This window comes from Pseudarthrobacter sp. GQ63 (assembly GCF_059758765.1).
On sequence record NZ_JCAXEF010000002.1, the window covers coordinates 512,112 to 594,257 of the forward strand.

At 66.2% G+C, this 82,146-nt stretch carries 74 protein-coding genes, 7 tRNA genes, 1 other RNA gene and 1 riboswitch (1 of these 83 cut by a window edge); of the genes, 25 read left to right on the forward strand and 57 right to left on the reverse strand.

The window, feature by feature from the left end:
* The 5 genes from AC6CHP_RS06845 to AC6CHP_RS06865 all read right to left on the reverse strand — a co-directional run.
* Window positions 1-58, reverse strand: the beginning of a protein-coding gene (locus AC6CHP_RS06845; protein WP_377194489.1) for a carbohydrate ABC transporter permease. Its footprint begins 824 nt before the window's first position; 58 of the gene's 882 nt are visible here — the first part of the coding sequence; it begins with the start codon at window positions 56-58; its stop codon lies off the left edge, out of view.
* A 3-nt stretch (window positions 59-61) separates the two neighbouring features.
* Complete coding sequence (locus tag AC6CHP_RS06850; protein ID WP_498228744.1) at window positions 62-1,414, reverse strand: extracellular solute-binding protein; 1,353 nt, start codon at window positions 1,412-1,414, stop codon at window positions 62-64.
* Window positions 1,415-1,529: 115 nt separating this feature from the next.
* Entirely contained in the window at window positions 1,530-2,732 is a 1,203-nt protein-coding gene (locus tag AC6CHP_RS06855; RefSeq protein WP_498228850.1) for an ROK family transcriptional regulator, read from the reverse strand.
* 210 nt (window positions 2,733-2,942) lie between these two features.
* Complete coding sequence (locus tag AC6CHP_RS06860) at window positions 2,943-4,148, reverse strand: class I SAM-dependent methyltransferase (RefSeq protein ID WP_498228746.1); 1,206 nt, start codon at window positions 4,146-4,148, stop codon at window positions 2,943-2,945.
* A gap of 69 nt (window positions 4,149-4,217) precedes the next feature.
* Window positions 4,218-5,300 (reverse strand): FAD-dependent oxidoreductase, encoded by a 1,083-nt coding sequence (locus AC6CHP_RS06865; RefSeq protein ID WP_377194483.1) that lies wholly within the window; start codon window positions 5,298-5,300, stop codon window positions 4,218-4,220.
* A gap of 66 nt (window positions 5,301-5,366) precedes the next feature.
* Between AC6CHP_RS06865 and AC6CHP_RS06870 the strand changes: the two genes are divergently transcribed.
* The gene (locus AC6CHP_RS06870) at window positions 5,367-6,689 is read left to right on the forward strand and encodes a class I SAM-dependent methyltransferase (RefSeq protein ID WP_498228748.1); all 1,323 of its coding nucleotides are present in this window, start codon (window positions 5,367-5,369) and stop codon (window positions 6,687-6,689) included.
* Window positions 6,690-6,785: 96 nt separating this feature from the next.
* On the opposite strand, the gene AC6CHP_RS06875 is transcribed toward AC6CHP_RS06870, so the two are convergent.
* From AC6CHP_RS06875 to AC6CHP_RS06935, 13 genes are all read right to left on the reverse strand, one after another.
* Window positions 6,786-6,858, reverse strand: a tRNA-Ala gene (locus tag AC6CHP_RS06875).
* Between the two features lie 179 nt (window positions 6,859-7,037).
* Window positions 7,038-7,113, reverse strand: a tRNA-Ala gene (locus tag AC6CHP_RS06880).
* 113 nt (window positions 7,114-7,226) lie between these two features.
* Window positions 7,227-7,628: a ribosome silencing factor gene (gene rsfS, locus AC6CHP_RS06885; protein WP_066276611.1), complete on the reverse strand. Its 402-nt coding sequence runs from the start codon at window positions 7,626-7,628 to the stop codon at window positions 7,227-7,229.
* Between the two features lie 59 nt (window positions 7,629-7,687).
* The gene (locus tag AC6CHP_RS06890; protein ID WP_498228750.1) at window positions 7,688-9,085 is read right to left on the reverse strand and encodes a hypothetical protein; all 1,398 of its coding nucleotides are present in this window, start codon (window positions 9,083-9,085) and stop codon (window positions 7,688-7,690) included.
* A 7-nt stretch (window positions 9,086-9,092) separates the two neighbouring features.
* Window positions 9,093-9,746 (reverse strand): nicotinate-nucleotide adenylyltransferase, encoded by a 654-nt coding sequence (gene nadD, locus AC6CHP_RS06895; RefSeq protein ID WP_268238412.1) that lies wholly within the window; start codon window positions 9,744-9,746, stop codon window positions 9,093-9,095.
* 13 nt (window positions 9,747-9,759) lie between these two features.
* On the reverse strand, window positions 9,760-9,990 hold the full coding sequence (locus tag AC6CHP_RS06900) for a hypothetical protein (protein WP_104186060.1): 231 nt from the start codon (window positions 9,988-9,990) through the stop codon (window positions 9,760-9,762).
* A gap of 77 nt (window positions 9,991-10,067) precedes the next feature.
* The gene (locus tag AC6CHP_RS06905) at window positions 10,068-11,441 is read right to left on the reverse strand and encodes a glutamate-5-semialdehyde dehydrogenase (protein ID WP_498228753.1); all 1,374 of its coding nucleotides are present in this window, start codon (window positions 11,439-11,441) and stop codon (window positions 10,068-10,070) included.
* 26 nt (window positions 11,442-11,467) lie between these two features.
* The gene (gene proB, locus AC6CHP_RS06910; RefSeq protein WP_188729337.1) at window positions 11,468-12,619 is read right to left on the reverse strand and encodes a glutamate 5-kinase; all 1,152 of its coding nucleotides are present in this window, start codon (window positions 12,617-12,619) and stop codon (window positions 11,468-11,470) included.
* Entirely contained in the window at window positions 12,609-14,198 is a 1,590-nt protein-coding gene (obgE, locus tag AC6CHP_RS06915) for a GTPase ObgE (RefSeq protein WP_498228755.1), read from the reverse strand. Before obgE ends, proB begins: the two co-directional genes overlap by 11 nt.
* Window positions 14,199-14,313: 115 nt before the next feature.
* The gene (rpmA, locus tag AC6CHP_RS06920; RefSeq protein ID WP_009372867.1) at window positions 14,314-14,577 is read right to left on the reverse strand and encodes a 50S ribosomal protein L27; all 264 of its coding nucleotides are present in this window, start codon (window positions 14,575-14,577) and stop codon (window positions 14,314-14,316) included.
* Between the two features lie 61 nt (window positions 14,578-14,638).
* Window positions 14,639-14,947: a 50S ribosomal protein L21 gene (gene rplU / locus AC6CHP_RS06925; protein ID WP_066276623.1), complete on the reverse strand. Its 309-nt coding sequence runs from the start codon at window positions 14,945-14,947 to the stop codon at window positions 14,639-14,641.
* A gap of 264 nt (window positions 14,948-15,211) precedes the next feature.
* Window positions 15,212-16,669: a bifunctional hydroxymethylpyrimidine kinase/phosphomethylpyrimidine kinase gene (thiD, locus tag AC6CHP_RS06930; RefSeq protein ID WP_498228852.1), complete on the reverse strand. Its 1,458-nt coding sequence runs from the start codon at window positions 16,667-16,669 to the stop codon at window positions 15,212-15,214.
* A gap of 109 nt (window positions 16,670-16,778) precedes the next feature.
* Window positions 16,779-16,876: riboswitch (TPP riboswitch) on the reverse strand.
* Between the two features lie 219 nt (window positions 16,877-17,095).
* The gene (locus AC6CHP_RS06935) at window positions 17,096-20,617 is read right to left on the reverse strand and encodes an Rne/Rng family ribonuclease (protein WP_498228758.1); all 3,522 of its coding nucleotides are present in this window, start codon (window positions 20,615-20,617) and stop codon (window positions 17,096-17,098) included.
* 439 nt (window positions 20,618-21,056) lie between these two features.
* On the opposite strand from AC6CHP_RS06935, the gene AC6CHP_RS06940 reads away from it, so the two are divergent.
* The gene (locus tag AC6CHP_RS06940) at window positions 21,057-21,728 is read left to right on the forward strand and encodes a vitamin K epoxide reductase family protein (protein ID WP_104186066.1); all 672 of its coding nucleotides are present in this window, start codon (window positions 21,057-21,059) and stop codon (window positions 21,726-21,728) included.
* Window positions 21,729-21,791: 63 nt separating this feature from the next.
* On the opposite strand, the gene ndk is transcribed toward AC6CHP_RS06940, so the two are convergent.
* Genes ndk through ileS form a run of 4 tightly spaced genes read right to left on the reverse strand, consistent with a single transcriptional unit; the run spans window position 21,792 to window position 27,414 of the window.
* Entirely contained in the window at window positions 21,792-22,211 is a 420-nt protein-coding gene (ndk, locus tag AC6CHP_RS06945) for a nucleoside-diphosphate kinase (RefSeq protein ID WP_188729332.1), read from the reverse strand.
* A 39-nt stretch (window positions 22,212-22,250) separates the two neighbouring features.
* Window positions 22,251-22,715 (reverse strand): DUF4233 domain-containing protein, encoded by a 465-nt coding sequence (locus tag AC6CHP_RS06950; RefSeq protein WP_104186068.1) that lies wholly within the window; start codon window positions 22,713-22,715, stop codon window positions 22,251-22,253.
* 4 nt (window positions 22,716-22,719) lie between these two features.
* Complete coding sequence (locus tag AC6CHP_RS06955; protein ID WP_498228761.1) at window positions 22,720-24,078, reverse strand: bifunctional folylpolyglutamate synthase/dihydrofolate synthase; 1,359 nt, start codon at window positions 24,076-24,078, stop codon at window positions 22,720-22,722.
* A gap of 3 nt (window positions 24,079-24,081) precedes the next feature.
* On the reverse strand, window positions 24,082-27,414 hold the full coding sequence (gene ileS, locus AC6CHP_RS06960; RefSeq protein ID WP_498228763.1) for an isoleucine--tRNA ligase: 3,333 nt from the start codon (window positions 27,412-27,414) through the stop codon (window positions 24,082-24,084).
* A gap of 332 nt (window positions 27,415-27,746) precedes the next feature.
* On the opposite strand from ileS, the gene AC6CHP_RS06965 reads away from it, so the two are divergent.
* The gene (locus tag AC6CHP_RS06965; protein WP_498228765.1) at window positions 27,747-28,826 is read left to right on the forward strand and encodes an endonuclease/exonuclease/phosphatase family protein; all 1,080 of its coding nucleotides are present in this window, start codon (window positions 27,747-27,749) and stop codon (window positions 28,824-28,826) included.
* A gap of 3 nt (window positions 28,827-28,829) precedes the next feature.
* Here the strand turns inward: AC6CHP_RS06965 and AC6CHP_RS06970 are convergent, their stop codons facing one another.
* On the reverse strand, window positions 28,830-29,588 hold the full coding sequence (locus AC6CHP_RS06970) for an SDR family oxidoreductase (protein WP_498228767.1): 759 nt from the start codon (window positions 29,586-29,588) through the stop codon (window positions 28,830-28,832).
* Between the two features lie 115 nt (window positions 29,589-29,703).
* Between AC6CHP_RS06970 and valS the strand changes: the two genes are divergently transcribed.
* Window positions 29,704-32,325 (forward strand): valine--tRNA ligase, encoded by a 2,622-nt coding sequence (gene valS / locus AC6CHP_RS06975; protein ID WP_498228769.1) that lies wholly within the window; start codon window positions 29,704-29,706, stop codon window positions 32,323-32,325.
* Between the two features lie 347 nt (window positions 32,326-32,672).
* Here the strand turns inward: valS and AC6CHP_RS06980 are convergent, their stop codons facing one another.
* The 6 genes from AC6CHP_RS06980 to AC6CHP_RS07005 form a co-directional block, all read right to left on the reverse strand.
* Window positions 32,673-33,287: a mycothiol-dependent nitroreductase Rv2466c family protein gene (locus AC6CHP_RS06980; protein WP_498228771.1), complete on the reverse strand. Its 615-nt coding sequence runs from the start codon at window positions 33,285-33,287 to the stop codon at window positions 32,673-32,675.
* A gap of 146 nt (window positions 33,288-33,433) precedes the next feature.
* Complete coding sequence (gene clpX / locus AC6CHP_RS06985) at window positions 33,434-34,714, reverse strand: ATP-dependent Clp protease ATP-binding subunit ClpX (RefSeq protein ID WP_188729320.1); 1,281 nt, start codon at window positions 34,712-34,714, stop codon at window positions 33,434-33,436.
* A gap of 175 nt (window positions 34,715-34,889) precedes the next feature.
* Window positions 34,890-35,549, reverse strand: coding sequence for an ATP-dependent Clp protease proteolytic subunit (locus tag AC6CHP_RS06990; RefSeq protein ID WP_188729318.1), 660 nt, complete (start codon window positions 35,547-35,549; stop codon window positions 34,890-34,892).
* 38 nt (window positions 35,550-35,587) lie between these two features.
* A complete protein-coding gene (locus tag AC6CHP_RS06995) occupies window positions 35,588-36,211 on the reverse strand; it encodes an ATP-dependent Clp protease proteolytic subunit (protein ID WP_498228854.1) in 624 nt (207 codons plus the stop codon).
* Between the two features lie 234 nt (window positions 36,212-36,445).
* Window positions 36,446-37,825 carry a trigger factor gene (gene tig / locus AC6CHP_RS07000; RefSeq protein ID WP_188729316.1) on the reverse strand — a complete coding sequence of 460 codons (1,380 nt, stop codon included), beginning with the start codon at window positions 37,823-37,825 and terminating at the stop codon, window positions 36,446-36,448.
* Between the two features lie 81 nt (window positions 37,826-37,906).
* Window positions 37,907-37,981: transfer RNA gene (locus AC6CHP_RS07005), tRNA-Pro, on the reverse strand.
* A gap of 142 nt (window positions 37,982-38,123) precedes the next feature.
* On the opposite strand from AC6CHP_RS07005, the gene AC6CHP_RS07010 reads away from it, so the two are divergent.
* Window positions 38,124-38,197, forward strand: a tRNA-Gly gene (locus tag AC6CHP_RS07010).
* Between the two features lie 171 nt (window positions 38,198-38,368).
* Here AC6CHP_RS07010 and AC6CHP_RS07015 read toward each other — a convergent pair.
* The 3 genes from AC6CHP_RS07015 to AC6CHP_RS07025 form a co-directional block, all read right to left on the reverse strand.
* Window positions 38,369-39,304, reverse strand: a complete 936-nt coding sequence (locus tag AC6CHP_RS07015) for an Fpg/Nei family DNA glycosylase (protein ID WP_498228774.1) — start codon at window positions 39,302-39,304, stop codon at window positions 38,369-38,371.
* On the reverse strand, window positions 39,304-39,798 hold the full coding sequence (locus tag AC6CHP_RS07020; RefSeq protein WP_104186080.1) for a ribose-5-phosphate isomerase: 495 nt from the start codon (window positions 39,796-39,798) through the stop codon (window positions 39,304-39,306). Before AC6CHP_RS07020 ends, AC6CHP_RS07015 begins: the two co-directional genes overlap by 1 nt.
* 80 nt (window positions 39,799-39,878) lie before the next feature.
* Window positions 39,879-40,898, reverse strand: coding sequence for a hypothetical protein (locus tag AC6CHP_RS07025; RefSeq protein ID WP_498228776.1), 1,020 nt, complete (start codon window positions 40,896-40,898; stop codon window positions 39,879-39,881).
* Window positions 40,899-41,064: 166 nt separating this feature from the next.
* Here AC6CHP_RS07025 and pepN point away from each other — a divergent pair, with 166 nt between their 5' ends.
* Both pepN and AC6CHP_RS07035 read left to right on the forward strand, forming a co-directional pair.
* Window positions 41,065-43,632 carry an aminopeptidase N gene (pepN, locus tag AC6CHP_RS07030; protein WP_498228778.1) on the forward strand — a complete coding sequence of 856 codons (2,568 nt, stop codon included), beginning with the start codon at window positions 41,065-41,067 and terminating at the stop codon, window positions 43,630-43,632.
* A gap of 9 nt (window positions 43,633-43,641) precedes the next feature.
* Window positions 43,642-44,115: an OsmC family protein gene (locus tag AC6CHP_RS07035; RefSeq protein WP_427116839.1), complete on the forward strand. Its 474-nt coding sequence runs from the start codon at window positions 43,642-43,644 to the stop codon at window positions 44,113-44,115.
* Between the two features lie 8 nt (window positions 44,116-44,123).
* Here AC6CHP_RS07035 and AC6CHP_RS07040 read toward each other — a convergent pair whose 3' ends face one another.
* The gene (locus AC6CHP_RS07040; protein ID WP_498228780.1) at window positions 44,124-45,116 is read right to left on the reverse strand and encodes a Rossmann-fold NAD(P)-binding domain-containing protein; all 993 of its coding nucleotides are present in this window, start codon (window positions 45,114-45,116) and stop codon (window positions 44,124-44,126) included.
* A gap of 118 nt (window positions 45,117-45,234) precedes the next feature.
* Between AC6CHP_RS07040 and AC6CHP_RS07045 the strand changes: the two genes are divergently transcribed.
* Entirely contained in the window at window positions 45,235-45,921 is a 687-nt protein-coding gene (locus AC6CHP_RS07045; protein WP_066276677.1) for a mechanosensitive ion channel family protein, read from the forward strand.
* Between the two features lie 2 nt (window positions 45,922-45,923).
* A complete protein-coding gene (locus AC6CHP_RS07050; protein WP_308421969.1) occupies window positions 45,924-46,373 on the forward strand; it encodes a globin in 450 nt (149 codons plus the stop codon).
* A 22-nt stretch (window positions 46,374-46,395) separates the two neighbouring features.
* Here AC6CHP_RS07050 and AC6CHP_RS07055 read toward each other — a convergent pair whose 3' ends face one another.
* A complete protein-coding gene (locus AC6CHP_RS07055; RefSeq protein ID WP_498228782.1) occupies window positions 46,396-47,055 on the reverse strand; it encodes a DUF8185 domain-containing protein in 660 nt (219 codons plus the stop codon).
* A 63-nt stretch (window positions 47,056-47,118) separates the two neighbouring features.
* Between AC6CHP_RS07055 and AC6CHP_RS07060 the strand changes: the two genes are divergently transcribed.
* Window positions 47,119-48,099 carry an acyl-CoA thioesterase gene (locus tag AC6CHP_RS07060; RefSeq protein ID WP_174179897.1) on the forward strand — a complete coding sequence of 327 codons (981 nt, stop codon included), beginning with the start codon at window positions 47,119-47,121 and terminating at the stop codon, window positions 48,097-48,099.
* Between the two features lie 108 nt (window positions 48,100-48,207).
* Here AC6CHP_RS07060 and ettA read toward each other — a convergent pair whose 3' ends face one another.
* From ettA to AC6CHP_RS07075, 3 genes are all read right to left on the reverse strand, one after another.
* Window positions 48,208-49,890, reverse strand: coding sequence for an energy-dependent translational throttle protein EttA (gene ettA / locus AC6CHP_RS07065; RefSeq protein WP_104186088.1), 1,683 nt, complete (start codon window positions 49,888-49,890; stop codon window positions 48,208-48,210).
* A 52-nt stretch (window positions 49,891-49,942) separates the two neighbouring features.
* Entirely contained in the window at window positions 49,943-50,599 is a 657-nt protein-coding gene (locus tag AC6CHP_RS07070) for a DUF6993 domain-containing protein (RefSeq protein WP_498228785.1), read from the reverse strand.
* A 134-nt stretch (window positions 50,600-50,733) separates the two neighbouring features.
* Complete coding sequence (locus AC6CHP_RS07075) at window positions 50,734-51,297, reverse strand: single-stranded DNA-binding protein (RefSeq protein WP_498228787.1); 564 nt, start codon at window positions 51,295-51,297, stop codon at window positions 50,734-50,736.
* A gap of 216 nt (window positions 51,298-51,513) precedes the next feature.
* Between AC6CHP_RS07075 and AC6CHP_RS07080 the strand changes: the two genes are divergently transcribed.
* Window positions 51,514-51,589, forward strand: a tRNA-Arg gene (locus AC6CHP_RS07080).
* Window positions 51,590-51,709: 120 nt separating this feature from the next.
* On the opposite strand, the gene AC6CHP_RS07085 is transcribed toward AC6CHP_RS07080, so the two are convergent.
* Entirely contained in the window at window positions 51,710-52,936 is a 1,227-nt protein-coding gene (locus AC6CHP_RS07085; protein ID WP_498228789.1) for an ROK family protein, read from the reverse strand.
* Between the two features lie 131 nt (window positions 52,937-53,067).
* Between AC6CHP_RS07085 and xylA the strand changes: the two genes are divergently transcribed.
* Window positions 53,068-54,255 carry a xylose isomerase gene (xylA, locus tag AC6CHP_RS07090; RefSeq protein ID WP_377194445.1) on the forward strand — a complete coding sequence of 396 codons (1,188 nt, stop codon included), beginning with the start codon at window positions 53,068-53,070 and terminating at the stop codon, window positions 54,253-54,255.
* A gap of 4 nt (window positions 54,256-54,259) precedes the next feature.
* On the forward strand, window positions 54,260-55,678 hold the full coding sequence (gene xylB / locus AC6CHP_RS07095) for a xylulokinase (RefSeq protein WP_188729296.1): 1,419 nt from the start codon (window positions 54,260-54,262) through the stop codon (window positions 55,676-55,678).
* 105 nt (window positions 55,679-55,783) lie between these two features.
* On the opposite strand, the gene AC6CHP_RS07100 is transcribed toward xylB, so the two are convergent.
* From AC6CHP_RS07100 to AC6CHP_RS07110, 3 genes are read right to left on the reverse strand one after another with little or no spacing between them, the layout of a single operon-like run.
* Window positions 55,784-56,623, reverse strand: coding sequence for a sugar phosphate isomerase/epimerase family protein (locus AC6CHP_RS07100; protein WP_498228856.1), 840 nt, complete (start codon window positions 56,621-56,623; stop codon window positions 55,784-55,786).
* A 14-nt stretch (window positions 56,624-56,637) separates the two neighbouring features.
* Window positions 56,638-57,852, reverse strand: coding sequence for a dihydrodipicolinate synthase family protein (locus tag AC6CHP_RS07105; RefSeq protein ID WP_498228792.1), 1,215 nt, complete (start codon window positions 57,850-57,852; stop codon window positions 56,638-56,640).
* Complete coding sequence (locus AC6CHP_RS07110) at window positions 57,852-59,021, reverse strand: Gfo/Idh/MocA family protein (RefSeq protein WP_498228794.1); 1,170 nt, start codon at window positions 59,019-59,021, stop codon at window positions 57,852-57,854. The genes AC6CHP_RS07105 and AC6CHP_RS07110 overlap by 1 nt, the downstream gene beginning before the upstream one ends.
* A 170-nt stretch (window positions 59,022-59,191) precedes the next feature.
* Between AC6CHP_RS07110 and AC6CHP_RS07115 the strand changes: the two genes are divergently transcribed.
* Window positions 59,192-60,280: a LacI family DNA-binding transcriptional regulator gene (locus AC6CHP_RS07115; protein ID WP_188729290.1), complete on the forward strand. Its 1,089-nt coding sequence runs from the start codon at window positions 59,192-59,194 to the stop codon at window positions 60,278-60,280.
* 2 nt (window positions 60,281-60,282) lie between these two features.
* Window positions 60,283-61,056, forward strand: coding sequence for an alpha/beta hydrolase (locus AC6CHP_RS07120; RefSeq protein WP_377194435.1), 774 nt, complete (start codon window positions 60,283-60,285; stop codon window positions 61,054-61,056).
* Here the strand turns inward: AC6CHP_RS07120 and AC6CHP_RS07125 are convergent.
* Entirely contained in the window at window positions 61,053-61,955 is a 903-nt protein-coding gene (locus AC6CHP_RS07125) for an aldose 1-epimerase family protein (RefSeq protein WP_498228797.1), read from the reverse strand. The two genes, AC6CHP_RS07120 and AC6CHP_RS07125, sit on opposite strands and share 4 nt — an antisense overlap.
* A 122-nt stretch (window positions 61,956-62,077) precedes the next feature.
* Between AC6CHP_RS07125 and AC6CHP_RS07130 the strand changes: the two genes are divergently transcribed.
* A complete protein-coding gene (locus AC6CHP_RS07130) occupies window positions 62,078-62,782 on the forward strand; it encodes a DNA alkylation repair protein (RefSeq protein WP_498228799.1) in 705 nt (234 codons plus the stop codon).
* On the opposite strand, the gene mptB is transcribed toward AC6CHP_RS07130, so the two are convergent.
* Window positions 62,775-64,331 (reverse strand): polyprenol phosphomannose-dependent alpha 1,6 mannosyltransferase MptB, encoded by a 1,557-nt coding sequence (gene mptB / locus AC6CHP_RS07135; protein WP_498228801.1) that lies wholly within the window; start codon window positions 64,329-64,331, stop codon window positions 62,775-62,777. The two genes, AC6CHP_RS07130 and mptB, sit on opposite strands and share 8 nt — an antisense overlap.
* Window positions 64,332-64,481: 150 nt before the next feature.
* On the opposite strand from mptB, the gene orn reads away from it, so the two are divergent.
* The 3 genes from orn to def all read left to right on the forward strand — a co-directional run bounded on the left by orn (window position 64,482) and on the right by def (window position 66,010).
* The gene (orn, locus tag AC6CHP_RS07140) at window positions 64,482-65,108 is read left to right on the forward strand and encodes an oligoribonuclease (protein WP_188729280.1); all 627 of its coding nucleotides are present in this window, start codon (window positions 64,482-64,484) and stop codon (window positions 65,106-65,108) included.
* 128 nt (window positions 65,109-65,236) lie between these two features.
* Window positions 65,237-65,309: transfer RNA gene (locus tag AC6CHP_RS07145), tRNA-His, on the forward strand.
* Between the two features lie 128 nt (window positions 65,310-65,437).
* The gene (def, locus tag AC6CHP_RS07150; RefSeq protein ID WP_188729278.1) at window positions 65,438-66,010 is read left to right on the forward strand and encodes a peptide deformylase; all 573 of its coding nucleotides are present in this window, start codon (window positions 65,438-65,440) and stop codon (window positions 66,008-66,010) included.
* 138 nt (window positions 66,011-66,148) lie between these two features.
* On the opposite strand, the gene AC6CHP_RS07155 is transcribed toward def, so the two are convergent.
* Window positions 66,149-66,889: an alpha/beta fold hydrolase gene (locus AC6CHP_RS07155; protein WP_498228804.1), complete on the reverse strand. Its 741-nt coding sequence runs from the start codon at window positions 66,887-66,889 to the stop codon at window positions 66,149-66,151.
* A 73-nt stretch (window positions 66,890-66,962) separates the two neighbouring features.
* Here AC6CHP_RS07155 and AC6CHP_RS07160 point away from each other — a divergent pair, with 73 nt between their 5' ends.
* A complete protein-coding gene (locus AC6CHP_RS07160; RefSeq protein ID WP_498228806.1) occupies window positions 66,963-67,661 on the forward strand; it encodes a helix-turn-helix transcriptional regulator in 699 nt (232 codons plus the stop codon).
* Between the two features lie 112 nt (window positions 67,662-67,773).
* Here the strand turns inward: AC6CHP_RS07160 and AC6CHP_RS07165 are convergent, their stop codons facing one another.
* The 5 genes from AC6CHP_RS07165 to rnpB form a co-directional block, all read right to left on the reverse strand.
* Window positions 67,774-68,571: an HNH endonuclease family protein gene (locus AC6CHP_RS07165; protein ID WP_498228808.1), complete on the reverse strand. Its 798-nt coding sequence runs from the start codon at window positions 68,569-68,571 to the stop codon at window positions 67,774-67,776.
* Window positions 68,572-68,684: 113 nt separating this feature from the next.
* On the reverse strand, window positions 68,685-68,894 hold the full coding sequence (locus AC6CHP_RS07170; RefSeq protein WP_104186106.1) for a hypothetical protein: 210 nt from the start codon (window positions 68,892-68,894) through the stop codon (window positions 68,685-68,687).
* Between the two features lie 75 nt (window positions 68,895-68,969).
* Complete coding sequence (locus AC6CHP_RS07175; RefSeq protein ID WP_188729271.1) at window positions 68,970-70,448, reverse strand: glyceraldehyde-3-phosphate dehydrogenase; 1,479 nt, start codon at window positions 70,446-70,448, stop codon at window positions 68,970-68,972.
* Window positions 70,449-70,707: 259 nt separating this feature from the next.
* On the reverse strand, window positions 70,708-71,253 hold the full coding sequence (locus AC6CHP_RS07180) for a TspO/MBR family protein (RefSeq protein WP_188729269.1): 546 nt from the start codon (window positions 71,251-71,253) through the stop codon (window positions 70,708-70,710).
* 45 nt (window positions 71,254-71,298) lie between these two features.
* Window positions 71,299-71,690, reverse strand: an RNA gene (gene rnpB / locus AC6CHP_RS07185) — RNase P RNA component class A.
* Between the two features lie 57 nt (window positions 71,691-71,747).
* On the opposite strand from rnpB, the gene AC6CHP_RS07190 reads away from it, so the two are divergent.
* The gene (locus tag AC6CHP_RS07190; RefSeq protein ID WP_498228810.1) at window positions 71,748-72,512 is read left to right on the forward strand and encodes a YaaA family protein; all 765 of its coding nucleotides are present in this window, start codon (window positions 71,748-71,750) and stop codon (window positions 72,510-72,512) included.
* 3 nt (window positions 72,513-72,515) lie between these two features.
* Here AC6CHP_RS07190 and AC6CHP_RS07195 read toward each other — a convergent pair whose 3' ends face one another.
* Window positions 72,516-73,253, reverse strand: a complete 738-nt coding sequence (locus AC6CHP_RS07195) for a zinc ribbon domain-containing protein (protein WP_498228812.1) — start codon at window positions 73,251-73,253, stop codon at window positions 72,516-72,518.
* A 120-nt stretch (window positions 73,254-73,373) separates the two neighbouring features.
* Window positions 73,374-74,327, reverse strand: a complete 954-nt coding sequence (locus AC6CHP_RS07200) for a Nif3-like dinuclear metal center hexameric protein (protein ID WP_377089944.1) — start codon at window positions 74,325-74,327, stop codon at window positions 73,374-73,376.
* 101 nt (window positions 74,328-74,428) lie between these two features.
* Between AC6CHP_RS07200 and msrA the strand changes: the two genes are divergently transcribed.
* From msrA to epsC, 3 genes are all read left to right on the forward strand, one after another.
* Window positions 74,429-74,953, forward strand: coding sequence for a peptide-methionine (S)-S-oxide reductase MsrA (gene msrA, locus AC6CHP_RS07205; protein ID WP_104186111.1), 525 nt, complete (start codon window positions 74,429-74,431; stop codon window positions 74,951-74,953).
* A 64-nt stretch (window positions 74,954-75,017) separates the two neighbouring features.
* Window positions 75,018-75,953: a cysteine synthase A gene (cysK, locus tag AC6CHP_RS07210; protein ID WP_104186137.1), complete on the forward strand. Its 936-nt coding sequence runs from the start codon at window positions 75,018-75,020 to the stop codon at window positions 75,951-75,953.
* A 39-nt stretch (window positions 75,954-75,992) separates the two neighbouring features.
* Window positions 75,993-76,577, forward strand: coding sequence for a serine O-acetyltransferase EpsC (gene epsC, locus AC6CHP_RS07215; protein ID WP_188729263.1), 585 nt, complete (start codon window positions 75,993-75,995; stop codon window positions 76,575-76,577).
* Between the two features lie 104 nt (window positions 76,578-76,681).
* Here epsC and gnd read toward each other — a convergent pair whose 3' ends face one another.
* Window positions 76,682-78,118 carry an NADP-dependent phosphogluconate dehydrogenase gene (gene gnd / locus AC6CHP_RS07220; RefSeq protein WP_188808609.1) on the reverse strand — a complete coding sequence of 479 codons (1,437 nt, stop codon included), beginning with the start codon at window positions 78,116-78,118 and terminating at the stop codon, window positions 76,682-76,684.
* 200 nt (window positions 78,119-78,318) lie between these two features.
* Between gnd and AC6CHP_RS07225 the strand changes: the two genes are divergently transcribed.
* Entirely contained in the window at window positions 78,319-79,044 is a 726-nt protein-coding gene (locus AC6CHP_RS07225) for a FadR/GntR family transcriptional regulator (protein WP_104186114.1), read from the forward strand.
* A gap of 216 nt (window positions 79,045-79,260) precedes the next feature.
* On the opposite strand, the gene AC6CHP_RS07230 is transcribed toward AC6CHP_RS07225, so the two are convergent.
* The 5 genes from AC6CHP_RS07230 to AC6CHP_RS07250 all read right to left on the reverse strand — a co-directional run bounded on the left by AC6CHP_RS07230 (window position 79,261) and on the right by AC6CHP_RS07250 (window position 81,721).
* Entirely contained in the window at window positions 79,261-79,551 is a 291-nt protein-coding gene (locus tag AC6CHP_RS07230; RefSeq protein WP_377194421.1) for a hypothetical protein, read from the reverse strand.
* Between the two features lie 148 nt (window positions 79,552-79,699).
* Window positions 79,700-79,772, reverse strand: a tRNA-Val gene (locus tag AC6CHP_RS07235).
* Window positions 79,773-79,883: 111 nt separating this feature from the next.
* Window positions 79,884-80,804, reverse strand: coding sequence for an NAD-dependent protein deacetylase (locus AC6CHP_RS07240; RefSeq protein WP_188729258.1), 921 nt, complete (start codon window positions 80,802-80,804; stop codon window positions 79,884-79,886).
* 6 nt (window positions 80,805-80,810) lie between these two features.
* The gene (locus AC6CHP_RS07245; protein WP_498228817.1) at window positions 80,811-81,305 is read right to left on the reverse strand and encodes a peroxiredoxin; all 495 of its coding nucleotides are present in this window, start codon (window positions 81,303-81,305) and stop codon (window positions 80,811-80,813) included.
* Window positions 81,302-81,721: a DUF3052 domain-containing protein gene (locus tag AC6CHP_RS07250; protein WP_066276773.1), complete on the reverse strand. Its 420-nt coding sequence runs from the start codon at window positions 81,719-81,721 to the stop codon at window positions 81,302-81,304. Before AC6CHP_RS07250 ends, AC6CHP_RS07245 begins: the two co-directional genes overlap by 4 nt.
* Window positions 81,722-82,146 lie beyond the last annotated feature (425 nt).

Sequence of the window (82,146 nt, forward strand, 5' to 3'; positions counted from 1 at the left end):
CAGCAGGAAGGACCGGAAGGTAACGGAGCAGTTGCCGTGCCGTGGCTGGAGACCGCACCCGCTACTTCCGGACGGTCTTGGCGGCACCCACGATGTCCGCCACGGCGGCGTCATAGTCCGCAGCCGCTTCCTGGGGCGACCTGGTGCCGGTGATGACCGCCTCGGTGGCTTCCTGGACAGCCGCGGAAATACGGGGGTAGTCGGCAGTTGCAGGGCGGTACTTCGTCACCGAAACGAGGGCGGAGACATCCAAGACGAACGGGTTGGCGTCAAGGTACCCGGGGTCGGCGGCCACGTCTTTCCGGACGGCGATCTGCGAGCTTTCCACGGTGAAGCTGAGGGAGTTCTGTTCGTTGAGCGCAGTTGTCAGGAAGCTGAACGCCAGCTCAGGCTCCTTGGTCTCCGCCCCGAGCGCCAGCGTCCAGCCGCCGGACATGCTCACAGCCCCCGGCGCCTGGCCGTCCTGGGTGGGGAAGGGGGCAACGCCCATCTCCTGTTCGTAGCCCGGCCACTCATAGCTTCCGCCATCCTGCCAGAACGACGGCGCGTAGGACCCTTCAACCGTGGCGCCCATCTTTGCGTTGGGGAGCCATTCCCCGAACACTTTCTTCCACACGTTGGCATCGAGGGCCTCGGCTGGAGAAACGGCCAGCTGTTCGTCATAAAGGGTCTTGAGGAAGGCCAGCGAGTCCTGGAAGCCGGCCGAGCCCACCACCCATTTCCCGGTCTCTTCGTCATAGAGCGAGGATCCCGTGCCGTACAGCAGCTCATAGAAGCTCTGCATGACGGTTCCCTCGCCTGTTCCCTTGCCCGCGTACATGTTGAACGGGACAACGGTGGGGTCGTTGGCCTTGATCTTCCTCGCCGTGTCCAGGATGTCCTGCCAGCTGCGCGGCTCCCAGGGAAGGGTGACCCCGGCAGCTTCCAGGACTTTCCGGTTGTACCAGATGGCGCGGGTGTCGGTGCCCAGGGGCACTGCGTACGTCCCGCCGTCGTCCGCACGCCCTGCCGCCTTGGCGCCGTCGTCGAACGTGTCCCATTCCTCCCAGCCCTCCAGGTAGCTGTCCAGCTTCAGCAGGTAGCCGGCGTCCACGTCGGAGCGGACTTTGAACGTGTCCTCGTAAAAAACGTCGGGCGCCGTGGATGGCGAGCGCAGGGCAAGGGCCAGTTTTGTCCCGTAGTCGTCGTCGTTGGCCTGGATGGGCTGCAGTTCAACGGTGACTCCCTGGTTCGCCGCCTCAAACTCCTGCTTGGCGGCCTGGAGCATGGTGTCCAGGGCGGTGAAGGAGTCCGTTTTCTGGTAGGCCACTTTCAGGGTTTTGGACGAAGCGCCGGGATCGCCCGGGCTGCAGGCGGCCAGGGCTACCGTTGCCGCGGCAATCAGGGACATGGTCTTCAGGGCCCGGCAACGCATGGCGCTCCATTCGGTCGATGGCGGCGGCCCTGTTTGGCGGGCCCCAATCCGCACAGTAAGCACATGCTAGATGGACGTCCTGCGGCAGGCAAGGCGCTGCGCACAGCCCGCCGGGTCAGCTCTCGAGGAGGAGCCGCTGCGCCCGCGGGGCCAGCGTATGTTCCAGGACGAGGGAAGCCGCCCCGATGGCGCCGACGTCGTCCCCCACCCCGGTGCCCACAACCTCGATGGGATGGATGAGCCGGGTGTCGCTGTGGGCGTCCAGCAGCGCCGGGATCTTCTCGAGGTAGCGGTCCGCCAGGCGGCTCCAGAACGGCCCGCCGAACACCACCCGTTCAACGTCCAGCGTGTTGGTCACCACGGCCACCGCCCGGGCAACGCGTACCGCGGACCGGTCGATGATGGCAAGGGCTTGTTCGTTACCCTGGTCCGCGAGGTCGCACAACCGGGAAAAGCTCTGCTGGATGTCCGCTCCGCTGTTGCCTGAACGGGAGCCGTCCAGGATGCCGGCGTCTTCCGCTTCGGATACCAGCACCTGCGGGATGCAGGTGGATTTTACGCAGCCGCGCAGGCCGCAATCACAGGGGGCGCCGTCAGGATCCACAATGATGTGGCCGATCTCGCCGGCATTTCCGGAGGTTCCCCGGATCACCTCGTCATTGAGGACAATGCCGCATCCTATGCCGGTGCCCATGTACATGAAGATGAAACTGCCGGAGCCGCTGGGGCCGCCCGCCCAGGTTTCCGCTACGGCCGCGCTGGTGACGTCCTTGTCCACCAGGACCGAGTATCCGGTGGCTTCGGAAAGGGCGCTGCGCAGTTCCACCCTGTCCCAGCCGGGCAGCAGCGGCGGATCCACCACAGTGCCGTTGTCCAGGTCGATGGGGCCCGGTGCGGCCACTCCCAGGCCGGCGATCCGCTCCCGGTCCACGCCGGAATCCTCCACCAACTGGTCGATCTCGGCCGCGATGGTGGTGATGACCGCCGAGGGGTCGTTGCCGCCGGGGGTTTTGATCCGGGAATGCCGCACCACCGATCCCACGAGGTCCAGGACCACGAACGTGGTCACCGCGGGATCGAGGTGGACGCCGAGGGCGTACACACCGCCAGGGTTGAGCCGGAGGATGGTGCGGGGCTTGCCCGGGCCGCTGCCTTCCTTGCCGGCTTCCACGATCAGGTTCTGGTCCAGGAGGCGCCGTGAGATGTTGGAGATGGTTTGCGGCGACAGGCCCACAATCTGGGCAAGTTCTACGCGGCTGAGGCCGCCGGAGGACCTGCGGATGGCGTCCAGGATCACCGTGAGGTTGAAGTCCCCCATTTTGGGCAGGTTGGTTCCGCGCCTCGGAGAGGATTGGCGGATCTCAGTCACAGCGTCCCCTAAACGTCTTCGGCCACGTACATATGGTGATGCTTGAATCGTACGTTACGCGTGGTCAGAGACCCATAGGACGGCACGACGGCGCGGCGCGGCCCCGGTGCGCGGGCCCGGTAGCGAAGGTGGGCTGCCCGGCAGGCTGCGGGCCACGGCTCAGGCCCCTGCCGGGTCCGCGCCGCGGCGGATGCTCAAGGTCACCGTGAACTTGGGGTTCCGGCCCTTCACCACGGTTGGCCCGACGTGCCGCTCAAGCGCTGGCAGGTAGGGCAGGTGGCGGTTGAAGACCGTCCACAGTTCTCCCTTCGGAGCGAGCACCCTGCCCGCGGCTTCAATCATTTTCAATCCTGCCCCGGCATGGACGCCCGCACCTACGTGGAACGGCGGGTTGAGCAGGACCAGGTCCACGCTGCGGTCCGGCATGGTGCTGAGCGCGTCGTCCTGCAGGACCGTAATGCGCTCAGCCAGGCCGTTGGCTTGCGCCGTGGCCTGGGCGGACGCCACGGCAGCGGCGGACTGGTCCGTGGCGGTCACCTGCGAACCGGGGTGCTGCCGGGCGTACATGGCGGCAAGGATTCCGGTGCCGCAGCCGAGGTCGACGGCGTGCCGGGCCGCCGTCATGGAGGGAAGGAACGTCAGCAGGAACCTGGTGCCAATGTCCAGTTTGGTGCCTGCGAAGACGGCACCGTGGGCGGCGACCTTGAGGTCGAGTTCGGCGAGGTGTTCGACGACGGGATAGCGCTCCTGCTCCCCGCTCCCCTGCGGCCCGCCCGCCAGGATCACGCGGGATTTCTGCCGGGCAAGCTGGGGCCGGACCGAGCGGAAGTGCCGTTCCAGCACGGAGTTCATGCCGAGGGACATGTGCTTGACCCGCCCGCCCGCGAGCAGCGTGACGTCAGGCGCGGCGTACCGGGCCACGGCGGCAGCAACTTCATCCAGTTCAGCCAGGGTCTTGGGCAACTGCAAAAGCACCGCCTGGGCGCCGGCAAGGAGCTCAGGCCCGAGCGGCAGCTGCGTGAAGCCGGGCTGGTCCGCGGCTCCGCCGCCGGACGTTCGTGCTGTGGCCTCCGGCACGTGGGCGGCGTTGCGACATGCGGCCGCGTTGAGCTGCAACGCGCGCTCTCCCGTAATCAGGTCCTGGTGCACGCGCACCGAAGCCGGGCTGAGCGTGGCCAGGGCACCGAGGGTCAGGGCACCGTACCGGTCCCCGATGACGGCAACCGTGCTTCCGCCAGGAACCAAGTCCGCAGCTGCTTCCAGCAGGAGCCGGTCCGTGGCGTCCCACGCCTGCAGGTTGGGCGCTTCCACATCCGGCCTCCGCCGAAGTGCGCTGAAGACGTCCCCAAGATTGTCTGATGCCACGTGTTCTGCCGCTTCCGTTGTGCGTGTGCTGTGTGCGTTTGCTGGGGTGCGTGGACCGGGCACGGGCCGTCAGCCCCAACTTACTGGTGTTGCCGCCGGACTGATCCCGGGGAGTTTGAGGATGGCCGCCACGGCGGCGCGTCCGGCTCTGTTGGCCCCGATCGTGGACGACGAGGGCCCGTAACCGACCAGGTGGACGCGGGGTTCCGAGGCTACCTGGGTTCCTTGCATCGCTATGCCGCCGCCGGGTCCCCGCAGGTGCAGCGGCGCGAGATGCTCCAGCTCCGCACGGAACCCGGTGGCCCACAGGATCGCATCTGCGGGCCGGAAACCTCCGTCAGCAAGCCTCACGCCGCCGGGCTCTATGGAGGTGAACATCGGCTGCCGGTCCAGGGCGCCCCTGGCCGCCGCCGCTTTGAGTGCCGGCGTCCGGATCAGGCCGGTCACCGACACCACGCTCTGCGGCGGCAGGCCCCTGCGGACCCGTTCCTCCACCAGGGCCACCGCGTCGTGTCCTGCCTTGGCGTCGAATTCCTCATCCCGCCACACCGGTTCCCGGCGGGTGAACCAGCTGGTGGTGGTGACGTGCGATATTTCGTCAAGGAGGCCTACAGCCGAGATGCCGCCGCCCACCACTATCACGTGCTGCCCCTTGAACTCCTCCGCGGAGACGTAGTCCGCCACGTGGAGCTGGCGTCCGCGGAAGGTGGACCGCCCGGGGTAGATGGGCCAGAACGGGCGGGTCCAGGTGCCGGTGGCGTTGATGACCGCCCTGGCTGTCCAGTCTCCGTCCGATGTGGCGATCCCGAGCAGGCCGGCAGGGTCCGCGTCCTCCCTGCTGACCGCGTGGACCTTCACGGGCCGCCGGACGGACAGCCCCAGTTCCTCCTCGTAGTCGCTGAAGTAGCGTGCCAGGAATTCCGAGCTGGGCTCGCGCGGATCCACGGCGGGCTTGGCTATACCGGGAAGATCACTGATGCCGTTGACCGTTTCCATCCGAAGGCTCTTCCACCGGTGCCGCCACGCACCGCCGGGACCATCCTCGGCGTCGAGGATTACCTGGTCAACGCCACGGCGCTGAAGGTGATAGGCAGCCGAGAGCCCGGCCTGGCCCGCGCCGATAACAACGACGTCGGCACGGGCAGAATTCACTCCCCCATGATAGTCGCGGGGCGTCTCCCGGCCTTAGTCTTGGCCCATGGAGACGGGAGGACCACCATGACCACAAGCAAAGGACACGCAGCGCGCCTGGCCCAGGCCCTGTCAGTTGTGCTGGACACCGAAGAGATACCGTTGCGCCTGCGGGCCTGGGACGGGTCAAAGGCAGGGCCTGAGGGGGCACCTGTCCTGGAGTTCCGTTCCCGCCGGGCCCTCCGCCGGATCCTGTGGTCCCCGGGCCAGCTCGGCCTGAGCCGTGCCTACGTGGCGGGCGACATCGATTCGCCCGGGGACATCTTCGCGGCGTTCACCGCGTTGAGTTCAGCCGGGAAGTTCGCGGAGCCCGGTCCGTTCCGGCGGCTCACGGCCCGGGAAATGTGGACGCTGCTCCACACGGCCGTCCGGCTGGGCGCGCTGGGCCCCAATCCGGCGCCGCCGCCGGAGGAGGCAAAAGTGGTGAAGAAGGGCCGGCTGCATTCGCGCCGGCGCGACTCGGCAGCCATCTCCCATCACTACGATGTGGGCAACGATTTCTACGCCCTGGTGCTGGGGCAGTCCATGGTCTATTCGTGCGCGGTCTGGCCGGACGGCAGCTACGGCACGGAATCCCCGGAGTCGGGCGACCGGCTTGCCGCCGGCCTGGATGAAGCCCAGGAGGCAAAACTGGACCTGGTGTGCCGGAAGCTGGGCCTGCAGCCGGGAATGCGGGTGCTGGACGTAGGCTGCGGCTGGGGAAGTTTCGCCCTCCATGCTGCCGGAAAGTACGGCGCAACAGTGGTGGGAATCACCCTTTCCACGGAGCAGGCAAACCTTGCACGGAAGCGGGCCGCCGAGGCCGGCCTGACGGAGCGGGTGGACATCCGGGTCCAGGACTACCGGGACGTCGGGGACGGCCGTTTCGACGCCATCAGCTCCATCGGGATGTCCGAACATGTGGGCAGGGAGCAGACGCCAGCCTACGCGGCCGCTTTGTTCAGCCTGCTCCGGCCCGGCGGGCGGCTGCTGAACCATGCAATTTCCTGGAACGCCGGGCCCACCAAGCCGGATCCTGATTCGTTCATTCCGCGCTACGTGTTTCCGGACGGGGAGATGATCAGCCTTGGCGAGATGGTGGCCGCCCTGGAGGGCGCCGGATTCGAGGTCCTGGATGTGGAGGCGCTGCGGCGGCACTATGCGTTGACCCTGCGTGCCTGGGTCAACAGGCTGGAGGCCAACTGGGAGCACGCCGTGCAGCTGGCCAGCCTGGGCAGGGCGCGGGTCTGGCGGTTGTATATGGCTTCCAGCGCGCTTGGCTTTGAGGGCGGCCTGACGGGCGTCAACCAGGTCCTGGTCCAGCGGCCCGGCGGTGATGAGCCCCCGCTGCGGCGGACAGCCTGGCTCTAAAGGAGAGAAAAATTAAAAGAGGAAGGGACGGTCCCGATGGGGACCGTCCCTTCCGATGCTCCTGCGCCTTCCGGCTTGATGCAGGATGTGTGCCGGTGGAGCTGAGGGGACTCGAACCCCTGACCCCCTGCATGCCATGCAGGTGCGCTACCAGCTGCGCCACAGCCCCGGACTTGCCGCTTTCGGAGTGAATCCCCGAAGCAACCTGTTCAGCTTAATGCACTTTCGCCCCGCACGCCAATCGTGGTGCAGTGTCCCGGGCTGCGGTCCGTCAGGGCCTGCCGGCGGGGTCCGCGGGACACGGCAACAAAAAATCCGCCGGAATCGCAGTGATTCCGGCGGATCAATTGGTGGAGCTGAGGGGACTCGAACCCCTGACCCCCTGCATGCCATGCAGGTGCGCTACCAGCTGCGCCACAGCCCCGAACTATTGCTGCTCTTTCGAGCTTTTTCGGCTTTCCCCGAAGCAACTCAAATATCTTAGAACAGCAATTCCGAAAATTCCAAATCGGGCATATTCCGCGCAATTCCGCGGAATTATTCGGTCTCGGACCCCGCGGTGGCTTTGGCCGACGCGTCGTCCCCGAGCTGCAGGTCCACCACGGGGCAGTCCTTCCAGAGGCGTTCCAGGGCGTAGAACACCCGGTCCTCCTCATGCTGGACGTGGATGACAATGTCCGAGTAATCGAGCAGCACCCAGCGGCCGCCGGAGCGGCCTTCACGCCGGACGGGCCGCAGGTCCTGCTTGGCGAGTTCTTCCTCAATTCCGTCAACGATGGCGTTGACCTGGCGTTCGCTGGGTGCCGAGGCGATGAGGAATACGTCGGCCAGGGCAAGCCGCTCGCTGACGTCCAGGGCAACAATATCCTGGGCAATCTTGTCCGCGGCTGCCCTGGCGGCTGCGCGGGCTATGGTGATGGACGATTCTGATGCAGTCACGTGACTCCTTGTTGGGTTAAATGTGCAGGGGCCGTCCGTTGCCGGCCGGCTGTTGGTGATCAACGGGACATGCCGTTGATGATCAGGATGACGCCTGAGACCAGGGCCACGATGCCCAATGCCAGGACCAGGAACTGCAGGACCCTGGTCCTGTTCGCCCGTGCAAGTCCCGCCGTGGCTGCGTCCAGGGGATCCAGGCCGTGGGCGGACGAAGCCGGGATCCGGGGCAGGTCCTCGAAGAGGTCGTCTCCCTGGGGCTCTTCAATAACCGCCGCCTGCGGGACCTCCGCGGCCCGGGCAGCAGCTTCAGCCCTGGCGATCACCTGCGAGCGGCCGGGTCCGGCATCAGCAGGGGCAGTGCGCTGGGAGCCCGGTGAGCGCCGCTTCTTGGTACCGGAAGGCGTCACCTTGCTTCCCGGGCGTGTGGTGACCGGTACGTGCGAGGTTGCGGGCGGCTTCATGACGGGCCGGTCGATGCCGGGGACCTGCACGAATTCCAGCGGCGTGACCATGGCCAGGTTGCTGGCAGTAGAGGGGGCGGGGCGCGGTCCGGCCGCCGGCTTCCCGGCCTGGTCCTTCGTGCCGGCGTCCCCGGGAAGCTTTCCGGTATCCCGCGAACGTCCCTGGAAGGGATCTTTCGGAGGGGTTGCCGGAGCCGGGGGAATTGTGGGAGCTCCGGCCTGCTCGGCCAGCTTTTGCTTGGCCATGGCCCGGCGGTTCATGACCGCCGCACGTTCCGCCAGGGCAATTTGCTCGGCGAGGATCTCCGGATCAACCGCTTCGGGATCCAGGGAAGCGATGTGCTCCATTTTGGCGATCTGGTTCTTGGCCTGCTCCGCGAGCAGGGACCGGGCCGCCAGCGCCTGTTCCACAGTCATGCCCTCGGGGCCCGGTGAACCGGCCTTAGCGCCAGGGGTGGTTGTACGGCCCTGACGGGCCTGCTCCCCCGCGCCGGCGTTTGTGGGGTCGGCGGACGGGTCACTGCCCTGGCTGCTGCCGCTGTGCCTGTCCTTGTGGCCGTTGTCCGTGTGGCTGACGCCATTCCGGGGCCCGTCCGCGGAACGCTGAGGAGTGGAAGCCGGCGGCACAACGGGGTTGGCCGCAGTCAGCGCCTGTTCCTTGAGCTGCTGGAGGCGGAGCTGCCGACGGGTGGGAGGACCACCGGCGGAGAGCTGGCCTTCCTTTTCCTCCAGTTCCTTGATGGCGCGAAGGGTTGCACGGTCCCGCGCCCGGATCTGGGATGACCGCTGGGTGCTGGCCTGCCCGGCGGCCGCTCCGGCGGCACCGGGTCCCGAGGGGGCCTCGGGTCCCGAGGGGGCAGCAGCACCCGGCGCACCAGCATCCGTCTTCAGGGCAGGCTGGAGCTGCTCCGTGCCCTTGGAAGCAGACTCCTGCTGGGCGTCCCTGGCCTTCCGGAGTTCCCGGCGGCTGCGGATGGGGGGCTGTTCCTGACTCATTGAGAACTCATTCAGTACTGGCTGGTTCACGTGCTAGGGACGGTGGGGTATCGGCTTCCGCGGCGGCTTCGTACAGGCCGTACTTGGCGATGTACTGCACGACGCCGTCCGGTACCAGGTACCAGACCGGATGGTTCGCGGCCACGCGCGCGCGGCAGTCCGTCGAGGAGATGGCCATGGCCGGGACCTCCAGGAGGCTGACGTCATCGCGTCCCATGCCGTCCAGGACATGCCCGGGCCTGGTGACCCCGACGAAATGGGCCAGCGACCACAGTTCGTCGATGTCCTTCCAGGAGAGGATCTGTGCCAGGGCGTCCGCCCCGGTGATGAAGAAGAGGTCGGCGTCGGGGCGCTGGGCCCGGAGGTCGCGAAGGGTATCGATGGTGTACGTGGGACCTGGCCGGTCGACGTCCACCCTGCTGACCGTAAAGCGCGGGTTGGACGCCGTGGCGATGACGGTCATCAGGTAGCGGTGCTCGGGTTCGCTGACGTGCTTGTGGGACTTCTGCCACGGCTGGCCGGTGGGGACGAAAACCACCTCGTCCAGGTCGAATTCCGCTGCCACCTCGCTGGCAGCCACCAGGTGGCCGTGGTGGATGGGATCGAACGTCCCGCCCATCACGCCCAGCCGCAGCCTGCCGTTGGCACCCGAGCGGTGCAAAACGCGGGAAATGTTAGTGGCCCTGCCCGTGGTCGTGCTTGTTCGGGTGCTGGCGGTGCGGATCCGCGTGCTCCTCGGTGGCCGTGTGGCGGTTGCCGAGGTTGGAGTAGGACAGGGTGATGAACATCATGACCAGCAGGATGGCGAAGATGACCACACCGAAGACCCACGGCTCAGCCCACAGCGGCGCGAGTTCGTGTTCTTCGCCTTCGGCGACGGACGTGGCAATCTGCTGGAACAGCATGTTCTCCCCTTGGGCTCAAACGATTGTGGCAGCGGAAAGCTCCGCCGTTTCTGGCTTCTGGTCTATGTTACCGTGCGCTACCCGCGCACCTGGCCCTCGCCCTGCACGATCCACTTCGTGGTGGTGAGTTCGGTCAGCCCCATGGGACCGCGGGCGTGCAGTTTCTGGGTGGAGATGCCCACCTCGGCGCCCAGCCCCAACTCCCCGCCGTCGGTAAACCGGGTGGACGCATTGACAATGACGGCCGCGGAATCCACCTCGGCAATGAAACGCTCGGCGTTGGACAGGTCATTGGTGAGGATGGCCTCGGTATGGCCGGTAGACCAGGTGCGGATGTGGCTGACTGCCTCGTCGAGGCTGTCCACCATGGCAACCGCAAGGTCAAGGTCCATGTATTCGGTGGCCCAGTCCTCGTCGGTGGCCGGTTCCGACTCGATGGAGGCAGGAAGGGCGGCGCGGGTGCGCTCATCGGTGTGCAGCCGGACGCCGGCCTTGCGCAGGGCGGCCGCCACGGCAGGAAGCACGCGTGAACCGGAGTGGACCAGGAGCGTCTCCACCGTGTTGCAGACGCTGGGCCGTTGTGTCTTGGCGTTCAGGAGGATCTCCACCGCCATGTCCTCGCTGGCCGACTCGTCGATGAAGATGTGCACGTTCCCCTCACCGGTTTCGATGACGGGGACGGCGGAGTTGGTGACGACGGTCTGGATCAGCTCGCGGCCGCCACGGGGAATCAGGACGTCCACCCTGCCACGGGCCTTCATCAGGACGTTGGCGCCGGCGCGGCCATACTGGTCGACCGTCTGGACCGCGTCGGCGGGCAGGCCCACGGATTCGAGCGCTTCGCGCAGTACCCGCACCAGCACCTCGTTGGTTGCCTGGGCGGCGCTGCCGCCGCGCAGGATCACGGCGTTGCCGCTCTTGAGTGCCAGTCCGGCAATGTCCACCGTGACATTCGGCCGTGCTTCGTAGATGGCGGCCACCACGCCCATGGGGACGTTGACCTGGCGGAGGCGCAGGCCGTTGGGGAGCGTCTGCCCGCGCACAACGTTGCCTACGGGATCGGGCAGGTTGGCCAGGTTTTCCAGGGCCGCCACCAGGCCCGCGATGCGGGTTTCCGTCAGGGTGAGGCGGTCCAGCATGGCAGCGGAGGTGCCGTTGGCCTTTCCTGCCGTCACGTCCATGGCGTTGGCGGTGAGGATGGATTCAGTGCTCTCCTGCAGGGCGGTGCCTACTGCGCGGAGGGCGCGGTCCTTCCATGCCCGGTTGGCCATGGCCATCCGCCGCGCCGCGTGGCGGGAACGGTCGGCGATGGCGTGCACTGCTGCCTCGACGTCGCCGGACGACAGCGCAATGTCAGCCGGGACCGGTGCTGCCGATGACTCAACGGGCTGCGTGGCGGCAGCGGTGTGTCCGGAATTTTCGGCAGTCTTGTGGATCAGGGCCTCAGTCATGTTCCAAGTTTAGGCGAGCCCGAAGCTCAGACCAGCACCAGGTCGTCAACATGAACAACTTCACGGTCATAGCCGCTGCCCAGCGCCTCACCGAGGTCCCTGGTGGACCGGCCCAACATCTGGGGCAGCTCCGCGGACGAGTAGTTCACCAGTCCGCGCGCAACCACCGTACCGTCGGCACCTGCTATCTCCACGGCGTCGCCCGCTTCAAAATCACCGTGGACGGCGGAAATGCCTGCAGGCAGCAGTGACGTGCGGTGGTGGCGGATGGCCTTCACGGCGCCGTCGTCCAGCACGAGCCGCCCCTGGACGGAGGCCACGTGCGCCAGCCAGAGAAGGCGCACAGGCTTCCGGGCGCCGTTGACCGTGAACCAGGTGCCCACGTCCTCGCCGTTAAGGGCCGCGGCGGCGTTGGGCGTGGAAGTGACCAGGGCATGGATGCCTGATCCCGCAGCCATGGACGCTGCCTCCACCTTGGTGAGCATGCCGCCTGTGCCGACGCCGGCCTTGCCGGTTTTGCCAATGGAGACGCCGTCGAGGTCGTGTGCCCCTTCCACAAGCGGGATCCGCTTCGCGCCAAGGGACGGCGGGCCGTCGTAGAGGGAGTCGACGTCGGACAGCAGCACCAGCGCGTCGGCGCGGACCAGGTGGGCCACGAGGGCAGCGAGCCGGTCGTTGTCGCCGAAGCGGATTTCATGCGTGGCTACGGTGTCGTTTTCGTTGACCACCGGGACCACGCCGAGGCTGAGCAGCCGGTTGAGTGCGCGGAACGCGTTGGTGTGCTGGCTGCGGCGCATCAGGTCTTCGGCGGTGAGGAGCACCTGGCTGACCGTCACGCCGTGGGCACCGAAGGCCTGGGTGTAGCGGGCCATCAGCAGGCCCTGGCCCACGCTGGCGGCCGCCTGCTGGGTGGCGAGGTCGCGGGGCCGCTTGGCGAGCCCCAGTGGTGCGAGGCCCGCTGCGATGGCACCGGAGGAAACCAGGATGATCTCTGTCCCGGTGTTGCGCTTGGTGGCCAGCGCGTCCGCGAGAGCGGTCAGCGATTCTTCCGAGATGCCGCCCTTGATGCTGGTCAGCGACGACGAGCCCACCTTGACCACGATCCGGTGCGCGTTGGCCAGCACGCTCCTGTCCACGGACCGCGCCAGCGGTTCCGCGGACGCAGCCCTAGATGTCATCGTCTGCGCCCAGTCCACTCTCCTTGAGCGGCTTGGCAACCCTGCGGCTGCTCACGGATTCGGTCCAGATGCCGGCCTTGCGCTCCGCTTCGAGTTCGGCGCGGGCAGCGGCCTTGGCGTCCTTGCGTTCCTGCTGCTCGTCACGTTTCTGCCCACGTGTGGGTCGGTCGCCGATGTCGGCGAAACGGACGTCCGTACCGCGGGGCGAGGCCAGCAGTTCGGCTCCTGCCATCATGGTGGGCTCCCAGTCGAACACGACGCCGTCGTCCTCGCCGATAACAACCGTATCGCCGGGCTTGGCGCCCTGCTTGAACAGTTCCGTTTCCACACCGAGCTTGGCCAGGCGGTCGGCCAGGTAGCCGATGGCTTCCTCGTTGGTGAAGTCGGTCTGCTTGACCCAGCGCACCGGCTTTTCGCCCAGCACGCGGAACAACGGCTCAAGGCCCTTCTCCTCCCGGCGAATCCGGAAGCCGGTTTCGTTGACGGCGCGGGGCTTGATGACCACGGGCTGGACCTTGGGCGGCGCGGCTGCCACCGCGTCCCGGGCTGCCTGCACGATTTCGGCCATCGCGAAGCCCAGCTGGCGCAGGCCCTCGTGGCTGGTTGCCGAGATTTCGAAGACCCGGTAGCCGCGGGACTCAAGTTCCGGCCGGACGAATTCTGCCATGTCCTTGCCGTCGGGCAGGTCCACCTTGTTCAGGGCCACGAGGCGGGGGCGGTGGTTCAGCGGAACCACTTCGCCGTCCTGGCCTGCGTAGCTCATGTCCACGGCGTACTTTTCCAGCTCGGCCTCAATGACGGCCAGGTCCGAGAGCGGATCGCGGTCTGCCTCGAGGGTGCCACAGTCCAGGACGTGGACCAGGGCCGCGCAGCGCTCCACGTGGCGCAGGAAGTGGTGGCCCAGGCCCTTGCCTTCGCTGGCGCCTTCAATCAGCCCGGGCACGTCGGCAATGGTGAAGCGGACGTCGCCGGCCTGCACAACGCCAAGGTTGGGGACCAGTGTGGTGAACGGATAGTCGGCGATCTTGGGGCGGGCCGCGGACATGGCCGCGATCAGGCTCGATTTTCCGGCGGACGGGAAACCCACCAGGGCGATGTCCGCAATGGACTTCAGTTCCAGGACGACGTCGCTGGATTCGCCTTCGATGCCGAGCAGGGCGAAGCCGGGCGCACGGCGCTTCTGGGAGGAGAGCGCGGCGTTGCCCAGGCCGCCGATGCCGCCGGCCGCCGCAACGTATTCAGTGCCTTCGCCCACGAGGTCCGCGAGGACGGTGCCGTCCTTGGACTTGACCACGGTGCCGTCCGGGACGGGAAGGATGAGCGTCTCGCCGTGCTTGCCGCCGCGCCAGTCGCCCATTCCGGGGCCGCCGTTGGTGGCATGGCGGTGGGGTGCGTGGTGGTAGTCGAGGAGCGTGGTGGTCTGGTGGTCCACGCGAAGGATCACGTCGCCGCCGTTGCCGCCGTTGCCGCCGTCGGGCCCGCCCAGCGGCTTGAACTTCTCGCGGTGGACGGAGACGCACCCGTGGCCGCCGGTACCGCCGGATACGTGCAGTACTACCCGGTCTACAAAGCTGGCCACGTGGATCTCCTCAGTGCTGTTTCCTGGACGCCCGGGGCGCCAAGATGATTGTAATGCGGTTAAAAGAACAGTGGAGCGGACCATATGGCCCGCTCCACCGCTTCAGATCTGGTTGTTACTCTGCGGCTGCAGCAGCAACGATGTTGACGACGCGACGACCGCGGCGGGTACCGAATTCAACGGCGCCCGGGGTCAGTGCGAACAGGGTGTCGTCGCCGCCACGGCCAACGCCGGCGCCCGGGTGGAAGTGGGTGCCACGCTGGCGGACGATGATCTCGCCGGCGGAAACTACCTGGCCGCCGAAGCGCTTGACGCCAAGGTACTGTGCGTTGGAGTCACGACCGTTGCGAGTGGAGCTCGCGCCCTTTTTATGTGCCATCTGAAATGCCTGCCTCTAAATTCTGGGGAATCTGCTGAAAAACCTGAACAGTAACGGAAGGTTACTTGATACCAGTGATCTTGACCTTGGTCAGTTCCTGGCGGTGACCCTGGCGCTTCTTGTAACCGGTCTTGTTCTTGAACTTCTGGATCACAATCTTAGGACCACGGAGGTCCTGGAGGATCTCAGCCGTAACAGTTACCTTGGCCAGGTCAGCAGCGGCGGAGGTGACCTTGTCACCGTCAACCAGGAGCAGTGCGGGCAGCTGAATGGTGCTGCCAGCTCCACCGGCGACGCGGTTCAGGGTAACGAAGTCTCCAACGGAAACCTTCTCTTGGCGGCCGCCTGCGCGGACAATCGCGTACACCACTTGGGAACTCACTTCTCTCGACGTTTATTACAAATTTGCGTGCGGAACCCGGTTCCATGATTGGGTGGGCTCTCGCTGTGCCTCAACGCCGTGGGGTCATAACCCAAGTGTTGGCGTAAGCACCGAAGATCTAGAATACGCTAGTTTTGGCTTCGGCCGCAAATGAGGCTGGTTCCGGCGGGTTGTCTGTGATAGGCACCACAGCCCAGGTCCACGCCCTTACCTGTGCCCCACCATAGTACCGGCGGGACGCGCCACCAGGTGTCAGGAATGAATGCGCGGCGCGTCGAAAAAGTCCACTTCGAGGCGGCAGGACTGCCTGAACGCCGTCACCATGGCATCCCGGTCCCCCGCGGAAGCAGCGCGGCCGGCCCCGTCCACCATGGCAACCGCCGTGCGGGTGGCGGCAACGAAGTCCTCGTCCGCGTATGTGCGCAGCCACTCGGCGTAGGGGTGGCCGCCTGGTTCCCCGGCAGCCACGAACTGGGCGTGGAGTGTTGTGCCCACCTCGGCATACAGCCAGAAGCAGGGCAGGACTGCTGCGGCCAGCACCGCGTAACTGCCCGACGCCGATGCCGCCGTCAGGTGGTCCACGTAGGACTTGGTCACGGGTCCCAGCTGCGGCTCAACGGTCCGTGTACTAAGCCAGGAGCGGTGCAGCTCAGACTCCACCTCCAGGCACTGTGCGGCGGAACGTGCCCAGAAGAGCTGCTCCTCTTCGGTGGGGGCCAGTGCACTTGTCCGCGCGAGCACCCGTGAGTAGCCGTTGAGGTAGATGGCGTCCTGGGCGAGGTAGTAGGCAAACTCCTTCTCCGGCAGGCTGCCGGAAACCAGGCCGCGGATGAAGTCCAGCGCGTAGATGTCCTCGAGGTCCTTTGCGGCGCCCGCCCAGAGCTGCGCCGCGAAGCTCCCCTTCCCGCGCACCGCGGGCACGTGATGGAAGTGGTGCACGGGCCCATTGCCAGTCCCCACCTCCAGGGTCTCCGAGGCCTCCAGCGCGCCGGCAAGCCAGGGCTTGACCTCGCGCAGGGCTGCCTCCCAGTCCCCCACCCGGGCCTGGACCGTGGCCATGGCCGCCGACAGGGAGCATCCGGTGCCGTGGCTGTTCACTGTTGCCACCCGCTGTCCGGGAACCACCACCACGTCCCTGGACAACAGGCCTGCGGTGTTAACGAGGGCGTCGGGGCATTCGGCCCCTACGAGGTGCCCGCCCTTGACCAGAACCGTGGCTCCCGTGGCGGCGGAAAGATTCCGGCCCTGTTCCAGGGCGCCTTCCCAGGTCTCCTGCACGTCGCCGCCCACAAGCATGGCGAGTTCAGCCAGGTTGGGCGTGATGAGGTGTGCCAGCGGCAGCAGGCCGCGAAGCGCGGCTTCGGCGGATTCCTGGAGGAGCCGGTCGCCGCTGGTGGCCACCATGACAGGGTCCAGGACCACGACGGCGGGACGCACCTTTTCGAGCCACGCACGGACGGCGTCGATCACCCCGGCATCGCCCAGCATTCCGATCTTCACGGCGTCGATACTGATGTCGTCGCTCAGGGCATCGAGCTGCTGGGTGAGGAAGTTGGCGGGGGGAACGTGGACGCCGCGCACGCCGCGGGTGTTCTGTGCTGTGAGGGCGGTGATGGCGGCCATTCCGTAACCGCCGTGGGCGGCGATGCTTTTCAGGTCCGCCTGGACGCCGGCCCCGCCGGAAGGATCGGATCCGGCAATGGAAAGCACCCGGGGCGTGTCGCGGTACTCGCGGGCGGGGGCTGCAGAGGCAGAAACAGCTGCGGGCCCGGGAGCAGGCGCGGGTGTGCCCTGGCTGGTGGCAGTGGGCAGTGCAAAGGTGGAAGACAAGAGACATCCCTTCGCCGGTACTAGCCGGACAGGTTCAACGGGTCTGGATCTCAGCCGGCTCTCTGCGCGGCACCCCGTGTCGGTTCCCCAGCCTAGCTTTTTTGCGGTCCACAGCGTGAAGGTGACACAGTGCGACCGGAGCGGGGTGGATCGCCGGTGTCCAATACCGGGTGTTCACGAGCGCTGCGGAACGCGCCTTAAATGACGGATGCCCGGCCGGCCACTGTCTGTGGCTGGCCGGGCATCCGGTTAATGCCCGCCCTGGGTTCGGGATTCCAGGAGCTCCGTTCCTGGCAGCTCCAATTCCTAGAGCTCTGAGGCAGGGACCCCGACGCCGAGGATAATCGGGGCGTCCGGCCGCTTGTCGCCGGCCGGCTTTGAGGCAGCCGCCTGGTCCGCTCCCGGTGCCTTGGCGGCGTGGGAATGCCCGGCCGCGGCGGCGGGAACGTTCTCGTGCTGCTGGACCGAGGTCTCGTTGGCTGCTCCCTGTGCGCGGCTGGCACTGCGATTGCGGCGTGCCCTGCGCGGGCGTGACTGCTCCAGGGTGTGGTCGGAGTAGTCCTTCTCCGCTGCGGCAGCCACCGGCCGCTGCTGCGGCTGGACGTTGGCCGGTTCCCGCTGCTCCGGGGCCTGCACCGGCTCGGGGGTCCGCTCCGGGGCAGGAGCCTGCTGGGGAGCCTCTTCAGCCCCACGCTGTACCGGCTGCCGCGCCGGCGTTTCGGCCGGCGTGCCGGCTGTCGGGGAGGGCTCGCCCAGGTGGGCGAAGGCTGCAGCCAGGCGGTCCAGGGTGAGCGCAGGCTTTGGCTGCTGCTCCTCTGCGTGCTCCACGAAGGGCAGGACGACTTTCTCCCCGCCAAAGGTCAGGACGGCAGCGGGCCTGGACGCATCGCCGTCGTGCTTCTCCGTTTCAGCCGGCACTGCGGGCTGGGCCTGCGTTGCCTGCCTGGCGGCGGCCAACTCGTCGTCATGCAGGTGGGCTGCATGGGCAGCCGCCGCGATGTTGGCAAGGGCCAGCCTGGTGGCCTCCGCTTTCGCATGCCGCTCGGCGTCCGTCGGATCAGGGTGGACCGTGTGGACGTGGACGGCAGCTGCCGGGGCTGCGTCCGGCTGCTGGCCGCCGCGGCCGCGGCGGCGCTTCCTGTCAGGACGGACACCCGGCTGGCTGCTGTCCGTGCGCTGAGCCTCGATGCGGTTGCCCTCGGCGCGTGCTTCCGGGCGGTGCTCGGAACGCTGCACGTGATGCTCGGCAGCCACAATGTTGGCGCGGCGGTGTTCCACCGGGTCATCGTGGGTGACCACGCCGCGGCCGGCGCAGGCTTCGCACTGCTCGCCGAACACCTCAAGGAGCCCCGTGCCCATGCGCTTACGGGTCATCTGCACCAGGCCCAGGGAGGTGACTTCCGCAACCTGGTGCTTGGTGCGGTCACGGCCCAGGCACTCCACCATGCGCCGCAGGACCAGGTCCCGGTTGGACTCAAGGACCATGTCGATGAAGTCGATGACAATGATGCCGCCGATGTCGCGGAGGCGGAGCTGGCGAACTACTTCCTCTGCAGCTTCCAGGTTGTTCTTGGTGACTGTTTCTTCCAGGTTGCCGCCGCTGCCGGTGAACTTGCCGGTGTTGACGTCCACCACGGTCATGGCTTCGGTACGGTCGATCACCAGCGAGCCGCCCGAGGGCAGGAAGACCTTCCGCTCCAGGGCCTTGTGGATCTGCTCATCGATCCGCCAGGCACTGAAGATGTCCTGGTCCTTGGTCCACTTCTCGAGGCGGCCCACCAGGTCCGGGGCGACGTAGGTGACGTACGCCTCGATGGTGTCCCAGGCTTCCTCGCCTGAAACGATCAGCTTGGAGAAGTCCTCGTTGAAGACGTCGCGGACCACCTTGATAGTGAGGTCCGGTTCGCCGTAGAGCAGCTCCGGGGCAAGGATCTTGGTGGACTTCGACTGGCTTTCGATGCCCTCCCACTGGGCACGCAGCCGGTTGATGTCGTGCGTCAGCTCTTCCTCGGAAGCGCCCTCCGCAGCCGTACGGACAATCACGCCGGCGTGCTCAGGAAGGCGGTCCTTGAGGATCCGCTTCAGGCGGTTGCGTTCGACGTCGGGCAGCTTCCGGGAGATGCCGGTCATGGAGCCGCCGGGAACGTACACCAGGTAGCGGCCGGGCAGGGAGATCTGGCTGGTCAGGCGCGCGCCCTTGTGGCCCACCGGGTCCTTGGTCACCTGGACCAGGACGGTGTCGCCGGACTTCAGCGCGTTCTCGATGCGGCGCTGCTTGCCCTCAAGGTTGACCGCCTCCCAGTTGACCTCGCCGGCGTACAGCACGGCGTTGCGGCCGCGGCCGATGTCCACGAAGGCAGCTTCCATGGACGGCAGGACGTTCTGGACCTTGCCCAGGTAGACGTTGCCGATCAGGGAGTCCTGCTGGGTCTTGGACACGAAGTGCTCGGCCAGGACGCCGTCTTCGAGGACAGCGATCTGGATTCTGTCGTCGCGCTGGCGGACGATCATCTGCCGGTCCACGGATTCCCGGCGTGCCAGGAACTCGGCTTCGGTAATGACGGTACGGCGGCGGCCGGTATCGCGTGATTCGCGGCGGCGCTGCTTCTTGGCTTCCAGGCGGGTGGAGCCCTTGACGCTGGTGACGCGGTTGTTCACGGCCGGCTCGCTGACGGCGCGCGGGGCGCGGACCCGGGTGACCGTGTTGGGCGGATCGTCGTCTTCCCCGCCCGTGAGTTCGAGGTCCTGGTCGCCACGGCGGCGGCGGCGGCGGCGACGGGAGGTCACGCCTTCTTCGGCCTGCCCGGCGGAGTCCTCATCAGCGTCCTCGGCGGCGTCGCTGTCTGCAGCAGCGGCGCTGTCGGCATCTTCACCGTCACGCTCGCCGGCCCTGCTGCGGCCGCGGCGGCCGCGCCCGCGGCGCCTCCGGCGGTTGCCGGCGTCGTCCGAATCGTCCTCGGCGTCGTCCTCCTCGGCTTCCTCAGCTGCTGCCGGTGCGGGCCGGACGACAGTGCTGAGGTCCGGAGCCTGGAAGAGTACCGACGTGGGAGAACCCGGTTCCATGAAAAGGGACCCGAACGGGCCGGCGGGGGCTGAAGACCCGGCAGCGCCGGCCTCGGTCCCGGCAGGAGAATTGGCGTCGCCTGTACCGGAAGGCTCGACGGCGGACGTGGGCTGTGCGGAATCGGTGGTGGCTTTGGCGGCGGGTGCCTGGGCTGCAGCCTCAGCTGCTGCTTCAGTGCCGGCGGACGCATCGGCGGCGGCCGGTGCAGTGCTGGCGGCCGCCGCAGCGGTGCCGGGCGCCGCGGGCTCAGCTGACGCGGTGTCAGCCGGTGCGGTCTCGGTGGGTGCGGTATCGGTGGGTGCGGTCTCGGCCGGCGCAGGCGTCCCTGCCGGCGTTTCCTCCGCGACGGCGACGGCGGGGGCGGACGTCTTGCGGGTGGCAACCCGGCGGCGGCGGACGGGCTTCGATTCTTCCGCGGCAACCTCTGCAGGCCCAGCGGCAAGCGCCTGCTGCGCGCCGTCGTCGGTGGCGCTGTTGGTGCCCCCGGCTTCAGCGCCGGCCTCCGCAGCAAAGACGGGAAGCGGCTCGGCGGTCTCGACTTTCTTCCGCGAACGGCTCCGGCGGGCGGGCGCCTTGGCTTCGTCTGCCGCAGCTTCTGCGGCCCCGGCCTCTGTGGTGACGGCGTCGGGGGCAGCCTCAGTGGCCACGGCCTCGCCGGTTTTTGGAGCGGCCTTCCGCCGGGTCCTGGGGGCCTTCTTGGGCGCGGAGTCGGCGTCCACGGACGCTGCTTCATCGTTAACGGCTAAAACTTGTTCATTATCCATATGTGGCAACACTCCTGCCCCTGACGTACCGCCACATCCGGCACCCATTGGGGCACATATTGTCAAAACCCGCAGGCGTTGACAGAAGTCAAGTGGATACCCCCAGGTTCGCACCGGCAGTGGGGTGCGGCAGCCCGTGGGGGCCGGCAGGATGTTCCAGAACCCGTTGTTCCACACGCCACAACCAGGTGCCGCCCCATGGAGTTGCGGAGTTCGGATCGAAGAATCCAAAGCCTGCGCTGCTCATCATGGGCGGTCTTGCGAACAAGCTGTCGGACTGGACTCCGAATGTGGATCGGGTTCCAGCCACGTTCATTCTCTCATACCCCGGCTATTCCACGGCGGAAGCAGCAGCACTTGTTCCCCTTCCTGGAAGGTCTTTCCAGCGTCCGGCGTTACAATCGGGCAAGGACCACCCGATGAAAAGGACGCCTTGCCAATGCCCAGCATCTCCCCCTTGAGCGGCACCCACGCGCCGGAACGGACTGTGGATCCGGACAGCAGTACAGCCGGAGCCCGCCCGCCGATGACCCGTGACCGGCCGCTCGGCTGGCTGATGGTCATTACCGGGATAATCGGCTGGCTGGCCTCCGGAACCCTGGTGCTGGAGAAACTGGAGGTCCTCAAGGACCCCAACCACACCACGGTGTGCGACGTGAACCCGTGGATCTCCTGCGGCCAGGTGATGCAGACGTGGCAGAGCTCGCTGTTTGGCTTCCCCAATATGTTTATCGGCATCGTGGCGTTCGCCATCACCATCACCGTGGGCATGTCACTGCTGGCCGGCGCCCAATTTGCGCGGTGGTACTGGCTGGGCCTGCAGGCCGGGGTCACGCTCGGTTTCGCGTTCGTGGTGTGGCTGTGGTCCCAGGCCCTCTACGTCATCCACATTCTGTGCCCGTTCTGCATGGTTGTCTGGGCGGCCATGATCCCGCTCTTTGTCTGGGTGACCATCCGGAACATCAGCGCCGGGGTCATCCCTGCCCCCGCCAACGCCGCCCGCATCCTGGGTGACTCCGGCTGGATCATCACCGCCCTGCTGTACGTGGCCGTCATCGCCACCATCTTCTTCGCCTTCATCCAGGTGTTCGCCGGAACCTCAGGATTCTAGGCCTGCTGACGGAAAAAGCCCCTGGTTCCGACGAACCAGGGGCTTTTTGCTGTCCCTGGGCTGTCAGCCCTGGAACCAGATCTTGATCTCACGCCCTGCGGATTCGGCGGAGTCGGAACCGTGGACCAGGTTCTGCTGGACCTTCAGGCCCCAGTCGCGGCCGAAGTCGCCGCGGATGGTGCCTGGGGCTGCCGTGGTGGGGTCGGTGGTGCCGGCCAGCGAACGGAACCCCTCGATGACACGGTGGCCCTCGAAGATGGCCGCCACCACGGGTCCGGAGAGCATGAACTCCACCAGGGGCTCGTAGAAGGGTTTGCCCACGTGCTCCTCATAGTGCTGCTCCAGGAGTTCGCGTGAGGCGTCAACCTTCTTCAGCTCAGCCAAGGTGTAGCCCTTGGCTTCGATCCGGGCCAGGATGGCGCCGGTAAGGTTGCGGGCGACGCCGTCGGGCTTGATCAGGACGAGGGTGCGCTCAGTAGTCACAACTGCTCCAATGCGTTGGTAAGGGGTTTCGGGTCAAGTCTACGGGGACTGCGGCTGCTGGCCGGGCCCGGCCCCGTCCGGATGGGCGGCTTCCCAGGCAGCCTGTTCGCGGGCCCGTTCCCCGGCTTCCCGATCCAGCCGGATTCCTGTGCGGATCCCGTACCACCACGCCGCCGCGAACAGGGTGCCCACCAGGAACATGGCCGGCTCGAAGATCCCGGTGAGGATCAGGACCAGCTGAAGGATCCAGCCCAAGCCGATGCCCCAGGGCTTGGTGAGGAAGGCGCACGCAACAATCATCACCACGCACAGCGCAATCCCCACCCCCAGGATGACCGCCGGCGGGAACTCCCCCCGCCGCAGGCCGAACACCGCCAGGGTGGCGAAGAACATCACGAAGGCTTCCAGCAGGAGGACCGTGGAAGCGAACATCACCTTGGTTGAGCGGCGCTTCTTGGGCATGCCCGGCCGCCACTCGCGCTGCGCTTTGGTTAACTTGGCCATGGAATCAGGCCTCCGTCTTTCCGAGCAGGATCCGCGCCTCGGCCACGAGCGTGATGGAGCCGGTGACCAGCACTCCCCCGGAGAGGTCGTCATTGGCTTCGGCGCGTTCCACCGCCCATTCAAGGGCATCGTCGAGCTTTTCGGCGATGTGCACGTTGTCCTCGCCGAAGCCAAGCTCAACCGCCAGTTCGGCCAGCTCAGCTGCCGGCACGGCCCGCGGGGAGTTCGACTGCGTGAAGCAGAACTCCTCCGCCATCCCGCCCAGGGATTCCTTGAGCTGGCGGAGGATCTCCTCGGCGTCCTTCTCCTTGAGCACTCCGACCACCGGGACAAGCCTGGTGAAGGTGAAGGCTTCCTGCAGGGCGGCTGCGGAGGCCTTGATGCCGTCCGGGTTGTGGGCAGCGTCCACCACGATGGTGGGAGCTGTCCGCACCACTTCTAGGCGGCCCGGCGACGTGACATTCGAGAAGCCTTCCTGGAGCACCTCGAAGTCGAGTTCCTTTTCTCCCCCGAAGAAGGCTTCCAGAGCCGCCACGGCCACCGCGGCGTTCTGTGCCTGGTGGGCGCCGTGCAGCGGGACCAGCAGTTCCGGGTAGCGGCCGGCGCTGCCCTGGATGCTCACCACCTGCCCGCCCACTGCCACGGTCCGGGATTCGACGCCGAATTCCACGCCCTCGAAGCGGAACGGCACCCCCACGTCCTTGGCCTTGTCCAGCAGGACCTGGGCAGCGTCCAGAGGCTGGGCGGCACTGATGAGGTAGCCGCCGGGCTTGATAATGCCGGCCTTTTCGTACGCGATGTCCTCCGTGGTCTCACCCAGCAGGTCCGTGTGGTCCAGCGAGATGGGGGTGATCACGGAAACCTGCCCGTCCCCAACGTTGGTGGCGTCCGTGATGCCGCCGAGGCCAACCTCGATCACGGCCACGTTGACCGGCTGGTCCGCGAAGATGGCGAAGCCCAGGATGGTGAGGCATTCGAAGTAGGTGAGCCGCGGTTCGCCTGCAGCCTCGAGCTCGGAGTCGACGATCTGCAGGTAGGGGCGGATTTCGTCCCAGATGCGCACGAAGGTCTCGTCGGGGACCGGGTGCCCGTCGATGCTGATCCGCTCCGTCACCTTGGACAGGTGCGGGCTGGTGTACCGTCCGGTGCTCAGGCCGTGGGCCCGCAGGACGGATTCGATCATGCGGGCGGTGGAGGTCTTGCCGTTGGTCCCGGTGACGTGGATGATCGGGAACGCCTTGTTCGGCTCGCCCAGCACATCCATCGCCCGGAACAGCGGGGCCAGCCGCGGCTCCATCTTGTTTTCCGGCGCCCGGCCCAGCAGTTCGGCGTAGACGCTCTCTACGGAAAATTCATCAGTCATGGATCAGGCCTCTACTTTTTCGACGGCAACGGCCGGCTCTGCGGCGTCCCCGGGTTCCGCCGTGAGTTCCACGGACAGGGTCTCGCCCTTCACCAGGCCGGCGTTGGCCAGCAGGGCGTCGACGACGTTCTGCTGCGCCGTGACGGTGGTCCGGATCCGGTCGCTGACATTGAGTCCGGCGTCCTTGCGCGCCTGCTGGATGGCACGGACCATGTCGCGGGCCAGGCCTTCCGCCTCGAGCTCAGGAGTGACCTCGGTGTTGAGGACCACGAACCCGCCGCCGGGCAGGACCGCCACCGCTTTGGTGGCAGCGGCAGCACCGCCGTCGGACTCTGCCACGACGGTTTCCAAGGTGTATTCCTGCGGCTCCAACTCCAGGCCGCCCGCGGTGACCACGCCTGCCTCGGACACAGACCAGTCGCCTGACTTGGAGCCCTTGATGGCTTGCTGGACGTTCTTTCCCAGGCGCGGGCCCGCGGCGCGGGCGTTGACCACGAGTTTCTGCTGGATCCCGAACTCTTCCGGCGAGGCCGTGGCAGCATCCAGCAGCCTGACGGAGCGGAGGTTCAGCTCATCTGCGACGACGGCGGCAAAACCTTGCAGCGCATCGGCGCCGGGTGCCACGACCGTCAGTTCCTGCAGCGGCAGGCGGACGCGAAGGTTCGCAGCCTTGCGGAGCGAGGAGCCCGCGGAGCAGATCTGCTGGACCTTGTCCATGGCCTGGACGAGGTCCGGGTTGGCGGGGAACAGCGCAGCGTCCGGCCAGTCTGCCAGGTGGACGGACCGTCCGCCGGTGAGTCCGCGCCAGATCTCTTCCGACACCAGCGGCAGCAGGGATGCCGCTGCGCGGGACACCGTTTCCAGTGCGGTGTAGAGCGCATCAAAGGCGTCCCGGTCCTCGTCGAAGAACCGCTGGCGGCTCCTGCGGACGTACCAGTTGGTGAGCATGTCCAGGTAGCTGCGCAGCGCGTCGCAGGCACCTGAGATGTCGTAGTCGTCCAGCCGTTCGGTCATGGTGCCGACCAGTTCGCCGGTGTTGGCCAGCAGGTACTGGTCCAGGGTGTCGGCGTAGCCGTCGTAGCGCAGCTTCGCATCGTAGCCTGAGCCGCCGGCCGCGGCGTTGGTGTAGAGCGTGAAGAAGCTGTACACGTTCCACAGCGGCAGGATGACCTGGCGGACGCCGTCGCGGATTCCCTGCTCGGTGACCACCAGGTTGCCGCCGCGCAGGATGGGGCTGGACATGAGGAACCAGCGCATGGCATCCGAGCCGTCGCGGTCCAGCACCTCGGAGACGTCCGGGTAGTTGCGCAGGCTCTTGGACATCTTCTGCCCGTCCGAGCCCAGCACGATGCCGTGGCTGATGACGTTCCGGAAGGCCGGCCGGTCGAACAGGGCCGTGGAGAGGATGTGCAGCATGTAGAACCAGCCGCGGGTCTGGCCGATGTACTCCACGATGAAGTCAGCCGGGTTGTGGGTGTCGAACCAGGCCTCGTTCTGGAACGGGTAGTGGACCTGGCCGTACGGCATGGAGCCGGAGTCGAACCAGACGTCCAGGACGTCCTCCACGCGGCGCATGACGGACTGGCCCTCTTCGGGCGTGCGGGGGTCGTCCGGGTTGGGCCGGGTGAGTTCGTCGATGAACGGGCGGTGCAGGTCCACCTGGCCGTCCTTGTTCAGCGGCAGGCGGCCGAAGTCCGCCTCGATCTCGGCGAGCGAGCCGTAGACGTCGGTGCGGGGATATTCGGGGTCGCTGGACTGCCACACCGGGATGGGGCTGCCCCAGTACCGGTTGCGGCTGATGGACCAGTCGCGGGCGTTTTCCAGCCACTTGCCGAACTGGCCGTCCTTGACGTTGCCGGGGATCCAGTTGATCTCCTGGTTCAGTTCGGACATCCGGTCCTTGAACTTGGTGACTTCCACGTACCAGGAGGAGACGGCGCGGTAGATCAGCGGGTTGCGGCAGCGCCAGCAGTGCGGGTAGCTGTGCTCGTAGCTGGCCTGCTTGACCAGCCGGCCCTGGGCGCGCAGCACCTGGGTGATGGGCTTGTTCGCCTCGAAGACCTGCAGGCCCACGATGTCATGCAGGTCGCCGTGCTTGAAGAGGGGGAGGAATTTGGCGCCCTCGTCCACGGACAGGACTACCGGGATGCCGGCTTCCTCACAGACTTTTTGGTCGTCCTCGCCGTAGGCCGGAGCCTGGTGCACGATGCCGGTACCGTCGGTGGTGGTGACGTAATCGGCAACCAGGAAGCGCCAGGCGTTCTCCATGCCGTACTTTTCGTTGTCCGCGAAATCGCTCCACAGCGGCTGGTACGCCAGGCCTTCCAGCTCGGCGCCGGTGTGGGTGGAAACAACAGCGGCCTGGGCGGCCTCGAAATCGTCGTAGCCCAGGTCCTTGGCGTAGTTGCCCACGAGGTCCGCGGCCAGCAGGAAGCTGCCCGAGACGGGCGCGTCCGCAGAGGCCGCCTTGATTCCGTTGGGTCCGGCCGGCAGCACGGCGTAGGTGATGGAAGGGCCGACGGCGAGCGCGGCGTTGGTGGGCAGCGTCCATGGCGTCGTGGTCCAGGCGAGGGCCTGGACGCCGGAGAGCTGCCGGGACAGGTCCGACTCCCCTGCCGTGATGGGGAAGGTTACCGTGACCGTCTGGTCCTGGCGGTTCTTGTAGACGTCGTCGTCCATGCGCAGCTCATGGTTGGACAGCGGCGTCTCGTCCTTCCAGCAGTACGGCAGCACGCGGTAGCCGTTGTAGGTCAGTCCCTTTTCGTGAAGCTGCTTGAACGCCCAGAGGACGGACTCCATGTACTCCACGTTGAGGGTCTTGTAGTCGTTGTCGAAGTCCACCCACCGCGCCTGGCGGGTCACGTAGTTCCGCCACTCGTCGGCGTACTTCATCACCGAGGCACGGCAGGCGTCGTTGAACTTGTCGATGCCCATGGCTTCGATCTGGGTTTTATCGGTCATCCCCAGCTGCTTCATGGCCTCCAGCTCGGCGGGCAGGCCGTGGGTGTCCCAGCCAAACCGGCGCTCAACGCGCTTCCCGCGCTGGGTCTGGTAGCGGCCCACCAGGTCCTTGGCGTAGCCGGTGAGGAGGTGCCCGTAGTGGGGCAGGCCGTTGGCGAAGGGCGGGCCGTCGTAGAAGACGAACTCGTTGCTGCCGGGCTCCCCGCCCGGCGCATCCGCGCTCCGCTGGTCGATACTGGCCTGGAAGGTGCCGTCCTGGTCCCAGTACTTCAGGATGCGCTCTTCGATCTCCGGAAACTTCACGGAGGCGGAAACGGCGGCACCGCCGCTGGACGAAGGGCCGGTGGAGGCTGACGCCTTGGGGTAATACGACATGTCGACATCCTGGGTTGAGCTTGGCGAACTGCCGGCTTGCGCCTTCTGTTCCGTTCAGGATGCGAGGACGGATCCTGTGGCGTCCGTCCGGACCCCACGCTCACCGCGGTACCACCTCACTTACCGGCGCTGCACGTTTCCCGGGGGGAACGTGTGCCGCGACGGCCACTCATTACTGCTGTGACGGGCTTACCCGTCCGGTTCTACTGGCGCGTGCCCCTGTTGTTCTGCCAGGGCGGTCCGCGTGTTCTTCCGGAAGCTCACCGGTGATTGCCGGGTCATAGCCTTTTGAGTCTACTATTTCCGGGCCCGGGCCACCAATAATGGAACCTATGCGAGAGTACGGGGCCGGGGTGCGCGGCGGCAGGCCTCGCCGGCCGTGGTCCCGGTGGTCGGCTGCCGCCGTCGTCCTGGCCATGCCGGGTGCTGCCCTGGTGTTCCTGCGCATGGTTCCGTGGGACGTCGGCACCCCCTGGGTCCAGCTTCTGGCCCTCTTTCCCGCGGGGCTGATCACAACGACGGCGGCACTTGCTGCCGCCGTCGTCCCCCTCTTCCGTAACACCGGACCCCGCAGGGCCGTGGCCGCTGCCCTCGTGGCGGCGCTGCTGGCCGTACAGCTCGGCTGGGTGCTGGACCGCCTAGTGCCGCCCGGCACGCTGGCCACGCCGCCGTCCGGAAACGTGCAGCCGGCAAACGTCAAGTTCCCTGCCCCGTCAACGGACCTGGCCCCGGGGCCCGTGCTGACAGTCATGGCGGTGAACGTGGGGTACACGGGTGTGGACCCCGGCGCCCTGCTGGCAGAGGTCAGGAACCGCAATGTGGACGTCCTGGCCCTGCCGGAGCTTGCGCCCGCCGGCCTGAAGGCACTGGATAAGGCAGGGCTGGGGACCCTGCTGCCGTCGCGCGCCACGGATGTGGACTGGGACAAGGTTGGAAGCGCCCTCTTCTCGCGGTTCCCCCTCGAGCAGGTGGAACGCGTGCCCGGCTCGGCCTTCCATCAAAGCCGCGCCGTGGCCGGCATTCCCACCGCCTCCGGCCCGGTGCACCTGACGGCGGTCCACGTGGACTCACCGCGCAGGGGGCACATCACGTCATGGCGGGAGGAGCTGCGGCAGCTGGGCGAACTGTGGCAGGCGCTGCCGGACAGCCGGCTTGCCATCCTGCTGGGCGACTTCAACGCGAGCGCGGACCACGGTGAGTTCAGGGATCTCCTGGCCACGGGGCTGTCCGACGCCGCGCAGGTGACCGGCAAGGGGCTAGCCCCCACGTGGCCCGTAAATTCACCGGCCCCGGCTTTCGTGGCCATCGACCATGTCCTGGTCAGCCCCGGCATCGAGGTGGTGGACTTTGACGTGGTCACGCTTCCGGGAACGGACCATGCCGCGGTGGTGGCGCGCCTGGTCCTGCCCTAGGCGCTAGGCCTTGCGGATGAGCTTGTAGTTGGAGGCCTGCGCCACCGGCCGGATGACGATCTGGTCCAGGTTGACGTGGTGCGGAGCGCTGACCGCATAGCGGACCACGTCGGCGACGTCGCCGGCCGTGAGCGGCTTCTCCACGCCCTGGTACACCTTGTCCGCTGCCTGCCGGTCACCAAACCGGTTCAGGGCGAACTCCTCGGTCTGGACCAGCCCGGGTGCCACTTCGATCACGCGGACGTTGTGCTCGGCTTCCTCCAGGCGCAGTGCCTCCGTCAGGGCACGCTGGGCGAACTTCGCCGCGTTGTAGCCGCCACCGCCCTCGTACGCCGCCAGCCCGGCAGTGGAGGTCAGGTTCAGTATTGTCCCTTCGCCGTTGGCCCGCAGCATGGGCAGGAACGCCTTGATGAGTTTCATGGTGCCCAGCACGTTCACCCGGTACATCCACTCCCAGTCCCCGGTGCTGGCGGAGCCGATGGTGTCCGCGCCCCTGGCGCCGCCGGCGATGTTGACCAGCGTGTCGATTCCCCCCGCCTCGGTCACCTGCGACACAAGCCGGGACACGTCGTCGTCCTCGGAAATGTCGGCGGGGAGCGCGACGGCGCCGGTCTCCTTCTCCAGTTCGGCCAGGCGGTCTGCGCGGCGCGCCACGGCAAACACCTTCCAGCCGTCCGCCGCCAGGGCGCGGACAGTGGCCTCTCCGATTCCGCTGCTCGCGCCGGTCACCAAAGCTGCCTTCTTCTGCGAAACGTCAGTCATGGCACCACCATAGCGGGACGGCACGAGGGACGACGCCGACTTTCCCGCCAGGGGGAACTCGCGCCCGGCGCCGCAGCGGGCGGGCGGACAGGCCCGGACATGAAACAATTGGCACATGGCTGAAGACACGCAGGGTACAGACACGCCCACCACCGCCCCCATCAACGTTCCGGACAAGCCGGCCCTCGAAGGCCTCGAAGCTGCCCTCACGCAGCGATGGCTGGCCGAGGGGACCTACAAGTTCGACCGGGAAACCACCCGGGACAAGGTCTACTCGATCGACACTCCCCCGCCCACGGCGTCCGGATCGCTCCACGTGGGGCACATGTTCTCCTACACCCAGACGGACGTGCTGGCACGCTACCAGCGGATGACGGGCAAGAACGTCTTCTATCCGATGGGCTGGGACGATAACGGCCTGCCCACCGAACGCCGGGTGCAGAACTTCTACGGCGTCCGCTGCGACCCTTCCATCCCGTACAACCCCGACTACCGGCCGCCGGCGCAGCCTGCGAAGAACCAGCGGGACTTCGACGTCGTCTCCCGCCGCAACTTCATCGAACTGTGTGAAGAGCTGGCCGTTGAGGACGAGAAGGTCTTCGAAAACCTTTTTCAGACCCTAGGCCTGTCCGTGGACTGGGAGCTCACTTACCGCACCATCGACGACAACTCGCGGGCAGTCTCCCAGCGCGCCTTCCTGGCCAACCTGGCCGCGGGCGACGCCTACATGGCAGAGGCACCCACGCTCTGGGACGTCACGTTCCGGACCGCCGTGGCGCAGGCGGAACTCGAGGACCGCGAGATGCCCGGCGCCTACTACCGCTACCCGTTCTTCACCGAGGACGGGGAGAAGATCTACATCGAGACCACCCGTCCGGAACTGCTGGCGGCCTGCGCCGCCCTGGTGGCGAATCCGGACGACGAACGGTACCAGCCGCTGTTCGGCAAGAAGGTCACATCCCCCCTGTTCGGCGTGGAGGTTGAGGTCAAAGCGCATCCGCTCGCGAAGGCGGACAAGGGCTCCGGCATCGCCATGGTGTGCACGTTCGGTGACCTCACCGACGTCACCTGGTGGCGCGAACTGCAACTGCCCACCCGGGCCATCGTGGGCCGCGACGGACGGATCGTCAGCGAGGCGCCTGAGTGGATCACCACCGACATCGGCCGCGAAGCCTTCGCCGCGATTGCGGGCAAGACCGTCTTCAGCGCCAAGGAAGAAGTGGTGAAGCTCCTGACCGCCGCCGAACTGCTCGAGGGCGAGCCCAAGAAGATCGTGCACCCCGTGAACTTCTATGAAAAAGGCGACAAGCCCCTTGAAGTGGTCACCTCCCGCCAGTGGTACATCCGCAACGGCGGCCGGGACGAGGACCGCCGCGAACGCCTGATCGCACGCGGGCACGAGATCGACTTCCACCCCGCCTTCATGCGCTCGCGCTACGAAAACTGGATTGCCGGCCTGAACGGCGACTGGCTGGTGTCCCGCCAGCGCTTCTTCGGCGTGCCCATCCCGGTCTGGTACCCGTTGGATGCCGACGGCAACCCGGACTACGACTCCCCCATCGTCCCGTCCGACGAGCAGTTGCCCGTGGATCCGGCTGCGGACGCAGCTCCCGGGTTCGACGAATCCCAGCGCGACGTTCCCGGCGGCTTCACGGGCGACGCGGACATCCTGGACACCTGGGCCACGTCCTCCCTCACGCCCAAGATCGTTGGCGGCTGGAAGCGCGACGAGGACCTCTTTGGCAAAGTCTTCCCCTTTGACGTCCGCCCGCAGGGCCACGACATCATCCGGACCTGGCTCTTCTCCTCCGTGGTCCGCGCGGACGCCCTGGAGAACAGCGCCCCCTGGAAGCACGCGGCCATCTCCGGCTGGATCCTGGACCCCGACCGCAAGAAGATGTCCAAGTCCAAGGGCAACGTGGTGGTACCCACCGACGTGCTGGAGGAGTACGGCTCCGATGCCGTCCGCTACTGGGCTGCCTCCGCAAAGCTCGGAGCCGACACGGCCTACGAGATTGCGCAGATGAAGATCGGCCGGCGCCTGGCCATCAAACTGCTGAACGCATCCAAGTTCGTCCTGAACCTGGGCGCCACGGAAGACTCCGTGCTGTCCACCGACCTTTCCGTCCTGGCCAATCCGCTGGACCGGGCGGTCCTGTCGCAGCTGTCGGAGGTAGTGGCCCAGGCCACCAGGGCCTTTGACAACTACGACTACGCACGGGCGCTGCAGATCACGGAAAGCTTCTTCTGGCAGTTCACGGATGACTACGTGGAGCTGATCAAGGACCGGGCCTACGGCGCCGCCGGTGAGGCCGAACAGGCTTCGGTGCTGGCAGCACTGGCCACCACCCTGGACACCCTGCTGCGGCTCTTCGCGCCTTTCTTGCCCTTCGCCACCGAAGAGGTGTGGAGCTGGTGGCGCAATGGCTCCGTCCACCGCGCCCAGTGGCCCGCACCGCTGGATGTCCCGGGCGGCGATACCGCCATGCTCGCAACAGTTGGGGTGGCCCTCAGCGGCGTCCGCAAAGCCAAGTCCGAAGCGAAGGTCAAGCAGCGCACCGAGGTCCTTACTGCGACCATCACGGCGCCGGAAGCACTGACCGCGCAGCTGCAGGCCGGCCTGGCTGACCTGAAGGCAGCCTCCAACGCCCGCGAGATCATCCTGGCGGTAGGCGAGGGCGAGCTGAGCGTCAGCGACGTGGCACTTGCTGCGACGGAAGAGCCGGCGAAAGCGTAGCGCACGTCCGGCCCTGTTTCAGGGCAAAGGGGAAGCCCCATCAGCGTTTTGCCGTTGGTGGGGCTTCGACTTTTCGGCCATCCGGTGACGTCTTGATGGTCTGGCAGGATCCTCTGAATCTCCAGGTCTTCCTACCACGTCACTGGTAGCTTGCATCTGGCTTTGCCGATGGCTGCGTCAGATGACATATCACTGAATCTTTGGTTCCTGCGTCCCTCTTCTTTCGAAGTGGGTAAGAACCATTGTTGTCCTGCCCACCGGCAAGCGCAAGAGCCCCGGTAGAACTACTTGGTTGTAGTTCTATCGGGGCTCTTGGAGCCCTGCCGTGCGGGCCGGGCGGACCAGGCCTAGGTGAACTCGGGCCGTTCGGTGCGGCTGCGCTTGAGCTCAAAGAAGTGCGGGTAGGCGGCAATGGCTGTGGTGGCGTCCCACAGCTTGCCGGCCTCCTCCCCGCGGGGAATCCTGGTGAGCACGGGACCGAAGAACGCGGTTCCGTTAAAGGCCACGACCGGAGTTCCGACGTCCTGGCCCACCAGCGAGATGCCCTCCTGGTGGCTCGCCCGGAGCTGGTCGTCGAAGGCGTCGGTGGAGGCGGCCGCGGCAAGGGTGGCGGGAAGCCCGCAGTCGGCAAGCGCTTTGGTGATGACCACGTCACGGTCCTGCTCGCCGGATTCGTGGATCAACGAGCCCATGGCATCGTAGAGCGCCTTGACTGTTGCATCTCCATGCTGCTGCTGCGCTGCAATGATCACACGGACCAGGCCCCAGGCGTTGTCCATGGATTTGCGGTAGTCAGGTTCAAGGTCGCGGCCCTCGTTGAGGACCGCCAGGCTCATGACGTGCCATTCCGTTTCGATGTCGCGGATGCCTTCCACTTCGCCGATCCAGCGGGAAGTGATCCAGGCGAAGGGGCACAGCGGATCGAACCAGAAATCGGCCTTGTTCTTCACGGAATTTGTCATGGGGCATTCCTTCGCTGGTTTCCGTGGCGCAGGGATGCCACGGTGTGTTCGGGGGTGGTGCGGGGTGTCGGCGCCGGGCCGGTACAGACCGTCCCGGGACTGGCTGGTCGGGGACTGGCTGTTCAGGGACTAGCCATACGGACGAATCAGGCGGACTTACGGCGTTTGGTGACGTGCGGAACGATGGTTGGTTCGGCACCCTTCAGGACAACGTCCTCCGTGATGACCACGCTGGCAACGTCTTCGCGGCTTGGGAGATCGAACATCACGGGCAGCAGTACTTCCTCCATGATGGCGCGCAGCCCGCGGGCACCCGTCCCGCGCTCCAGCGCCTGCTCGGCGATGGCGTCCAGGGCGGTGTCGTCAAACACCAGTTCAACGCCGTCTATCTGGAACATCTTCTGGTACTGCTTCACCAGGGCGTTCTTGGGTGTGGACAGGATCTGGATCAAGGCGTCGCGGTCCAGGTTGGACACGGTGGTGATGACGGGCAGCCGGCCGATGAATTCGGGAATGAGCCCGAACTTCAGCAGGTCTTCGGGCATCACCTCCCCGTAGGAGTCCACCTTCTTGCTTGCCTCGTTGAGGGGGGCTCCGAAGCCGATGCCCTTCCGCCCGGACCTGGATCCGATAATCTCCTCGAGGCCCGCGAAGGCGCCGGCAACAATGAACAGCACGTTGGTGGTGTCGATCTGGATGAATTCCTGGTGCGGGTGCTTCCTGCCACCCTGGGGAGGAACGGAAGCAACGGTTCCCTCAAGGATCTTCAGCAGCGCCTGCTGGACGCCCTCGCCCGAGACGTCCCGGGTGATGGAGGGGTTTTCGCTCTTGCGTGAAATTTTATCGATCTCATCGATGTAGATAATGCCCTGCTCGGCCTTCTTGACGTCGTAGTCAGCGGCCTGGATGAGCTTGAGCAGGATGTTCTCCACATCCTCGCCCACGTAGCCGGCCTCGGTCAGGGCCGTGGCATCGGCGACGGCAAACGGGACGTTCAGCCGCCGTGCCAGGGTTTGGGCCAGGTAGGTCTTGCCGCAGCCTGTAGGCCCGATCAGGAGGATGTTCGACTTGGCGATTTCGACGTCGTCGTGATGCCCGCCATCGGCAAGGCTCCCGGACTTGGGTGCGTGGCCGGCCTGGATGCGCTTGTAGTGGTTGTAGACCGCGACGGCGAGGGAACGCTTTGCGGGTTCCTGGCCGATGACGTATTCCTGCAGGAAATCAAAGATCTCGCGGGGCTTGGGGAGTTCGAAGCTCCCCAGATCGGCAACTTCCGCGAGTTCCTCTTCGATGATCTCGTTGCAGAGCTCAATGCATTCATCGCAGATGTAGACACCGGGCCCGGCAATGAGCTTGCGCACCTGCTTCTGGCTCTTTCCGCAGAAAGAGCACTTCAGCAGATCCGTGCTCTCGCCAATCCGAGCCATATGTGAACCCCTTAGTATCTTGCTGCCAGGCAGCCTCGCACCGTTGCTGGAATCTTCACCAGCCTGCATGGACCGGTTGTGACAACATCCACTCTAGGTCACATTAGCTTCCCAGGGTGGAAGGAAAAGGCCGGTGGGGCCAATTGATTGGCCCCACCGGCCCATTACTTTACCGCTACCTGGTGATTGCCTGCGGTTTGATCTTGCGGGAATCCAGGACCTGGTCGATCAGGCCGTACGTCTGGGCTTCCGCGGCCGTGAGGATCTTGTCGCGCTCGATGTCGTTGTTGACCTGCTCCGACGTCCGTCCGGAGTGGTGTGCCAGCGTGTCCTCGAGCCAGGAGCGCATGCGCATGACTTCGGCAGCCTGGATTTCGAGGTCCGAGGCCTGACCGCCCTGGCCGCCGGACAGGGCCGGCTGGTGGATCAGGACCCGGGCATTGGGCAGGGCAAGGCGCTTGCCGGGAGTACCTGCCGCCAGCAGGACCGCCGCGGCGCTTGCAGCCTGGCCCAGGCACACCGTCTGGATCTCCGGGCGGATGTACTGCATGGTGTCGTAGATGGCCGTCATGGCGGTGAAGGAACCGCCCGGGGAGTTGATGTACAGCGTGATGTCGCGGTCCGGGTCGGTGGACTCTAGGACCAGCAGCTGGGCCATGACGTCATCGGCGGAGGCATCATCCACCTGGACACCGAGGAAGATGATGCGGTCCTCGAAGAGCTTGGTGTAGGGATCCTGGCGCTTGAAGCCGTACGGTGTGCGCTCTTCGAACTGGGGCAGGACGTAGCGGCTGGTCGGGAGGTTGCCGGCAGTCGATCCGAAGTTGTAGGTCATTTTTTGGTGCTCCTGATCTAAGTGTTCTAAATGCCGGGTTACTTCTCGGATACTGACTCGCCGGATGTTCCGTTGGCAGTTCCGCCGCCACCGGACACCGAACCGGCGTGGGCGGCAATCTTGTCGAAGAAGCCGTACTCAAGCGCTTCGGTCGCCGTGAACCACTTGTCACGGTCATTGTCCTTGAGGATGGTCTCAACGGTCTGCCCAGTCTGCTCGGCAGTCAGTTCGGCCATGACCTTCTTCATGTGAAGGATGAGCTCGGCCTGGATCTTGATGTCAGAGGCCGTGCCGCCAATGCCGCCCGACGGCTGGTGCATCAGGACACGGGCATTCGGGGTGGCGTAGCGCTTGCCCTTGGTGCCGGACGAGAGCAGGAACTGCCCCATGGACGCAGCGAGGCCGGTGGCAACAGTCACGACGTCGTTCGGGATGAACTGCATGGTGTCGTAGATGGCCATGCCGGCGGTCACGGAGCCGCCCGGTGAGTTGATGTAAAGGTAGATGTCCTTTTCCGGGTTCTCCGCGGACAGGAGCAGCAGCTGCGAGCAGATGGCATTGGCGTTGTCGTCACGTACCTCTGAGCCGAGCCAGATGATCCGCTCCTTGAGGAGCCGGTTGTAGATGTAGTTGTCCTGGGCTGCAGGATCGACAGTCGCCATCCGGGGGGACTCTGGGTGCTGTGACATGTGTACTAACCTCTCGCTGGTGACGGTGACATCACTGAAAATCACTACTTGGACACTAACCGGTTTCACCGGCGTTTTGTTCGCGCAGCCGCGGCTGTTCGCTGACGGCGCACGATCGGCCGGGAAGGTCCGGCAGCGGCCGGATTTTAACGCGAAGGGCCCCCGGATCGTGTGATCCGGGGGCCCTTCGGCGGCGCGTCCTAAAGCCTAGGCCTTGGCCTCTGCCTTGTCTTCGTCAGCTGCGGTCTCTTCGGTTTCAGCTTCAACAGCCTCGGCTGCCGGGGCTTCCTCTTCGCCGCCGGGGCGCACGAAGTCGCTGAGGTCGACAGCCTTGCCCTCGGTGTCGGTGACCTCGGCCTGGCCGAGGACAACAGCCAGCGCCTTGCGGCGGCGGACCTCGGAGACCATCATGGGCACCTGGCCGCTCTGGTCGATGATCTGGGCGAACTGGTTCGGGTCCATACCGTACTGGCTTGCCGTGGTGACGATGTAGTCGATCAGCTCGTTCTGGCTGACGTTGACTTCTTCCTTCTCGGCAATGGCGTCGAGGATGATTTCGTTCTGGAAGGCACGGGCCGTGTTGGCGCGGACCTCTTCGCGGTGCTCCTCGGTGTCGTGCTCGCCTTCACCGTGTCCGTTGCCCTCCTTGAAGTGGGCCTCGAGCTGCTCCTCGACAACGGAATCCGGGACGGGAACCTCAACGAGCTCAACGAGCTTGTCCAGGACCTTGTCGCGGGCCTCGACGCCCTGCTCAACAACCTTGGAGTCAGCGGCCTGCTTGGCCAGGTCTTCACGGAGTTCGGCCAGGGTGTCGAACTCGGAAGCAAGCTGGGCGAAGTCGTCGTTTGCCTCGGGGAGTTCGCGCTCCTTGACGGCCTTCACAACAACCTTGACCTGTGCCTCTTCGCCGGCGTGGTCGCCGCCCACCAGGGTGGTGTTGAAGATGGCGTCCTCATCGGCGCTGAGGCCGGTGACGGCTTCGTCGAGTCCGTCGAGCATGGTGCCGGCACCAACCTGGTAGGACAGGCCCGCGGCGGAGTCAACCTCTTCGCCATCGATGGTGGCGGTGATGTCGATGGTGAGGAAGTCACCGTCGGCAGCGGGACGCTCGACCGACTTGAGCGTGCCGAAGCGGCCGCGCAGTTCGTCGAGGGCCTTGTCCACGTCTTCGTCGGACGACTCGGCGGCTGCAACCTCAACCTTGATGCCGGCGTAGTCCGGGAGTTCGATCTCGGGGCGGACATCCACCTCGGCAGCGAACTTCAGGCCGCCGTCGGTAGCCGACGGGTCCGGAACCTCGGTGATCTCAACCTCGGGACGGCTCAGGGGGCGGATGCCGGATTCCTGCACGGCAGCCTGGTACCAGCCGTTGAGGCCTTCGTTGATGGCAGTCTCCAGGACGTAGCCGCGGCCAACGCGCTGGTCGATAAGCTTTGCCGGTACCTTGCCCTTACGGAAGCCAGGGACCTGGATCTGCGAAGCAACGGTCTTGTAGGCCGAGTCGATGCTGGGCTTCAATTCCTCAAAGGGGACCTCAACATTGAGCTTGACCCGCGTGGGGGTGAGGTTCTCGACAGCGCTCTTCACGGTCTAAGTACTCCTGGGTTTGTGGGATGGGTTTCTGCAAACGCAATGTTCTGCCCAGGCCAACAGGTCCGGGCCGCAGAGTCGGGGTGACAGGATTTGAACCTGCGACTTCCTGCTCCCAAAGCAGGCGCTCTAGCCAAGCTGAGCTACACCCCGTAAGTGCACAGGCAAGTCTACGGTCATACGCGCCGAGTTTGCACATTTGACACGTAGGCCATGGATTAGGTTTAGTTGTATCCGGCTTGAACAGCCAGCCCGAAGTCGCAGGCCTGCTAATGTTGCAGATGCAGCTTCTTCCGGGGACGTAGCTTAATGGTAAAGCCTCAGTCTTCCAAACTGATTACGCGGGTTCGATTCCCGTCGTCCCCTCCAGCAATAAAGGCCCCTCAATTGAGGGGCCTTTTTCATGTTCGAAGGACGACGGCACCGGCAAGCCGTCGTGGGGCGTCCTGAGGGCTCAAGTGCCGCAATCCACGGAGGCGGACGGCGTGTCCGTGTCGAAGTGCCCCAGTAAGGTCCGCCCCCGAAACGCCGGCGCCGTGTTCAGGCCTGGCAGGACGGGCACCAGTACAGCTTGCGGCCCACCAGTTCTGCGGCCAGCACCGTGGTGCGGCAGACCCGGCAGGGCAATCCGTCACGCTTGTACACAAAATGCGCGTTGTCCCGGGCGGGAAAGGTGCCGCTTTTCAGTGCGGCGGCTTCGGCCGCGGGTTTGGCCGCCGTGCCGTTTCCCGTCCAGTAGCGGGGCGTCGTGGTGATGATCCTGCCGTCGGCGACGCCGTCGTTCATCACGGAGACGACGTCGCGCCACAGCTTCCGTGCCTCACTGTCCGCAAGGTTGCTGCCAGGCAGCCAGGGGTCCAGCCGCCGCCGGAACAGGACCTCCGCACGGTAGACGTTGCCCACGCCGGCAATGATCTTCTGGTCCATCAGGAGTGCGGCCACGGGTGCCTTGCGGGTGTGGAGGTTCGCGGCGAAACGCCCGGAATCGCCCCGGCGGTTGACCAGCGGATCCGGCCCCAGCCGGGCCCGCACCAGGTCGGTCTCGGCCAGGGTGATGGCTTCGCACGTGGTGGCACCCCGGAGATCGGCCCAGCCGTTCGAGGCGGCCAGCCTGACCCGCACGGCACCCACCGGCGCCGGCGGACCAGCGTAGGCACCGTCGTCGTTTCCGTCCGCGAAGGTCTCCTGCTCCCCCACGCGGCGCGGCGCTCCGATGCTGGACGATCCGGCGAAAGTGCTGTCGCCGCCGAAGCTCCAGGCCCCGTACAGCCCAAGGTGCACGTGCAGCACCAGGGCGTTGTCGAAGTGCAGGAAGAGGTGCTTGCCGTGCGCTTCGGCCGCGAGGAGCCTGTGCCCGTCCAGCAGCGCGGCACCTGCGCTGAACCTGCCCTGCGGACTGGACACATCGAGCCGCCGGCCGCCGAAGACGTCCCCGAACTGCCGCGCCAGCCTGCGGACGGAATGCCCTTCAGGCACTACTCGATAACCTCGCCGGTTGATTCGTAGGCGGCGATCTTGCCGATGCGGCGCACGTGCCGTTCGTCATTGCTGAATGGCTCGGTCAGGAAGGCCTCAATGAGCTCGGTGGCTTCCGCCACGGTGTGCTGGCGGCCGCCGACGGCAACAACATTGGCATCGTTGTGCTCGCGCGCCAGGACGGCGGTGGAGTGGTTCCAGGCCAGGGCGGCACGAACGCCTTTGACCTTGTTGGCGGCAATCTGCTCACCGTTGCCCGAGCCGCCGAGCACGATGCCGAGGGCGTGGACGCCTGCCTGCTGGTCCGCCACCACCGCAAGGGCGGCGTTGATGCAGAACGACGGGTAGTCATCCTGTGCGTCGTAGGCCTTGGGACCGTGGTCCACCACCTCGTATCCCTTGGCGGACAGGTGCTGCACCAGGTGGGCGCTGAGCTCCATGCCTGCGTGGTCGGTGGCGATATGGACCCGCGGGAAGGCAGGGGAAGAAGTCACGAGCAGAATCCGTTCGGTTGGGGCGCCGGCAGCCGGCCGGGACGGCGCAGGCCAGGGTCAGGACAACAGGGTCAAGGATACTAGGACTCCGGCTGGGCGGCTGGTGGCTGGCCGCCCCCTCCACGGCGTGCCCTTGCGGCAACACGGGTCAGGACTTCAGCCAGCCTGGCAGCGGACGCGGGGCTGCCGCCGCTCACCGCGAGGCGCTGGCCATCAGTTTTGCTGACGACGACGGCGGGGCCGCTGCTGACGAGCATGGCTGAGGTCCCGCCGTGGTGCCGGTAGCCCCACCCGCCATAGTCTGCCGCCTTCACATCCGCCGCGGTGGCGCCGGAGATGGCTCCCGCCGGCACGTTCATGACCGGCACGATGCCGGCCAGGAGGACCTTCAGGCCCCGCCGGTCGGCTTTGATCCGGGCGAACAGGAAAGCGGCGCCCACCACGGCGAGGAGCACCAGGAGCATCCCAAGCCAGGGCACGGCGACCGTGATCAGCGCGGAGGGAAACAGCGACGCTATGGCGATCATGATGAAGACCGAACTGCGGGCATGCACCCAGAGGCGGATGCTGTCCCGCGCCAGGTCCGGGTCCGCTTCCCTGGCGAGGGTGAGCTGGAGCGCGCGGTCATCGTCAAGAGACCACTGCTGGTCGGCCTTGAAAACAAAGGCGATGATGACGCCCAGCGCCACGGCCGCACCGCTTCCCAGCGCTAGGACCGTCATGTCCACATGGGATTCCCGGGCATCTGCCAGCCCTGCCTGCCCCACCAGGCCGGCAGCGACGACGCTGGTGACAAAAAGGCTGAGGAACAGTCCGGCACCCATCATGATCCGTCGCATGATGGCGGGCCTGTTGAGGCTCACAGCCTGGGAGAGGACCAGCCAGCCCGCCGCCACGATCGCCGCCGCCCCCACCCCCACATAGGTGCCGAACGGCGCGAAGGCCGCGGCGCCGCCGTCCGTCCACCTGACGGCGAGCGGCTCGGGAAGGTCCGGCCGGATCAGGAAGGCGCACACCACAAAACCGGCGGCAAGGACCACCGGAAACCCTGCGGCGAAGCGCAGCGCCCTGGCGTCCACCGAATCCATAAGCTTGCCCATGATCCAACGCTACTCCGGCTGCAGGCACCTGGCGTCCTGACTCTTTCCCGTCCGCTGTGAGCCGCGCTACGTTTCCGGGGGTGAAGGAATGCAAGAATGAGCAGTGCCGCCGCTGGGCACCGCCAGCTGCGCAGACGCAATCTTTCTGGAGGGCCCCGTGCCAGGTATGAATCTCACGCGAGTTGAAGCCAATGAACGTGCCAAACTGATTTCCGTCGAGTCCTACGAGGTCAGCCTGGACCTGACCCGGGGCGGAGACGTCTTCGGCAGCACCACCACCGTGAAGTTCAGCGCCAGCCCCGGGTCCTCCACCTTCATAGACGCCATCACCTCCGCCGTCCACAGCGTCACCTTGAACGGCAGAAGCCTTGATCCCGCCACCGTGGCCGACGGCGTCAGGATCCAGCTGCCGGACCTCGCGGAGCAGAACGAGCTCACCGTCGTGGCCGATGCACCCTACATGAACACCGGTGAGGGCCTGCACCGCTTCGTGGACCCGGTGGACAACGAGGTCTACCTGTACACCCAGTTCGAGGTTCCGGATTCGCGCCGGATGTTTGCCGTGTTCGAACAGCCCGACCTGAAGGCGGCCTTCACCTTCACGGTCACCGCGCCCTCGCACTGGGACGTCATCTCCAACTCCCCCACGCCCGCCCCCCTGGAGACCACGCCCGGGGACGACGGCGGCGCCCGTTCCGTCTGGTCCTTCTCCCCCACGCCGAGGCTGTCCTCCTACGTCACGGCGCTGATTGCCGGCCCCTACCAGTCCGTGCGCAGCGAAGTGGTGAGCTCCGACGGACGGACTATTCCACTGGGCGTCTTCGCCCGGAAGTCGCTGATGCAGTACCTGGACGCCGAGAACATCTTCGAGCTCACCCGCCAGGGCTTCGCATTCTTCGAGGCGCAGTTCGGCTGCCCCTACCCGTTCGAGAAGTACGACCAGCTGTTTGTTCCGGAGTTCAACGCCGGCGCCATGGAAAATGCCGGGGCGGTGACCATCCTGGAAGGCTACGTCTTCCGCAGCAAGGTCACGGAAGCGCAGATAGAACGCCGAGCCATCACAGTGCTCCACGAGCTCGCCCACATGTGGTTCGGGGACCTGGTAACCATGCGCTGGTGGAACGACCTGTGGCTCAACGAGTCCTTTGCCGAATACATGTCCCACCTCGCGGCGGTGGAGGCGACGTCCTTCACCAGCGCGTGGACCACCTTCGCCTCCGTGGAGAAGTCCTGGGCCTACCGCCAGGACCAGCTGCCCACCACGCACCCGATCTTTGCCGAGATCAACGACCTGCAGGACGTCGAGGTCAACTTCGACGGCATCACCTACGCCAAGGGAGCCTCCGTCCTCCGCCAGCTGGTGGCCTGGGTTGGCCCGGAACAGTTCATGGCCGGGGTGCGTGAGTACTTTGCCAAGCATTCCTGGCAGAACACCGAGCTGAGCGACCTCCTGGTGGAACTGGAGAAGGCGAGCGGCCGCGACCTTGACGACTGGGGCCGGCAGTGGCTGGAAACCGCCGGCGTGAACACCCTGAAGCCGGAGCTTGAAGTGGACGGCGGCGGCGTGCTGACGTCCTTCGCGATTGTGCAGTCTGCGGTGGAGGAGTGGCCCACGATCCGGCCGCACCGCCTGGCGGTGGGTTTCTACAACCTCAACGGGTCCGGCAAGCTTGAGCGGGTGCACCGCGAGGAGCTGGATGTCGACGGCGGACGCACCGAGGTGCCCGGGCTGGTGGGGCTTGCCCGGCCGGACCTGATCCTGGTCAACGATGACGATCTCGCCTACGCCAAGGTCCGGCTGGACGAAAAATCCCTGGCAACAGCCACGGCCCACCTGAAGGACTTCAGCCAGAGCCTGCCGCGGACGCTGGTCTGGAACTCGGCCTGGGACGCCGCCCGCGACGGCGAGACACCGGCACGGCGGTACGTTGACCTGGTCCTCGCCAATGTGGCGGCAGAGTCTGATTCCTCGGTGATCCTGGTCCAGCTCCGCCAACTGGCCACCACCCTGAACTTCTACGTTGCGGAGAAACACCGCGAGGCCACCGCGGTGGCAGCCGCGGACCGGCTGTGGGACCTGGCGTCCGGAGTGGCCGGCGGATCCGACGCACAGCTCCAGTTCGTCAAGTCCTTTGCACTGCTGGCCCGCAGCGGGTCCCAGCTGGACAGGGTGGCGGGGCTCCTGGACGGTTCGGCCACCCTGGAGGGACTGGCCGTGGACCAGGACCTGCGCTGGGAACTGGTGGCCTCGCTGGTGGCCGGCGGACGCCTCGGCCAGGACGGGATTGACGCCGAACTAAAGCGCGACAACACCTCCAGCGGCCAGAACGCCGCGGCCCTCGCCAAAGCTGCCATCCCCACCCCCGAAGCCAAGGCGCAGGCCTGGGACTCCATCGTGGTCAAGGGCGAACTCTCCAACGCGCTCCAGGGTTCAGCGGTCACGGGCTTCATGCGGGTCCTGGACCGCACCCTGCTGGAGCCGTACGCCGAGAAGTATTTCGAGGCCGTGCCGGGCATCGTCGGAACCCGCACCCACGCACTGGCCCAGCAGATCGTCGTCGGACTCTACCCGGCCCTGCTGACCACCCAGGCGACCGTTGACCGCACGGACGGCTTCCTGGCGGCGCTTCCGCCGGCGAGCGCCGCGCTGCGGCGGATGATGCTGGAAAACCGCGACGGCGTTGCCCGGGCCCTGCGCGCCCGCGCGGCTGATGTCCTCCCGGGCGAGGCGTAGGAGGCCGGGATGGGACTCAGTGAGCACCGGTATGGGCTGGCCGTCCAGTGGACGGGCAATTCGGGTGAGGGGACGTCCTCCTACCGGGGCTATTCCCGGGACCACGACATCCTTATTCCCGGGCTGCCGGTCCTGAAAGGCTCAGCGGACCCCACGTTCCACGGGGACAAGGAGCGCTACAACCCGGAGCAGCTGCTCCTGGCGGCCCTGTCCCAGTGCCATATGCTGTCCTACCTGCACGTGGCCGTAAAGCATGGTGTGGTGGTCACGGACTACCGCGACGAGGCGTCCGGGCTGCTGAAGCTGAACCGGGACGGCAGCGGCCAGTTTGCGAGTGTGACGCTGCGCCCGACAGTTACGGTGGCGGATCCGGCGCATGTGGAGCTGGCCGGCCGGCTGCACCATGAGGCGAACCAGGTGTGCTTCATTGCCCGCAGTGTGAACTTCCCGGTGGGACATGAACCGGTGACGCTAACGGCCTGATGGCGGACTCAAAGGCTCCGCGGCAGCAGCCCGGCCAGCCGCGCCTCCGTCTCCGGCGCCAGGCCCGCCTTCCGCGGCCGGTCGAGTCCCCGGGCGCGTTCGTCCGCCAACGTGTCAGTCAGCGTTTCCTGCCAGGGCCGGAGCTGCAGGCCCTGGGACAGGGCTGCGCTGTTGCTTCGGGCCATGAAGCCGCCGTGCCCGGGCGGGAGCCACAGCGGCAGCGAATCCGGGCCTGCCCAGTAGTTGACGCCGTGCTCCGCCAGCCACGTTTCCTCCGCCGGAAGGATCGTGCCGCGGTGGCCCGCAGCGTCCCGGGAAGCGGCAATGAATTTCCCGAAAGGTACCTGTTCTCCCAGGGCGTTCAGCGCCCCGGTCACGCTGTCCCCGGCTGCGCACAGGATCCAGGCTGCGAGGTCGCGGACGTCGATGACCTGGGTGGGGCTGGTGTCAATCGCGGGCACGATCACCGGCCGGTTGTCCCGTGCGAACCGGGCAGGCCAGTAGCCGTAGCGGTCTGAGCTGTCCCCCGGGCCGCCGATCAGGCCGGCACGGCACAGGTGGGCTTTCCCGCCCGCGGCCTGCATGGTTGCTTCCTCGATGGCCACCTTGGATTCACCGTACGTGTCCGGCGTGGACGGAGTCCCGGCCGCAAGCGCAGGCAGGAGGGGAGCGTCCTCGTCCGCGCCGGGAACCGAAGCAGCCGCATAGACCGAGCAACTGGAGACGAACGTCCAGTGTGCAGCGCGGCCTGCGAGGGCCTCAAGCGCCTCAGTGGCAGGGACAGGGTCGCGGGCGACGTCGACTACGGCGTCCCACTCCCCCGTCGCGTCGGCGTAGGCCTTCGCGCCCCGTGAACGGTCCGCCCTCAGCCAGGATGCACCCTGGGGCGGAACAGCCGCGGATCCGCGGGCCAGGCAGGTGACGTCATGCCCGGCCGCCACGGCGCTGCGGACGATTTCCGCGGAGAGGAAGGCCGTTCCGCCGAGGACGAGAATGCGCATGATGAGAGGCTACGGCGATAGTGTTGAAGGAGAACAGGGCCGTCCGCGCCGGGCGTAACCGGCAGCACGGCACTCCCTTCCCGGCACAGCCAAACAACAGCAGGAGTACTACCCCCTTATGGTCAGCACGTTGTCCATCCTTCCTTCCGCCGCCAGCGAGCCGGACGGCATCAGCGTCACGGGCATCGTGATCAGCCTCGGCGTCGGCGTTGCCATCTGGCTGGTGGCCACCTTCGTCATCTCCCGCATCACCCGGCGCGTGGCGGCAGGCAGCAACTTCTTCAAGAAACCCACCTTCAGGTGGGCCGCCCCTGCCTTCAGGGCCCTGGACCATGAACGGCGCGTACAGCGTGCGGAAACCATCGGTTCACTGCTCAACAGCATCGTGGGAGTACTGGTGGTGGTCATCACCGGCATGTACGTCCTGCAGAACCTGGACATCAACATCGCACCCCTGCTGACCAGCGTCGGCATCCTGGGTGTGGCCATCGGCTTCGGCGCCCAGCAGCTGATCCGCGACTTCCTGGCAGGTATTTTCATTACCATTGAAGACCAGTTCGGCATCGGCGACGTGATCGAAACCAGCGAGGTGGTGGGCGTGGTGGAATCCATGGGGCTGCGGATCACCCGCGTCCGGTCCGACGACGGCGCCATCTGGTACCTGCGCAACGGCGAGATCCTGCGGGTCGGCAACCGGTCCCAGGGTACGTACGTGCCCCTGCACGAGTCGCCGGACGGCACCACGGACCAGGGCTCGGACCACGGCGCCGAGAACACCAAGACCGAGCAGAAAGCCGGAGAATAGCTATGACGATTCCCATCGAGCCGCAGCGGCCGCAGCTGATGCAGAACGATCCGTTCAGCAAGCCCGGCTACACCGACAACTTCTATGATGCCGTGGGCGGGCACGACACCTTCGTGAAGCTGATCGACGTCTTCTACGACGGGGTGGCGACGGATCCCGTGCTGCGGCCGATGTACCCCGAGGAGGACCTTGCACCGGCGAAGCGCCGCTTCCTGATGTTCCTTGAGCAGTACTGGGGCGGGCCCACCACCTACGGCGAGGAACGGGGACACCCCCGGCTCCGCATGCGGCACATGCCGTTCAAGGTGACTCCTGAGGCCAAGGACCGCTGGCTGTTCCACATGCGCAAGGCTGTGGACGCCCTGGAACTTCCGCCGCTGTACGAGGGCACTTTGTGGGACTACATGGAGCGGGCTGCACTATCCATGGTTAACAGCCCCTCGGCGCCCTGACTGATGGCGCCGTAACAGGCGGTTACAGGAGTCCGCTTCCGGTCCGCGCCAGGACATGGCCGCGGCTGCCCGTGAGGCGGAACCAGCGGCCGGCCCGGTAGAGCTTCTGGTCGCCATCGGCAAGGAACCCGAGGGCCAGTGCTGCGAAAGCGGCGCCGGCGGGCAGCCCCGACGCATCGAGTTCCCGGCCCCACACCGCGGCGCGGGCGTTGTTGACGATCAGGGCACCGGGATTGTCCGGCACGATTCCGGCCACTTCGGCAATGCCTGCCTCGGCTGCCGCCCGCAGTTCCGCATCGGGCCGCGAGCCGATCAGCTCCCAACCGCTCCGCGGGGCGCCCACGCCCGTCCAGGACTCGGTGACGGTAGACGGCGGCACAGCAAGTTCGACGTCGTCCTGGCCGGCGCGGGCCAAACGGTCCAGGACCGCGGACAATGCCACGGTCACATCCGTCGCCGAGGGTTCTGCCAGGGCCATGGTGCGCAGCCCGAGGATCGTGGGGGTCGATTCGCCCAGGAGCCTCGGCCGGAGCACGCACACGTACGCGGCAAGGACGGAACCTGCCGCCTGAAGCCGGATGGCGCCGTCGTCAATGGCTTTTGCCCGCGTGGCGAAGGTCTTCAGATCGGCAAGATCCTGGGAGTCGGCAAAGCGGAAGGACGAGGTGAGGAGATCAGACACACCAAGAACACTACCGGCTGGGGCTTTGTTGAGCAGTGCCCGGGCGCCGTCTAGAGTCGAACCATGACTGAAGCCGACGCCGGACTGCTGGCGCTCCCCAGCGAAGATCCCACCTCATCGCTCATCTCCCTCCTTGACCTTGGTGAGCTGGAGGGGGCGCGGACGGACGAGGACATCTTCCTGGGACCTTCCCAGCAGCAGCCCCACCACCGGGTGTTCGGCGGCCAGGTGCTGGCCCAGTCGCTCATTGCATCCATCAGGACTGTGGCCCCTGACCGTTTTGTGCACTCCATGCACGGCTACTTCCTTCGGCCGGGCGACGCCAACAAGCCCATCACCTTCGGCGTCCAGCGGCTCCGCGACGGCCGGTCCTTTTCGGCACGCCGGGTCCATGCCTACCAGGAAGGCACGCCCATCCTGTCGATGATCGCCTCCTTCCAGGGGGAGGATGAGGGGATTGAGCACCAGTCCACGATGCCCGGCGGCATTCCGGATCCGGAGTCGCTGCCCAGTACCGCTGACCTGCTGGGAAAATTCGACCACCCCGTGGCGCGGCACTGGGCCTACGAGCGCCCCTTCGACATCAGGCATGTGGATCCTCCGCTGTACGTCTCCGCGAAGGGCAAGCGGGAGGCCCGCAATGCGGTGTGGATGAAGACTTTCGGGCCGATGCCGGACAACCCCAACCTGCACCGGGCGGCCCTGGCGTACGCCAGCGACTACACGCTCCTAGAGTCCATCCTGCGGCGCCACGGATTGAGCTGGATTACCCCCGGAATGAACGTGGCCAGCCTCGACCACGCGATGTGGTGGCACCGCCCCGCCCGCGTGGACGAGTGGCTCCTGTATGTCCAGGAATCACCCAGCGCGCAGGGCGCCCGCGGCCTGGCGACGGGCAAGATCTTCAACCAGGCGGGCCAGCACGTTGCGTCCGTAGCGCAGGAGGGCATGGTCCGGGTTCCCACGGACCTGAAGAACAAAGTAGTGGGTGCCTTCCAGTCCAAGGTGATGGAGCACCAGATCCGCAAAGCCGGGCGGGACTGACCGGAAATCGGGCGTCCGGAGTAGGACGCGGAACAGGCCGGCACCCAGTGGGTGCCGGCCTGTTCTGCGCTGTTGATGGAGCGTTGCCCCTTGTTATCCCGCCGCGGGTCAGTCGCGGGTGAGGCGGCGGTGCGTGACGCGGTGCGGCTTGGCGGCATCCGGGCCGAGGCGCTCCACCTTGTTCTCCTCGTAGGATTCGAAGTTGCCCTCGAACCAGTACCACTTGGAGGGGTTCTCCTCGTCGCCTTCGTAGGCCAGGATGTGCGTGGCCACCCGGTCCAGGAACCAGCGGTCGTGCGAAACCACCACGGCACAGCCGGGGAACTCGAGCAGGGCATTCTCCAGGCTGCTGAGGGTTTCGACGTCGAGGTCGTTGGTGGGCTCATCGAGGAGCAGCAGGTTGCCGCCCTGCTTGAGGGTCAGCGCCAGGTTCAGGCGGTTGCGCTCACCGCCGGAGAGCACGCCTGCCTTCTTCTGCTGGTCCGGGCCCTTGAAGCCGAAGGCGGCAACGTAGGCGCGGGACGGCATTTCCACCTGGCCCACCTGGATGAAGTCGAGTCCGTCGGAGACGACCTCCCAGAGGGTCTTGTTGGGGTCGATGCCCCCGCGGCTCTGGTCCGCGTACGAGATCTTGACCGAGTCGCCGATCTTGAGGTCTCCGCCGTCGAGCGGCTCCAGCCCCACGATGGTCTTGAAGAGCGTGGTCTTGCCGACGCCGTTGGGGCCGATGACGCCCACAATGCCGTTGCGGGGCAGGCTGAAGGACAGTCCGTCGATCAGGGTGCGGTCCTCGAAACCCTTCTGGAGGTTCTTGGCTTCCAGCACCAGGCCGCCCAGGCGGGGTCCCGGCGGGATCTGGATCTCTTCGAAGTCCAGCTTGCGGGTGCGGTCCGCCTCTGCGGCCATTTCCTCATAGCGGGCCAGGCGTGCCTTGGACTTGGTCTGGCGTCCCTTGGCGTTGGAACGGACCCATTCCAGTTCCTCGCTGAGGCGCTTGGCCTGCTTGGCGTCCTTCTTGCCCTGGACTTCCAGGCGGGCACGCTTCTTCTCCAGGTACGTGGAGTAGTTGCCCTCGTAGGGGTACAGGTGGCCGCGGTCCACTTCGGCGATCCATTCCGCCACGTGGTCCAGGAAGTACCGGTCGTGGGTGACGGCCAGGACGGCACCCGCGTAGGAGGACAGGTGCTGCTCGAGCCACAGCACGCTCTCTGCGTCGAGGTGGTTGGTGGGCTCGTCCAGCAGCAACAGGTCAGGCTTCTGCAGCAGCAGCTTGCACAGGGCAACACGGCGGCGCTCACCACCGGAGAGGTTGGTGACGTCGGCATCCGCCGGCGGGCAGCGGAGTGCATCCATCGCCTGCTCCAGCTGGGAGTCCAGGTCCCAGGCATCCGCGGCGTCGATGGCTTCCTGCAGCTGTCCCATTTCCTCGAGGAGGGTGTCGTAGTCAGCGTCGGGGCTGGCCATTTCCTCGGAGATTTCGTTGAACCGCTGGATCTTGCCGTAGATCTCGCCCACGCCTTCCTGGACGTTGCCCAGGACGGTTTTTTCTTCGTTGAGCGGGGGCTCCTGCAGCAGGATGCCCACGCTGTAGCCGGGGCTCAGCCGGGCCTCACCGTTGGAGGGGGTGTCCAGTCCAGCCATGATCTTGAGGATGGTGGACTTACCGGCACCGTTCGGGCCCACGACGCCGATCTTGGCGCCAGGGAAGAAGGACATGCTTACGTCGTCAAGAATAAGTTTTTCGCCAACGGCTTTGCGGGCCTTGGTCATTGTGTAGATAAATTCCGCCATGGTTCCAAATCTAGTGGGTTGGCAGGCATATCTCACATTCCGCGCGGCAGGCTCAGCTGCCTACAAAGCACTTGCCGCTGGCCAGGACAGGCAGGACGGTCACTGCCACGGCACCGTCGCGGACCTGGCCGATCACGCAGTCACGCCCTTGGAGCACTGCCGCCTCGATGGCATCCGCTTCCAGCCCTGTGGGTGTCCGGCTCTGCGACACTTCAAGGGCCCCCGGTGCAATGCCCGCTCCCGTCAGAGCATCGCTCACCTGGGCAGTGGCGGGTTTGGGTGTTCCCGCCGCAAGTCTGCCCAGCGCGTCAGTGAGGGTCTGCCGGACAGTTTCCGTGGCAGCAGCTTCAGCGGCTCCGTTCGAGGCGGTCCCGGAGGTATCCGCCAGGGGTCCGGCGTCCTGTGTCCCGGGAGTGCCGGCGCCTGTCTGATCTGCAGCCGCTGAGCCGGCAGCCTGTGACGGTGCAATTCCTGGCTCTGCAATTCCTGGCTCCGTAACTCCAGGCGCTGCTGAACCGGGTTCGTTGACAGACGGCGTCCCGCCGACACAGCCCGCCAGGGATCCGGCCAGGGCGGCGACGGACAGCGCAGCCAGCAGCCGGCGGATGGGGCGCTGCGGTGACAGCCGTGCAGGTTTCATTGAGCCGGTGCGGGCAACCTGCGGGTCCCCCGCCTTGACAATCTGCCGGGAGTCGAGGGTAAGCCGCATGGAGTCATTCTGCCACGTGGTGGTGAACCTCCTTCGCAACCTGGACGGGAACAACCTCGACGGGCAGGACACGGCCGGGGGGGTGCCGTGTCCTGCCCGCAAAGGCAGCCATGGAAGCGGCAGCAACAGCCCTCCTAGACTCCGGATTCGGCGAGCTCCCCCGTTTCCAGGTCCAGGGCAACGATGTCGCCGTTGGTGTCCTCGATGAAGACAGCGGCCGGATCCGCGCCGCCGGCTGGGTCGTCGTCGCTGTCTTCAGGTTCGTCGAACGGTCCGTCCGCGGCACGGTGTTCGCCCCCGGCGAGGGGAGGCTCCTGGTCCACGAGCGAGAGGATCGGCTTGGCAGAGGAACGGATGAAGTTGGCCGTGCCCCACGTGAGGTCGTGACCCACGGCGTCGGCATCAATGGTGTGTGAGTAGTAGACCCGGCCGTCCCTTTCCCAACTGCGGATTTTCAGCGTGCCGACTACTATGACGGGCTGCCCCTTCCTGATGCTGCAGCCGATGCTTCCCGCCAGGTGGCGGTAGCCCTGAACCAGGAACCAGTTGGTGTGGCCGTCCATCCAGGCGCCTGTTTCCTTGTCACGCCGCCGCGAGGTGGACCCAATCCGGAAAGAAGCGGTGGCCACTCCCCCTGGTGTTGTTCCGCTTTTGATCTCGGTGGCAACGAAACCCCGGATCGTTATGGTGTCGCTCATCTTTACGTCCTGTCTTCATGAGTGATGCCCTAGCAGGCAGGACCAGCATCGCCCGCGCCGCCGGCCGTGATCGATGGCGTGGCCTGCCTATGTGGACAACCCGGCTCAGTACCTGCCTGTGGAGGAAAAGTTTGCATGCCTGCGGCGGTTGACCATGCCGGCGCTCGGGGCAATGTAAACTTTTTGAGGCGCCGGAGATCAGCTCCGGAAGGCAATGCCTCAGTAGCTCAGGGGATAGAGCAGCGGCCTTCTAATCCGCCGGTCGGGGGTTCGATTCCCTCCTGGGGCACCAACCAGAAACACCCCGGTTCACGAACCGGGGTGTTTCGCTTTGTCACCACTGCCCCATCACTTCTGCTCCGCGGAGCATCGGCGGCAAAGCAGCGCCAAGGTTAAGGTCAACGGGTAGGCTTCAGGCCTGCAGCCGATGCGGCGCCTCCACCAACGCCCGGACCACGCTGCCCGCCGCCCCCAGCAGCGCCCCAGCATCCCCCACTGTGGATGTGATGACGTGTTCGGGGGGAAGCGCACCGGGCGCGTACTTCGCCAGGCTTTCCAGGAGCGGGCCGTGCAGCCACTGGTCAAGGACGGCGAAGTGCCCTCCGAGCACCACGGCGCGGACATTGACCACCCGGGACGCCGATGCCACGGCAACCCCCAGCGCCCTCCCCGCCCGCTGGACGGCCGTCAGCGCGGCGGGACTGCCGGCGGCCAGGGCGCCCAGCAGGTCCGCCATGCTTTCGGTCCTGGTCCGGCCCTGGACGGTGATTCCGGCAGCAGAAAATATCGCGTCCTGGCCCGCGACAGTCTCAAGGCAGCCCGTCCCGCCGCAGGAACAGGGTGCGCCGTCGGGGTCCACCACGATGTGCCCCACCTCCCCGGCATTGCCTTCAGGGCCAGTGAAAAGCTCCGAATTCAGGACCAGCCCGCCGCCGACGCCCACTTCGCCCGAGATGAACAGGAAATCCCGCCTGTGCGGACTGTGGGCAAGCTCTGCGAGGGCGGCGGCATTGGCCTCGTTGAAGAGGGAAACCCCCAGTGGTACGCCGGGAAGCAACCGGGCCACATCCAGCTTCGTGTCCACCCAGCCCAGGTTTGGGGCCACAGTGACAGTCGAACTACCGGCCTCAACAAGGCCGGGAACGGCAAGTCCTCCCCCCAGGACGTCGACCCCCAGGGCAGACGCCGCCAGCCGCACCCCCGAGGCCAGCTCGGCGAGGGCGGACATCACGGCGCCGCTCGCACTGTCCCGGTTGTCCCTTTCCCGGACCTCTTTCACCACGAGATCCCCGGAGAGGCTCGTCACGCCCGCCGCAATGTAATCGACGTTGATCTCCATACCCATGACGCCCCGTGACGGATTCAGCTCCAGCCCCACCCCCGGCCGGCCCCGCTCCCCCTGCCTGCTCAGGCCGACTTCGCGGAGGATGCCGGCGTCCAGGAGATCCAGCACGATGCTCGACACGGATGCTTTTGTCAGCCCTGTGGCCGCAGCCAGCTGGGCCCGGGTCAGGTGGAATCCGGCGGGTGACTGCACCACCCTGCCCAGGACCAGGGCGAGGTTGTTCCGCCGCACGTCCGCCATGTTGCCCGGCGCCCCGGCATCGGACGGTGCAGTAGCAGGCGCGGTGCTCGCCATGGCCGCTCTCCTTGGGTTCGGTCCGGAACCGTTCCTTCGGCCCCTATTGACCCTAGCGTAGTCACGCTTATATAGTTCAAGCGATAAACTAACTTGCCCAACCGGCGGCAAACTGACTGCAAGGATGCATCATGACTCTCTCCCCGACTCCCGCTGACAAGTTCACCTTTGGCCTCTGGACCGTTGGCTGGACCGGTGCCGATCCGTTCGGTGTTGCCACCCGCGCGGACCTGGATCCCGTGGAGGCCGTGCACCGGCTGGCCGAACTCGGCGCCTACGGCATCACGTTCCATGACAATGACCTGGTGCCCTTCGATGCGACAGTCTCGGAGCGGGAGCTGATCCTGAAGAACTTCAAGGCAGCCCTGGCCGAGACGGGCCTGAAGGTCCCGATGGTGACCACCAACCTGTTCAGCCACCCGGTGTTCAAGGACGGCGGCTTTACCTCCAACGACCGCTCCATCCGCCGCTTCGCCCTGTCCAAGGTGCTGCGCAACATCGACTCCGCTGCCGAGTTCGGCGCCGAGACCTTCGTGATGTGGGGCGGGCGTGAAGGCAGCGAATACGACGGGTCCAAGGACCTCTCCGCAGCCCTGGACCGGATGAAGGAAGGCGTGGACACCGCCGCCGCCTACATCAAGGACAAGGGCTACAACCTGCGCATCGCCCTCGAACCCAAGCCCAACGAACCCCGCGGGGACATCTTCCTGCCCACCGTCGGGCACGGCCTGGCATTCATCGCCCAGCTCGAACACGGCGACATCGTGGGCCTGAACCCCGAAACCGGGCACGAGCAGATGGCCGGACTGAACTTCACCCACGGCATCGCCCAGGCATTGTGGGCCGGCAAGCTCTTCCACATCGACCTCAACGGCCAGCGCGGCATCAAGTACGACCAGGACCTCGTGTTCGGCCACGGCGACCTCACCAGCGCCTTCTTCACCGTTGACCTGCTCGAGAACGGCTTCCCGGGCGGCGGACCCCGCTACGACGGCCCCCGCCACTTCGACTACAAGCCCTCCCGCACCGACGGCTACGACGGCGTCTGGGAATCCGCGAAATCCAACATGTCCATGTACCTCCTGCTCAAGGAACGCGCCCTGGCCTTCCGCGCCGACCCCCAGGTCCAGGAAGCCCTCACCACCTCCGGCGTCTTCGAGCTCGGCGAACCCACCCTCACCGCCGGCGAAACCACCGCCGACCTGCTCGCCGACACCACCGCCTTCGAAGACTTCAACGCCGATAAAGCCGCCGAACGCTCCTTCGCATTCGTCCGCCTCAACCAGCTCGCCATCGAACACCTCCTCAACGCACGCTAGGGATATGGCACTCGTAGCAGGCATCGACAGCTCCACCCAGTCCTGCAAAGTGGTGATCCGTGACGCGGACACCGGAGCACTTGTCCGCCAGGGCCGTGCCAGCCACCCTGAGGGCACAGAAGTCCACCCCGACCACTGGTGGACGGCCCTTCAGGAGGCAGTGGAAGCGGCCGGTGGCTTAGAGGACGTGGCAGCAGTCTCCATTGGGGGCCAGCAGCACGGCATGGTCTGCCTGGACAACGACGGCGGGGTGGTCAGGCCTGCGCTCCTGTGGAACGACACGCGGAGCGCCGGCGCGGCGCTGGAACTGATCACCACCGCCGGCGGCGGCGACGCTGCCGCCGGCGCCCGCTACTGGGCCGGCGCCACGGGCACCGTCCCGGTAGCGTCGCTGACGCTGACCAAACTGCATTGGCTGGCAGTGAATGAGCCGGACAACGCGGCGAAGACAGCGGCGGTCTGCCTGCCCCACGACTGGCTGACCTGGCGGCTGCTGGGCCACGGCCCCGGCAGCGGTCCCGGGAACCTTGAGGCGCTGGCCACGGACCGGTCGGACGCCTCCGGGACGGGCTACTACTCGACAGCGACGGGCGCGTACCTGCCGGAGGTCCTGAAGTCGTCGCTGGGGCATGTTCCGCACCTTCCCGACGTCCTGGATCCCCTGAACGTGGCCGGCAAGACCTCCAGCGGTGCACTTGTAGCCGCGGGCGCCGGGGACAACGCCGCGGCAGCGCTCGGTGTGGGCGCCGGCGTGGGCGATGTGGTGATGTCGCTGGGCACTTCCGGCACGGTCTTTGCCGTGTCCGGCACGCCGGCCGCCGATCCGTCCGGGTTGGTGGCCGGGTTCGCCGACGCCGCAGGGCACTACCTCCCGCTGGTGTGCACGCTGAACGCCACCCGCGTTTTTGATGCCACGGCTGCACTGCTGGACGTGAGCATTGGGGAGTTCAACGAGCTGGCGCTGTCGGCCGAAAATGGCGCCGGCGGCCTGACCCTTGTGCCTTATTTCGACGGCGAGCGCACCCCCAATTTGCCGGATGCCACCGGCTCGCTGCACGGCATTACCCGCGGAAACTACACGCCTGCCAACCTGGCGCGTGCCGCCGTCGAAGGCGTTGTCTGTTCGCTGGCGGACGGGCTGGCAGCCCTCCAGGACCAAGGGGTGGAGGCCCGGCGGATCATCCTGGTGGGCGGCGGCGCCCAGTCAACGGCCGTTCAGCAGGCGGCGGCACAGCTGCTGGGCATCAACATCACCGTGCCGCGCCCCGGCGAGTACGTGGCCGACGGCGCCGCCCGCCAGGCCGCCGGGGCACTCACCGGACATTTCCCGCAGTGGGCGCTTGACGCCGTCGACCTCCCAGCAGGGAGGGACGACGGCGGCGTGCTGGCCCGCTACCGCCGGTACGCCTCGATGCACTCCTAAGGACCCGCGCATGGAAAAGACCCGGACCGCACAGCGGTCCGGGTCTTTTTGGTGGGGCGCAGGCTCCTGCCGTGACGTTAGCAGGAGCCCGCGGTCTGGATCAGGTCAGGCGTACGGCAGGACAAGGTCCGCGTAGCGCTCCTTCACTGTGGACAGGACTGTGTTGCCGTCCGTGTCCCAGATCTCCTGATTGAAAATTTCCACTTCAATGTCCCCGGTGTAGCCGGCGTCGCGCACCCAGGTGCCGATGGTGGCGAAGTCCACCACGCCGTCACCCATGTATCCGCGGGACAGCAGCGGATCGGCGGCGATGGGCATGTTGAAGTCGCACACCTGGTAGGAGGCGATGCGGTCCTCGCGGCCGGCGCGTTCGATCTGCGCCTTGAGTTCGGGATCCCACCAGACGTGGAAAGTGTCGACGGCGACGCCCACCGTGGAGGCGTCGAACGGCGCCGCAAGGTCCAGCGCCTGCCCCAGGGTGGAGATCAGGGCGCGGTCCGCGGCGTACATCGGGTGCAGCGGCTCCAGCACCAGGCGGACCCCGTTCTCCTCTGCGAAGGGAACCAGGTCTGCCAGGCGGTCCGAGACCCGCCGGCGTGCAGCCACCACGTCCCTCTCCCCCGGAGCCAGCCCGCCGACCACCAGGAACAGTTCCCGGGTGTCCAGCGCGACGGCTTCCAGGATGGCCGCCCGGTTGTCCGCGAGTGCCGCGGCCTGCCCCTCCGCGTCCGGCGCGGTGAGGAATCCGCCCCGGCACAGGGAGGAAACGCGAAGGCCGGCGTCCTTGATCAGGCGGGCCGCCTTGTCCAGGCCGGCTTCCTCCACACGGTCCCGCCAGGGACCGATGGCGGGAATCCCGGCGTTGACGCAGCCGTCAACCACCTGGGCGAGGGTCCACTTCTTGGTGGTGGCGCTGTTGATGGACAGGCGCGCAAAGTTTTCCATCCCTGACGTGCTGGTCACACGCCCACCCCGTTGATCCGCAGGTAGTCGGACATCCGGAACGCAGCCAGTGCGGGGTCCCGCAGCAGGCCGGCCTGGTCCGCCAGTTCGAAGGTCCTGGCGAGGTGGCACACGGACCGGCCGGAGTGCAGGCCGCCCACCATCTGGAAGCCGGGCTGCCTGCCGTTGAGCCAGGACATGAACGCGATGCCGGTCTTGTAGTAGAACGTGGGGGCACTGAAGATGTGCTTGCCCAGTTCCCGCGTGGAGTCCAGGATTTCGCGCGCCCTGACGGCGTCGCCGGCGTCATAGTTCTGCAGTGCCACTGAGGCGGCCGGGTAGATCGCTGCGAAGATGCCCAGGAGGGCGTCCGAGTGGTGGGTGCCGTCACCGTCGATCAGTTCGGGGTAGTTGAAGTCATCGCCGGTGTAGAGGCGGACGCCTTCGGGGAGGGCCGCGCGGAGGGCAACCTCATGGCTAGCATCCAGCAGGGAGACCTTGACGCCGTCCACCTTGTCCGCATGGTCCTTGATGAGGCCCAGGAATGTCCCGGTGGCGGTTGCGACATCGTCCGAGCCCCAGTAGCCGGCCAGGGCGGGATCAAACATGGTTCCCAGCCAGTGGAGGATCACCGGCTGGTCCACTTCCTGCAGCAGTGTGGAGTAGACCTTCAGGTAGTCGTCAGGGCCGTCGGCAACCTTGGCCAGGGCACGCGAGGCCATCAGGATGACCTTGGGGCCGGCTTCGGTGATCACGGCGATCTGTTCGCGGTAGGCCTCAAGCACGGCCTTGATGCCGGCTTCGCCGGCCGGCAGGGAGTCGATGTCCAGCTGGTCCGTGCCGGCGCCGCAGGACACCAGGTCCCGGACCGACTTCCCGGCTGTCGCCGCGTTTCCGGCTGAGACCACCGAGGCCGCCTCGACACCTGTCCGCTTGATGAGCTGCTGGGTGGCTGCCCAGTCGAGGCCCATGCCCCGCTGGGCGGTGTCCATGGCATCTGCCACGCCGAGGCCGTAGGACCACAGCTCATGGCGGTAAGCCATGGTTGCGTCCCAGTCGAGCCGGGCCGGGGCGCCGGGGGTGTTGTCAGCGAGGACTTCGGGGATGACGTGCGCGGCAGCGTAAGCCCGCCGGGCAGTCAGCGGGGCGGTGGGGCGGGCCCAGGAGGTGCCGCCCTGCAGCCGGTATTCGCGGGTGCCGCCGTCGTGGGAGGGAAGGATGAGCGAGGTCATTAGAGGGTGATCTCCGGGATGTCGAGGGTGCGGCGTTCATCGTTGGACTTCAGGCCGAGCTCGGCCAGCTGGACGCCGCGGGCGGCGGACAGCAGCCCGAAGCGGTGCTCGCGGCCGGCCACGACATCGCGGAGGAACTCTTCCCACTGCAGCTTGAACCCGTTGTCCAGCTCGGCATTGGCCGGGACTTCCTGCCACTGGTCGCGGAAGGACTCGGTGACGGGCAGGTCCGGGTTCCAGACCGGCTTGGGGGTGTGGGCGCGCTGCTGGGCGACGCACTTGTTCAGGCCTGCGACGGCGGAGCCGTGGGTCCCGTCAACCTGGAACTCCACCAGTTCATCGCGGTAGACACGCACTGCCCAGGACGAGTTGATCTGGCCGATGACTTCGTCGCCGCCCGGGGTCTCGAGCTCGAAGATGCCGTAGGAAGCATCATCCGCCGTGGCCTTGTATTCCTTGCCGGCTTCGTCCCAGCGCGCCGGGATGTGGGTGGCGGTCTTGGCGCTGACGCTCTTGACCTTGCCGATGATGCCCTCGAGGACGTAGTTCCAGTGGCAGAACATGTCCGTGGTCATTCCACCGCCGTCTTCCTTGCGGTAGTTCCAGGACGGGCGCTGGGCCGCCTGGATGTCGCCTTCGAAGACCCAGTAGCCGAACTCGCCGCGGATGGAGAGGATGCGGCCGAAGAAGCCTTCGTCCACCAGGCGGCGGAGCTTGACCAGGCCGGGCAGGTAGAGCTTGTCGTGCACGACGCCGGCCGTGACGCCGGCTTCCTTGCCGATGCGGGCAAGTTCGATGGCCTCTTCGAGGGTTTCCGCCGTGGGCTTCTCGGTGAAGATGTGCTTTCCGGCGAGCATTGCCTTCTTCAGCGTGGCTGCGCGGAGGCTGGTCATGGAGGCGTCGAAGATGACGTCCACGGTGGGATCGTTGATGACCGATTCCAGGTCCGTGGTCCATTCAGCGACCTTGTGCTTTTCGGCGAGTTCGCGGATCTTGGCTTCGTTCCGGCCCACGAGGATGGGTTCGACCTGGATGCGGGTGCCGTCTTCCAGGGTGAATCCGCCTGCGTCGCGGATGGGGAGGATGGACCGCAGCAGGTGCTGGCGGTAGCCCATCCGTCCGGTGATGCCGTTCATGGCGATGCGGATGGTTTTTGTTTCGAAGCCCATGTGTCCTCCACGGTGAGTGAGCAGTTGTACTCAAGCTGATCTGGGAAAGCGCATTCCCACTACGTCAATGATGCACCGAGGGGGTAACGGTTGGCAAGCGCTTTCCGGAAGAACTTCAAACTGCCATAATGTGGTGACCCCTTATTGGCCCCCGTTATCCAGGAGATCCTGTGGCTGCAAGTACCCTTACCGAGGTGGCCCGGCTGGCCGGGGTCTCCCCCGCCACCGCGTCCCGGGTGTTGAACGGCTCGGCACGCAAGCCGGGCAAGGACATCGCGGACCGGGTGCGCCAGGCGGCCGAATCCCTGGGGTACATTCCCAACGCGCAGGCCCAGGGGCTTGCGAAGTCCAGCTCAGGCCTCATCGGCCTGATCGTCCACGACATCGCCGACCCCTATTTCGCAGCCATAGCCAGGGGCGTCCAGGCTGCCGCCCGGGAGCAGCGCAAGATGGTGCTCCTGGCCACCACCGGCGGGGCCCCCGGCGAGGAGCGCGAAGCCGTTGCAGCCTTCGCCGCCCGGCGTGCCGACTCGATCGTCATTGCGGGATCCCGCTCGTGCCGGACCGAGGACCAGGACGACAACACTGAACTCGCGGCGGAGCTTGACCGGTACTGCCGCAACGGCGGCAGGGTAGCCGTCGTGGGCCACGCTGTGGTCGGTGCCACCGCCGCCGAGGGCTATCACGTAGTGGCTGTGCCCAACCAGGAGCTCGCGGGGGCCCTGGCAGGTGAACTCGCTGCCGGCCGGGACAGAGATTTCGTCATTATCGGCGGCCCGGAAGGCCTCCTCACGTCCGACGACCGGATCCGTGGCTTCCAGGAAGGCCTGGCCCGGGCAGGCCGCGCACCCGCCGAGATCCTGCGCACGGCCTTCAACCGCGCGGGCGGCTATGAAGCCGGCCTCCAGCTGGCGGCCAGGATCAAGGCCGGCGCGTCCGGGGGCGGGGAGGCTGCGGCCCCCAAACTGTGCATCTTCGCCGTCAATGACGTCATGGCCATCGGAGCCTCGGCGGCACTGCGCGCTGAAGGGCTGCGGATACCCAGGGACGCCACCATCGCCGGCTTCGACGACATCGAAACGCTGCGGGACTTCCGCCCGGCACTCTCCACCGTACGGCTGCCGCTGGAGGAAATCGGCCGGCTTGCAACCCGGGCTACGGCCCGCCTTTCCGGCGGCAGCGATGCAGACGAGGACGAAGAACAGCCGACCGTCACCGGTGAAGTGACGCTTCGGCGCAGCACCGAGGCGGTGACCTAGGAATGAAGTCCGCACTGACGAGCATCCCTGCGCATCACCCGGCCGGAAGCCGGGGTGCGGGAGGGACCAGTCCGGCCATCCTGGTCCTGCCCGGCGGCGGCTATGCCCGCCAGGCCGACCACGAAGCCGAGCCTGTGGGCGAGTGGCTCGCCGCCCTGGGTATCCACGCGTTCGTGCTGAGGTACCGCGTGGCACCTGACCGGCACCCGGCACCCCTGGAGGACGCCAAGGAGGCCATGCTGCACATCCGCAACGGATCCCACGGCCTCGCAGTGGATCCGGCCCGCGTGGGCGTCCTCGGCTTTTCCGCCGGCGGGCACCTTGCCGCCACGCTGTCCACGTCCACGTCAACCGGAAGCGCCCGCCTGGACGTGCCGGAAGCCGTCCCGGACCTGACCGTGCTGTGCTACCCCGTAGTGTCCTATACGCAGTCCGTGCACCAGGGGTCGGTGGACAACCTCCTTGGCAGCGCGCCGTCGTCGGACCTTCTTGATGAACTCTCCGCAGAACGGAACGTGACGGCGGCAACCCCTCCGGCGTTCGTCTGGCACACTGCGGATGACGCGGCCGTCCCGGCCAGCCACAGCCTGGACTACGCGGGGGCGCTCATGCGGGCCGGCGTTCCTGCTGAACTGCACGTCTTTCCCCGCGGGCGCCATGGCCTTGGCCTCGCGGCGGAGGAACCGGGGCCGGACCAGTGGACGCGGCTGTGCGCCGCCTGGCTGGACCGAGCGGGCTGGGCCTCCCCGCCTTCCGCGGCAGTCAGCCGGGACTAGCCGAGTGCCCGGATGGTCCAGGACGCCGCGTGCGACTCCCCGGGCTTGAGGTGGAGCAGGTCAGTGCCTGAGTTGAAGGCGTCCGGCGGGCAGGTCATGGGCTCGACGGCCAGTCCCAGGCGGTCCGGACCCACGGGTTTGTCGGCGGTGTGGATTTGCACCCATGGCCACTCGACACCCCATTCCAGTTCCACGCCCGTTCCCGCCGGGTCCTGTACCCGGACGCGGGCCATCCCCTGTTTGTCCCGGGAGATCCCGGTGAAGGCGTGGTCGATCTTCAGGGAACCAAGCCGGCGGGGGCTGCGGAAGTCAAATTCGTGCCGTTCCACGCTCTTCATGCCCGTCGGGAGGAGACGGTCGGGCGTCACCTCCAGGAATTCGCGTGCCGGCAGCTCAAGGGTCCAGTCATCCAGTTTCCCTTGCCCTGCCACCAGGTACGGATGCGGGCACACTCCGTAAGGGGCCGTGGCCTGTCCAACATTCACCGTGCTCACCGTGCTGCGCAGCCCGCCAGGACCCAGCGAATAGGTCACGGAGACCTCCAGGTCGGACGGGTAGTGCTGGCCGGCGCCGACCCTGCAGGCCAGCACCACCGAGTCCACGGCTGCCTGCCGCAGCTCCCAGTCCTGCCCGGTGGCGAGCCCGTGCAGTGCGGAGCCGCGCTCGGGCTCGTTGATCACGGCTTCGAAGTCCTTGCCGGCGTAGGTGTACCTGCCGTCCGCCAGCCGGTTGGGCCACGGGACGCAGATGACTCCGCGGTAGTCGGGGATGCGCCCCTCCGGACCAAAACCCACCACGAGATCCCGTCCCTGGTACCGCAACTCCCGCAGCGCGCCCCCGCGGGTTGTGACGAGCGCAGTGTAGGGGCCGCTCGCGATGCTGTGTTCCGTCGATGGCATGGAATTCCTCTGGGCAGGGACGATATTGTTAGCGCTAACCAGACTAGCGCACCTGCGCAGATCTCCTCCAGCAGCAACGCCGCGCCTGCTCTGCCGCTCCCCGTGCTGGCTAAAGTTGCACCATGAACCATAGGGACGCGGTGAATGTCCGGGTGCTCTCTGCCATCCGCACGGCGCTGCAGGCACGGTCCGATCCCGTGCGGGGAGCCGGTGCGAGGGCCTACATGAAGTCCACGATGCCCTGCCTCGGAGTGCGCGTGCCCGAGGTGCGCCGAATCGCGTCAACTGCGGCCGCCGGGGCCCCCTTCGAGTCGCCGGGCCAGCTCCGTGCCACTGCCCTGGAGCTGTGGCGCGGCGCAACTGCGCGGGAGGAACGGTATGCAGCAATTGACCTGACCGCCAACCGACTGGCTGCCGGGGACATGGGCATGCTGCCGGTCTACGAGGAATTCATCCGCAGTGGCGCCTGGTGGGATTTTGTGGACGGCACGGCTGGACGGCTGTGCGGGCTTCTCCAGGCCAACCGGGCGGAGATGACGGGCGTGCTGCTCCGCTGGAGCACCGATCCGGACTTCTGGATCCGGCGGGCCGCCATCCTGTCGCAGCTCAAGGCGAAGGCCGCAACTGATCCCGTGCTGCTGGCGCTCGTTGTGGAAGCGAACCTGGCGGACCCGGAGTTCTTCATCCGGAAGGCCATAGGCTGGGCACTGCGCGAGTACGGCAAGACGGACCCTGGGTGGGTGGCCGCCTTTGTGGCTGGGCACGCCGCAGCCATGAGTCCCCTGAGCCGACGGGAGGCGGTCCGCCACCTGGCGCCGGCTATATAACGGGGCGTTCGACGACGTTCCCGTGGGTCTTGCGGAACAGCCGGCGGGTGCGCGGATCCCAGAAAATCAGGTACAGGCCGAAGAGCAGGCCGGTCACGGCCGCGGCCACGCGGGCCAGGGCGAGCGCAAATCCCAGGTCCTCGGTCTGCAGGTAGGGAAAGACTTCGAGCTGGTCCGAAATGGCATAGATCATGAAGAAGGAGACAACAAAGTAGAGCGCTTTGACCTGCCAGTCGTTCCTGATGCCGGTCACGGCGAAGAGCGGTATCAGCCAGACGACGTACCAGGACTGGATCATGGGAGCCAGCAGGACCACGGCGGCAAAGGCAAGGGTGAGGCGGCGGATCAGCCGGTCATGGTCCCCGCGGAAGATCTGCCAGGCGATGACACCCACGGCAAGCAGCTTTCCGGCGTCGGACACAAAACCTGCCAGGGTGGCACCGTCGAGTCCGAACGAGTTGGCCAGCGAGGCGACCACCATGCCGATCAGCCCCACAGGCGCGTACCAGATGGAGATGCTCCCCGGGGCTGAGAGGCCATTGATCCAGCCGAAGCCGAATCCGTTGACCAGGCTCATCAAGGCCAGGATGCCCAGGCTTAGCGCTGCCGTCAGGCCCCAGAACCCGAACTTCCGGAGCCAGCCCGCGTCCTTGCCCGCCCACAGGAGCCCAATGAACGGCAGGAACACAATGGTGATGGGCTTAACTGCGATGGAGAGGGTCACCAGGACAACACCGCGGACAACCCTGTGCGTGGCGGAGTAGTAGAGGCCGGCCAGTGCCAGTCCGATCATCAGTGCGTCATTGTGGACGCTGGCGATGAAGTTCGTCAGGAACAGCGGGTTCGCGGCCGTGAGCCACAGGGCGCGGTGCGGGTTGACCCCGTGCAGCTCCGCGAGTTTGGGTACATAGATAACGCACAGGACCACGCCCGCCAGCGCCACCAGCCGGAACAGCATCACGCTGGCCTCGGGCTGGACGTTGGTGGACCAGACGACGAACTGCTCAATCCACAGGAACAACTGGCCGTACGGAACGGGGGCTTCGGTCCACATCTTGTCCGCGCCCAGCTGGAAGTAGTTGGACAGTGCCGAGATGCCGTTCTCGTAGGGGTTGAAGCCCTCCACCATGAGCCTGCCCTGCCCGATGTAGGCGTAGACGTCCCGGCTGAAGAGGGGCACGCTGAACATCATGGGCAACCCCCATGCCACGACAGCCATCAGGGTGGCTTTGCGTGCCTCGGCGCCCCACACACGCACCCTCTGACCGAGCCTGAGCCAGGCGCGCACCAGGAGCATGCCGCCGACAGCCAGCAGGATGATGGAAAGGGCCACGCCGGCAGCTTCAGCACGCATCCAGATGAACAGCGGCATCCGGCGGAGTTCCGAAACCGGAGCCAGCCAGCCCACGCCCAGGGATCCGATCAGCATGAACATGGAGCCCACGAATCCGGCAAGGAGCGGGGAACGGGGATTATCCACTTCCGCACCGCCCGCTGCGGCAGTAGCGGCGGCCGCCATCTCCCTCGTCGCAGGCACAGGCGCCGTCATCTCAGGAACGTCCAATCTTTCTCGTTTGCGGTTCCGCCTGGCGGGATGGAACCGGCCGGGGCGCGTCACCACGGGAGCGGCACGACCCGCCGCGTCTCCGAAATCCTAGCACCGGCCGGTGGCCGGGAGGTGAAACGGTAGGCTGGTCCGGTGCCTATATCTAACGAACGAATCGTCTGGATCGACTGTGAAATGACCGGTCTGGACATCAAGAACGATGCCCTGATCGAGGTGGCGGCCCTGGTCACCGATTCGGAACTGAACATCCTTGGCGACGGCGTCGATGTGGTCATCAAACCCGATGATGCCGCGCTGGCCCAGATGAACGACTTTGTCCGGGACATGCACACGAAGTCCGGGCTCCTTAAGGAACTCCCCCACGGCAAGACAATGGCCGAGGCCGAGGCCGCGGTCATGGAATACATCTCCAAGTGGGTTCCGGACCCCCGCAAGGCACCGCTGGGCGGCAACTCCGTGGGGACCGACCGGGTGTTCCTGTCCCGCGACATGCCCGCAGTAGTGGAGCACCTGCACTACAGGGTGATTGACGTCAGCACCATCAAGGAGCTCTCGCGCCGCTGGTTCGCCCGAGCCTACTTCCAGTCGCCGGCGAAGAAGGGCGGGCACCGCGCCCTGGGGGACATCAAGGACTCCATTGACGAGCTCCGCTACTACCGCGAGGCTGTGTTCGTGCCCTCCCCGGGACCGGACAGCGCCACAGCGCAGCGGATCGCCAAGCGCATCACGGCGGCCGGAGACGGGCAGCCGGAAACGTAATCTGCGCCACCTTTCGCGGTTTTTTCCGTGAAAACGGCAAAAGTGGACAAAGCACCCCTGAAGAGCAGGTAAGCTATATGAGTTGCCTTTCCAGAGGGCCGGTCCGCCGGTAAATCTGCAGGTACATGGTGGGCTTAGCTCAGTTGGCAGAGCGCCTGGTTGTGGTCCAGGAGGTCGCGGGTTCAACCCCCGTAGCTCACCCTCACGGGACGGTATGTGCAGCCGTCCTCCAAGGAGGCCGCACCGGATATCCGGTGCGGCCTCCTTATTTTTTTGACTGCTGTGCACACTCTCTCTTGCACGAAACACCGCCGAAGGACCACCTGAAGATGACCGTTCTGCCAATCACCATCTGGGGAGAACCCGTACTGCACCGCCGGGCTTCCGAGGTGGAAGTATTCGACGACGAACTGCGCACCCTGATAGCGGACATGTTCGAAACGAATGACGCCGCCAACGGCGTGGGCCTGGCGGCGCCCCAGGTAGGGGTTGGCAAACGAATCTTCGTGTACAAGTACGCCAACGACGACGACGCTCCTCCCAGCGGCGTGGTGGTCAACCCCGTCCTGACGCTGTCAAAGATTTCCGGCGCTGTCCCGGATCCTGACGAGGAAGAAGAAGGGTGCCTGTCCTTTCCCAGCGGACAATACCCGCTCAAGCGCGCCGAATGGGCGCGTGTTGAAGGTTTCGACGGGTTCGGGCAGCCGGTCAAGTTCGAGGCTACGGGCTGGTTTGCCCGCGTGATCCAGCACGAATATGACCACCTGGACGGCAAGCTGTATGTGAACCGGCTCATGGACCGTTACAAGCGCAAGGCCATGAAGCTGGCGAAGAAGAACGGCTGGGGTGTTCCCGGCCTGACGTGGATGCCCGGCGTGGATCCGGACCCGTTCGGCCACTAGGTGTAATGACCGGACACGTTTGCATCGGCTGGCCTGCCCGGTATCGCCCGACCCATCATTGACCGTGGGCCACGAGAACTGGTCCCTTGGAGACGGAAAGGGGCCAGCCGGCTGACTCCTCCAGGCTGTATGTGCAGTTCAGTTGGTTCGGGAAGCCGCTGACTGAATGGCCTTGGCGAGGTCGCGGGGACGGCTCCACATAGGCCAATGCCCCGTCGGGAGGTCAATGACGTCGAGGTGCTCGATGTTCGCGACTTCGGCAAACATGGCATGGCCTGCGCGGGCCAGCTCCAGCACCTGCGCGCTCGGGATCGAGCAGCACACGAGTGTGGTCCGGACCTTGCGGCGGGCATCGTTCGTGAGCACGACGGGCTGACGAAGCACGGGGCCGGGCTCAGGGACGGCCCGGGCCCGAAAACGCTCGAGGACCTCTGCGCTCAGGCCCTCGAGGCTCGCCTGCTGTGCGAGGACGTCGAGGGGCGGCAGCGGAAGCTCCTCCAACCCCTCCGGGATGCCCCGACCGAAGGCGCTTCCCGCCACCACAGGGCCGGAGTCCACCCACACCACTCGATGGACTAGCTCAGGGTGTCGGTCAAGGACGAGGCTGACGGGCGCGTTCGCCCCGCTGTGAGCGACGAGGGTTGCGGGCTGATCCTCGGAGGCCCCGAGTTGAGTGATGACGTCCAGGACTGCTGCGGCTTGATCGTCGAGAGTCCTCGCCGCACGCTCGGGATCGTCCACGTCGAGACCGGGCAGTGTCATCGCGGTTGCACGGGAGTGGTCGGTTGCCAGGTGTTCAAGCACTTCGTCCCATGCCCAAGCGCCCAGCCAGTGGCCGGCAATGAGAACAATGATCGGACTGCTTGCAGTAGTTGTCATGGCAATACCCTCGCAGGCGTCACGGACAAGGGTATGTCACTATTTATGTCATGAATTCGCCGGGGCTTGAACTGTGAAGCGAGTCGAAAGGCTCCATGCCCTATCCGAGATGTTGCGCCGCAGCGGCACGCGCGGGGTTTCCGCCGAACGGTTGGCGGGAGAATTTGAGGTATCCGTGCGCACAATCAAGAGAGACCTCGATGCGTTGGAGAACAGCGGTGCGCCTATATGGTCCCGCCCAGGTCCGGGCGGTGGCTACGGATTGGCCACAGGCGCATCCCTGCCGCCTGTCAGCCTGTCCCCGGCGCAGGCTGTGGCGCTCATGGCAGCCGTGGCCGCTGCACCCGATGCCCCCTACGCCGATCTGGCAGCAGCAGGTGTCAAGAAGATCCTGGATGTCCTCGATCCCAAAACCCGGGCACGGGCCGACGAGCTGGCCCACCGCGTCTGGGTCAACGCGCTTCCCTCCTCTTCGCGCGCAATTAAGTCGGCACTGGATGAGGCGATGGCCGAGCAGCGCGTGATCCGCATTCGCTACACATCGAGAGACGGGACCACGACCACCCGCGACGTTGAGCCGGTGCTGTTCGCCTCCACCAACGGCCAGTGGTACCTGGTTGGGTGGTGCCGACTGCGCAACGCCATGCGATGGTTCACCGTCTCGGGCATCGAGCGGGCCAGCGTCACCAGGACGGCTTGCGGCGGCCACGCCATCCACGAGGTCGGAGAACCCCCAGCAAACGCCAGGCCGGTGCACGGTCGGGGCGAATGAGTAGCTCAAGCACCTCGTCAGTACAACCAGGCCCGACGGCGCGCGCCGCCTGATTGCCTGTGCCCGGCGGCAGCAACGGGTGAGGTCGGACGCGGTACAGCCGGGTTCCGGCTCAGCGGGCCACAACCGTCTGCTGGCCGGGGCAGGAACCCAGGACGCGCTTCATGGCGTCCTTCTCCGCTTCTGTGACCCACAGGCCGTAGGCGGCCTTTACTGAAACCTGGCGGGCCACATAGTGGCAGCGGATCGACGTGTTTTTGGGAAGCCAGGTGGCGGCGTCACCGGCGCCCTTCTTCTGGTTGGCAGGACCGTCTGCGGCAATGAGGTTCAGTGGATCGTTGGCAAGGTTCTGGCGCTCCCCCGCCGTCAGCGACTGTGCGCCCTTCTGCCAGGCGTCGCCGAGGGCAACCACATGGTCTATCTGGACCGCCCGGCTGCTGTTTGAGCCGCGGCGGAAGTCCACGAACTGCCCGGTGTAGGGCTCATGGAACGTACCGGCTGCCACCCGGCATCCGGAGCCGTCCGTCAGCACTACGTCGGTGAGGTCGCGGCGCAGGATGTCGTTGCGGGTATCGCAGCCGTTCCGGTCCACGTCCTGCCAGGCCTGGCCAAAGGCGTCCCGGCTGTAGTCCGACGCGGCGGCGCGTCCCTTGACGGCCAGCCCGTCCAGTGCGGCGAGGGCAGAACCTGCGGGCACCGGGTGCACAGGCTTAACAGCTTTCATCCACGCGGGATCAAAGACAGGAGCTTCAGTGGGGCCGGAAACCGCAGGCTCCGCTGCGGCAAACTGTCCGGCGGTGAAGAACCAGGACAGGGCCACCATGGCCGCTATTGCAGCTGCCGCCAGGATTCCCCACGCCTGGCGTGAACGCCGTCTCGCCCGCCGATAGGAGGACCAGCTCACGGTCATGGGGTTCCTGGCCTTGCGGTACTCTCATGCACCAGACGAGCCTAGGACACCCGTCCGGCACCCCCGCTGATATCCACAGTGTGGAGGGAGAGTGGAAGGTTACACCGGCGGGGTTACTGCTCCCGCATCACTCTTCGGAGGTCTTCCTCGGCGATAGCCAGCAGCCCTTCGAGCTGGCGCACCCGGTCCTCTCCGACGTCGCCCGTTTTGTGGGCGGCGCGGGCGCCCTCAAGGAGCCGGACAGCCTCCTTGTGGTTGGCTTTGGCGATGTCGAGGGCGTGCTCAAGGGTTGTTTCGTGCTGGAGCGTCGAATCATTTTCCATTCCACCAGTGTGGTCCCGTTTCCCGGCTGATTCCAGCATCATCAGCCGGGAAATCGTGAGACCCTGGCCGGAAGCCTACACGGCGATGGCTGCGAGGGCGGCTGCAGTTTCCTTTGCCGGGAACGACGGCGGGTTCACGCCGGCCATCTCCTCCATGACGCGGACCACCTGGCAGCTGTAACCGAACTCGTTGTCGTACCAGACGTAGAGCACCAGATTCTTCTCGTTGGAGATCGTGGCCAGGCCGTCAACGATGCCCGCGCGGCGGGACCCGACGAAGTCGGTGGACACCACTTCGGGTGAGTCGATGTAGTCGATCTGCTTGCGCAGGTCCGAGTGCAGGGACATCTCCCGCAGGTAGTTGTTGACCTCGTCCTTGGTGGTCCCGTTCTCCAGGCTCAGGTTCAGGATGGCCAGGGACACGTCCGGGGTGGGGACGCGGATGGAGCTGCCGGTCAGCTTGCCAAGCAGTTCGGGGAGGGCCTTGGCGACGGCCTTGGCGGCGCCGGTCTCCGTGATCACCATGTTCAGTGCCGCCGACCGGCCGCGGCGGTCGCCCTTGTGGAAGTTGTCGATCAGGTTCTGGTCATTGGTGAAGGAGTGGACGGTCTCCACGTGCCCGTGGACCACGCCGAATTTGTCGTTGATGGCCTTGAGCACCGGCGTGATGGCGTTGGTGGTGCAGGACGCTGCGGACACAATCTTGTCCGTATCCTCGATGGTGCCCTGGTTGATGCCGTGCACGATGTTCTTCAGGTCGCCCTTGCCGGGGGCAGTCAGGAGCACCCGCGCAACGCCCTTGCTCTGCAGGTGCTGGGAGAGGCCTTCCGCGTCACGCCAGCGTCCGGTGTTGTCCACCACCAGGGCGTTGCTGATGCCGTAGGCGGTGTAGTCGATGGTGGCCGGGTTGTCCGAGTAGATGACCTGCACCTGGACGCCGTTTGCCGTGATGGTGTTGGCTTCCTCGTCAATCCGGATGGTGCCTTCAAAGGAACCGTGCACGGAGTCGCGGCGCAGCAGGCTGGCCCGCTTGGAGAGATCGTTGTCCGAGCCCTTGCGCACAACGATGGCGCGAAGCCGGAGGCCGTGTCCGCCGCCGGCCTTTTCGATCAGGAGGCGGGCCAGGAGCCGGCCGATCCGGCCGAAGCCGTAAAGCACCACATCGGTGCTGGTGCGGTCATCGCCGCCGCGTTTGCCGACGACGTCGGCCAGTTCCGCGCGGAGGAATTCTTCAAGGGTGGCGCCGTTGCCCTCTTCCTTGAACTTCTGGTTCAGCCGTGCAATGTCGATCGCGGCCGCGCCGAGCTCCAGGTTGGCCAGGGTGTTCAGGAGCGGAGCGGTCTCCTCCAGCAGCAGTTCGTCCTTGCTCATGCGGCGCGCAAAGCGGTGCGCCTTGAGGATGTTCATGGTGGACTTGTTGATCAAACTCCGGCCGTGGATGCTGGTGACCACGTTGTTTTCGCGGTACAACCGGCCGATCACCGGGATCATGGCCTCGGCGAGGGCCTCGCGGCCCATCCACGTATCAAGACAAGAATCTGACGTCTGGCTCACAGAAATACCTTCCTCGGTTCAGCCGTGTACGTCCTCGTACACGGTTGTCGGCCACCACATGTCGTGCAGGGGCGCCTGCGCCCGCGGGGGTCGGCCCCCGGGCGCCTGGATCAATCACACGCAAAGAAAAACCGCCGGCTGCGAACGCAACTCCGGCGGAAGAACTCCTGCGTCCGCATCCATTCTAAATTGGCTGGCGTCCGTAATTCGGCCCGGATGGAGTGAAATCACTCACAAGGAAGGCCGTTGCGCCAGACGATCAGTTGTGGATGGCCGAATAGAGATTGAGGCTGGAGGAGAAAACCACCCAGGACAGGTAGGGAAGCATCAACAGGCCTGCTGCGGGGCTTACCGGACCGAAGCGCAGGATGAGGAAGGCAACCGAGGCTCCAAGGGCCGCGATCACCAGGAAAGCCGCCCAGAGGGACGCACCGCCAAACACGGGAAAGAGTCCGAAAAAGGCCAGCGGCCATGCGGCGTTGAGCACCAACTGGGTGAGGTAGCCCGCCAGCGTGCCTCCGGTAAGGGCTCCCTTGCGCCAGACCAGCCAGGCGGCCACCGCAACCGCGGCGTACAGCAGCATCCACATGCTCCTGAACATCCAGCCGGGCGGCATCCAGGGGGCCTTGGCCGACACCGCGAACCAGCCGCTGGAATGCAGGATGATGGGGACCGACGCCGCGGCCCATGCGGCCAGGGAGAGCGAAAAGAAGCCGGCCAGGGCAACAGCCTGTTGGCTGCGTCCGGGGACTTGCTGCGGAAGAGCAGCGCCGGGGCTGTCTTGCGGGTCATGATTTGCGGGCACGGTTCAGGATCCCCAACACATCGTCCAAGGTCAAACCAGTGTGGATGGATGGGTTGACCGATACGCCGGGTTCTGTGCTCCCGTTCCGTTGCCGGCACGGGAGTAGCGGCCATCCATCTACGAACGCCGTTGCCGGCGCCCTCCAGCGGCCTACCCGGACACTCGGGCGGGCAGCCCTCAAACGTGTCCTGTCTGGCCTTGCTCCGGGTGGGGTTTACCTAGCCTTCCCGGTCACCCGGGAAGCTGGTGGTCTCTTACACCACCGTTTCACCCTTACCTGGTTCGTGCCGCTTTCAAACCGGCGCGACCCAGGCGGTCTGTTCTCTGTGGCACTGGCCTGCGGGTTACCCCGAGTGGGCGTTACCCACCACCCTGCCCTGCGGAGCCCGGACGTTCCTCGAGCCACTTGCGTGACGCGCGGCCGCCTGGTCAACCCATCCAAACCCCAGTCTACCGGTGGGCTTGCCCTTTCCCGCCGCCGGTAGGATCGGACGGTGCTGATTCTGCTTCCCCCTTCCGAAGGCAAGACACCCGCCGTCCGCGGATCCGCCGTCGAATGGACTTCCCTGAGCTTCCCCGAATTGAACGCCTGCCGCGCCAAAGTGCTGGATGCGCTGGGAACGGTGAGCGCGCACGAGGACGCCCTCTCGCTGCTGGGTGTGGGCGCATCGCTCCAGGACGACGTCGACCGCAACACGCGGCTTCATGCCGAACCGGCGGCGCCCGCCCACCGGATCTATTCGGGGGTGCTTTATGACGCCCTGGGCTACAAAACCCTCACGGCTGCGCAGCGCCGCAAGGCGGACGCGTCCGTCCTGGTGGTTTCCGCGCTCTGGGGCGTGATCCGTTTTGGTGACAGCGTGCCTGCCTACCGGCTGTCCATGGGTACTGCACTGCCCGACGTCGGCCGCCTCGCCTCGTTCTGGAAGCCACAGCTCACCGATGCCCTTGCCGGAGCGGTGGAGGGGCAATTGCTGGTGGACTGCCGCTCAAGCACCTACGCGGCGGCGTGGGCGCCGCCCGCTGCCCAGACCGTGTCCGTCAACGTTTTCACCGAGGTGAACGGGGTCCGCAAGGTGGTGAGCCACTTCGCCAAGCACACCCGCGGCGAACTGGCCCGGCACCTGCTGGTCCGGCGAGGGAAGGCCCCGGCAGCGCCGTCGGAACTCTTGAAGGCAACGCGGGAAGTGTGGGCCGCGGAACTGGTTGAAGGTTCAGCCCGGAAGCCGCACGCCCTGAACATCATCCTGCCGGGCTGAGGGTCAGGCCCACTCCTCCGAGCGGACCAGGATGGCGCCGGAGTCCGGGCAGAAGACGATGTCGTCGGCAGCTGCGGCCTTGACCTCGGCAAGGTCGCCGGGGCTCAGCTTCATGCCGGACGCCTCGGAGGTGCCATGGAACAGCCTGGCGGCGCCCACTCCGCGCCTGGCCAGCGTCTTTTCGTAGACGGCCAGCAGGCCGGCATCCAGGCCCGCAGCGAATTCGGAGCGCTGTGCGCGGAGGCCGCCCGCTTCCGCTTCCACGGCGGCCAGTTCCGCGTCCAGCTCGGCGCGGATGGTGCCGAACGACCCCTGGATGTCATCCACAATCCCCTGTTGCCGGGCCTGGGTGGCCCGCAGGGAATCAAGGCGCTCCATCACCTCGAGTTCAATGTCCTCCAGGTCCGAGCGCCGCTTATTGAGCGAGGCGATGTCCTTCTGGAGGGCCACCAGGTCCTTGGACAGGCCGGTGCCGCTGTTCAGCCGTGCCTCGTCCCGCTGGATACGGGAGGCTACCTGTTCCACGTCCGCCTCGGCGCGCCTGAGTTCGGCTTGGGCGTCGTGGACAGCCACTTTCGCGGCGCCCAGCTCACCGTTGGCGACGGAAAGGGCGGCTTCGAGGTCCTTGATGCGCGGATCGGTTTCCAGCGCGCGGCGGCGGTTGGCAAGCGACTTCAGCTTGGCATCCAGCCCCTGCAGTCCAAGCAACTTCAACTGTTCCGCCGGTGCTGCCTTCGCCACTGTTACCTCCGCTTGATTCCTTCCGGCCGGTGCCGGGCGCCTGGACGGCGCTTCCTAGACTCTAGCGCCTGCCCTGCTCCCCAGCTCCCCTGCCCCGCTGTGTCTCCACCGGCTCCGGGCTTAACCCGGGGTGAGGATGAAGTCCCAGGGATCGCTGTTGGTGGTGCTGACCTGGATTTCGACGTCATGGCCCTGGTCGGCGAGGACATTGCCCAGCGCGGCTGCCGCGGCCGGCAGCCACAGCCACTCACTGGCGAAGTGGGAAACGTCAATCAGGTAGGGCCGGCCGTTGTGGGCAGCTTCCCTTGCCTCCGACGCCGGATGGTGGCGGAGGTCCGCCGTGACGTAGACGTCGGCGTTGCTGGCCCTGACCTCGTTGAAGAGCGAGTCACCCGCGCCGCCGCAGACGGCAATGCGCCGTACCAGGCCGTCCTTGTCGCCGGACACCCGCACTCCCCCTGCCACGGAGGGCAGGATGCCAAACACCCGGGCAGCAAAGTCTCCCAGGCTCATGGCCTCCGGCAGGTCCCCTACCCGCCCGATTCCCTCTTCCGGCAGTCCGTTTGCCGCCACGGTGAGCGGGGCCGCGTCCTGCAGGCCCAGGGCGTCGGCCAGGACATCGGAAACGCCCCCGACGGCGGAATCGCCGTTGGTGTGGACGGTCAGCAGGGCTGTGCCGGACTCGATCAACCGGTGGACGGCCCGGCCCTTGGGCGTGGTGGCCGCGACCGAGGTGACACCCCTCAGCAGCAGCGGATGGTGGGTGATCAGGAGCTCGGCACCCCACTCCACTGCTTCTTCAATGACTTCCAGGGTGGGGTCCACGGCAAACATGACCCTCGTGACTGGAGCCGAGGGGTGTCCCGCCACCAGCCCCACCTCGTCCCAGTTCTCCGCCAGGGACTCGGGCCACAGTTCCTCGACGGCCAGGAGCATCTCGCCCAAAGTGGGGACCTGCGTCTGCCCCGCCGCCGCGTCATTGCCGGACGCGTCTTTCCCGGAAGGGGCCTCGCCGCCGCGAGGCCCGCCGTCGTGATTTTCGGGGCCGGTAACGTCGGTGTCCACAGGTTCCATAGTCTTAGTTTTACCCCATCGCGTCCTCCGCGCCGCACGGCGACGGGCGGCGCCCGCGGCGCCCAGGGAATCATCCGGCGCCCCCAACCATTGAAGAGGTCATGAAAACTTTTGTTTTAGGCGGAGGCTGCTTCTGGTGCCTCGACGCTGTCTACCAGAAGACCAAGGGTGTCAGCGCTGTGGTGTCCGGCTACACGGGCGGCCACGATCCCAACCCCGACTATTACTCCGTGTGCAACGGCACCACCGGGCACGCCGAGGTGGTGGCTGTGACGTTCGACGAGGAGATCATCCCGGAAGAGGTGGTCCTTGACATGTTTTTCGCCCTGCACGATCCCACAACGCTGAACCGCCAGGGCTATGACGTGGGAACCCAGTACCGTTCCTCGATGTTCTATGAGACCACCGAGGAGAAGATTCTTTTCGAGGAAGCGATAGACCGCAACCAGTCGCTGTGGGCCCATCCAATCGTCACGGAGGTCAGCCGGCTGCCGCGCTTCCACGTGGCGGAGGACTTCCACCAGGACTACTACGCCAAACATCCCGAGCAGGGGTACTGCCAGGTGATCATCAACCCCAAGCTCGCGAAGGCGCGGAAATATTACTCTGCATGGCTTAACGCTTAGCCACGGTTACGCGGCCTCGTTAGGCTGACCTCAGTATTCACCCCTCAGAGATAGGCGTATGTACATGGCACGGATCTATGACGATGTGACCCAGCTGGTCGGCGGCACCCCGCTGGTCAAGCTCAACCGGCTCAGCGAGGGGCTGGATGCCACCGTCGCCGTCAAGCTTGAGTTCTACAACCCGGCCAACAGCGTCAAGGACCGTATCGGTGTGGCAATCGTCGACGCCGCGGAGAAGTCCGGTGCACTGAAGCCGGGCGGGACCATCGTTGAAGGCACCTCCGGAAACACCGGCATCGCCCTGGCCATGGTGGGCGCGGCCCGCGGCTACAAGGTCATCCTGACCATGCCGGAGACCATGTCCACCGAGCGCCGCGTCATGCTGCGCGCCTTCGGCGCCGAGATCGTCCTGACCCCCGGCTCAGAGGGAATGCGCGGCGCCGTGGAGAAGGCCCAGGAAATTGTGGCCAACACGGAAAACTCCATCTGGGCCCAACAGTTCGCCAACGAAGCCAACCCTGAAATCCACCGCAACACCACGGCGGAGGAAATCTGGGCTGACACCGACGGCGCCGTGGACATCTTCGTTGCCGGCGTGGGCACCGGCGGAACCGTCACCGGCGTTGGCCAGGTCCTGAAGGAGCGCAAGCCCGGCGTCCAGATCGTGGCGATCGAACCCAAGGACTCCGCAATCCTCAATGGCGGCGCCCCCGGCCCGCATAAGATCCAGGGCATCGGGGCCAACTTCGTGCCCGAAATCCTGGACACCAACATCTATGACGAGGTCCTGGACGCCACCCTCGAGGACTCCGTCCGCGTGGCCCGCGAGCTCGGCGTCAAGGAAGGCATCCTCGGCGGTATCTCCTCCGGAGCGATCGTCTGGGGTGCACTGGAGCTGGCGAAGCGCCCCGAAAACGCGGGCAAGCTGATCGTCGCCATTGTCTGCGACTTCGGTGAGCGTTACATCTCCACCGTGCTCTATGACGACATCCGCGGCTGACCCGGCCGCTCTTCGCCCGTTTCCTGTAGAAAGAACTCTGTGGGCTTTTTCGCAAGACTAAAGGAAGACCTCGACGCCGCCCGGTCCCACGACCCGGCGGCTCGAGGTTCTTTCGAGAACTTTTTCGCATATTCCGGGCTGCATGCCATCTGGATCCACAGGCTGACGCACCGGCTGTGGCAGAATCCGGCCCTGCGTTTCCCGGCGCGGCTGCTCTCGCAGCTGGGCCGCTTCCTGACCGGGATCGAGATCCATCCGGGGGCCACCATCGGCCGCCGCTTCTTCATCGATCACGGCATGGGCGTGGTCATCGGCGAAACCGCGGACATCGGTGAGGACGTGATGATCTACCACGGGGTCACCCTGGGCGGCCGGTCACTCGCACGGATCAAGCGCCACCCCACCATCGGCGACCGCGTGACCATTGGCGCCGGTGCAAAGATCCTGGGGCCCATCACCATTGGCAGGGACAGCGCCGTCGGCGCCAACGCCGTGGTGGTCAAGGACGCCCCTCCCGAATCGATCGTCACCGGCGTTCCCGCGAAGTGGCGCCACCGTGACGCCCAGCGCGAAACCAAGCCGGCGGTTGACCCGGCGGAATACGACATCGAATACCGCATCTGACGGGGCCGGCCCTTGGGCTGCCCAGCAAAACAAGAGCAAGAAGAAAAGGCGGGCAGTTTCCGGATCACCGGAAACTGCCCGCCTTTTGTGCCCTGAGGCGAAACCTAGTGGGTGTCCACCGCTTCGATTTCGGACTTGTCCTCGCCCCACAGGGTGTGGAACGTGCCTTCCGCATCGACGCGGCCGTAGGTGTGGGCGCCGAAGAGGTCGCGCTGGCCCTGGATGAGGGCTGCGGCGACGCGCTTGCGGCGCAGGCCGTCGTAGTAGGCCAGTGAGGAGGAGAAGACCGGAACCGGGATTCCCAGCTGGACAGCCGTGGCCACCACGCGGCGCCAGGCGGGAAGGGCGCCGGCGATCGCTTCCGTGAACGCCGGAGCGAACAGCAGGTTGGCGGGCTTCTCTTCAGCGGCGTAGGCCTTGGTGATGTCCTTGAGCAGTTCTGCGCGGATGATGCAGCCGGCCCGCCACAGCGAGGCGATCTCGTCCAGCTTCAGGTCCCAGTTGTATTCCTTGGCTGCCGAGGTGAGCATGTCCAGGCCCTGGGCGTAGGAAACCAGCTTGGAGGCGTAGAGCGCCTGGCGGACGTCCTCAACGAAGGTCTCCGGGATTTCGACGTCGGCCTCGTGGCCTGCCAGCAGTTCCTGGCCAAGCTTGCGCTGGCCGGCCTGGGAGGACAGTGCACGGGCGAACACGGATTCGGCGATGCCGGAGACCGGGGAACCCAGTTCCAGGGCAGAGATAACGGTCCAGCGGCCGGTGCCCTTCTGGCCTGCTGCGTCCACCACGACGTCCACGAACGGCTTGCCGGTCCTGGCGTCCACGTGGCCCAGGACCTCGGCGGAGATTTCGATCAGGAAGGAGGACAGCTCGCCCTTGTTCCAGTCGGTGAAGATCTTGGCCTGCTCCGCGGGCTCGATTCCGGCACCGGAACGGAGCAGGTCGAAGGCTTCGCCGATGACCTGCATGTCGGCGTATTCGATGCCGTTGTGGACCATCTTGACGAAGTGGCCGGCGCCGTCGGTGCCCACCCAGGCGCAGCAGGGCTCGCCGTCGACCTTTGCGGAGATCTTCTCGAGCAGCGGGCCGAGGGCCTTGTAGGACTCCTTGGAACCGCCGGGCATGATGGAGGGTCCGTTCAGGGCACCTTCCTCGCCGCCGGAAACACCGACGCCCACGAAGTGCAGGTCCTTCTTGGCGAGGGCGGCCTCACGGCGGCGGGTGTCCTCGTAGTGGGAGTTTCCGGCGTCGATGATGATGTCGCCGGGTTCCAGCAGGGGCTCAAGCTGTTCGATCACGGAGTCAACCGGCTTGCCGGCCTTCACCATGATGAGGACCCGGCGCGGCTTCTCGAGGGAGTCCACCAGCTCCTGCAGGGTTTCGGTGCGGATGAAGTCGCCATCCGTACCGTGCTTTGCCAGCAGGGCGTCCGTCTTTTCGACTGAGCGGTTGTGCAGGGCGACCGTGAAGCCGTTGCGGGCCAGGTTGCGGGCCAGGTTGGCGCCCATCACCGCGAGGCCGGTGACACCGATGTGTGCAGACATCAAAACTCCAATTCGTACTGTGCGATGGATGTGCAGTGGCTCCCGGTGCTCGGAAGACCGTTGCAGACCAAGGGTCTGAATAAAGCATATATATTCATGAAGTCACAGGAAAGTAACGCCCACGTAATGGAACAGTTTGTGTCGCTGACAGTCAAGGACGGCTGCTTCCCGGCCGACCTGTTCCCACTAGGCTTAGCTGCATGACCAGCAGCCTGCACCACCGTGCCATTGAGAACCTGGGCACGCGCATCATCTCGGGCGAGCTTCCTGCCGGCCACATCATGCTTGCCGAAAAACTTGAGGATGAGCTCAAGGTTTCGCGTTCGGTGATCCGCGAGGCCGTCCGTGTGCTGCAATCCCTTGGGCTGGTGGAAACCACCAAGCGGGTGGGAATCCGGGTCCTGCCGCCGAGCCGCTGGAACCCCTTTGACCCGCAGGTCATCCGCTGGCGGCTCGCCAGCAAGGCGCGCGGTGCCCAGCTGCGGTCCCTGGCCGAGCTGAGGTCGGCCGTGGAACCGGCAGCTGCCGAACTTGCCGCGCAGAACGCCCCCGCGCCGCTGCGGCTGGAGCTGGTGGATGTTGCCCATGCAATGCGCGACGCCGGCCACAGGGGGGAAGTGCCACGCTTCCTTGAGCTGGACATCCAGTTCCATTCGCTGCTGCTCTCCGGATCCGGGAACGAGATGTTTGCGAACCTCATGGGCCAGGTGGCCGAAACCCTGACGGGCCGGACCGTGCATGGGCTGATGCCCGACCATCCGCACGAGGCAGCACTGCAGTGGCACGTGGATGTGGCGGAGGCAATTGCCCGGGGCGACGCCGGCGCTGCCCGCGAGGCCTCCGACAAGATCATGAGGCGGACCATGTCGCAGATGTCAGACACCTGGACGGAACAGCCCCGGGTTTTTATCCCCGTGCACCGCTGACCCCGGCCCGCGGTTCACGGTCCGCGGCCGGAGCATCGAACCGCTGCGGCATTCCAGGCGCACGGCAGTTGGTGCATGACACAGCAGGAAACGGCTTTTTGTTTCCGTAAGTTCACGGTATATTCAATTCAGGCCCTCCACCGCGGCATCCCCCAATAGTCGCGGTGGAGGGTTTTCCATTGTCCTGAAAGGCCTGTTCCGGCCGTCGGGCCTCCCCTAGGCGGCATCTGCAACCGCCTCCCGCAGCCGCCAGCCCCCGCCCAGCCCGTCCCTTTCCAGGAGCATGGTGGTGAGGGCTGACCCCGTGTTCCTGCCCAGCCGGACCTGGAGCTGAAGGACCTCGACGTCCACCCTGCTGAGCCCCTTGGGCATCCGGCGGCGCGTCTCCCACCAGTTGACCCGTTCGAACCACCTCACCGGCTCGGCACCCACGGCCCATTCCCTGCCACCGCTGAGCACCGCCGTCGGCCTGCCGTCGGTGCCTGTCCTCACAATCACGTGTTCCATGCCTGCAAGCTATGGCAGGGGGCCGACATTCACGCCGGGCCGGAACACCAGGCGGGCAACTTCTGCAGTAACAAGGGGGCAGTAGTAAAGAGGCAACAAAAAAGCCCCGCAGTTTCCGCCTTAAGGCGGAAACTGCGGGGCTTGTCGGTGGGTCCTACCGGGATCGAACCGATGACATCCACGGTGTAAACGTGGCGCTCTACCAGCTGAGCTAAAGACCCATGGTTGCCGGATCAGGCGCTGCTGCGCCCTGACCAACGAACATAGACTCTACCCGACGCCGGGCATAAAGTGCGAATCGGCGCACCCGCCCTGCCCATTCCGCCGCCCGGCTATACCGGCGGAAGCTCAGCGGCGAGCCAGGTCAACGATTCGCTGACACCGGCTTCAAGCTTGACGGTCGCCTTGTCGTCCCCGCGCGTGGCCCCACGGTTGATGATGACCACCGGTTTGCCGTCCTTCGCCGCGTGCCTGACAAACCGGAGGCCGCTCATCACCGTGAGGGAGGAGCCCGCAACCACCAGCGCCGCGGCGTCGTCAACCATCCGGTACGACGTTTCAACCCTGTCCTTGGGCACGTTCTCCCCGAAGTACACGAAATCCGGTTTCAGTGTTCCTCCACAGGCGGGGCACACAGCAACAACAAAGCTGCTGATCAGGGTCTGGTCCTCCACTGTTGAATCGGCATCCGGAGCCATTTCCACCAGGCCTGATTCCTTCGCCCGGTCAAGGAAGCCGGGATTCAATTCCTCCAGCATTCCTGCCAGCAGGCGGCGGGAGTAGGTCCGGCGGCAGTCCAGGCACACTATCTGGTCATACCGGCCATGGAGGTCCACAACATTCACGCTGCCGGCGTCCTGGTGGAGCCGGTCCACGTTCTGCGTAATGAGGCCCGTCAGGTGTCCACGGCGTTCCAGTTCGGCAGCGGCACGGTGGCCCTGGTTGGGATCAGCGTGGCGGAGGTGTGACCATCCGATGTGGTTTCTAGCCCAGTAGCGCTGGCGGTTCGCGGCCGCCTTGACGAACTCCTGGTAGGTCATGGGTGTCCGCGGCGGCGACCCCGGCCCACGGTAGTCGGGAATACCCGAGTCGGTGCTGAGGCCGGCACCGGTAAGGAGGGCGAACCGGCCCCCTGCCAGCAGGTCCCTGATGCGGACCAGGACCTCGAGCTCATCGGCGGAAGGCATGGCGGGAGGAACCGGCGGCATGCTGGCAAAGCCCGTGAGGCCCACACCATGCCGCTGCTCAGCCATAATCCGTCAGGCCTTATCCAGCCCGGCCAGCGCCTTGCGGTATTCGCCGAGGTCCCGGGCCCGTCCGCGCGGGTTCACCACGGTGTAGCGAATGGCGCCCCCGGCATCGATGATGAACGTGCCCCGCAGCGCCATTCCGCTCTCGGGGTCGAAGACACCATAGAGGCTTGCCGCAGCACCGTGGGGCCAGAAGTCCGCCAGCAAATCGAAGGTATACCCCTCCTGCTGGGCGTAGGCCCGCAAGGTGAACTTACTGTCAACGGAAACCGCTAGGACAACGGCATTCCCCTCTTCGAACAGGGCCAGATTGTCCCTGATTTCGCAGAGCTCGCCGGTGCAGATGCCGGAGAAGGCAAACGGATAGAACACCAGCACCACGTTCTGGCCGCGGAAGGCAGACAACCTGACCGGTTCGCCGTACTGATTGTCGAGTTCAAAGTCGGGTGCCGGAGCGCCAACGGCGGGGACGGCAACGGAGGCAGCGGCAAGCGCTGCCGTCACTTGTTCTTCCTGCTCACCAGCCGCGTTGCGCTCCAGTCCTTGGACACGCCTGCCGACGTCGTCACGTGCAGTCCGGCGGTCGGCGCCGCTTCCTGGATGTCCGCCGGGGAGACGTATCCAGTCCTTCCGGACTTGGGTGTCAGGACCCAGACGACGCCGTTTTCGCTCAGCGTGGTCAGCGAATCCATGAGGCTGTCCACCAGGTCCCCGTCGCCGTCGCGCCACCAGAAAACGACGGCGTCCGCCACTTCATGGTCGTCCTCGTCCAGCAGCTCGGAACCCGTCAGGTCCTCAATATCGTCACGCAAGTCGAAATCGACGTCGTCGTCGTAACCGAACTCCTGAATCAGATCCCCATTCTTGAAACCCAATTTTTCCGCCACATTTACCGAAGTGGCGGCGTCGGCCTCGCTCACGTGTACCTCCAATGCCTTATATGCGCGGTGCGCATAGTGATTTCCATTACTCCCAGCCAACACCCTTTGTGCCTGAGCTTCAAGCTGCCGCCCCCGTGATGTGGCATATTCTGCGTCACACCAGGTTCCGCCAACCCGCAGCACAGCGGCTTTTCGTCACACAACCAGTATGACGGCGAAATACAACCGGGCCGCCCAAGCCGCGGCTACGCATCGCGTTGGGGACAGAGTTAGAGTGGCAGGTGACAACTATGCCTGCGGGGCAACAACCCTGTAACTCCAATGCAGACGTAGGAATGCTAGGACCCTGCCCGGCACACATGACCGGGCTGTTGTAACCGATACGTCGCACACGGCGTATGTACGCCGGGCGGTCACCCTGCCCGGCCTGAGTGCGCCATCAATGCGCGCAAAGAGAGGTTGGA

What these genes read in the sequence shown, in the direction of transcription:
- AC6CHP_RS06850 (WP_498228744.1), bottom strand. Translation starts at nt 1,414, where the DNA reads ATGCGTTGCCGGGCCCTGAAGACCATGTCCCTGATTGCCGCGGCAACG.
- AC6CHP_RS06855 (WP_498228850.1), bottom strand. Translation starts at nt 2,732, where the DNA reads ATGGGGGACTTCAACCTCACGGTGATCCTGGACGCCATCCGCAGGTCC.
- AC6CHP_RS06870 (WP_498228748.1), top strand. Translation starts at nt 5,367, where the DNA reads ATGACCACAAGCAAAGGACACGCAGCGCGCCTGGCCCAGGCCCTGTCA.
- AC6CHP_RS06890 (WP_498228750.1), bottom strand. Translation starts at nt 9,085, where the DNA reads ATGAGTCAGGAACAGCCCCCCATCCGCAGCCGCCGGGAACTCCGGAAG.
- AC6CHP_RS06900 (WP_104186060.1), bottom strand. Translation starts at nt 9,990, where the DNA reads ATGCTGTTCCAGCAGATTGCCACGTCCGTCGCCGAAGGCGAAGAACAC.
- AC6CHP_RS06905 (WP_498228753.1), bottom strand. Translation starts at nt 11,441, where the DNA reads ATGACTGAGGCCCTGATCCACAAGACTGCCGAAAATTCCGGACACACC.
- proB (WP_188729337.1), bottom strand. Translation starts at nt 12,619, where the DNA reads ATGACATCTAGGGCTGCGTCCGCGGAACCGCTGGCGCGGTCCGTGGAC.
- rpmA (WP_009372867.1), bottom strand. Translation starts at nt 14,577, where the DNA reads ATGGCACATAAAAAGGGCGCGAGCTCCACTCGCAACGGTCGTGACTCC.
- AC6CHP_RS06935 (WP_498228758.1), bottom strand. Translation starts at nt 20,617, where the DNA reads ATGGATAATGAACAAGTTTTAGCCGTTAACGATGAAGCAGCGTCCGTG.
- AC6CHP_RS06940 (WP_104186066.1), top strand. Translation starts at nt 21,057, where the DNA reads ATGCCCAGCATCTCCCCCTTGAGCGGCACCCACGCGCCGGAACGGACT.
- AC6CHP_RS06950 (WP_104186068.1), bottom strand. Translation starts at nt 22,715, where the DNA reads ATGGCCAAGTTAACCAAAGCGCAGCGCGAGTGGCGGCCGGGCATGCCC.
- AC6CHP_RS06955 (WP_498228761.1), bottom strand. Translation starts at nt 24,078, where the DNA reads ATGACTGATGAATTTTCCGTAGAGAGCGTCTACGCCGAACTGCTGGGC.
- ileS (WP_498228763.1), bottom strand. Translation starts at nt 27,414, where the DNA reads ATGTCGTATTACCCCAAGGCGTCAGCCTCCACCGGCCCTTCGTCCAGC.
- AC6CHP_RS06965 (WP_498228765.1), top strand. Translation starts at nt 27,747, where the DNA reads ATGCGAGAGTACGGGGCCGGGGTGCGCGGCGGCAGGCCTCGCCGGCCG.
- AC6CHP_RS06970 (WP_498228767.1), bottom strand. Translation starts at nt 29,588, where the DNA reads ATGACTGACGTTTCGCAGAAGAAGGCAGCTTTGGTGACCGGCGCGAGC.
- valS (WP_498228769.1), top strand. Translation starts at nt 29,704, where the DNA reads ATGGCTGAAGACACGCAGGGTACAGACACGCCCACCACCGCCCCCATC.
- AC6CHP_RS06980 (WP_498228771.1), bottom strand. Translation starts at nt 33,287, where the DNA reads ATGACAAATTCCGTGAAGAACAAGGCCGATTTCTGGTTCGATCCGCTG.
- clpX (WP_188729320.1), bottom strand. Translation starts at nt 34,714, where the DNA reads ATGGCTCGGATTGGCGAGAGCACGGATCTGCTGAAGTGCTCTTTCTGC.
- AC6CHP_RS06990 (WP_188729318.1), bottom strand. Translation starts at nt 35,549, where the DNA reads ATGACCTACAACTTCGGATCGACTGCCGGCAACCTCCCGACCAGCCGC.
- AC6CHP_RS06995 (WP_498228854.1), bottom strand. Translation starts at nt 36,211, where the DNA reads ATGGCGACTGTCGATCCTGCAGCCCAGGACAACTACATCTACAACCGG.
- AC6CHP_RS07025 (WP_498228776.1), bottom strand. Translation starts at nt 40,898, where the DNA reads ATGGGCAAGCTTATGGATTCGGTGGACGCCAGGGCGCTGCGCTTCGCC.
- pepN (WP_498228778.1), top strand. Translation starts at nt 41,065, where the DNA reads ATGAATCTCACGCGAGTTGAAGCCAATGAACGTGCCAAACTGATTTCC.
- AC6CHP_RS07035 (WP_427116839.1), top strand. Translation starts at nt 43,642, where the DNA reads ATGGGACTCAGTGAGCACCGGTATGGGCTGGCCGTCCAGTGGACGGGC.
- AC6CHP_RS07040 (WP_498228780.1), bottom strand. Translation starts at nt 45,116, where the DNA reads ATGCGCATTCTCGTCCTCGGCGGAACGGCCTTCCTCTCCGCGGAAATC.
- AC6CHP_RS07045 (WP_066276677.1), top strand. Translation starts at nt 45,235, where the DNA reads ATGGTCAGCACGTTGTCCATCCTTCCTTCCGCCGCCAGCGAGCCGGAC.
- AC6CHP_RS07050 (WP_308421969.1), top strand. Translation starts at nt 45,924, where the DNA reads ATGACGATTCCCATCGAGCCGCAGCGGCCGCAGCTGATGCAGAACGAT.
- AC6CHP_RS07060 (WP_174179897.1), top strand. Translation starts at nt 47,119, where the DNA reads ATGACTGAAGCCGACGCCGGACTGCTGGCGCTCCCCAGCGAAGATCCC.
- ettA (WP_104186088.1), bottom strand. Translation starts at nt 49,890, where the DNA reads ATGGCGGAATTTATCTACACAATGACCAAGGCCCGCAAAGCCGTTGGC.
- AC6CHP_RS07070 (WP_498228785.1), bottom strand. Translation starts at nt 50,599, where the DNA reads ATGCGGCTTACCCTCGACTCCCGGCAGATTGTCAAGGCGGGGGACCCG.
- AC6CHP_RS07075 (WP_498228787.1), bottom strand. Translation starts at nt 51,297, where the DNA reads ATGAGCGACACCATAACGATCCGGGGTTTCGTTGCCACCGAGATCAAA.
- AC6CHP_RS07085 (WP_498228789.1), bottom strand. Translation starts at nt 52,936, where the DNA reads ATGGCGAGCACCGCGCCTGCTACTGCACCGTCCGATGCCGGGGCGCCG.
- xylA (WP_377194445.1), top strand. Translation starts at nt 53,068, where the DNA reads ATGACTCTCTCCCCGACTCCCGCTGACAAGTTCACCTTTGGCCTCTGG.
- xylB (WP_188729296.1), top strand. Translation starts at nt 54,260, where the DNA reads ATGGCACTCGTAGCAGGCATCGACAGCTCCACCCAGTCCTGCAAAGTG.
- AC6CHP_RS07100 (WP_498228856.1), bottom strand. Translation starts at nt 56,623, where the DNA reads ATGGAAAACTTTGCGCGCCTGTCCATCAACAGCGCCACCACCAAGAAG.
- AC6CHP_RS07105 (WP_498228792.1), bottom strand. Translation starts at nt 57,852, where the DNA reads ATGACCTCGCTCATCCTTCCCTCCCACGACGGCGGCACCCGCGAATAC.
- AC6CHP_RS07110 (WP_498228794.1), bottom strand. Translation starts at nt 59,021, where the DNA reads ATGGGCTTCGAAACAAAAACCATCCGCATCGCCATGAACGGCATCACC.
- AC6CHP_RS07120 (WP_377194435.1), top strand. Translation starts at nt 60,283, where the DNA reads ATGAAGTCCGCACTGACGAGCATCCCTGCGCATCACCCGGCCGGAAGC.
- AC6CHP_RS07125 (WP_498228797.1), bottom strand. Translation starts at nt 61,955, where the DNA reads ATGCCATCGACGGAACACAGCATCGCGAGCGGCCCCTACACTGCGCTC.
- AC6CHP_RS07130 (WP_498228799.1), top strand. Translation starts at nt 62,078, where the DNA reads ATGAACCATAGGGACGCGGTGAATGTCCGGGTGCTCTCTGCCATCCGC.
- mptB (WP_498228801.1), bottom strand. Translation starts at nt 64,331, where the DNA reads ATGACGGCGCCTGTGCCTGCGACGAGGGAGATGGCGGCCGCCGCTACT.
- def (WP_188729278.1), top strand. Translation starts at nt 65,438, where the DNA reads ATGACCGTTCTGCCAATCACCATCTGGGGAGAACCCGTACTGCACCGC.
- AC6CHP_RS07155 (WP_498228804.1), bottom strand. Translation starts at nt 66,889, where the DNA reads ATGACAACTACTGCAAGCAGTCCGATCATTGTTCTCATTGCCGGCCAC.
- AC6CHP_RS07165 (WP_498228808.1), bottom strand. Translation starts at nt 68,571, where the DNA reads ATGACCGTGAGCTGGTCCTCCTATCGGCGGGCGAGACGGCGTTCACGC.
- AC6CHP_RS07170 (WP_104186106.1), bottom strand. Translation starts at nt 68,894, where the DNA reads ATGGAAAATGATTCGACGCTCCAGCACGAAACAACCCTTGAGCACGCC.
- AC6CHP_RS07200 (WP_377089944.1), bottom strand. Translation starts at nt 74,327, where the DNA reads ATGGAACCTGTGGACACCGACGTTACCGGCCCCGAAAATCACGACGGC.
- msrA (WP_104186111.1), top strand. Translation starts at nt 74,429, where the DNA reads ATGAAAACTTTTGTTTTAGGCGGAGGCTGCTTCTGGTGCCTCGACGCT.
- cysK (WP_104186137.1), top strand. Translation starts at nt 75,018, where the DNA reads ATGGCACGGATCTATGACGATGTGACCCAGCTGGTCGGCGGCACCCCG.
- gnd (WP_188808609.1), bottom strand. Translation starts at nt 78,118, where the DNA reads ATGTCTGCACACATCGGTGTCACCGGCCTCGCGGTGATGGGCGCCAAC.
- AC6CHP_RS07225 (WP_104186114.1), top strand. Translation starts at nt 78,319, where the DNA reads ATGACCAGCAGCCTGCACCACCGTGCCATTGAGAACCTGGGCACGCGC.
- AC6CHP_RS07230 (WP_377194421.1), bottom strand. Translation starts at nt 79,551, where the DNA reads ATGGAACACGTGATTGTGAGGACAGGCACCGACGGCAGGCCGACGGCG.
- AC6CHP_RS07240 (WP_188729258.1), bottom strand. Translation starts at nt 80,804, where the DNA reads ATGGCTGAGCAGCGGCATGGTGTGGGCCTCACGGGCTTTGCCAGCATG.